The 106,719-nt window shown below is 71.4% G+C and carries 116 protein-coding genes, 1 tRNA gene and 1 riboswitch (2 of these 118 only partly in view); of the genes, 49 read left to right on the plus strand and 68 right to left on the minus strand.

From position 1 onward, the window contains the following. A protein-coding gene (locus tag ACTWPW_RS03530; protein WP_375111265.1) for a hypothetical protein crosses the window boundary here: on the plus strand, positions 1-99 show its end. The gene continues 294 nt to the left of window position 1, outside the view; only the last 99 of its 393 coding nucleotides appear in the window; its start codon lies off the left edge, out of view; its stop codon occupies positions 97-99. Between the two features lie 82 nt (positions 100-181). Here the strand turns inward: ACTWPW_RS03530 and ACTWPW_RS03535 are convergent, their stop codons facing one another. Further along, complete coding sequence (locus ACTWPW_RS03535) at positions 182-961, minus strand: hypothetical protein (RefSeq protein ID WP_443167926.1); 780 nt, start codon at positions 959-961, stop codon at positions 182-184. Positions 962-1,058: 97 nt separating this feature from the next. On the opposite strand from ACTWPW_RS03535, the gene ACTWPW_RS03540 reads away from it, so the two are divergent. Beyond that, the gene (locus ACTWPW_RS03540; protein ID WP_375111263.1) at positions 1,059-1,484 is read left to right on the plus strand and encodes a RidA family protein; all 426 of its coding nucleotides are present in this window, start codon (positions 1,059-1,061) and stop codon (positions 1,482-1,484) included. Here the strand turns inward: ACTWPW_RS03540 and ACTWPW_RS03545 are convergent. Then, positions 1,479-3,056 carry an SMI1/KNR4 family protein gene (locus tag ACTWPW_RS03545; protein ID WP_443167927.1) on the minus strand — a complete coding sequence of 526 codons (1,578 nt, stop codon included), beginning with the start codon at positions 3,054-3,056 and terminating at the stop codon, positions 1,479-1,481. The genes ACTWPW_RS03540 and ACTWPW_RS03545 overlap by 6 nt on opposite strands. A gap of 60 nt (positions 3,057-3,116) precedes the next feature. Between ACTWPW_RS03545 and ACTWPW_RS03550 the strand changes: the two genes are divergently transcribed. After that, positions 3,117-3,953, plus strand: coding sequence for an SDR family oxidoreductase (locus tag ACTWPW_RS03550; protein ID WP_364115353.1), 837 nt, complete (start codon positions 3,117-3,119; stop codon positions 3,951-3,953). Between the two features lie 115 nt (positions 3,954-4,068). On the opposite strand, the gene ACTWPW_RS03555 is transcribed toward ACTWPW_RS03550, so the two are convergent. From ACTWPW_RS03555 to ACTWPW_RS03570, 4 genes are all read right to left on the minus strand, one after another. Further along, positions 4,069-4,785, minus strand: a complete 717-nt coding sequence (locus ACTWPW_RS03555) for an NADPH-dependent F420 reductase (RefSeq protein WP_443167928.1) — start codon at positions 4,783-4,785, stop codon at positions 4,069-4,071. A 37-nt stretch (positions 4,786-4,822) separates the two neighbouring features. Beyond that, positions 4,823-5,248, minus strand: a complete 426-nt coding sequence (locus ACTWPW_RS03560) for a VOC family protein (protein ID WP_443167929.1) — start codon at positions 5,246-5,248, stop codon at positions 4,823-4,825. Positions 5,249-5,323: 75 nt separating this feature from the next. Further along, positions 5,324-6,781: a serine/threonine-protein kinase gene (locus ACTWPW_RS03565; RefSeq protein ID WP_443167930.1), complete on the minus strand. Its 1,458-nt coding sequence runs from the start codon at positions 6,779-6,781 to the stop codon at positions 5,324-5,326. After that, positions 6,778-8,385, minus strand: coding sequence for a serine/threonine-protein kinase (locus tag ACTWPW_RS03570; RefSeq protein WP_443167931.1), 1,608 nt, complete (start codon positions 8,383-8,385; stop codon positions 6,778-6,780). The genes ACTWPW_RS03565 and ACTWPW_RS03570 overlap by 4 nt, the downstream gene beginning before the upstream one ends. Positions 8,386-8,508: 123 nt before the next feature. On the opposite strand from ACTWPW_RS03570, the gene ACTWPW_RS03575 reads away from it, so the two are divergent. Both ACTWPW_RS03575 and ACTWPW_RS03580 read left to right on the plus strand, forming a co-directional pair. Continuing rightward, positions 8,509-9,204: a class I SAM-dependent methyltransferase gene (locus tag ACTWPW_RS03575; RefSeq protein WP_443167932.1), complete on the plus strand. Its 696-nt coding sequence runs from the start codon at positions 8,509-8,511 to the stop codon at positions 9,202-9,204. Between the two features lie 146 nt (positions 9,205-9,350). Beyond that, positions 9,351-9,806 (plus strand): SEC-C metal-binding domain-containing protein, encoded by a 456-nt coding sequence (locus tag ACTWPW_RS03580; RefSeq protein WP_443168025.1) that lies wholly within the window; start codon positions 9,351-9,353, stop codon positions 9,804-9,806. A 51-nt stretch (positions 9,807-9,857) separates the two neighbouring features. Here the strand turns inward: ACTWPW_RS03580 and ACTWPW_RS03585 are convergent, their stop codons facing one another. Beyond that, a complete protein-coding gene (locus ACTWPW_RS03585; protein WP_443167933.1) occupies positions 9,858-11,075 on the minus strand; it encodes a sensor histidine kinase in 1,218 nt (405 codons plus the stop codon). Continuing rightward, complete coding sequence (locus tag ACTWPW_RS03590; protein ID WP_375111254.1) at positions 11,072-11,728, minus strand: response regulator transcription factor; 657 nt, start codon at positions 11,726-11,728, stop codon at positions 11,072-11,074. Before ACTWPW_RS03590 ends, ACTWPW_RS03585 begins: the two co-directional genes overlap by 4 nt. Positions 11,729-11,891: 163 nt before the next feature. On the opposite strand from ACTWPW_RS03590, the gene ACTWPW_RS03595 reads away from it, so the two are divergent. Genes ACTWPW_RS03595 through ACTWPW_RS03610 form a run of 4 tightly spaced genes read left to right on the plus strand, consistent with a single transcriptional unit; the run spans position 11,892 to position 15,509 of the window. Further along, a complete protein-coding gene (locus tag ACTWPW_RS03595) occupies positions 11,892-12,422 on the plus strand; it encodes a hypothetical protein (RefSeq protein WP_375111253.1) in 531 nt (176 codons plus the stop codon). Next, positions 12,422-13,567, plus strand: coding sequence for an efflux RND transporter periplasmic adaptor subunit (locus ACTWPW_RS03600; protein WP_443167934.1), 1,146 nt, complete (start codon positions 12,422-12,424; stop codon positions 13,565-13,567). Before ACTWPW_RS03595 ends, ACTWPW_RS03600 begins: the two co-directional genes overlap by 1 nt. Then, entirely contained in the window at positions 13,564-14,289 is a 726-nt protein-coding gene (locus tag ACTWPW_RS03605) for an ABC transporter ATP-binding protein (protein ID WP_375111251.1), read from the plus strand. Before ACTWPW_RS03600 ends, ACTWPW_RS03605 begins: the two co-directional genes overlap by 4 nt. Then, entirely contained in the window at positions 14,289-15,509 is a 1,221-nt protein-coding gene (locus tag ACTWPW_RS03610; protein WP_375111250.1) for an ABC transporter permease, read from the plus strand. The genes ACTWPW_RS03605 and ACTWPW_RS03610 overlap by 1 nt, the downstream gene beginning before the upstream one ends. 13 nt (positions 15,510-15,522) lie before the next feature. Here ACTWPW_RS03610 and ACTWPW_RS03615 read toward each other — a convergent pair whose 3' ends face one another. Further along, a complete protein-coding gene (locus ACTWPW_RS03615; RefSeq protein WP_443167935.1) occupies positions 15,523-15,963 on the minus strand; it encodes a hypothetical protein in 441 nt (146 codons plus the stop codon). Positions 15,964-16,118: 155 nt separating this feature from the next. Between ACTWPW_RS03615 and ACTWPW_RS03620 the strand changes: the two genes are divergently transcribed. Further along, complete coding sequence (locus ACTWPW_RS03620) at positions 16,119-16,445, plus strand: STAS domain-containing protein (RefSeq protein ID WP_375111248.1); 327 nt, start codon at positions 16,119-16,121, stop codon at positions 16,443-16,445. Here ACTWPW_RS03620 and ACTWPW_RS03625 read toward each other — a convergent pair. Continuing rightward, positions 16,439-17,083, minus strand: coding sequence for a TetR/AcrR family transcriptional regulator (locus ACTWPW_RS03625; RefSeq protein WP_443167936.1), 645 nt, complete (start codon positions 17,081-17,083; stop codon positions 16,439-16,441). The genes ACTWPW_RS03620 and ACTWPW_RS03625 overlap by 7 nt on opposite strands. A 60-nt stretch (positions 17,084-17,143) precedes the next feature. Between ACTWPW_RS03625 and ACTWPW_RS03630 the strand changes: the two genes are divergently transcribed. Continuing rightward, positions 17,144-17,434 carry a hypothetical protein gene (locus ACTWPW_RS03630; RefSeq protein ID WP_375111246.1) on the plus strand — a complete coding sequence of 97 codons (291 nt, stop codon included), beginning with the start codon at positions 17,144-17,146 and terminating at the stop codon, positions 17,432-17,434. 28 nt (positions 17,435-17,462) lie between these two features. On the opposite strand, the gene ACTWPW_RS03635 is transcribed toward ACTWPW_RS03630, so the two are convergent. From ACTWPW_RS03635 to ACTWPW_RS03650, 4 genes are all read right to left on the minus strand, one after another. Then, a complete protein-coding gene (locus tag ACTWPW_RS03635; protein WP_364115389.1) occupies positions 17,463-17,975 on the minus strand; it encodes a VOC family protein in 513 nt (170 codons plus the stop codon). After that, entirely contained in the window at positions 17,972-18,550 is a 579-nt protein-coding gene (locus tag ACTWPW_RS03640) for a DUF421 domain-containing protein (protein ID WP_375111245.1), read from the minus strand. The genes ACTWPW_RS03635 and ACTWPW_RS03640 overlap by 4 nt, the downstream gene beginning before the upstream one ends. After that, positions 18,547-19,530, minus strand: coding sequence for a rod shape-determining protein (locus ACTWPW_RS03645; protein WP_443167937.1), 984 nt, complete (start codon positions 19,528-19,530; stop codon positions 18,547-18,549). The genes ACTWPW_RS03640 and ACTWPW_RS03645 overlap by 4 nt, the downstream gene beginning before the upstream one ends. A 72-nt stretch (positions 19,531-19,602) precedes the next feature. Next, positions 19,603-20,097: a PadR family transcriptional regulator gene (locus ACTWPW_RS03650; RefSeq protein WP_375111243.1), complete on the minus strand. Its 495-nt coding sequence runs from the start codon at positions 20,095-20,097 to the stop codon at positions 19,603-19,605. Positions 20,098-20,153: 56 nt separating this feature from the next. Between ACTWPW_RS03650 and ACTWPW_RS03655 the strand changes: the two genes are divergently transcribed. The 4 genes from ACTWPW_RS03655 to ACTWPW_RS03670 all read left to right on the plus strand — a co-directional run bounded on the left by ACTWPW_RS03655 (position 20,154) and on the right by ACTWPW_RS03670 (position 23,830). Beyond that, positions 20,154-21,605: an MDR family MFS transporter gene (locus ACTWPW_RS03655; RefSeq protein ID WP_443167938.1), complete on the plus strand. Its 1,452-nt coding sequence runs from the start codon at positions 20,154-20,156 to the stop codon at positions 21,603-21,605. A gap of 48 nt (positions 21,606-21,653) precedes the next feature. Further along, the gene (locus ACTWPW_RS03660; protein ID WP_364115399.1) at positions 21,654-21,854 is read left to right on the plus strand and encodes a DUF5302 domain-containing protein; all 201 of its coding nucleotides are present in this window, start codon (positions 21,654-21,656) and stop codon (positions 21,852-21,854) included. Positions 21,855-22,015: 161 nt separating this feature from the next. Next, positions 22,016-22,150: riboswitch (cyclic di-AMP (ydaO/yuaA leader) on the plus strand. Between the two features lie 185 nt (positions 22,151-22,335). After that, positions 22,336-22,947: a hypothetical protein gene (locus ACTWPW_RS03665; RefSeq protein WP_443167939.1), complete on the plus strand. Its 612-nt coding sequence runs from the start codon at positions 22,336-22,338 to the stop codon at positions 22,945-22,947. 37 nt (positions 22,948-22,984) lie between these two features. Then, positions 22,985-23,830 carry an alpha/beta fold hydrolase gene (locus ACTWPW_RS03670; protein ID WP_364115403.1) on the plus strand — a complete coding sequence of 282 codons (846 nt, stop codon included), beginning with the start codon at positions 22,985-22,987 and terminating at the stop codon, positions 23,828-23,830. Between the two features lie 51 nt (positions 23,831-23,881). On the opposite strand, the gene ACTWPW_RS03675 is transcribed toward ACTWPW_RS03670, so the two are convergent. The 5 genes from ACTWPW_RS03675 to ACTWPW_RS03695 all read right to left on the minus strand — a co-directional run bounded on the left by ACTWPW_RS03675 (position 23,882) and on the right by ACTWPW_RS03695 (position 26,362). Next, positions 23,882-24,253 carry a hypothetical protein gene (locus tag ACTWPW_RS03675; RefSeq protein WP_375111239.1) on the minus strand — a complete coding sequence of 124 codons (372 nt, stop codon included), beginning with the start codon at positions 24,251-24,253 and terminating at the stop codon, positions 23,882-23,884. A gap of 29 nt (positions 24,254-24,282) precedes the next feature. Next, complete coding sequence (locus ACTWPW_RS03680) at positions 24,283-24,657, minus strand: roadblock/LC7 domain-containing protein (protein WP_375111238.1); 375 nt, start codon at positions 24,655-24,657, stop codon at positions 24,283-24,285. Positions 24,658-24,686: 29 nt separating this feature from the next. Next, the gene (locus ACTWPW_RS03685) at positions 24,687-25,496 is read right to left on the minus strand and encodes a hypothetical protein (RefSeq protein ID WP_375111237.1); all 810 of its coding nucleotides are present in this window, start codon (positions 25,494-25,496) and stop codon (positions 24,687-24,689) included. Between the two features lie 3 nt (positions 25,497-25,499). Further along, entirely contained in the window at positions 25,500-25,874 is a 375-nt protein-coding gene (locus ACTWPW_RS03690; protein ID WP_443167940.1) for a roadblock/LC7 domain-containing protein, read from the minus strand. 137 nt (positions 25,875-26,011) lie between these two features. Further along, positions 26,012-26,362 (minus strand): winged helix-turn-helix transcriptional regulator, encoded by a 351-nt coding sequence (locus tag ACTWPW_RS03695; RefSeq protein ID WP_375111235.1) that lies wholly within the window; start codon positions 26,360-26,362, stop codon positions 26,012-26,014. Between the two features lie 54 nt (positions 26,363-26,416). Here ACTWPW_RS03695 and ACTWPW_RS03700 point away from each other — a divergent pair, with 54 nt between their 5' ends. After that, positions 26,417-27,019 (plus strand): NAD(P)-dependent oxidoreductase, encoded by a 603-nt coding sequence (locus ACTWPW_RS03700; RefSeq protein WP_364115420.1) that lies wholly within the window; start codon positions 26,417-26,419, stop codon positions 27,017-27,019. On the opposite strand, the gene ACTWPW_RS03705 is transcribed toward ACTWPW_RS03700, so the two are convergent. Continuing rightward, positions 27,013-28,221, minus strand: coding sequence for a DUF4032 domain-containing protein (locus tag ACTWPW_RS03705; protein ID WP_375111234.1), 1,209 nt, complete (start codon positions 28,219-28,221; stop codon positions 27,013-27,015). The genes ACTWPW_RS03700 and ACTWPW_RS03705 overlap by 7 nt on opposite strands. 22 nt (positions 28,222-28,243) lie before the next feature. On the opposite strand from ACTWPW_RS03705, the gene ACTWPW_RS03710 reads away from it, so the two are divergent. Next, positions 28,244-29,812, plus strand: coding sequence for a DUF885 domain-containing protein (locus tag ACTWPW_RS03710; protein ID WP_443167941.1), 1,569 nt, complete (start codon positions 28,244-28,246; stop codon positions 29,810-29,812). On the opposite strand, the gene ACTWPW_RS03715 is transcribed toward ACTWPW_RS03710, so the two are convergent. Both ACTWPW_RS03715 and ACTWPW_RS03720 read right to left on the minus strand, forming a co-directional pair. Further along, on the minus strand, positions 29,807-30,439 hold the full coding sequence (locus tag ACTWPW_RS03715; protein ID WP_443167942.1) for a class II aldolase/adducin family protein: 633 nt from the start codon (positions 30,437-30,439) through the stop codon (positions 29,807-29,809). The two genes, ACTWPW_RS03710 and ACTWPW_RS03715, sit on opposite strands and share 6 nt — an antisense overlap. 19 nt (positions 30,440-30,458) lie before the next feature. After that, entirely contained in the window at positions 30,459-31,043 is a 585-nt protein-coding gene (locus tag ACTWPW_RS03720; protein WP_364115430.1) for a TetR/AcrR family transcriptional regulator, read from the minus strand. Positions 31,044-31,089: 46 nt separating this feature from the next. On the opposite strand from ACTWPW_RS03720, the gene ACTWPW_RS03725 reads away from it, so the two are divergent. From ACTWPW_RS03725 to ACTWPW_RS03745, 5 genes are all read left to right on the plus strand, one after another. Beyond that, complete coding sequence (locus ACTWPW_RS03725) at positions 31,090-32,022, plus strand: carbohydrate kinase family protein (RefSeq protein WP_443167943.1); 933 nt, start codon at positions 31,090-31,092, stop codon at positions 32,020-32,022. A gap of 11 nt (positions 32,023-32,033) precedes the next feature. Beyond that, positions 32,034-33,251, plus strand: a complete 1,218-nt coding sequence (locus tag ACTWPW_RS03730) for an aminotransferase class III-fold pyridoxal phosphate-dependent enzyme (RefSeq protein ID WP_375111230.1) — start codon at positions 32,034-32,036, stop codon at positions 33,249-33,251. 67 nt (positions 33,252-33,318) lie between these two features. After that, positions 33,319-33,861, plus strand: a complete 543-nt coding sequence (locus tag ACTWPW_RS03735; RefSeq protein ID WP_443167944.1) for an RNA polymerase sigma factor — start codon at positions 33,319-33,321, stop codon at positions 33,859-33,861. Beyond that, entirely contained in the window at positions 33,858-34,469 is a 612-nt protein-coding gene (locus ACTWPW_RS03740; RefSeq protein WP_443167945.1) for a hypothetical protein, read from the plus strand. The genes ACTWPW_RS03735 and ACTWPW_RS03740 overlap by 4 nt, the downstream gene beginning before the upstream one ends. Continuing rightward, positions 34,466-34,750, plus strand: a complete 285-nt coding sequence (locus ACTWPW_RS03745) for a hypothetical protein (protein ID WP_443167946.1) — start codon at positions 34,466-34,468, stop codon at positions 34,748-34,750. Before ACTWPW_RS03740 ends, ACTWPW_RS03745 begins: the two co-directional genes overlap by 4 nt. 3 nt (positions 34,751-34,753) lie before the next feature. Here ACTWPW_RS03745 and ACTWPW_RS03750 read toward each other — a convergent pair whose 3' ends face one another. Beyond that, a complete protein-coding gene (locus ACTWPW_RS03750; protein ID WP_443167947.1) occupies positions 34,754-35,986 on the minus strand; it encodes an alkyl sulfatase dimerization domain-containing protein in 1,233 nt (410 codons plus the stop codon). A gap of 83 nt (positions 35,987-36,069) precedes the next feature. Here ACTWPW_RS03750 and ACTWPW_RS03755 point away from each other — a divergent pair, with 83 nt between their 5' ends. The 4 genes from ACTWPW_RS03755 (at position 36,070) to ACTWPW_RS03770 (ending at position 38,488) form a co-directional block, all read left to right on the plus strand. Further along, positions 36,070-36,345 (plus strand): 4a-hydroxytetrahydrobiopterin dehydratase, encoded by a 276-nt coding sequence (locus ACTWPW_RS03755; protein WP_375111226.1) that lies wholly within the window; start codon positions 36,070-36,072, stop codon positions 36,343-36,345. A 93-nt stretch (positions 36,346-36,438) separates the two neighbouring features. Further along, positions 36,439-36,990 (plus strand): hypothetical protein, encoded by a 552-nt coding sequence (locus tag ACTWPW_RS03760; RefSeq protein WP_375111225.1) that lies wholly within the window; start codon positions 36,439-36,441, stop codon positions 36,988-36,990. A gap of 62 nt (positions 36,991-37,052) precedes the next feature. After that, entirely contained in the window at positions 37,053-38,162 is a 1,110-nt protein-coding gene (locus tag ACTWPW_RS03765) for a low temperature requirement protein A (protein WP_443167948.1), read from the plus strand. Then, on the plus strand, positions 38,159-38,488 hold the full coding sequence (locus tag ACTWPW_RS03770) for a hypothetical protein (protein WP_375111223.1): 330 nt from the start codon (positions 38,159-38,161) through the stop codon (positions 38,486-38,488). The genes ACTWPW_RS03765 and ACTWPW_RS03770 overlap by 4 nt, the downstream gene beginning before the upstream one ends. On the opposite strand, the gene ACTWPW_RS03775 is transcribed toward ACTWPW_RS03770, so the two are convergent. From ACTWPW_RS03775 to ACTWPW_RS03795, 5 genes are all read right to left on the minus strand, one after another. Beyond that, positions 38,481-38,651, minus strand: a complete 171-nt coding sequence (locus ACTWPW_RS03775) for a hypothetical protein (RefSeq protein WP_375111222.1) — start codon at positions 38,649-38,651, stop codon at positions 38,481-38,483. The genes ACTWPW_RS03770 and ACTWPW_RS03775 overlap by 8 nt on opposite strands. Before the next feature lie 79 nt (positions 38,652-38,730). Further along, on the minus strand, positions 38,731-39,246 hold the full coding sequence (locus ACTWPW_RS03780) for a MarR family winged helix-turn-helix transcriptional regulator (protein ID WP_443167949.1): 516 nt from the start codon (positions 39,244-39,246) through the stop codon (positions 38,731-38,733). 119 nt (positions 39,247-39,365) lie between these two features. Then, complete coding sequence (locus ACTWPW_RS03785) at positions 39,366-40,334, minus strand: pirin family protein (RefSeq protein WP_443167950.1); 969 nt, start codon at positions 40,332-40,334, stop codon at positions 39,366-39,368. A 66-nt stretch (positions 40,335-40,400) separates the two neighbouring features. Then, positions 40,401-41,870, minus strand: a complete 1,470-nt coding sequence (locus ACTWPW_RS03790) for an ATP-binding protein (protein ID WP_375111219.1) — start codon at positions 41,868-41,870, stop codon at positions 40,401-40,403. A 63-nt stretch (positions 41,871-41,933) separates the two neighbouring features. Continuing rightward, positions 41,934-43,280: a serine hydrolase gene (locus ACTWPW_RS03795; protein ID WP_443167951.1), complete on the minus strand. Its 1,347-nt coding sequence runs from the start codon at positions 43,278-43,280 to the stop codon at positions 41,934-41,936. Between the two features lie 161 nt (positions 43,281-43,441). Here ACTWPW_RS03795 and ACTWPW_RS03800 point away from each other — a divergent pair, with 161 nt between their 5' ends. Together ACTWPW_RS03800 and ACTWPW_RS03805 are read left to right on the plus strand one after the other, a co-directional pair. Beyond that, positions 43,442-45,178 (plus strand): sensor histidine kinase, encoded by a 1,737-nt coding sequence (locus ACTWPW_RS03800; protein WP_443167952.1) that lies wholly within the window; start codon positions 43,442-43,444, stop codon positions 45,176-45,178. Beyond that, entirely contained in the window at positions 45,171-45,845 is a 675-nt protein-coding gene (locus tag ACTWPW_RS03805) for a response regulator transcription factor (protein ID WP_443167953.1), read from the plus strand. The genes ACTWPW_RS03800 and ACTWPW_RS03805 overlap by 8 nt, the downstream gene beginning before the upstream one ends. A 1-nt stretch (position 45,846) precedes the next feature. On the opposite strand, the gene ACTWPW_RS03810 is transcribed toward ACTWPW_RS03805, so the two are convergent. From ACTWPW_RS03810 to ACTWPW_RS03825, 4 genes are read right to left on the minus strand one after another with little or no spacing between them, the layout of a single operon-like run. After that, complete coding sequence (locus tag ACTWPW_RS03810) at positions 45,847-46,998, minus strand: DUF418 domain-containing protein (protein WP_443167954.1); 1,152 nt, start codon at positions 46,996-46,998, stop codon at positions 45,847-45,849. Positions 46,999-47,035: 37 nt separating this feature from the next. Next, the gene (locus ACTWPW_RS03815) at positions 47,036-47,686 is read right to left on the minus strand and encodes a GPP34 family phosphoprotein (protein WP_443167955.1); all 651 of its coding nucleotides are present in this window, start codon (positions 47,684-47,686) and stop codon (positions 47,036-47,038) included. Then, the gene (locus ACTWPW_RS03820; protein ID WP_375111213.1) at positions 47,661-47,918 is read right to left on the minus strand and encodes a hypothetical protein; all 258 of its coding nucleotides are present in this window, start codon (positions 47,916-47,918) and stop codon (positions 47,661-47,663) included. The genes ACTWPW_RS03815 and ACTWPW_RS03820 overlap by 26 nt, the downstream gene beginning before the upstream one ends. 4 nt (positions 47,919-47,922) lie before the next feature. Next, complete coding sequence (locus ACTWPW_RS03825; protein ID WP_375111212.1) at positions 47,923-48,873, minus strand: SPFH domain-containing protein; 951 nt, start codon at positions 48,871-48,873, stop codon at positions 47,923-47,925. A gap of 220 nt (positions 48,874-49,093) precedes the next feature. On the opposite strand from ACTWPW_RS03825, the gene ACTWPW_RS03830 reads away from it, so the two are divergent. Further along, a complete protein-coding gene (locus ACTWPW_RS03830; protein ID WP_375111211.1) occupies positions 49,094-49,774 on the plus strand; it encodes a DUF4097 family beta strand repeat-containing protein in 681 nt (226 codons plus the stop codon). A 15-nt stretch (positions 49,775-49,789) separates the two neighbouring features. Here ACTWPW_RS03830 and ACTWPW_RS03835 read toward each other — a convergent pair whose 3' ends face one another. Then, positions 49,790-50,191: a cupin domain-containing protein gene (locus ACTWPW_RS03835; RefSeq protein ID WP_443167956.1), complete on the minus strand. Its 402-nt coding sequence runs from the start codon at positions 50,189-50,191 to the stop codon at positions 49,790-49,792. A 52-nt stretch (positions 50,192-50,243) separates the two neighbouring features. On the opposite strand from ACTWPW_RS03835, the gene ACTWPW_RS03840 reads away from it, so the two are divergent. Beyond that, entirely contained in the window at positions 50,244-51,227 is a 984-nt protein-coding gene (locus tag ACTWPW_RS03840; RefSeq protein WP_443167957.1) for a helix-turn-helix domain-containing protein, read from the plus strand. Here the strand turns inward: ACTWPW_RS03840 and ACTWPW_RS03845 are convergent. The 3 genes from ACTWPW_RS03845 to ACTWPW_RS03855 all read right to left on the minus strand — a co-directional run bounded on the left by ACTWPW_RS03845 (position 51,188) and on the right by ACTWPW_RS03855 (position 53,207). Then, positions 51,188-51,385, minus strand: a complete 198-nt coding sequence (locus ACTWPW_RS03845; RefSeq protein WP_443167958.1) for a hypothetical protein — start codon at positions 51,383-51,385, stop codon at positions 51,188-51,190. The two genes, ACTWPW_RS03840 and ACTWPW_RS03845, sit on opposite strands and share 40 nt — an antisense overlap. Before the next feature lie 142 nt (positions 51,386-51,527). Then, positions 51,528-52,292, minus strand: coding sequence for a MerR family transcriptional regulator (locus tag ACTWPW_RS03850; protein ID WP_443167959.1), 765 nt, complete (start codon positions 52,290-52,292; stop codon positions 51,528-51,530). A 93-nt stretch (positions 52,293-52,385) separates the two neighbouring features. Beyond that, complete coding sequence (locus ACTWPW_RS03855; protein ID WP_364115702.1) at positions 52,386-53,207, minus strand: spermidine synthase; 822 nt, start codon at positions 53,205-53,207, stop codon at positions 52,386-52,388. Positions 53,208-53,330: 123 nt separating this feature from the next. Here ACTWPW_RS03855 and ACTWPW_RS03860 point away from each other — a divergent pair, with 123 nt between their 5' ends. The 4 genes from ACTWPW_RS03860 (at position 53,331) to lat (ending at position 57,437) form a co-directional block, all read left to right on the plus strand. Next, positions 53,331-54,791: a penicillin-binding transpeptidase domain-containing protein gene (locus ACTWPW_RS03860; RefSeq protein ID WP_443167960.1), complete on the plus strand. Its 1,461-nt coding sequence runs from the start codon at positions 53,331-53,333 to the stop codon at positions 54,789-54,791. Between the two features lie 54 nt (positions 54,792-54,845). After that, positions 54,846-55,493: a PAQR family membrane homeostasis protein TrhA gene (gene trhA / locus ACTWPW_RS03865; protein ID WP_443167961.1), complete on the plus strand. Its 648-nt coding sequence runs from the start codon at positions 54,846-54,848 to the stop codon at positions 55,491-55,493. Between the two features lie 69 nt (positions 55,494-55,562). Further along, positions 55,563-56,105: an HdeD family acid-resistance protein gene (locus ACTWPW_RS03870; RefSeq protein WP_375111204.1), complete on the plus strand. Its 543-nt coding sequence runs from the start codon at positions 55,563-55,565 to the stop codon at positions 56,103-56,105. A 63-nt stretch (positions 56,106-56,168) separates the two neighbouring features. Beyond that, complete coding sequence (lat, locus tag ACTWPW_RS03875) at positions 56,169-57,437, plus strand: L-lysine 6-transaminase (RefSeq protein ID WP_375111203.1); 1,269 nt, start codon at positions 56,169-56,171, stop codon at positions 57,435-57,437. 17 nt (positions 57,438-57,454) lie between these two features. On the opposite strand, the gene ACTWPW_RS03880 is transcribed toward lat, so the two are convergent. Next, positions 57,455-58,675, minus strand: a complete 1,221-nt coding sequence (locus ACTWPW_RS03880; protein WP_443167962.1) for an NAD(P)/FAD-dependent oxidoreductase — start codon at positions 58,673-58,675, stop codon at positions 57,455-57,457. Between the two features lie 162 nt (positions 58,676-58,837). On the opposite strand from ACTWPW_RS03880, the gene ACTWPW_RS03885 reads away from it, so the two are divergent. Next, complete coding sequence (locus tag ACTWPW_RS03885; RefSeq protein WP_443167963.1) at positions 58,838-59,509, plus strand: helix-turn-helix domain-containing protein; 672 nt, start codon at positions 58,838-58,840, stop codon at positions 59,507-59,509. 57 nt (positions 59,510-59,566) lie between these two features. Here ACTWPW_RS03885 and ACTWPW_RS03890 read toward each other — a convergent pair whose 3' ends face one another. From ACTWPW_RS03890 to ACTWPW_RS03925, 8 genes are all read right to left on the minus strand, one after another. Further along, positions 59,567-59,761, minus strand: a complete 195-nt coding sequence (locus tag ACTWPW_RS03890) for a helix-turn-helix domain-containing protein (protein ID WP_345388833.1) — start codon at positions 59,759-59,761, stop codon at positions 59,567-59,569. A 186-nt stretch (positions 59,762-59,947) separates the two neighbouring features. Next, positions 59,948-60,023, minus strand: a tRNA-His gene (locus ACTWPW_RS03895). Positions 60,024-60,091: 68 nt separating this feature from the next. Next, entirely contained in the window at positions 60,092-60,685 is a 594-nt protein-coding gene (orn, locus tag ACTWPW_RS03900; protein ID WP_364115515.1) for an oligoribonuclease, read from the minus strand. A gap of 68 nt (positions 60,686-60,753) precedes the next feature. Beyond that, positions 60,754-61,875 (minus strand): DUF2510 domain-containing protein, encoded by a 1,122-nt coding sequence (locus tag ACTWPW_RS03905; protein ID WP_443167964.1) that lies wholly within the window; start codon positions 61,873-61,875, stop codon positions 60,754-60,756. Between the two features lie 49 nt (positions 61,876-61,924). Then, positions 61,925-63,283 carry a hypothetical protein gene (locus ACTWPW_RS03910; protein ID WP_375111199.1) on the minus strand — a complete coding sequence of 453 codons (1,359 nt, stop codon included), beginning with the start codon at positions 63,281-63,283 and terminating at the stop codon, positions 61,925-61,927. Between the two features lie 22 nt (positions 63,284-63,305). Continuing rightward, entirely contained in the window at positions 63,306-64,976 is a 1,671-nt protein-coding gene (locus ACTWPW_RS03915) for a serine/threonine-protein kinase (RefSeq protein WP_443167965.1), read from the minus strand. Positions 64,977-65,084: 108 nt separating this feature from the next. Further along, a complete protein-coding gene (locus ACTWPW_RS03920; RefSeq protein WP_443167966.1) occupies positions 65,085-67,448 on the minus strand; it encodes a serine/threonine-protein kinase in 2,364 nt (787 codons plus the stop codon). Between the two features lie 85 nt (positions 67,449-67,533). Next, positions 67,534-68,172, minus strand: coding sequence for a pyridoxamine 5'-phosphate oxidase family protein (locus ACTWPW_RS03925; protein ID WP_375111196.1), 639 nt, complete (start codon positions 68,170-68,172; stop codon positions 67,534-67,536). Positions 68,173-68,243: 71 nt separating this feature from the next. Here ACTWPW_RS03925 and pdxR point away from each other — a divergent pair, with 71 nt between their 5' ends. Then, positions 68,244-69,665: a MocR-like pyridoxine biosynthesis transcription factor PdxR gene (pdxR, locus tag ACTWPW_RS03930; RefSeq protein ID WP_443167967.1), complete on the plus strand. Its 1,422-nt coding sequence runs from the start codon at positions 68,244-68,246 to the stop codon at positions 69,663-69,665. On the opposite strand, the gene ACTWPW_RS03935 is transcribed toward pdxR, so the two are convergent. Both ACTWPW_RS03935 and ACTWPW_RS03940 read right to left on the minus strand, forming a co-directional pair. Beyond that, positions 69,601-70,725 carry a DegT/DnrJ/EryC1/StrS family aminotransferase gene (locus ACTWPW_RS03935; protein ID WP_443167968.1) on the minus strand — a complete coding sequence of 375 codons (1,125 nt, stop codon included), beginning with the start codon at positions 70,723-70,725 and terminating at the stop codon, positions 69,601-69,603. The genes pdxR and ACTWPW_RS03935 overlap by 65 nt on opposite strands. Continuing rightward, positions 70,722-71,759, minus strand: a complete 1,038-nt coding sequence (locus ACTWPW_RS03940; protein WP_375111193.1) for a GNAT family N-acetyltransferase — start codon at positions 71,757-71,759, stop codon at positions 70,722-70,724. Before ACTWPW_RS03940 ends, ACTWPW_RS03935 begins: the two co-directional genes overlap by 4 nt. 202 nt (positions 71,760-71,961) lie before the next feature. On the opposite strand from ACTWPW_RS03940, the gene ACTWPW_RS03945 reads away from it, so the two are divergent. From ACTWPW_RS03945 to ACTWPW_RS03955, 3 genes are all read left to right on the plus strand, one after another. After that, positions 71,962-72,987: a phosphotransferase family protein gene (locus ACTWPW_RS03945; protein WP_364115541.1), complete on the plus strand. Its 1,026-nt coding sequence runs from the start codon at positions 71,962-71,964 to the stop codon at positions 72,985-72,987. A gap of 41 nt (positions 72,988-73,028) precedes the next feature. Further along, the gene (locus tag ACTWPW_RS03950; RefSeq protein WP_375111192.1) at positions 73,029-73,781 is read left to right on the plus strand and encodes an SDR family oxidoreductase; all 753 of its coding nucleotides are present in this window, start codon (positions 73,029-73,031) and stop codon (positions 73,779-73,781) included. Positions 73,782-73,995: 214 nt separating this feature from the next. Beyond that, positions 73,996-75,300: a GH39 family glycosyl hydrolase gene (locus ACTWPW_RS03955; protein ID WP_375111191.1), complete on the plus strand. Its 1,305-nt coding sequence runs from the start codon at positions 73,996-73,998 to the stop codon at positions 75,298-75,300. Here the strand turns inward: ACTWPW_RS03955 and ACTWPW_RS03960 are convergent. Both ACTWPW_RS03960 and ACTWPW_RS03965 read right to left on the minus strand, forming a co-directional pair. Then, a complete protein-coding gene (locus ACTWPW_RS03960) occupies positions 75,272-76,381 on the minus strand; it encodes an acyltransferase family protein (RefSeq protein WP_443167969.1) in 1,110 nt (369 codons plus the stop codon). The two genes, ACTWPW_RS03955 and ACTWPW_RS03960, sit on opposite strands and share 29 nt — an antisense overlap. Further along, positions 76,374-77,246: an alpha/beta hydrolase gene (locus tag ACTWPW_RS03965; protein ID WP_443167970.1), complete on the minus strand. Its 873-nt coding sequence runs from the start codon at positions 77,244-77,246 to the stop codon at positions 76,374-76,376. Before ACTWPW_RS03965 ends, ACTWPW_RS03960 begins: the two co-directional genes overlap by 8 nt. Before the next feature lie 196 nt (positions 77,247-77,442). Between ACTWPW_RS03965 and ACTWPW_RS03970 the strand changes: the two genes are divergently transcribed. Beyond that, positions 77,443-78,078, plus strand: a complete 636-nt coding sequence (locus tag ACTWPW_RS03970) for a uridine kinase (protein WP_443167971.1) — start codon at positions 77,443-77,445, stop codon at positions 78,076-78,078. Between the two features lie 6 nt (positions 78,079-78,084). On the opposite strand, the gene ACTWPW_RS03975 is transcribed toward ACTWPW_RS03970, so the two are convergent. The 12 genes from ACTWPW_RS03975 to ACTWPW_RS04030 all read right to left on the minus strand — a co-directional run bounded on the left by ACTWPW_RS03975 (position 78,085) and on the right by ACTWPW_RS04030 (position 93,810). Then, positions 78,085-78,717 carry a GNAT family N-acetyltransferase gene (locus ACTWPW_RS03975; protein WP_375111187.1) on the minus strand — a complete coding sequence of 211 codons (633 nt, stop codon included), beginning with the start codon at positions 78,715-78,717 and terminating at the stop codon, positions 78,085-78,087. Between the two features lie 38 nt (positions 78,718-78,755). Beyond that, the gene (locus tag ACTWPW_RS03980) at positions 78,756-79,958 is read right to left on the minus strand and encodes a DUF418 domain-containing protein (protein WP_443167972.1); all 1,203 of its coding nucleotides are present in this window, start codon (positions 79,956-79,958) and stop codon (positions 78,756-78,758) included. A gap of 42 nt (positions 79,959-80,000) precedes the next feature. Then, entirely contained in the window at positions 80,001-82,136 is a 2,136-nt protein-coding gene (locus ACTWPW_RS03985; RefSeq protein WP_443167973.1) for a hypothetical protein, read from the minus strand. 1,616 nt (positions 82,137-83,752) lie between these two features. Then, a complete protein-coding gene (locus ACTWPW_RS03990) occupies positions 83,753-85,069 on the minus strand; it encodes a lipopolysaccharide biosynthesis protein (RefSeq protein ID WP_375111184.1) in 1,317 nt (438 codons plus the stop codon). After that, positions 85,062-85,865 carry a polysaccharide deacetylase family protein gene (locus ACTWPW_RS03995; protein ID WP_375111183.1) on the minus strand — a complete coding sequence of 268 codons (804 nt, stop codon included), beginning with the start codon at positions 85,863-85,865 and terminating at the stop codon, positions 85,062-85,064. Before ACTWPW_RS03995 ends, ACTWPW_RS03990 begins: the two co-directional genes overlap by 8 nt. After that, positions 85,862-86,803, minus strand: a complete 942-nt coding sequence (locus ACTWPW_RS04000; protein ID WP_364115573.1) for a glycosyltransferase family 2 protein — start codon at positions 86,801-86,803, stop codon at positions 85,862-85,864. The genes ACTWPW_RS03995 and ACTWPW_RS04000 overlap by 4 nt, the downstream gene beginning before the upstream one ends. Before the next feature lie 11 nt (positions 86,804-86,814). Further along, positions 86,815-87,648, minus strand: a complete 834-nt coding sequence (locus tag ACTWPW_RS04005) for a glycosyltransferase family 2 protein (protein ID WP_375111181.1) — start codon at positions 87,646-87,648, stop codon at positions 86,815-86,817. A gap of 149 nt (positions 87,649-87,797) precedes the next feature. Next, positions 87,798-88,928, minus strand: a complete 1,131-nt coding sequence (locus tag ACTWPW_RS04010) for a GNAT family N-acetyltransferase (protein WP_443167974.1) — start codon at positions 88,926-88,928, stop codon at positions 87,798-87,800. Further along, the gene (locus ACTWPW_RS04015; protein WP_364115582.1) at positions 88,925-89,296 is read right to left on the minus strand and encodes a hypothetical protein; all 372 of its coding nucleotides are present in this window, start codon (positions 89,294-89,296) and stop codon (positions 88,925-88,927) included. The genes ACTWPW_RS04010 and ACTWPW_RS04015 overlap by 4 nt, the downstream gene beginning before the upstream one ends. Before the next feature lie 293 nt (positions 89,297-89,589). Further along, a complete protein-coding gene (locus tag ACTWPW_RS04020; protein WP_443167975.1) occupies positions 89,590-91,155 on the minus strand; it encodes a sigma-70 family RNA polymerase sigma factor in 1,566 nt (521 codons plus the stop codon). Positions 91,156-91,263: 108 nt separating this feature from the next. Beyond that, positions 91,264-92,946 (minus strand): substrate-binding domain-containing protein, encoded by a 1,683-nt coding sequence (locus ACTWPW_RS04025; protein WP_443167976.1) that lies wholly within the window; start codon positions 92,944-92,946, stop codon positions 91,264-91,266. A gap of 225 nt (positions 92,947-93,171) precedes the next feature. Further along, the gene (locus ACTWPW_RS04030; protein ID WP_375111177.1) at positions 93,172-93,810 is read right to left on the minus strand and encodes a hypothetical protein; all 639 of its coding nucleotides are present in this window, start codon (positions 93,808-93,810) and stop codon (positions 93,172-93,174) included. A gap of 141 nt (positions 93,811-93,951) precedes the next feature. On the opposite strand from ACTWPW_RS04030, the gene ACTWPW_RS04035 reads away from it, so the two are divergent. From ACTWPW_RS04035 to ACTWPW_RS04050, 4 genes are all read left to right on the plus strand, one after another. Then, a complete protein-coding gene (locus tag ACTWPW_RS04035; protein WP_443167977.1) occupies positions 93,952-94,722 on the plus strand; it encodes a DUF4184 family protein in 771 nt (256 codons plus the stop codon). Next, positions 94,715-95,530, plus strand: coding sequence for a TrmH family RNA methyltransferase (locus ACTWPW_RS04040; RefSeq protein WP_375111175.1), 816 nt, complete (start codon positions 94,715-94,717; stop codon positions 95,528-95,530). Before ACTWPW_RS04035 ends, ACTWPW_RS04040 begins: the two co-directional genes overlap by 8 nt. An 86-nt stretch (positions 95,531-95,616) precedes the next feature. Beyond that, positions 95,617-95,865 carry a DUF4235 domain-containing protein gene (locus tag ACTWPW_RS04045; RefSeq protein WP_364115600.1) on the plus strand — a complete coding sequence of 83 codons (249 nt, stop codon included), beginning with the start codon at positions 95,617-95,619 and terminating at the stop codon, positions 95,863-95,865. A gap of 13 nt (positions 95,866-95,878) precedes the next feature. After that, positions 95,879-96,226, plus strand: coding sequence for a globin domain-containing protein (locus ACTWPW_RS04050; RefSeq protein ID WP_375111174.1), 348 nt, complete (start codon positions 95,879-95,881; stop codon positions 96,224-96,226). A gap of 3 nt (positions 96,227-96,229) precedes the next feature. Here the strand turns inward: ACTWPW_RS04050 and ACTWPW_RS04055 are convergent, their stop codons facing one another. Both ACTWPW_RS04055 and ACTWPW_RS04060 read right to left on the minus strand, forming a co-directional pair. Next, positions 96,230-96,526, minus strand: coding sequence for a hypothetical protein (locus tag ACTWPW_RS04055; RefSeq protein ID WP_375111173.1), 297 nt, complete (start codon positions 96,524-96,526; stop codon positions 96,230-96,232). A 105-nt stretch (positions 96,527-96,631) separates the two neighbouring features. After that, on the minus strand, positions 96,632-97,696 hold the full coding sequence (locus tag ACTWPW_RS04060; RefSeq protein WP_375111172.1) for a LacI family DNA-binding transcriptional regulator: 1,065 nt from the start codon (positions 97,694-97,696) through the stop codon (positions 96,632-96,634). Positions 97,697-97,768: 72 nt separating this feature from the next. Between ACTWPW_RS04060 and ACTWPW_RS04065 the strand changes: the two genes are divergently transcribed. Then, on the plus strand, positions 97,769-97,948 hold the full coding sequence (locus ACTWPW_RS04065; RefSeq protein ID WP_364115608.1) for a hypothetical protein: 180 nt from the start codon (positions 97,769-97,771) through the stop codon (positions 97,946-97,948). A 60-nt stretch (positions 97,949-98,008) separates the two neighbouring features. Beyond that, positions 98,009-98,545, plus strand: a complete 537-nt coding sequence (locus ACTWPW_RS04070) for a hypothetical protein (protein WP_375111171.1) — start codon at positions 98,009-98,011, stop codon at positions 98,543-98,545. Between the two features lie 14 nt (positions 98,546-98,559). On the opposite strand, the gene ACTWPW_RS04075 is transcribed toward ACTWPW_RS04070, so the two are convergent. Beyond that, positions 98,560-99,408 (minus strand): D-alanyl-D-alanine carboxypeptidase family protein, encoded by an 849-nt coding sequence (locus ACTWPW_RS04075; protein WP_443167978.1) that lies wholly within the window; start codon positions 99,406-99,408, stop codon positions 98,560-98,562. 105 nt (positions 99,409-99,513) lie between these two features. Here ACTWPW_RS04075 and ACTWPW_RS04080 point away from each other — a divergent pair, with 105 nt between their 5' ends. Next, positions 99,514-99,735, plus strand: a complete 222-nt coding sequence (locus tag ACTWPW_RS04080) for a YegP family protein (RefSeq protein WP_375111170.1) — start codon at positions 99,514-99,516, stop codon at positions 99,733-99,735. Here ACTWPW_RS04080 and ACTWPW_RS04085 read toward each other — a convergent pair. Further along, positions 99,732-100,271 (minus strand): DedA family protein, encoded by a 540-nt coding sequence (locus ACTWPW_RS04085; RefSeq protein WP_443167979.1) that lies wholly within the window; start codon positions 100,269-100,271, stop codon positions 99,732-99,734. The two genes, ACTWPW_RS04080 and ACTWPW_RS04085, sit on opposite strands and share 4 nt — an antisense overlap. A 158-nt stretch (positions 100,272-100,429) precedes the next feature. Here ACTWPW_RS04085 and ACTWPW_RS04090 point away from each other — a divergent pair, with 158 nt between their 5' ends. Beyond that, positions 100,430-100,945, plus strand: a complete 516-nt coding sequence (locus ACTWPW_RS04090; protein WP_375111168.1) for a hypothetical protein — start codon at positions 100,430-100,432, stop codon at positions 100,943-100,945. Here the strand turns inward: ACTWPW_RS04090 and ACTWPW_RS04095 are convergent. From ACTWPW_RS04095 to ACTWPW_RS04105, 3 genes are all read right to left on the minus strand, one after another. After that, positions 100,914-104,330, minus strand: a complete 3,417-nt coding sequence (locus ACTWPW_RS04095) for a BTAD domain-containing putative transcriptional regulator (RefSeq protein WP_443167980.1) — start codon at positions 104,328-104,330, stop codon at positions 100,914-100,916. The two genes, ACTWPW_RS04090 and ACTWPW_RS04095, sit on opposite strands and share 32 nt — an antisense overlap. Positions 104,331-104,411: 81 nt before the next feature. Further along, positions 104,412-105,467: a lysylphosphatidylglycerol synthase domain-containing protein gene (locus tag ACTWPW_RS04100; protein WP_443167981.1), complete on the minus strand. Its 1,056-nt coding sequence runs from the start codon at positions 105,465-105,467 to the stop codon at positions 104,412-104,414. Between the two features lie 50 nt (positions 105,468-105,517). Then, positions 105,518-106,336, minus strand: a complete 819-nt coding sequence (locus ACTWPW_RS04105; RefSeq protein WP_375111165.1) for a PIG-L deacetylase family protein — start codon at positions 106,334-106,336, stop codon at positions 105,518-105,520. A 38-nt stretch (positions 106,337-106,374) separates the two neighbouring features. Here ACTWPW_RS04105 and ACTWPW_RS04110 point away from each other — a divergent pair, with 38 nt between their 5' ends. After that, positions 106,375-106,719 carry the beginning of a glycosyltransferase gene (locus ACTWPW_RS04110; RefSeq protein ID WP_443167982.1) on the plus strand. 759 nt of this gene lie beyond the right edge of the window, so 345 of the gene's 1,104 nt are visible here — the first part of the coding sequence; its start codon is at positions 106,375-106,377; its stop codon lies beyond the right edge, outside the window.

Genomic DNA, 106,719 nt, shown 5'->3' on the forward strand with positions numbered 1-106,719 from the left:
GTGGGGGATCGGCAGGTCGACGACCTGGCCGAGTCGATCGACCTCACCGTGGATCCGGTCGTGTCGTTCGTCAAGCTCGTGCCGCTGGTCGGCGGCTGACGCGAGCGCCGCGCGCGGCTTCCCCGGCGGTCTCCCGGGGCGGCCTCCCCGCGGCGGTCTCTCCCGGCGGCCTCCTCGGCGGCTACGTCGTGCGGCGGGGTCGGCGCAGGCGCAGGCCGGTGGCCGCGGCCAGCACGACCACGAGGCCGGTCACCATCACCGCCCGCCCGTCCGGCCCGGCCTCCCCGCCGCCACCCGTGGACACCCCGCCGGACGGGGTGTCGGTGGTCTCCGGGTCCTCGGTGGCCTCCGGGTCCGAGGTCTCGGGGTCCGAGGTTTCCGTGCCGGTGCCGTCCGGGCTGGGGCTGGGGCTGTCGTCGGCGGTGGGGGTGCCGCCGCCGGCGCCGACGACGGTGAGGGGATACTCCGTCAGGGCGTCCTTGTTCTTGACCTCGCACTCGATCAGGCGCTCCTGAGGGCGGGGGCCGAAGTTGATGGAAGCCGCGTGCACCGTGCCCTCGTCCGCCTTCCGCGGCGTCGTCTTCAGCTGGGCCGTCTCGGGGAGCGGGACGGTCTCCCCGGGGATGACCGTGCCGAGGGGCGCGACTCCCGTGGCGGAGGTCAGGTCCTCGATGCCGCTGATGCCCGCGTACACGTACATGTTGATCTCGTTCTCCAGGCCCGTGGCGGGGACGATCAGCTCGGCGCCGGTGACATAGGTGCCGCGCCAGCCGATCGTCATCTCCTCGTCCACCGTGGCCTGGGCGGGCACCGTCAGCACGACGTCGATGTTGACGTCCAGCTTCTCGCCCGTGGCGGTGGTGGTGCACTGATATCCCACGACGTCGGCGGCGGCGGGAGCCGCGGGAAGGACGACGCACGACAGGATCGCGGCGGCTAAGACGGCCGGCTTGGCGCGCATGGCGGCTCCCTTGCGGCGGATGGTGCACAAGAGGAGACGGTGCTGGAGGACACCTGGTTGACACGATTGTCCACTTCGGCCGGGTAAGAAGATAGTCATGACCACAGGTGTTCGACTCATTCGTAACGACCAGCTGACCCAGCGGGTCGAATACGCGTACGCGGCGGCTGTCGAGGTGCCCCTCCGCTCGATCTGGGTGGCGGGCGCCTGCCCGCTCGACCTCGACGGCGAGACGGTGGCCGTCGGCGACTACGCCGGGCAGACCCATCAGGTGATGAACAACCTCATCACCGCCCTGGAAGGCGCGGGCGCGTCACTGACCGACGTCGTCAAGACCACCGTGTACGTCGCCTCCGGCAAGCAGGCCGACCTGGGGACGGCCTGGGAGGTGTACCGGGAGTACATGGGCGCCCACGACGTGCCCAGCACGCTGCTCGGCGTCACCGTGCTCGGCTACACCGACCAGCTCGTCGAGGTCGAGGCCGTCGCGGTGATCACCGGGGCCGGCCGGGCGGGGTCATGATCGGCTCGTGTTCTCCCAGTCCAGCTCTCCCTTGACGACGCGGGGCCGCCAGCCGCGGATCGGCTTGCCGGTCTCCAGCGATCTCGCCGTCGCTCTGAGCAGGGCCAGGTAGGAGGGCCACACCGGATCGCCCTCGAAGGTCAGGCCGGTCTCGTTGAAGTATTCGCCGGTCTTGCCCGTGTCGGGGTCGATGAACAGGTTCCCGCCGTCGTGGGCGGTCGCGAACGGGATCAGGCGGCCGTGCCACCAGTCGATGGCCAGCTCCGGTTCGTGCACCACCAGGCCGCACATCATCTTCCAGTCCGAGCGGATGGCCTTGACCGACATCAGCGCGTAGAACGGGGCGGGGCCGAAGCCCCAGGAGCCGCCGCCGTCGTGGCGGAGCAGCGAGGCGCGCAGGTCATCGGGGAAACGCGCCCCGATGGCGGCCTCCGCCCGGGCGATCGCCGCCGGGCCGGCCGGGGGCCGCAGCAGCTCGTACGTGCGGGGCGCCCTGCGGGCGAGCCAGCGTTCGATGCGCCGCCAGACCGCGCCGACCTCGGCGGTGACGCGCGGGCCCGGCACGCGTACGACGGGCTTCTTACGGGCGGGACGGCAACCGGTGGCGCTGATCTCCTCGGCGGTGGGCGGCTCCGGGGTCGGCTCGGCCGTGGGGGTCGGCGTGGGGCGGGGGCCGCCGGCGCAGCCCGTACGCGGTTCGGCGGGCTCCTCGGCCCAGCGCAGCTCGCAGCCGGCGGTCACCGTGGGGTACCAGTCGCGCAGCGCGGTCCCGCTCTCCAGGGCGCCGGCCATGGCTTCCAGCATCGCCACGTACGAGGGCCAGCCCATGGGGCCGTCGTAGCGGAGGCGCTCGCCGGACTCGGCCTCGCCGATCCGGCCCGTACGGGGATCGACGACGAGCTCCTGGCCGCGCCCGGTGGAGGCGATCGGCAGGAGGCTGCCGTGCCAGACGCCGTCCTCGGGGTCGGCCAACTCCATGTCGCCCGCCAGTACCACCTCGTGGCAGTTGCCCCAGTTCAGGTAGGAGATGGTGGACAGATCGGTCAGGCCGTACGCGCCGGGCAGCTGGAACCCCGAGCCCAGGTTGCCGTCGGCGCCGTCGTGGCGCAGGAAGGACGCGTACAGGTCGTCGGGCAGCCGGCGCTCCTGGTAGTGCTCCCACTCGGCCACGCGATCGGGCTCGATGCCGAACTGGAGCTTGCGCAGCGTGGCCGAGGCGTGCGCGCCGAGCCACTTCTCGATGCGGTCCCAGGCACGTCCGACCCGGGCGGCGACGGCGGCGTCGGGGGAGCGGGTCGCGTACGTGGGAGCGGGGTACGGCTCCGGCTCGGCCGCCACGTCCTCGTCGCCCCAGGTGAGCGGGGGGCAGCCGATGGAGCGGGCCTCCGCGTCCGTCATCGCCTGGGCCTTCATCTCCGCCTCGAACGCGGGGTCGCCGCAGGAGATCGAGGAGTTGACGAAGGAGCACATGTGATATTCGGCGGCCGCCGGCGCGCTGGCAGCCAGGCCGCCCATCAGGAGGATCGCCACCAGGCCCAGTCGTAGGGGAGGCAGCCGACGTAAGCCGATCATGCGCGGCACCCTATGGCATGGTTCCGACAAATCCCGGACGGCGGTCAATAGGGTGCCGGTATGTCGTTCACCGTCACCACGGGCGCCACCGGCCGGCTCGGCGGCCGGGTCGCCGCGCTGCTCGCCTCAGCCGGTGTCGAGCAGCGGCTCGTCTCCCGGCACGCCACCGACCAGGCCCCCCGCCTCGACCGCGCCACCGCCGTCGACGCCGGCTACGGCGACCGCGCGGCCATGCGGCGGGCGCTCGAAGGGGCTTCGACCGTGCTGTTCGTCTCGGCGTCGGAGAGCTCCGACCGTCTCGAACAGCACCGCACGTTCGTCGCCGCCGCCCGCGACGCCGGCGTCGCGCACCTGGTGTACATCTCCTTCTACGGCGCGGCCCCGGCGGCGACGTTCACGCTCGCCCGCGACCACTGGGCCACCGAGCAGTACATCCGCGACAGCGGCCTGCCCTTCACCTTCCTGCGCGACAACCTGTACGCCGACTTCCTGCCCGGCATGGCCGGCGACGACGGCGTGATCCGCGGGCCGGCCGGGCAGGGGCGGGTGGCGGCCGTGGCCCAGGACGACATCGCGGAGGCGGCCGCGGCCGTGCTGCTGCGGCCCGGCGAGCACGAGGGGGTGACGTACGACCTCACCGGTCCCCAGGCGCTCACGCTGGACGAGGTCGCCGCCACGCTGAGCAGGGCGACGGGACGCACGATCACCTACCACCCCGAGACGGAGGCGGAGGCGTACGAGTCCCGCCGGGTCTACGGCGCGCCCGGATGGCAGGTGGAGGCGTGGGTGTCCACCTATCTCGCGATCGCCGCCGGGGAGCTCGAAGGGGTCACCGACGCCATTCCTCTCCTCACCGGGCACCCCGCCACGAGCCTGGAGGAATTGCTCAAGCGCTGATGAAATCCGAAGAGAAGGTCATTGTTTCCGTCGTTTCGGTTCCCGCGGAAAATCAATCCGCCGCCCAAGAACGGGAACATATGGCTCGACATCGAGGTTTTCCCGGCGAAATAGGCTAGCTCCGGGCCGGCGGGACCACCCGTATCCCGAAACCGTGGGCGCTGATGGCGCCGGCGATTCCCAGGAAGAGCAGGCTGTAGTGCTCCTGGCCCCGCGCCGTGGCGATGCCTCCCAGGTCGAGCAGCGACTCCGCGGGCCAGCCCAGGTCGTTCAGCAGCGCGCCGACCGTACGCTTGGCCTCGGCGTCATCCCCTGACAGGAAGACCGTGCTCGGGCCCTCCAGCGAGTCCGGCGCGACCATGAGCTCCGAGTCGATGGTGCAGAGCGTCTTGACGACCATCGTGTCCGGGAAGGTGCGCTGGATCTCCTCGCCGAGGCTCTCTCCGGGATGGGAGAGCGCGCCGTCCTCCGTGAAGCCGACCGCCACGTCGAGCAGCACCTTCCCGGCCAGGGCCGGCGTGCCCACCTCGGCGAGCAGCGGCACGGACGCCGTGCCGGGCGTCGCGTTGACCACCACGTCGGCGCCCGCGACGGCTGAGGACACGTCCACGACCGGCACGGCCTCTCCGAGCGCGGCCGCCAGTTCGGCCCGCAGTTCCGTGTCGTCCGGCCGCCGCGATCCCAGGACGACGTCATGGCCCGCACCGGCCCAGCCGGCGGCCAGCGCCCGTCCTACGTTCCCCGTTCCGAGAATTCCGATCTTCATGGTGCCGACGCTATGGCGGTCGGCCCGTCGCCGCCTCCTGCCACGGCCGGGTGCGCCCCCCGCCATTGGTCGTAGGACCGGGCGCGGACCTCTGCCGCCCGGCCTAGACGGCGAACACCTGCGCGTCGTCCGCGAACGCCTTGAACTCCAGCGCGTTGCCCGCCGGGTCGAGCAGGAACATCGTCCACTGCTCGCCGGGGAGCCCCTCGAAGCGGAGGTACGGCTCGATGACGAACGTGGTGCCCGCCTCGCGGAACCGCTCGGCCAGCTGATGAAATTCCGGAATTGTCAGGATCAGCCCGAAATGGGGGACCGGCACGTCGTGGCCGTCCACGGGGTTGTGCGCCCTTTCCCGGCGTGTGGGGGCCAGGTGGGTGACGAACTGGTGGCCGTACAGGTTCCAGTCGATCCACCGCTCCGAGCTGCGGCCCTGGGCGCAGCCGATGAGCTTGCCGTAGAAGTGGCGGGCGGCGTCCAGGTCGTCCACCGGGACGGCGAGGTGGAAGCGGGGGAGGCGGGCCTCGGTCATGAGGGGATTCCTTCCGGGGTCGTACGGTGATCGTTAGGTACCCGGAAGCCCTCCCCTGAATCCGGGCCCGCCGGGTCACCAGCCCTTGTCGAAGTCGCAGATGTTCACCGTGACGCTCTTCTGGCTGCGGACGGGCGTGATCACCTCGAAGACCACGCGATACGTGCCGGCCCGCTTCCACGTGATGGAGGGCAGCAGGGGCCTGGAGGAGGAGGTGCCCGCCTGCCTGCCCTGGTTCTGCCCGTCGACCAGCCAGCGGTAGCTGTAGGGGCCGGTGGCGGAGACCCTGGCCCAGATGTTCATGTCGTAGCGCCAGCAGTCGCCCAGCCTGATGCCCTCGTACGTGAACGCCACCGACTTCACACCGCCTCCGCCGCTGGTCGTGGTGGGTTTCGGGGTCGGCTGTCCGGTCGGCGTCCTGGTGGGGGAGGCGCTGGGCCCGGCGGTCGGTGTGGTGGTGGGCCCGGCCGTCCCGGTGGGCTCGGTCGTCGTGGTGCGCTCGGCCGTCGTGGTGGGGCGCAGGGCTCTCGCCGACCCCTTCGCGCGGCTCGGCGGGCGGGTCGTGGCCGGGCCGGGGGTGGTGGCCCGCGTGGTGACGGTGGCGGTGGCGGTGCTGGTCTCGCCGCGCGAGGCGGGCAGCCACAGCCAGGCGGCGGTCAGGGCCCCGGCCACGACGATCGCCGCGCCTCCGGCCAGGAGCGCGATGGCCGGCCAGTTGCGGGATGCCGCCCGGGCGGGGCCGGTCCGCATGACCGGGACGGGGGCCGGACGTGGTGGGGGCGGGCCGCCGATGAGCTCGAAGAGGACGTCCTGCATGGCGGGGCGGGCGGCGGGGTCCTTGGACAGGCAGGCGTACACGATCGAGCGCAGCGGCTCGGGGAGGTTCCCGAGGCGCGGCTCGTCGTACTGGATCCTTCTGATCACCGCCGGCAGGGAGTCGTTGCCGAACGGCGGGGTGCCGGTGGCGGCGTACACGATCACGGATCCCCACGCGAACACGTCCACGGCCGGCCCGGCGGGCGCGCCCAGGAACTGCTCGGGCGCCATGTACGCGGGCGTCCCCACGATGCTGCTGGTACGGGTCACCGCGTCGTCCATGGCCCGCGCGATGCCGAAGTCGATGACGCGCGGCCCGTCGCGGCCGAGCAGGACGTTCGCGGGCTTGAAGTCGCGGTGGACGACCCCGGCACGGTGGATGGCGGCCAGGGCGGTGGCGGTGGCGACGGCCAGGCGTTGCAGGTCCGCCCCGGTGTGCGGGCCCGCCTGCTGGAGGGAGGGGCCCTCGACGTACTCGGTCACGATGTACGGCCGCGCGCCCAGCGAGGCGTCCAGCACCTGCGCGACGCAGAACGGCTCCACCCGCCGGGCGGCGGCGATCTCCTTGGCGAAGCGGCCGTCACCGGCGACCCCCTCGCGCAGCACCTTGACGGCCACGGGGGTGCCGTCGGGGGAGGAGCCCAGGTACACGACTCCCTGGCCGCCCTCCCCGAGCTGCTCGACGATCCGGTAGGGGCCGATGGCCTCGGGTGTCATTGGTAGTCGTCCAGGTCGCAGACGTTGATCGAGATGCTCCTGCGCGCGGTGGAGGGCGCGGTGACGCGCAGGGCTATGGTGTGGCTGCCGGCGTCCAGCATGTACTGTCCGGCGGTCACGAACGCCGTGTAGTCGTCCTCCGGCACCCAGGACTTCCTGCTCTCGCGGGTCCTGCCGTCCACCTCCCACGCGTACGAGATCCACACGCCGGGGCGGCTCGACTCCACCCTGGTCTGGAAGTGCACCGGGGGCATGTAGCAGCCGCTCGACTCGGACTGTCCTGGGCCGCCGGACAGCTCGATCGCCAGAATGCTCACCCTGGCCGCCACAACCGGCTTCCTGGTGGGAGTGGGGGTGGGGGTGGGGCGTTTCGTGGTAGGGGTGGGGGTCACGGTCGGCTTCTGAGTCTCGCGAGGGGTCCTGCGAGGGGTCTTGCGGGGCTTCGGCGTCGTCGGCTTGTGTGCGGTCTCCTTGGCGGTGGTGGGGGCGGAGCTGGGGGAGGCGGCGGCAAGCGGTGCCGGGCCCGGCCTGCCGGACCACGGGGCAAGCCAGACGACCCCGCCGACCAGCGCGACCACCAGGACACCGGACACCCCGGCAACCACCGGCACGCCGACCCGCCCCCAACGCCCCGACCCCGGCCCTGGTCCCGGCCTCAGTCCCGGTCCTGGCCCCGGTCCCGGCCTCAGTCCCGGTCCTGGCCCTGGTCCCGGCCCCGGTCCCGGTCCTGCCATCGGTCCGGGTCCTGGCCCCCGCGCCGCACCGGCCGTCGCCCCCTGCCACACTCCGGGAGCCGGCCCGAGACCCGTCCCCGGAGCCGGGTTGTGGCCGCTGAGCAGGCGCAGGATCACGTCCCGCATGGTCGGCCGGGCCCGTGGATCCTTGGCCAAGCAGGCGTACACGATCGAGCGCAGCGGCTGGGGCAGGTCGCCGAGCTGGGGTTCGTTGTGCAGGATGCGGTTGATGATCGCCGGCAGCGTGTCCTGCCCGAACGGCGGCGTCTCCGTGGCCGCCCACACGATGACCGACGCCCACGCGAACACGTCCGCCGCCGGCCCCACCGGCTGCCCCGCGAGCTGCTCGGGTGCCATGTACGCGGGCGTGCCCACGATGCCGCTGGTGTGCGTGACGGCGTCGTCCATGGCCCGCGCGATGCCGAAGTCGATGACGCGCGGGCCGCCGGGTCCGAGCAGGACGTTCGCGGGCTTGAAGTCCCGGTGCACGATGCCCGCCTGGTGGATGGCGGCCAGCGCCGTGGCCGTGGCGACCGCCAGCCGCTGCAGATCGGCCCCCGTGTGGCGCCCGGCCTGCTGGAGCGAGGGCCCGTCGACGTACTCGGTCACGATGTACGGCCGCGCGCCCGGCGAGGCGTCCAGCACCTGCGCGATGCAGAACGGCTCCACCCGCCGCGCCGCCTCGATCTCCTTGGCGAACCGTTCGTCGAACCCCGGACCGCCCCGCAGCACCTTGACCGCCACCGCCCGCCCGTCGGGTGCCTGCCCGAGGTACACGGTGCCCTGCCCGCCCGAGCCGAGCCGGCCGAGCAGCCGGTACGCCCCCACCGTCGCCGGATCGTCCTCCCGCAGCGGTTCGACATGCGCCATGAGAGAAGTGACTCCTGAGGTTGATTTGGTGGATGTTGCGTACGATAGCGACCCACATCCACATATGTAGGGAACTTTCGAATCTCTCGAACCCTTGCCGGCTGCCCGTAGAGTGGCGAGATCATGGAACTGACCACGGACGCCGAGCTGGAACGGTCGACGGTCGTCGCCAACCGCCTGATGAACCGCGAGCGCCGCCTCACCAGCTACGGTCGCGAACTCGGCATCGACATCGCCGCCGTCCTGCGCGCCGCCGGCACCAGGCCCGCCCGCTGGCTCGATCTGTGCTGCGGGGCCGCGTACGCTCTCGGCGAGGCCACCCACCTGCTCGGGGACGACGCCGAGATCGTCGGCGTGGACCTGGTCGGCTACTTCGCCTGCCCGCCGGACCCCCCACGCCTGCGCCTGGTCACCGCCTCCGCCCTCACCTGGCGTCCGGACGCCCCGTTCGACCTCATCACCTGTGTACACGGCCTGCACTACATCGGCGACAAGCTCGCCCTGCTGGCCAGGATCCCCGGCTGGCTCACCGAAGGCGGGCTCTTCGCCGCGAACTTCGACGTCCGCAGCATCCGCCTGCCGGACGGCACCCCGGCGGGCCGCCGCCTGACCTCCGCGCTGCGGTCGCAGGGATTCCTGTACGACGCCCGTACCAGGCGGATCCGCCACACCGGCCGCCGCGCCGTCGACCTCCCGTACCGCTACCTCGGCGCGAACGACCAGGCCGGCCCCAACTACACCGGCCAGCCCGCCGTCGACTCCTACTACGCGGCACCGGGAAAACCCGTCGCGCCCCCGAGCACCGGCGACCTATCGTGACCTTCGTCCACCCCGGACCCGAGGAGGCCACCATGCACCGCGACGAGATGTCCTTTTGAGCCGACCAGCAAGCGCCGACGGGGGTTCCCTCTAGCGAGACCCACGTCAAGCGCGGCGACCGGCGCGCCGGCCGCGACAAGGAGCTGATCGAGAAGCTCGGCGGCAACGACCCGTGCCCCTGCGGCTCCGGACGCCGCTTTCCGCCGCTGCTGCCGTTCCAGCGGCCGCTACGACGACACACTCGGCCACTACTACGTCCGCGACCGCGACCCCTGACCCCCGGGCCCGCACGAGGGCGCCTTCGCGAACGCGTCCCTCATGATCGCGCCCTCCCCTGCGCGGGGCCTGTGCCACTGACCCCGCCGTGCTGCTGGTGCCGCCGGTGTGGCGAATCCGTGGGAGACAGCCAACCGTCCCCGATCCGGGTCCCGATCTGGCGTCCGGCTCGTCCTCCGACCCGGCTCGGCGCCTGTCGTGAGGCGGGAGCGGTGAGCGCACCTCTATATGCACCTATATATAAGGAAAGACATGATGCATGTGCTCCTGGTGCGCTACACCGCGCCGATCGATCAGGTGACCCCTCACGTGCCTCGGCGGGGTGATCCTGGCCGGCCGGATCCACGACACCCGCGCGGGCTGATCGGGAACGGCGGTCAGTAGTCCCGGGCGCGGGGCAGGGCGACGGCGACGATGAGCCCGCCGCCCTCCCGGGGCCGTGCCCGGACGTCCCCGCCGTGCGCCATCGCCACCGACCGCACGATCGACAGCCCCAGCCCGGCGCTCGTCCCCGTCACCGTGCGGTCGGACGCCTGCCGGTGGAACGGCTTGAACAGCAGCGGGATGTCGTACGGCGGCACGGCCGGCCCGGTGTTGCTGACCTCCACCTCGACCTTCCCCCCGGACACGGTACGGCTCACGACCCGCACCCACCCGCTGCCGTCGTCCACGTTGTACCGGATGCCGTTCTCCACCAGGTTGTGCACGAGCCGTTCGAGCAGCAGCGCGTCCCCCGTGGTCGGGGCGGGCGCGGTGACCTCGTAGACCGTGACCTTGGCGTCGGAGGCGTCCCCGGCGATCTGCGCGGCCACGTGCGTCACCACGTCGGCCAGGTCCACCGGCGACCGGTCCGCGATCTCCTGCTCGGACCTGGCCAGCAGCAGCAGGCCGCTGATGAGGCGCTCGTGGCGGGTGTTGATCTCCAGCAGGCTCTCGCCCAGCTCCTTGACGTCGGCCGAGGCGGTACGCCGGTGCATGGCCAGCTCGACCAGCGCCCGGTTCAGCGTCAGCGGCGTACGCAGCTCGTGCGAGGCGTTGGCCACGAACCGGCGCTGCCCGTCGAAGGAGTGGTCGAGCCGCTCCACCATGGTGTCGAACGTGTCGGCCAGGTCCTTGACCTCGTCCGCCGGCCCGTCCAGCGCGATCCGCTCGGACAGGCCGCGCTCGGCCATGGGGGCGGCGGCGATCCGGCGCGCGGTGTCGGTGACCAGGTTGAGCGGGGCCAGCACCCGGCCCGCCACCACCCAGCCCAGCGCCACGGCCCCGCCACCGACCACGACGAGCGCGATGGCTCCCTGGGCGAGCAGAGAGGTGATGGCGGCGCTGCGCAGCTCCAGCTCCTGCTGCCGCATCCACTCGACGGCGGCGTCGCCGTACACCGTGACGCCGTCCTTCATCAGGAAGAGTTGCTTGGTCCGGCCGGGCTCGGGCTTGAACCGGTCCTCGAAGGTCTGGTTGAGCTGCTGGTTGAACAGGAGATACGTGACGGCGAGCAAGGTCAGGCCGGCGAGGAAGAACAGGGCGCCGTACACGAAGGTGAGCCGGACCCGCAGTGTGGGCCGCACCCCGCGTGGCAACGGCGGCAGCAGGTTCATGCGATCCGGTACCCCACTCCCGCCACGGTCTCCACGACCGGCGGGTCAGCGAGCTTGCGGCGCAGCTTGAGTATGGTGAGCCGGACCGCGCCCGTGAACGGGTCCGCGTGCTCGTCCCACGCCTTCTCCAGGAGCTGCTCGGCCGAGACGACGTTGCCGTCGGCCCGCATCAGCTCGGTCAGCACCGCGAACTCCTTCTTCGACAGCGGCACGAACCGGCCGTTCCGGAAGACCTCCCTGCGCGCCGGGTCGAGCGTGATCCCGGCCCGCCGCAGCACGGGCGGTACGGCCGGCCGCGAGCGCCGGCCCAGCGCCAGGACGCGGGCGGCCAGCTCGGGGAAGGCGAACGGCTTCGGCAGGTAGTCGTCGGCCCCCAGGGACAACCCGGTGATCCGGTCGTCGAGCTGGGCGGCGGCGGTGAGCATCAGCACCCGCGCGTCGCAGTCGGAGGCCACCATCTCCCGGCAGACCTCGTCGCCGTGCACGCGCGGCAGGTCGCGATCCAGCACGACCACGTCGTAGTCGTTCACCGCGATGCGTTCCAGCGCGGCCGCGCCGTCGTGCGCCAGGTCGACCGCGTGGGTCTCCTCCCGCAGCCACTCGGCAATCGCGTCGGCGAGCATCGGCTCGTCCTCAACCACCAGCACCCGCATGACTTACCTCAGGCCCTTCTATCCGCTTACAGAGCCGAGTGTGACCTAGGGGGCATTTGCTGCAAATAAGCCGCCGACGGAAACGCTGAGGAAACAGCGGGCCCTATTGCATCTCCCCTCGACGACGTTCATCAGACGGTTCGTACGACGGAGGAGATCTTTCATGCGAGGACGAATCCTCAGTGCCCTGGTCACAGCGCCGTTCGCGCTCACCCTGGCCCTGACCGGCTGCGGCTCGGACGCCGGGGGCGGAACAGGGGTGGCCTCGGTCAGCGGAGGGACCGGCACCCAGGCCGCGGCCAGCGCCAAGCCGAGCGAGGACCCGCAGGCCAAGGGGCTCAAGTTCGCCCAGTGCATGCGCGAGAACGGGATCGATGTGCCGGACCCCGACTCGAGCGGCAAATTCATGATGAAGTTCGACAAGAACACCCCGCAGGAGAAGGTCCAGGCGGCCCAGGAGGCGTGCAAGCAGTACGCCCCCAGCGGCACGCGCCAGGGCGGCGGCGACCCGAAGATGGCCGAGAACCTGCGCAAGCTCGCCCAGTGCATGCGCGACAACGGCGTCGAGAGCTACCCCGACCCCGAGGGCGGCATGATGCGCATCACCCCCGAGGTCGGCGAGGACCCCGACTTCAAGTCGGCGCAGGAGAAGTGCCAGAAGGAGTCCGCTGAGGCCGGTATGGGAGGTTCTTGATGGGCCCAGTGAAGGACGGGACCACCCTCGACGGGCGGGCCGAGCCGGAGACGGCGCCGTCCCGGCCGCGACGCCGGCGCGGCCGGGGGAAACTGGTGGCCGGGCTCCTCGTCGTGGTGGCCGCCGCGGGAGGCGGGTTCGTCGCGGTGAACAGCACGGGCATGCTGGACGGGGGCGCCGGCCCGACCCGGTCGGCCAGCGCCGTCCCCCCGGCCACCACCACGGTGAACAGGCAGACCCTCAACGAAACCACGGACGCCGACGGGGAGCTCGGCTACGGCCCGGTGACCACGGCCGTGAGCCGGCAGCCGGGCACGATCACCTGGCTGCCCGAGAGCGGCGCGACCATCAGCCGCGGGAAGTCGCTGTACCGCGTGGACAACAAGCCGGTCACGCTCATGTACGGCGACACACCCGCCTACCGCGACCTCAAGAACGGCTTGGAGGGCAAGGACGTCGAGAACCTGGAGCGCAACCTCAGCAAGCTCGGCTACGACGGCTTCACGGTCGACGACGAGTTCACCTGGGACACGGCCGAGGCCGTCATGGAATGGCAGGACGACCGCGGCCTGGACGAGACCGGCGTGGTGGAGCTGGGCCGGGTCGTCTTCGCCCCGAACAAGGTGCGCGTGGAGAGCCTCGACAGCGAGGAGGGCCAGCCGGCGCAACCCGGCCAGAAGGTCCTGACCTACACGGGCACGAACAAGGTCATCACGGTGCAGCTCGATGCCGAGGACCAGCGGATGGCCAAGAAGGGCGCCAAGGTCGAGGTCACGCTGCCGGGCGGCAAGAGCGTCGATGGCAAGATCACCGAGGTGGCCACGGTCATCGTCCCGGGCGAGAGCCAGAACGCCGAGCCGGAGACGCGGGTGGAGGCACTGGTCTCGATCGGGAACGCCAAGTCCGCCCGCGGGCTCGACAAGGCCTCGGTGGACGTGACGTTCACCGCCTCGCAGCGCAAGAACGTCCTGACCGTGCCGGTCGCGGCGCTCGTGGCGCTGCAGGAGGGCGGGTACGGCCTGGAGGTCGTCGAAGGCGGCACCTCCCGGTACATCGCGGTGGAGACCGGGATGTTCGCCGGGGGCCGGGTCGAGGTCTCCGGGGGCGGGCTCACCGAGGGCATGACCGTGGGGATACCGAAATGACGTACCCCATGATCGCCCTGACGGACGTGTCCAGGACGTACCCGGGCGGGGTGGCGGCGCTGAAGTCGGTGTCGCTGCGGATCGACCACGGCGAGCTCATCGCCATCGTCGGCCCGTCCGGGTCGGGGAAGTCGACCATGCTCAACGTGGTCGGCACCCTCGACCGGCCGTCGTCCGGATCGATCCACATCGACGGGTACGACGTCTCGAAGCTGTCCGACAACCAGCTCTCGGCGCTGCGGGCGACCACGATCGGGTTCGTCTTCCAGTCCTTCCACCTGGCCGCGAAGGTCCCCGCGCTGGACAACGTGGCCGACGGCCTCGTCTACACCGGCCTGAGCAGGGCCGAGCGGCGCCGCCGCGCGGCCGCGGCGCTCAAGCGGGTGGGGCTGGAGCACCGCCTGGACCACGAGCCGCACGAGCTGTCCGGCGGCGAGCGGCAGCGCGTGGCCATCGCCCGGGCGGTCGCGGGCGACCCGCCGCTGCTCCTGGCCGACGAGCCCACCGGCGCCCTGGACTCGGTCTCGGGCAACGGGGTGATGGAGCTGCTGCACGAGCTGAACGCGAGCGGCACCACCATCGTGATCATCACGCACGACCGGGAGATCGCCGCCAGCCTGCCCAGGCAGGTACGGATGCGCGACGGCGAGATCATCTCCGACTCCGCCGACGGCTCCCGCGGGGAGCCCTGGCCCGAACCCATGGAATCCGGGGTGGCGTGATGGCGGTCATCGAGGTGCCGCGGCCGAAGCTGGCGCCGGCCAGGATGCGGCCGCGCGACGTGATGCGGGTCGGCGCGGTCGGCCTGCGTACGCGCCCGCTGCGGGCGTTCCTGTCCGCGCTGGGCATCGCCATCGGCATCGCGGCCATGGTCGGCGTGGTCGGGCTCTCGTCCTCCTCGGGCGCCGAGCTCGACCGCCAGCTCTCCGCGCTGGGCACGAACCTGCTCACGGTGTCGTCGGGCACCACGCTCATGGGCGAGGCCGCCCAGATGCCGGTGGACGCGGAGGCGATGATCGAGCGGATCGGCCCGGTCGAGTCGGTCTCGTCGATCGGGAAGGTCGCCGAGGCCAAGGTGTACCGCTCGGAGCAGATCCCCGAGGCCCAGACCGGCGGCATCAACACCTACGCCGCCCGCCTCGACCTGCCCGCCACGGTGGGCGCGACCCTGCGCAGCGGGACGTGGCTCAACGCGGCCACCGAACGTTTCCCGGCCGCCGTGCTCGGCTGGGCCGCCGCCCAGCGGCTCGGCATCGGGTCGGCCGGCCCGGACACCCAGATCGTCGTCGGCGGCATCCGCTTCACGGTCGTGGGCATCCTGGAGCCCGTGGCGCTGGCCACGGACCTGGACAGCGGCGTCATGGTCGGCTGGCCGGTGGCGGAGAAGGAGCTCGACTTCGACGGGCACCCGACCACGCTCTACACCCGGTCGGACGAGGCCCAGCTGGAGGCGGTACGCCAGGTGCTGGCCGGCACGGCCAACCCGGAGGCGCCGAACGAGGTGGACATCTCCCGCCCGTCCGACGCGCTGGCCGCCAAGCAGGCGACCAGCCAGGCGTTCGCCAACCTGCTCCTGGGCGTGGGCGCGGTGGCCCTGCTCGTGGGCGGGGTCGGTGTGGCCAACACGATGGTCATCTCGGTCCTGGAGCGCCGCGCGGAGATCGGCCTGCGCCGCTCGCTGGGTGCGACCCGGGGCCAGATCCGCACGCAGTTCCTGGCGGAGTCGCTGCTGCTGTCCGCGATGGGCGGCCTCGGCGGCATCCTGCTCGGGACGGGGGTCACGATGGGGTACGCGTTCTACAGCGGGTGGCCCTCGGTCGTGCCCGCGTGGGCCACGATCGGCGGCCTGGCCGCGACCCTGGGCATCGGCGCCGTGGCCGGCCTCTACCCGGCCATCCGCGCCTCGCGCCTGTCCCCGACGGAGGCGCTGTCCACCCCGTAGGGAGGACGCGCGCCTACCCGGGCGCGTAGCAGATCGTCCTACCCACGACCTGGACCCCGGGCTCGTCCCCCGAGAGCACCGTCAGCTCGAACGTCACCCGCGTCCGCGGATTGCGCAACACCGCCACGGCCTGGGCCTCGTCCCGCAGGTCCAGGTCGTCGACGACCTTGTGGTAACCCAGGGCCTGCAACCGCTCCAGCAGCCCGGCCGTGGCGTCCACGAGGTCGCTCTCCGCCCGGAAGAAGTGCCGTGCCCGTCCCTGCCCGCACGCGTCGTCCGTCACCGACTCCACCGCCGACAGGTGCAGCTCCGCGGCGCTGAGCAGGCTGGTGGCGTCGGTGTCGAGCTGCCGGGCGGCCTCTTCGAGGGTGGGCGGCTCGGCCGCCGCCGCGCAGGCCGTCACCGCCACGACACAGAAGAGCACCGCGGAAAAGGCGTGACGGCGGGCGCGCACGACCGGACCTTATCGAAGATCTCCACCGGCTAACGGGCAAATCACACAAAAGGCACAAACGTGTGCGGCGCGTGGCCGCGGCGGGCCTCAGCATAAAGCCGTCTTTTGCGGGCAGATCATGACGGTGTACGGCAGGCGCCCCCAACCGGAGCCGGATGACCTTCGAAACTGACGACAAGGCACGCGTCACCCTCGTTGCGCACCCGTTCGGCCTGCGTATCACCGGCGAGATCGACCGCGGCAACCGCCACCTGCTCGGCGACGCCCTCGACTGGGCGATCAACGCGGGCAGCAACGACATCCGGCTCGACCTGTCCGGCCTGACGTTCATCGACGTGGCGGGGATGCGCCTGATCGTCGCCGCTGCCGCGCGATTATCCTCGGAGCGGGAGATCGTCCTCGACCCGGTCTCGCGCACGGTGCGCCGCGTGCTCGAGGTGACCGGCTGGGCGGACGCGCCGGGCCTGCGGGTGGGTCACTGATCCCCCGGCTCGGTGAGGAGCTGGACGGCCAGCGTCCGATACACCCACTCCTCATACCGCTCGGGTGACCAGCCCCGTTCCGCCACCAGCAGCAGGAAGAGCTCGGGGCTGAGCAGTGCGAACAGCACGTCGGCCGCCACCTCCACCGGCACGTCCGGCCGCGCGCCCGGCTTGGCCATCAGCGAGGCGGCCGTGGTGCTCTGCACGACGTGGCGCGGATCGGTGCCCAGCGGCCAGAGCGCCGCCACCTCGGGGTCCATCGCCACCGCCGTGTCCAGCACCTTGATGATCGGCGCCACCCGCTCGAGCACCGGCCGCGTGCCGCGCACGTGGGCCCGCAGGTGCGCCCCGGCGTCCCCGGTCGCCATGGCCGCCTGGAACCAGGGCCGGTCCATGGTCGCCACCGGCTCGTCGTCACCCGCGACGGTGACGTCCACCAACTCCTTCAGCAGCGTGCGCTTGTTGCCGAAGACGAAGTAGATGGTCTGCACGGCGACGCCCGCCAGCTCCGCGATGTCCTGCAGATTCGTGGTGCCGTAGCCGTCGCGGACGAACAGCTCCCCGGCCGCCTTCAGGATCCGCGCCCGGGTCTCGCGGGCCTTCTGGGTGCGCTTGCTGACCCTCTTGACATCGCTCATAGCTAGAGTTTAACTCTAGTCATCGTTACTAGATGCCAACTCTAGAGATGGAGTCCAGTCATGGCCTACCTCCGCATCATGAGCTACACCGCCGACCCCTCCGACGCCGAGCTGCTCCTCGCCAGGCGCGCCGCGCTCATCGCCGCGGTCCGCGCCAAGCTCCCCGGTCTCATCGAGACCAGGATGGTCAGGGTCGACGACCGAACGTGGACCGACTCCTGGCGCTGGGAGTCGAAGGCCACCTTGGAGGCCGCCGTCGCGGCCGCGCACTCCATGCCGGAGACCGAGCCGGCGTTCGCGCTGGTCAAGGACATCACCAGCCAGGAGGGCGAGATCGTCGACGAGCGATGAGCCGGGGCGGCCCTGGGAGCGCGCCTCCCTAGGGCCGCCATCGGCGCAGGTCCGTGTCCTTCTCGTACGGCTGCGCGTCCGGATAGGTCAGCAGCTCCACCGTCCCGCCCCAGGGCGTCCGGCAGTAGGCGAACCGGTTGCGCTCGCCCGCCTCCGGCCCCGGCAGCGGCACCGGCTCGGACAGCTCGGTCCCGCCCGCCTCGGTGACCAGCCGCAGCGCGGCCTCCAGGTCGTCCACGTACAGGGCGACGTGCTGCCAGCCCAGGTCGCACGGCACCACCGCGTCGGCCTGCCGCGGCCCGCTGAACTCGAACAGCTCGATCCCGGGCCCGTTCGGCAGGCGCAACATGCGCACCGCGACCTCGACGGTTCCCTGGGGCACGCCGAGCCGCCGCTCGGTCGCCCATCCGCCCTTGGGTCCCTGCTCCCGGGGAAGGGTGTCGTAGAGCACCTCGGCCCCGAAGGCGCGGGCGAAGAACTTCGTCGCCGCGTCGAGGTCGGGCACGGTCACCCCGACGTGGTCGATGCCGCGGACGGTCATGGACTGCCTCCTGTTCTGGACAGCGCGTCGAGCTTGCGTTCGATGCGGTCGAGCCGGGTGTGCAGCTCCTGGACGTCGCCGCGCTCGGCGGTCTCCTCCTCGGGGCGCAGCCGGACGAGGACGGCGCCGCCCGGCTCCAGGCGTACCAGGCTCGTGTCGGCCACGGTCGTACCGCCTCTGAGCTGGATCGTCACGTCCAGGTCGGCCTGCCGCACGCCGAGCCGCCGCAGCGCCGAGGTCAGGTAGCGCCCGTCGCGGGCCAGCACCACCGGGTTGCCCTCGACGAGCCTGCCGACCATGGGCACCGCCGCGGCGAACCGCACCACCACCGCGTTGACCGCCATCAGGATCACCACCCCGGCCAGGCCGCCGGCCAGGGAGTTGTCGGGTCCGATGATCGCGTTCTGCACGACGTTGCTCATCAGCAGCATGACGACGAAGTCGAAGTTGTTGAGCTGCGCGATGCCGCGCTTGCCGCCGATCCGCAGCAGCGCCGCCACGGTCAGGTAGACGGCGACGGTCCTGATGGCCTTGTCGGCGAGTGAGACCCCGGTGTGGAAGAGGTCGTCCGTCATGTACGGCCGCCCCGGAACCTCCCGATCAGTCCCAGCTCGTCCACGCACCTGCCCAGCCCGAGCGCCACGCACTCCAGCGGGCGCTCCGCCCGGTGCACCGGCATGCACAGCGCCTCGCGCAGCCGCCGGCCCAGCCCGCGCAGCAGCGCCCCGCCGCCGACCAGTACCGCGCCGCGAACCCCGAGGTCGGCGGCCAGCTCGGCCGGGCACCGCTCGACGGTCTCCTCCGCCGCCCGCGCGATGGACTCGATCGGCTGCGCGGTGACCTCGAAGATCCGCTGGACGGGCAGCGCCAGGTCGCGCTCCCGGCCGGTGTCCGGATCGCGGGCCCGCACCACGACCTCCGCCTCCCCGCCGCCCGCGCGCCGCTTGGCCGACTCGGCCTCGGCGTCGTCGAGCTGCAGCCCGTGCTCACGCTCGACGTAGCGGGCGATGGCCCTGCTCACGGCCCGCCCCCCGTACGGGACGGAGCCGGCTGCCACCACGGACTCGCCGGACAGCACCGCGATCCGGGCGGAGTCCCGCCCGATGTCGATCACCATGTGGCCGGTGCAGTCCGTGAGCGACAGGCCCGCGCCGAGCGCCGCCGCCAGCGCGTGCGGGATCAGCCGCACGGTCCTGGCGTCGGCCTCGTACGCCACGTCGCGCAGCGCGGCCCGGTCGATCGGGGTGGAGTCGCCGGGCAGCGCCAGGACCAGGCGCGGCCGGGCGTACGGGTGCCAGTGCACCTTGCGCAGGAAATGGCGGATCATGCGCCGGGCGAGCTCGGCGTCGGCCGGGAGCCCACCGCTGACCGGCCAGCACGTCCGGCCGCCGGCGCCCAGGGCGGCGGCTTCCGCGCCGTACCCGATGACCTTGCCGGTGCGGCCGTCGCACATGACGGCGGAGGGCTCGTCGAGCACGATGCCCTTGCGCTTGGCGTAGATGCGCGTGCTCGCGGCCCCCAGATCTATCGCCAGGTCACGACCGAGGAGACTCATCGCGGGATCTATTTCCTGGGTCGCTCCAACACAACACCAGGAACAGAGCCAGTCCCCTTTACCGTTGGCCGGTCAGCGCCGCCTGAGGTCGGCCACGGTCTCGTCGGCCCACTGGATGACGGTCCTGGCCTGGGCCAGGCCCAGGTCGAGCGCGTACCGGCCGAACTCGCCCGCCGGCTTGCAGCCGAGCACCGCCAGCCGCTTCTGGTAGCGGGCCTTGATCCGCTCGACCACCTCGACCGCCCGGTCCCGCTCCATCAGCGGCAGCAGGAACGCCATGAGCGCGACCTCGCTGCGGGGTGTCACCGACGGCGTGTGCTCGCCCATCCACTCGTCCAGCTCCCGCGCCCCCTCCGGGGTGATCGCGTAGATCTTGCGCCCCCGGGCGCCCTCCGACTCGACCTGTACGAGCCCGTCGGCCGCCATCTTCACCAGCTCCGGATAGATCTGCGTGTGCCCGGCCTGCCAGACGTGGTTGAGCGAGTGCTCGAACTTCTTGGCCAGGTCGTAGCCGCTCGCGGGGCCGACGGCAGAGAGCAACCCGAGCAGTGCGATCCGTAGGGACATGAGGGCCAGCATATCGAAGCCTTGACATGTCAGAAGTTACATGTAAGTTCTCACATGTGAAAATTGACACTAAGGCGCGGGGCAATGGGCTGGTGCTCCTGGCCGTGCTCGGCGGGATGTTCCTGGCGATGCTGGACCAGACGATCGTGGGCACGGCGCTGCCCCGCATCACGGCGGAGCTGGGCGGCAGCGGGCTCTACACCTGGGTGGTGACCGCCTATCTGCTCACCTCCACGGTGACCGTGCCGCTCTACGGCAGGCTGTCCGACCAGCACGGCAGGAAGCCGCTGCTGCTCATCGGCATGGTGGTGTTCGTGCTGGGCTCGGCGCTGTGCGGGGTGGCTCAGGACATGGTGCAGCTCATCGTGTTCCGCGCGGTGCAGGGGCTCGGCGCGGGCGCGCTGCTGCCGCTGTCGATCGCGTTGATGATGGAGATGTTCCCGCCGGGGTCGAACGGCGCCCGGGCGCAGGGGGCGATCGGCGGGGTGATGGGGCTGACGTTCCTGGCGGGGCCGTTCCTGGGCGGGTTGTTCACCGACCACGCGAGCTGGCGCTGGGCCTTCTACGTGAACGTGCCCCTCGGGGCCGTGCTGATCGCCATCGTCGCGCTGCGCCTGCCGAGGCGGCCCGGAACGGGCGGCGGGCGCCCCGACTACGCGGGCATCGCCGTCTTCACCGTGGCCATCAGTGCGCTGCTGCTGGGGCTGACCGAGAAGGGCCTGGACGGCCACACGTGGACGGACGCCGCCGTGGCCGGGCCGATCCTGCTCGCGCTGGTGCTGCTGGCGGTGTTCGTGGCCGTCGAGCGGCGGGCGGCGAGCCCGATCATGCCCATGGGCCTGTTCGCCAACCGCACGTACACGCTGGTGAACCTGACCTCGTTCTGCACCGCGTTCTGCATGTACGCCGGGGTCGTCTTCCTGCCGCGCTATTTCCAGGAGGCGCTGGGCGTCAGCGCCACCGAGTCGGGGCTGCGGATCTACCCGATGACGCTGGCCATGGTGGCGGGCAGCGTGCTGATGGGCACGCTGATGTCCAGGACCAGGGTGTACAAGCCGTGGCTGGTCGCCTCGCCGTTCCTGCTGGTCACCGGCGCGGTGCTGTGCCTCGGCCTGACGCCGGCCACCGGCGGCCTGGCGCTGGCGCTGTGGATGTTGCCGCTGGGGCTGGGGATGGGCCCGATGCTGTCCGGGCTGACGGTGGCGGCACAGCAGTCGGTCGAGCCGCGGCACCTCGGCGTGGCCTCGGCCAACCTGACCTTCTTCCGGCAGATCGGCGGCTCGGTGGCGCTGGCCGTCGGCGGCACCCTCTACACCGCGGAGGTCGCCGCGAGCGCGCCCGCGCACGGGATGGCCGCCGCGCACGCCTCCGCGGCGGCCGTGGTCATCCCGTCGCTGGGAGTGGTGGGGGCGATGATCGCCCTGGTGGCGCTGGTGGCCATGCCGAACAAGCGGCTGGAGGCGCCGTCCGTGCCGCAACACAAGGTTGAGGCCGGTTTCGCGTCATAAGCGGCTCCATGCGAAGCTGTGATTGTCCCCAACACCATGGAGGTCCTCATGGCGGATACACCGGAGCCGGAAGTCAGCGAAACTCCCGAGGACGAGATGAAGCGCAAGTTCCGCGAGGCGCTGGAGCGCAAGCGCGACCAGGCCGCGGGCTCAGGCGCCGGTGGCAGGGGCGTCGACCCATCGAAGATCCACGGGGCGCACGGTCCGGCTACGAGTAAGAGATCGTTCAGGCGCAAGAGCGGCGGCTGAGGCTGGATTTCTCAGGGGGTACGGCATGCCGTGCCCCCTTTCTCTTTACCTTCGAAGGTAGATCTTCGACTCTTTCATACGATTCGTTTGCGTTTGTCCGAATCGGTAGTTAGAGTAATCGCCATTACCAGCCGGTGACCTAGTCCTTACCCAAGATGGACCACCGGTTGGCGCCGAATCCCGAACCATCGGGAACCGGGGAACCACCTCACTGGGGTGAATCCGGCCGCGTGCCGGTAGGGCATCTCCACGCCCGAACCCGTCAGCTAACCCGGTAGGCGTGATGGAGAGGAAACATTACCCCATGCACCACCGCGTCGTACCCCCAGACAGCGCCGTGCCGGCCGCCCACTGAGCGGTCCCCTTCCTCAAGGCTCGTATTTTGCGCTCCGCGCAGCATCGTCAGGTGCTCTAGCTCCGCTGCGCGTGCTCCCCCTGTGAGCGCAACTCCCTGTCCCCTCGCGAAGGGTTTCACTTTTTCATGTCTGCTCGATTTGGCCTGCGTTCCTTCACCCTCCTCACCACCTCCGCCATCGCAGCGCTGACCATCGTCGGCACTCCCGCCCACGCCGACACCGACACAGACGAGAAGGTCCTGCTCAAGGGCTCCACCACGGCGTCGTACTTCTGGGACGACTCCTCCGGCCGCGCCGGCGACACCGGCCTGCCCGCCAGTGGCAAGCCCATGCAGAAGGGGCTGGCCGCCAGCCCGAGCTGGCCGCTGCTGACCGAGGGCTACGTGGTCTACAAGGGCAAGAAGATGCCCTTCTTCGTGGGTGACCGCGGCCCCGGCGCTCCCTCCAACCGCGGCATCATGCTCGACCTCGACGCCAAGACGTTCGCCGAGCTGACCGGCGGCGAGTTCAACTCCGACACCCTGGGAGTGGACGGCGTCGGCGGCCAGGGGCACATCGAGGTCGACTACGTCATCACCAAGTGGGGCGACGGCGTGGGCAAGAAGAACTACCCGGTCGCGTTCTCGACCGGCGCCTGGGCCGAGCGTGACCGTAACCCGGCCACCCCGCCGCAGGTGGAGGAGTCCTCGTCGCAGGGCGGCGTGCTCCTCTCGGGCCCCGTTCCCGCCGAGCACTGACTTTACGCGGGCTGACCAGAATGTCATTCTGGTCGTCGTGACCACGCGCGTAGCCGCAAACGGCATCGAAATCGCCTACGAGAGCTTCGGCTCACCGTCGGGACGTCCCCTGCTCCTCATCATGGGGCTCGGCGCCCAGCTCATTCAATGGGACGAAGGGCTCTGCGAGCTGCTCGCGGAGCAGGGACATCACGTCGTACGGTTCGACAACCGCGACGTCGGCCTGTCGACGCACTTCCACGACCTGGGGGTGCCCGCGATGGGCACGCCCTCGCCGTACCTGCTGGACGACCTGGCCGACGACACCGCGGGCCTCATGGACGCCCTCGGCTGGCCGGCCGCCCACGTGGTGGGAGCCTCGATGGGCGGGATGATCGCCCAGACGCTGGCCATCCGGCATCCGGCGCGGGTGCTGACCCTGACCTCGATCATGTCCACGCCCGGCCCCTCCGTCGCCCCGCCCACGGAGGCCGCGTCCGCGGTGCTGATGGGCCGGCCGGCCGCCGACCGCGAGGCGGTGCTGGCGCAGGCCGTGCAGACCTGGTCCGTCATCGGCTCGCCCGGCTACGAGCTGGACCGGGAGAGGATCGCCGCGATGGCCGGGCTGGCCTACGACCGCTGCTTCGACCCGGCCGGCACGGCCCGGCAACTGGCCGCCATCATGGGGTCGGGGGACCGTACGGAGCTGCTGGCCTCGGTGGCGGTGCCCGCGCTGGTGCTGCACGGGGAGGCCGACCCGCTGGTCCCGGTGGCCGGCGGTCGCGCGACGGCGGCGGCCATCCCGGGGGCGCGGCTGGTGACGTACCCGGGGATGGGGCACGACCTGCCGCGCGCGCTCTGGCCCGACTTCGTCACCGAGATCACCAAGCTGACCTCCGCCTGACGCTCGCCGGTGGCCCGCCCCCCGCCGGGGAGCGGGCCACCATGAGGGCGGTCAGACCTCCAGCTTCCCCTCGATGCCCTTGAGCTGGTGCCGGGCCAGCGCCAGGTTGGCGCGCCCGCGGTCGAGCGCCAGGTAGAGGAACAGCCCCTTGCCGCCGCGCCCGGTGATCGGGCGGATGATGTGGTACTGCCCGCTCAGCGTGATCAGGATGTCCTCGATAGCGTCCTTGAGGCCCAGCGAGTCCATCGTGCGGAGTTTGGCCTTGACCACCTCCGTGTTGCCCGCCGCGGCGACCTGGAGATCCAGGTCCTTGGAGCCGCCGAGCGTGCCCAGCGCCATGCCGCTGCCGTGATCGACGATCGCGGCTCCGATCGAGCCGTCGATCTGCATCATCTCCTTGAGAGAGACGTCCATGCCGGCCATGCTTCCTCCTCCTTCTCAGCGGGGCTGGATCAGTGCTTCCGTGCTGCGACGGCGGCCACTCCGGCGGCCGTCTTCCTGCCCTCCAGCCGAAGCAGCCCGACGTTCGCGCCGGGTCCGGCCAGGACCGTGAGGACGATGGTGGGGCCGGCGGCGTAGAAGGCCACGAATCCGGCGGAGCCGGAGACGAGCGTCTCCTCGAACGCCCCCTGGCCGGTCATGCTCAGCATCCGCCTGCTCATCGCGACCAGCGCCGCCGACAGCGCCGCCGCCTGCTCGCCCGTCTTCCCTTCGAGGTCGCAGGCGATCGGCAGGCCGTCCACCGTGCAGGCGACGCTCCCGTTCACGTCCGGGGTGCGCTCACGCAGGAGCGCCATCTCCTCCAGAACCTCTTGTCGTAGCTCCACCGGTGGCCTCCTCCTGAGTGAGGGGAACCTCACGACAGTTCCTCCAGCGCCTTCTTCAGCCGCATCAGCAGTGCCAGGTCGGTCGGGTTCCCGGTCACGGGCGGTCCCAGCGGCAGGGCCGCGGCCTTGGGGTCGTGCGGCGGGTGCTCCGCGGCCGGTTGCCGCCCGCGCTTGGGCAGTCCGGGAGCGGGGGCCGGGTCCGGCTCGGCGAGCAGGCCCGAGGCCGCCAGCCGCCGGACGGCCAGCAGCACCGGGTACGCCGGCCGCCCGATCTGCTTGGCCAGCTCCAGGGGCGTCGCCTTGTGGTCGGCCCGGACGAGGACCTCCCACTGGACCCGGCTCAGCGTCACCGCGTGCCCCGGCAGCCGCCCCAGCGGCCGCACCGGGAGGGTGTCCACGTCGGCGGACGGCCAGGCCTGGGCGAGCTGCGCCCGCCGGCGCGCGCACTCCCGCACCAGCCCCGGCACGTCGAAGAACCACTGCCCGCCCAGCCAGTGCCGTTCCCCGGGGCGGAACTTAGGCCGCGACCCGCTGATCGGCAGCAGGAAGAAGGCCGCGTCGAGGACCCCTCCGAGCACCGCGTACTGCAGTTCGCCCGCCGTGACCGGCCCCTCGGCGAGCAGCCGCTCGCAGCCGCCGTCGGCCTGCAGCCCGCGCAGCGCCGCCTCCGTCGTCAGCCCCCTGGCGGCGAGCAGCCGCTCGACGCTGGGGGCCTGGGCGCACTCCATGTACGTCACGCGCCCGTCCGCGAGGAAGATCGTGCCGTTCCTGCCGACCCGGAGCGCGCCCGTGGAGCGCTCGCGGGCGAGCCCGGCCAGGAGTGTGTCGAGCCGCGTCATGGGTCACGTCGTCAGGAGGCCGGAGATGGACCGCAGGCGGTGCCTGGCCAGGGCCAGGTTGGATCGCTCCAGGTCAAGGCGGACGTACAGAACGAGAGGGCCCTCGAACACCGTCTCCATCATCCGGAGCAGGTGGTGGCCCTTGTCCGTGGTGACGAGCATGTCGTCGATGCGTACGACCTCGCCCGGGCACGAGCGGGCCAGGCCGTCGGTGGTGGCGCGCAGGGCCTCGGTCAGCGCGGCGGCCGACCGGTCGGCGTCCACACCTGGCGCGCTGCTGAAGGCCACCGCCATACCGCTCGTGTGGTCCACCAGCATGGCGTCCAGCGCCCCCGGTATGGACATGACCTCTGCCAGGCAGGTGTCGATTCCGAGCACGTGACCTCCCTCGCCGTCTTGGGACGGGGACAGCGTAGGGGGGTGGGATCACACCGGAGAGGCCGCCGAACGCGGGCGTTGAGCTTTTATACGGCTACGAAGTAGAAAAACAACACCGTTGCGCATAACTGTACGATTTATGAATACTTTTCGCGGCAACGAAGAATCTCGTTCACGTTCTGCTCCGCCCACGTGGCCACCACGGAGATCGGGTCGTGCAGCGACCGGCCCAGGTCCGTCAGCGTGTACTCCACCCGCGGCGGCACCTCCGCGAACACCTCCCGGGTCAGGAGCCCGTCCTGCTCCATGGCGCGCAGCGTCTGGGTCAGCACCTTGGGCGTGACCCCGCCGATCCGCGCCCTGAGCTGGGTGAAGCGCATCGGCCCGGCGATGAGGCAGAGCAGCACCAGGACCGACCATTTGTCGCCGATCCGATCGAGAACCACCCTGGTCGGACAGTTCGGGTCGAAGACATCACCGGTATCCATAAGGTACTTATAGCACGATGAAGTAACCAGTATCCGATGGATACTCTTGGCGACATGAAGATCCTTCTCTTTGGCGCGACAGGCATGATCGGGCAGCGCATCGCCGCCGAACTCGCCTCCCGCGGCCACGAGGTGACCGGCGTCAGCCGCAGGGGCCCCGTCAAGGGCGACGTCGGTGACGCCGCCACGCTCGCCGAGGGCCATGACGCCGTCATCTCCGCCATCGCCCCGCCGCGCGACGGCACCGAGCCGGAGGCCCCCTTCCTCGCCGCCAACCGCGCGCTCATCGACGGCGTGCGCGCCTCCGGCGTGCGCAGGCTGATCGTCGTGGGCGGGGCCGGCAGCCTGCAGGTGGCCCCCGGCCAGGACCTGGTCGACACGCCCGGCTTCCCGGAGATCTACAAGAAGGAGTCCCTCGCCGGGCGGGCGGCGCTGCGGCTCTACCAGGAGGTCGAGGACCTCGACTGGACGTTCGTCTCGCCGGCGGCGGAGATCGCGCCGGGGGAGCGGACGGGCAGCTACCGGCTCGGCGGCGACACGCTGATGAGCGACCCCGAGGGGCGCAGTTTCATCACCGCCGAGGACTACGCGGTCGCGATCGCGGACGAGGTGGAGCGCAACGCCCATCCGCGCCGGCGCATCTCCGTGGCTTACTGAACGGGCTCGTCGGGCAGGAGCGCCCGCTCGTCGGGCTTGTGCACCAGCACGTTGTTCACGTACGACTTCACCGCCGTGGTCAGCCCGACGTCGGCGCCCTCCTGCTCCGACAGGTACCAGCGGTGGTCGAGGATCTCGTGGAAGAGCTGCGCGGGCTCCAGCTTCCCGCGCAGGTCCGCGGGGATGGCCTCGACCGTCGGCTGGAACACCTCCGCCAGCCACCGGTGCGCCACTATGGCCTCGTCCTCGTGCCGCAGCCCCTTGGCCACCCGGAACCCGTCGAGGTCGTTGAGCAGCCGCCGCGCCTGGTTCTCCTCCACGTCGAGACCGGTCAGCCGGAGCAGGCGCCGCTGGTGGTGCCCGGAGTCCACGACCTTGGGCCGTACGATCAGCCGCCCGGTGCCGACCTTGCGCCGCACCATCATCTCGGCCACGTCGAAGCCCAGCAGGTTCAGCCGCCTGATGCGCTGCTCCACGCGGTGCCAGTCGACCTCCTCGATGATCTCGCTCTCGTTGATCTCGTTCCACAGGCGGTGGTAGCGGGCCACGACGTCCTCGGCGGTCTCCATGGGGTCGATCGACGGGTGCAGCAGCCCGCCGGCCTCCAGGTCGAGCATCTCGCCGAAGATGTTCGTGTGCGCGGTGTCGATGTCGCCCAGCCGCTGCCCCTCGCTGATCATCGGGTGCATCTCACCGGTCTCGGCGTCCACCAGGTACGCCGCGAACGCCCCCGCATCGCGGCGGAACAACGTGTTGGACAGCGAGCAGTCACCCCAGTAGAAGCCGTTCAGGTGCAGCCGCACCAGCAGCACGGCCAGCGCGTCCAGCAGCCGGGTGAGCGTGTCGGGGCGCAGGGTGCCCGACATGACCGCGCGGTAGGGGAGTGAGAACTGCAGGTGCCGGGTGATCAGCGCCGCGTCGAGCCCGTCCTCGCGGCCGGTGACGTACGCGACCGGCTCCACGGCGGGCGCGTCCAGCCTGGCCAGGTCCCACAGGAGCTGATACTCCCGCTTGGCGTAGCGCTCGCTGATCTCCTTGATCGCGTACACCTTCCCGGACAGCCGGGCGAAGCGCACGACGTGCCGCGAGATGCCCCGCGGCAGGTCCACCAGATGGTGCTGGGGCCAGTCTTGAAGGGGGACCTCCCAGGGGAGGCGGATCAGGTCAGGGTCGCCTAGCGCGCCAGTGATCTGCAGGGGCATTTGCTCAGGATATGGTGCATCGGTGGACGAGTTTCTCAAGTGGTACTTTTCCGACCGTCCCGTCGTCGCCGCCTCCCTCGGGGCCGACGGTTACGATCACACCCTCGGCGATTTCACCGCCTCCGGCTGGGAGGCCCGCGAGCGCGAGCAGGCCCTCTGGTACGACCGCCTCTCGGCCACCGAGGCCCCGTCGCCGGACGACGCGATCGACAGGGACCTCGTCCTGTCGCAGCTCAAGGGCTCGATCGTGCTCGCGTCCTGGCCCGAGTGGCGGCGCGACCCGAGCGTCTACCTCGGCGCCGTCTTCACCTCGCTGTACACGCCCTTCCAGCGCCGGCTCAAGCCCGAGCCCGAGCTGGTCGCCTCCGCCCTGTCCCGCCTGGCCGAGGTGCCCGGCGTGCTGGCGGCCTGCCAGGCGAACCTGGACCCCGACCTGGCCGCCCCGCTCCTGGTCACCCGGGGGCTGGGCCAGGCGCGCACCGGCCGCAACTTCCTGACCCGCACGATCCCGTCCATGGTCGAGGACGCCGAGCTGCGTGCCCGGCTGGCCGCGGCGGCCGAGCCGGCCGCGCGGGCGTTCGACGACCTCGTCGCCTTCCTGGAGGGCTTCGAGTGCGGCGGCACCTGGCGCATGGGGGAGCGGCTCTACTCCACGCTGCTGCGCGAGCGCGAGCTGCTCGGGTACGGCGCCGCCGAGCTGCACGAGAAGGGCAAGGCCGCCTGGGCGGAGCTGGACGCGCGCATGCGCGAGGTCGCTGTCCGGGTCAACGGCACCCAGGACTGGCGGGCGGCCATGGAGTTCCTCATGGACGACCACCCGCCGACCCTCGACGACATGCGGGCCGAGTACGAGGCGGAGACCCTGCGGGCCCGCGAGTTCGTCCGCGAGCGGGACCTCGTCACGTTCGCCGGCGGCGAGGAGTGCCACGTGCTGCCGTCGGCCGAGTACACCCGGCCCGTCCTGTCGGTGGCCCACTACCTGTCCCCGCCGCCGCTCAGCACCTCGCGGACCGGCATCTTCTTCGTCCCGTACACGCCCGACGACTTCACCCCCGAGCAGGTACGCCAGCGCCTGCGCACCAACTCGCGGGCCCAGATGCCGTCGATCGCCGTCCACGAGGCCTACCCCGGGCACCACTGGCACCTGTCGTACATGGCGGGCAATCCGCGTACGGTGCGCAAGGTCTTCCGGACCCCGTACTTCACCGAGGGCTGGGCCCTGTACGTCGAGAAGCTGCTGCACGAGCAGGGCTACTTCGACACCCCCGCCACCGAGCTGGCCCACCTGGACTGCCGCATCTTCCGCGCCGCCAGGATCGTCGTCGACACGGCCCTGCACTGCGAGGACATGTCCATCGAAGAGGCCGAGATGTTCATGGCCACCAAGGCGTCGCTGTCGCCCGGCACGGCCCAGGGCGAGGTCAACCGCTACTGCGCCTGGCCCACCCAGGCCCCGTCCTACCTCACCGGCGCCATCGAGATCGACCGCATCAGGGAGTCGTTCCAGGGCCCGCTGAAGGAGTTCCACGACCGGATCGCGGGATCCGGCGGGCTGCCCCTCGGGCTGGCCGAGCAGGCCGCACTCTCATAGCCGGGGGAACTCCGGGGGGTTCAGCGCCCGCTCCACCACGGCGGCGAGCTGCTCGTCCGTCAGGACGGTCGGCTTGCCGACGCCGAGCCCCCTGACGTACACCTCGCAGAGCCACTCCAGCAGCCGGGTGAGCTCGAACGCCTCCTCCAGCGTCCCCCCGATGGTCACCCCGCCGTGGTTGGCCATCAGGGCGGCGCGCTTGCCCTCCAGGGCGGCACGCACGTTCGCGGCCAGCTCGGGCGTGCCGTACGTGGCGTACTCGGCGACCTTGACCACCCCGCCCAGCATGAGCGCGTTGTAGTGCACGGGCGGCAGCTCGGTCATCGTCGTGGCCACCACCGTCCCGAACACCGAGTGCGTGTGCACGATGGCCCGCGCGTCCGTGGTGCCGTAGACGGCCAGGTGCATGGGGGTCTCGCTGGACGGCTGGAGATCGCCCTCCACGAGGTGGCCCGCCACGTCCACGACCGGGCACATCTCGGGCGTCAGCCGGTCGAGCGCCACCCCCGACGGCGTCACGGCGACCAGGTCACCCTCGCGCACGCTGAGGTTGCCCGAGGTGCCGATCACCAGGCCGAGGTCGACGGCGCGGCGGCCGTACTCGCACAACTGCTCACGGGGGCTCATATGTGTGGAATGTAGTCCATCACAGGCGATCAACGGCGCGCAGCATGATCCGCTCGACGTCCGCGCGGGTCAGGCGGCCGGGGTAGAGCATCAGGTGCAGGCTGAGGCCGTCGACAAGGGCGAGCAGGTGCTCGGTGACGTCGTCGAGGTCGTCGTCCGTCCGCAGCTCGCCGGCCGCGCGGGCCCGGCCGAGCAGGTCGCGTACGGCGGCGCGCAGCTCGCCCGCCTCCGCCCGCTGCACCTCGGCCAGCCGCTCCGAGGCCAGGCTGCGGCTCCAGAAGCTGACCTCCAGCCGGGTCTCCTGGCTGCGCTCTCCGTCCAGCGGCAGGTTGTCCAGCAGCACCTCGCGCAGCGCCGCCAGGCCGCTGACGCCGTCCACCTTGCGGGTCAGCCGGGTGCGGATGCGCTGGTGGGACTGGCGCAGCGCGGACAGCAGGATCTCGTCCTTGTCGGCGAAGTAGTGGGCGAGCACCCCGTTGGAGTAGCCCGCCTCCTTGGCGATGGCGCGGGTGGTGGCGGCGTCGATGCCGTCCCTGACGATCACCCGGCGCGCCGCTGACAGGACCTCGCGCCTGCGCTCGTCGTGATCGACGATCTTCGGCATCGAATCCTCCGTTGACTTTTTATTCGGACGTCTGTCTATTTAGACTATGACCGTCGTCACCGTCGGCGTCCACATCGTCGACATCCTCACCAGGCCCGTCGAGCACATCCCCGAGGGCCAGGACACCGTGCTGGTCGACCAGATCCGCCTCACCGCCGCGGGCGCCGCCGCGGGCACGGCGGTGGACCTGGTCAAGCTGGGCAACGACGTGGTCACCATGGGCGCCATCGGCGACGACGAGCTCGGCGACTTCCTGCTCATGGTGCTGGCCAAGCGCGGCGTGGACGCCACGCGGCTGGTCCGCAGGGCGGGGGAGCAGACGGCGGCCTCGATCCTGCCCATCAGGCCGGACGGCGGGCGCCCCAGCTTCCACGTGCCCGGGGCGAACCTGACCGTCGCCTACCCCGACCTGGACACGGACGTGCTGCGCTCGGCCCGCGCGATCCACCTGGGCGGCATGGACGTCACGTTCGGCCTCGGCGATCCGGCCTTCTTCGCCCTCCTCGACGCGGTCCGGTCCGCCGGCACCATCGTCACGATGGACCTGCTGTCGGAGATGCCCGACCTGCTGGGCATGGCCCGCGCGTTCCTGCCCCACGTGGACTACGTGCTGCCGAACGAGTCCCAGGCGCTGCTCATGACCGGCGCCCAGGACGTCGAGGCCGCCGCGCGGGCGCTGCTCGCCGACGGGCCGCGCGGCGTGCTGGTCACCCTGGGCGCGGCCGGCAGCCTGGTCGTGACCGCGGACGGCCCGGATCACGTGTCAGAGCACGTGCCGGCGCTGAAGACGGAGGTCTCCGACACCACGGGCTGCGGCGACGCCTACTGCGCCGGCTTCCTCACCGGCCTGCTCCACGACCGGGACGTCCTGACCGCCGCCCGCTGGGGCACGGCCGCCGCCGCCCGCGTCGCCACCGGCCTCGGCTCCGACGCCGGGCTGACCGACCTCGACTCCACCCTCAGCCTCCTCTCCCACTAGGACTTCCCTCCATGACCACCGACGCAGAACTCCGTCAGCGGGCCGCCAAGGTCGTGCCCGGCGGCATGTACGGCCACCTCAACGCCGCCCTCTTCGCCCCCGGCTTCCCCCAGTTCTTCGAGCGCGGCGACGGCTGCCGCCAGTGGGACGTGAACGGCCGCGCGTACATCGACTTCATGTGCAGCTGGGGCCCCGTGGTGCTCGGGCACCGGCACCCGCGCGTGGAGGAGGCCGCCGCCCGCCAGGCCGCGCTCGGCGACTGCCTCAACGGTCCGGGGCCGATCATGGTGGAGCTGGCGGAGCTGCTGGTGGACACCGTGCCGAGCGCGGACTGGGCGATGTTCTCCAAGAACGGCACCGACGCCACCACGCAGGCGCTCATGGTCGCCAGGGCCGCGACGGGGCGGACGAAGGTGCTGATGGCCCACGGGGCCTACCACGGGGCCGACCCCTGGTGCACGCCGTCCCTGTCGGGGACGACGCCGAACGAGCGGGCCGACCTGGTGGAGTTCACCTACAACTCCCTGGAGTCCCTGGAGGCCGCGGCGGCGACCGTGGAGGGTGACGTGGCGGCGATCATCGTCACGCCCTTCAGGCACGACTCGTTCGAGGACCAGGAGCTGGTGGAGCCCGCCTTCGCGCGGGGCGCCCGGGCGCTGGCCGACCGGCTCGGCGCGGCCCTGGTGATCGACGACGTGCGCGCCGGGTTCCGCATCGACCTGCGGGGGTCGTGGGAGCCGTACGGTGTGCGCCCCGACCTGACCGCCTGGTCGAAGGCGATCGCCAACGGCTACCCGATCGCCGCCGTGACCGGCACCGACGCGCTGCGCGGGCCCGCGCAGACGCTGTACTCGACGGGGTCGTTCTGGTTCTCGGCGGTGGCGATGGCGGCGGCCAAGGCCACCATCGAGACGCTGCGCGACACCGACGGCATCGCGGCCATGGAACGCGCGGGGACGCAGCTCAGGGAGGGGCTGTACGCGCAGGCCAAGTCGCACGGTTTCGTGGTCAACCAGACGGGGCCGGTGACGATCCCGTGGCTCAGCTTCGACGGGGACGCCGACCTGTCCGTGGCGATGCACTGGAGCGACGCCTGCCTGCGGCACGGGGTCTACCTGCACCCGTGGCACAACTGGTTCATGTCGGCCGCGCACACGGAGGCCGACGTGGCGGCCGCCCTGGAGGGTACGGACCAGGCGTTCGCGGAGACTCGCGCCCACTTCGGCTGACCCCGGTAATGCTGCCGACATTCCGGACATGCGCTTGAGTGTTGACGCACTCAAGTGAGGAGCCCACGTGGGACTCGATCCCGAAAGCCGGTTCGAGGAGATCTACGGATCCTCGTACCGGCCGCTGCTCGGGTACGCGTTGCGCCGCTGTCCCGATCCGGACGACGCGGCCGACGTGGTGGCCGAGACCTTCATGATCGCCTGGCGCCGGGTCGAGGAGATCCCCAAGGGGGACGAGGCCAGGCTGTGGCTCTTCGGCGTGGCCCGGAAGGTGCTGGCCAACCAGCGGCGCGGCGAGCGGCGGCACGAGCGGCGCACCGCCGCCCTGCGCGCGCAGCTCGCCGCCACGCCGCTCGTCGCCCGGCCGCCCGGTGAGGACCTCTCCCAGATGGGGCGGGTGTTCCGCGCCCTGCCCGAGAGCGACAGGGAGCTGCTCGCGCTGGTCGCCTGGGAGCAGCTGGACCCGCGCCAGATCGCCAAGGTCCTCGGCGTCTCCGCCAACACCGTGCGGGTCAGGCTCTACCGCGCCCGCAAGCGCTTCGCCCGGGGCCTGGTCGAGGCCGGGATCGAGCACTCGCGCGCCGTCGCCGCCGAAGGGAGCAACCTGTGAACATCGCCGATCTCGCACGCGTGCGCGACGAGGACCTGGCCGGGGAGCCCCTGGGGCAGGCGTCCGGGGCGGGCGCGCGGGCGCTGCTGGAGTCGATCATGGCCGAGGCGCGCGAGCCCGTACACCGGCGCTTGCCCGTGCGGCGCCTGGCCGGGCTCGGCGTGGTGTCCGCCGCGCTGGCCGCCGCCCTCGTCGTGTGGACCCCGTTCGGCGGCCCCGCCACCCAGTACGCCAACGCCGCCGTCTCTCTCAGGGCCGGCGACGACTTCATCGAGGTCACCGTCAACGACCCCGAGGCCGAGGCCGCGAAGTTCACCGAGGCGTTCCGCGCGGTCGGTCTGGACGCGGAGGTGAAGAAGGCCCCCGTGGCACCGCAGGACGTGGGCAAGCTGATCGGCCCCGCGCTCATGGACGGGAAGTTCCCGGTCGGAACGCGCGTGACGATCAGCACGCGGATGGAGGGTTGCGGCTCCGCCTGGTGCGGCAAGATCTCCATGCCGGTCGGCGTCCCCGGGAAGATCGTCTTCGGCATCGGCAGGCCGGCCGCGCGCCAGGGGAGCTCTACGCCACGCCGATCCAGGTCGACGTCGACCCGGGCGGCGGGGTGATCGAGGGGTACCAGGCCCGCGGCAAGCCGGTCGCCGACGTCAGAGCCACCATGGAGCGGGCCGGGATGAAGATCCATTACCTGGTGAAGTGGAGCAACCCGGACGGCAGCGGCAGCGGATACAACGTAGACGTTGCCCACGTCAAGGACGACTGGATCGTCGAGCACGCGCAGCGCATCGCGTCCGACGCCGTCACGCTCACCATCGACGCCCCCGCCGACGTGCCCAAGGACTCACTGCCCATGATCCAGCCGCCGCTGTCCGACTGGTGGCAGGACTGACCCTCACGAACGCCGCTCGGACTCAGAGGCGGCCCAGGTGAAGACGCCCTTCGCCATGAGGGAGAGCTCGTTCGCCGCCCTGGCGGAGAAGACCGCCGCGCGTACGCGATGCACGCCCGGGTCGTCCGGGGCCGCCAGGGCGGCCATCTCCGCGAGGTGCCCCGCCAGCCGCTCGTCCCCGTCGGAGAGGGCCTTGAGCGCGGCGTCCGCGAGGGCCGCCGGGCCGCCCGCGAGCTCGGCCACCGATCTCGCCAGCACGGCGTCAGGGGCGGGTTTGAGGTTGGCCGGGTTGCCGTCGTACCAGCCGCCGTAGAGCCGCCACAGGTTGCGTACGACGAACTCCGGCTCGTCATAGCGGGCCCGCAGGTAGGGCCGGTCGGAGAGGTGGGCCGGCGGGCGCACGGCATGGACGATCTCGTCGAGCCGGGCGCCCGCGTTGAGCAGGCCGAGCGTCTGCGTGACGAGCGACTCCAGCCATTCGGCCGTCTCCAGGAGCGCCTGGCGGACGCGGTCGCGGCCGAAGACGGGAGCGCCGTGGCTGGGCAGCATGATCTCGGCGTTCATGGCGGCCATCCGCTGCAGCGCGTGCACCCATTCCCGGGGATAGCGCTGCACCTTCTGCGGGTTCCCGCAATTGGGCGTGACCCAGATGAACAGGTCGCCGGGGAGCAGCAGCTCGTGCTCGCGGACGTAGCCGACGGTCGCGTCGTCCGTCTCGCCCTTGGCGTGCAGCAGGTCGAACGTCAGCCCGCCGCGCCGCACGGTCAGCGTGTCGGTGTAGGTCACGTCGGGGTGGCGGTAGGAGGTCGGCCAGCGGAGCTGGGGCGCCTGGAACTGGCGCTGGTTGATCACCGCGTTGTAGCCGTTGGTCAGCAGGTATCGCTCGAACCGATCGGCCACGGCTCTGTGGGCGTAGATCGTGGCCCGCGGGCCCGACTCCTCGAACGGTGCCGTCCCGAACACGTGGTCGATGTGCCCGTGCGAGTAGAAGGCGGTGGTCAGCGGCGCCCGCGTCCAGCCGCGTACGTCCTCGTGCAGCCGGGCCGCCGAGAAGGGGCTGCTGGTGTCGAACAGCAGCAGCTCCCCGTCGGTCTCGAACGTGATGACGTTTCCGAACCCGGACCACCAGCCAAGGCCGTCCGCGATCGTCAGGACGCCCTTGCCCTGCATGCCCGCGTCCACGATGCTGTCGTCCGATTCGCCGTGCCAGACCCGGTCCGCATACTCGACAATCATGTGCCCCACTCTGCTTCTAGAACCTCGTTCTAGGCAAGATGCCCGCCGGGATCGGCTCGGGGCGCTGGCGTAATGTGGGTCCCATGGACGTCGAGAGCAAGCTCAGCGACCTGCCCGAGTGGCGGCGCGAGGGCGACGAGATCCGGCGCACGGTCACCGCGCCCGACTTCCCCACCGCCATCCGCATCGTCGACGAGATCGCGGTCAAGGCGGAGGAGCTCAACCACCACCCCGACATCGACATCCGCTGGCGCGCGCTCCACCTGGCCCTCACCACCCATGACCAGGGCGGGCTCACCGACCTCGACTTCACGCTGGCCGCCCTGATCGACGACATCGCGGCGAAACACGGCGCCTAGGACGTAATAACCGTACGTAACAGGCCGGTCACTCGTTAGAGTGGTGCTCTCTCGGAGCCCTCATGCCGGAGGGGCTCGAACCGTGGGGGTCTCATGCGCGTGCCCGCAGTCCTGCTCGTCCTTCTGACCGCGCCCGTCGTGGCGGGCTGCGCGGGGCCACCCGTCCCGGTCCAGAACGCCAAGACGTCGCCGGACGAGACGGTCAACCTCAACTCCGCAGGGGAGTTCAGCACCGACGACACCGGAGCCATCGCCTACGACCGGAAGCTCGCCCCCCAGGGCTCCCAGGCGAGCGTCACCGTCGAGTCGTCCGGAGGGCAGACGCGCACCTCGCTCGTCGTCGAGGGCCTGGTGCCCAACCACCACTACGGCGCCCACCTGCACACCAAGCCCTGCGGCAAGAAGCCTGACGAGTCGGGCCCCCACTACCAGCACAACCCCGGCCAGATCGACGCCACCAGCGAGGTCTGGCTCGATTTCACCACCGACGGCAACGGCGCCGGCCGGTCGAGCGCCCGCAACCCCTGGGGGCTGCGCAGCGCCAGTCTGCCGGGCTCGCTCGTGATCCACTCCCAGGGCACCAAGACCTCGGGCCCGGAGGTCGGCACGGCCGGCGAGCGCGTCGCCTGCCTCACCCTGAAATAGGTGTCGCGAGCCCTGCGCAAGGCGGGGCATAATTACACAATTACATACTGGGAAGGGGCCTCGTGACGAGTCGCCAGTGGCAGCCACCCCGATTACGGCTGTTCGAAGCCGCGCACCGCCGGGCGACCTGGCTGGAGCTCCTGTACGACCTGGTCTTCGTCGTGGCCGTCGCCGAGCTGGCCGCCGTGCTCGCCCAGGGCGCGGGCACGGCCGGGATCCTCACGTTCGTGGGGTTGTTCATACCGGTCTGGTGGGCCTGGGCGGGATACGTCTTCTACGCCAACCGGTTCGACACCGACGACGTCAGCCACCGGCTCCTCGCGCTGCCGCAGATCCTGGCCGTCGCCTCCATGGCGGCGAGCGTGGGCGACATCGAGCAGCGCTCCGGGCTCTTCGCCGTCTCGTACGCCGCGGCGCGGGTGCTGCTCATCGTGGCCTACGTACGGGCCGGCCGCCACGTGCCCGAGGCCAGGTCGCTGACTGCCCGCTACGCCACCGGGTTCGCCGTGGCCGTGGTCATCTGGCTGGCCTCGCTGGCGGTGGAGCCGCCCCAGCGGTACGCGCTGTGGGCCGTCGCCCTGGTCATCGACCTCGCCACGCCCCTGCTGGCCCGGCGCCACCAGGGCAAGCTGCCACCGCAGACCGAGCACCTGCCCGAACGGTTCGGACTCTTCGTCGTGATCGTCCTCGGCGAGGTCGTCGCGGCCGTCGTCATCGGTCTGAAGGGCCACGACGTCACGCCGGGGGCGCTGCTCATCGCGCTGGCCGGGGTGGCGATCGCGATGGGCTTCTGGTGGCTCTACTTCGGCCACCTCGACGAGTCCGTCGTCCTGCGTACCCGGCTGGCCGGGCAGGTGTGGGTCTACTCGCACCTGCCGCTGTCGCTCGGCCTGGTGGCGTTCGGAATCGGCATCGAGCACGCGATCGCGCATCCGTCCCGGACGAGCTGGTCGGTGGCGGTGCCCGCGGCGCTCGCGCTGGCCGTGCTCGGGGTGCAGCACCTGTGCTCGCGCGGCCGCCGCGCGGGCGTCATCCGCCTGGCCGCCGCCGCGCTGGTGCTGGCCGCCTCGCTGCTGCCGGTGGTGGTGGCGCTGCCCGCCATCCTGCTGGTCGCCGCGGCGCAGGTGGCCTACGACCTGTCCCGCCCGCTCCCCGCGGAAGGTGCCGCATGACCGCCCAGGATGTGTTCGACCGCCAGCTCGCCGCCATCGCCGGCCAGGACCTGGAGGCCCTGCTCGCCCAGTATCACGAGGAGGCCGAGGTCGTCCGCTTCGACCGCGTCGCCCGGGGCCCCGCTGAGATCGGGGAGCTGTTCGCCGCCTATCTCTCCGCCAAGCCCCAGGTCGACGAGATCGTCTCCAGCCGGGTGACCGAGGACGTGATCTTCTACAACGCCCTGATGACCGTCGGGGGGAACCGCGTCGCCACGTACGGCACCCTGGTGCTCAAGGACGGCCGGATCTGGCGCCAGACCGCCGCCGCCCTCCCGCTCACCTGATCACGGACGCCATCGGCTGCCACGGGGCCGCGTCGAAGATCAGCATGATGGTGGCGATCCTCCCGTCGCGGAGCCGGAAGTGCTCGGCCGTCCGCTGGACGCCGGCGGGCGTCGCCGTGTGCACGTCGTACACGAGCGTCGCCTCCGACTCCCCGTACAGCATTCGGCGACCAGCGCCACCGCCGACGCCACGTCCCCCCGGAACCGGGCGTCGTGATAACCCCTGACGACGTCTCTGGTGCTCATCCGGCGCTCATCCCTTTCAGGTGCTCGGCCAGCCGCTCCTGATCGGCGGCCAGCCGAAGGCACAGGTGGCGCAACGTCGCCAGCTCGGCGGGCGTGAAGCCCCGGAAGATCGCCGCCATCGCGAGCTGCGACGGCTTCCTGAACGCCTCGATCCAGGACCGCCCCTCGGGCGTGATCTGGGCCCGCACCGAGCGCCGGTCGTTCCGGTCGGGGACCCGCCGCGCCAGCCCGTCGCGTTCGAGGGTGTCCACCAGCCCGGTGACGTTCCTGGGGCTCACGCCCGCCGCCTGGGCCAGCTCGCCGATGCTGGCACCGTCGTCCCCGGCCGAGCTCAGCCGCAGCAGGATGTCCATCGCGCCGGAGCTGAGGCCCCGCCCCTCGCTCCCGTGGGACCGCATGCGCTCGACGGCCTGGAAAGCCGTGCGCACGGCGGCCGCCGCCTCGAACGCCGACGTGTCGTCGCCGCCCGTGAACTCCTTCATGGCCGCCCGGACGTCGGCATCGTAGATCAACTCATCGTCATCACGTTCAGGCTTCATAATGAAGCCCTACTTTATTACCTACTTCCATAAATAGGAAGAGGCCCGCGCTGAGATGGCGCGGGCCTCTGGGAGGAGGAGAAGTGCCGGGGTCAGGCGTGGTGGGCGGGGACGGTGCCGAGGCGGCCGGCCTTGAAGTCCTCGAACGCCTGCACCAGCTCGGCCTTGGTGTTCATGACGAACGGCCCGTAGTGCGCCACCGGCTCCCCGATGGGCTCGCCGCCCAGGACGATCACTTCGAGCGGCTCCTTGGCCGCCGAGATCGTGATGGTCTCGGCGGTGGTGGCCAGCCCCGGGCGGTTGCCGAACCCCTCGAACACGGCCAGCTGCCCGCCGTGGAACGGCCGCCGCTCGGCGCCCGCGGTGCCCCGGCCGGACAGCGCGTACGCCAGGGCGTTGAAGTCCTTGCGCCACGGCATGACCAGCCTCGCCCCCGGAGAGACGGTGGCGTGCAGCAGCGTGATCGGCGTCTGGGTGCTGCCCGGGCCCACGTTCCCGCCCAGGTCGCCGGCGATGAGCCGGACCAGCGCCCCGCCGTCATGGCTGCTCAGCAGCACGACACTGGACCCCCCGATGTCCTGATATTTCGGGGCGATCATCTTCTTCGACCCCGGCAGGTTCACCCAGAGCTGGATCCCGTGGAACAACCCGCCCTGCTGCACGAGCCACTCCGGCGGCGCCTCCTTGTGCAGGATCCCGGCCCCGGCGGTCATCCACTGGGTGTCCCCGTTGGTGATCGTGCCACCGCCGCCGTTGGAGTCGAGGTGGTCCATGACCCCGTCGATCATGTAGGTGACGGTCTCGAAGCCCCGGTGCGGGTGCCACGGCGTGCCCTTGGGCTCGCCCGCCGCGTAGTCCACCTCGCCCATCTGGTCCATCATCACGAAGGGGTCCAGGTACTCGGGCTTGATGGCGGCCAGCGCCCGGCGTACGGGGAAGCCCTCGCCCTCGAACCCGCTGGGCGCGGTCTCCACGGCCAGCACCTTGCGCCCTGGCGTCCCGGTCACGGGCTCGGGCAGGCGGGGGAGGGTATACGGGTTCTCTACGGTGACGGCGGGCATCTCGCGCTCCTTCCAGCGGGTCTGCCCTCCACAACCCGATTTACTTTTCAACTATTCCGGGCCGGATCAATCTCCGTGGTAAAGCCGTTCGAGATCCACGAGCTGGATCCGGCCACCGCTCTTCCGCGCGGCCTCCCGCAGGGCGGGCATGAACCCGGTGCCGCTGAAGAGGGTGATGACGTTCGGAGCCCGGCCTTGGGCGCGCAGGAGCGTCGCGACCTTCTCCATGCGTTCGAGGTGAGCCAGTCCGATCGTGTCCCCCCACTTCGCCTCGCCGATGGCCAGGACGTTGCCGTCGGCGTCCATCGAGACGAGGTCCACCTCGTGGCCCGTGCGGGCGGCGCTGTCGTGGACGACGCCCGACAGCACCCGCATGGCCATGCCGCCGAGCGTCTCGTCGGCGGCCATGGTGTGGGCCCAGGTCCGGCACATGTACTCGAAAACCGGGCCTGCCACGGCGCTGCGGAAGCGCGGCTGAGCGGCCTCCCACAGGCGTTCGGTCCGGCCCGGACGCACCTGCTCGAGTTGGGCGTACACCGGTCTCATGACCGAGTGGTAGAAGCGGACCAGCGGCTCGGTGATGCGGTAGGCCGAGCGGTTCTGCCGGAACGCGTCCGGCTCCACGGTCAGCAGTCCCGCGTCGGCCAACACGGTCAGATGGTGCGAGATGTCCGTCGCCTTGCGCTCGATCCGGCTCGCGATGGAGCCTCGCGTGCAGTTCCCTTCGGCGACCGCGGCGAGCACCGTGTGATAGAGACCGGTGTTCGTGAGCGTCGGATCCTCCGCCAGCAGGGCTCTCACCTCCCTGAAGAGCGGGCTCGCGGGGCTGAGGACATGCTCCGTCACCCAGTCGTCGAAGTCCTCCAGACGCGCCGGCGTCGCGCCGCGCAGGAACTCGGACTTGTACGCGGGTGTTCCGCCCACGATCAGGTAGACGAGCGCCGCGAGCCGCAGGTCGTCCAGCCCCCAGAACTCACGCGCCGCACGATAGTCGAACGTCGGCACGATCAGTTCCAGAGACGCCCGGCCGCGCAGCGGAGCGCTGCCCATGAGGAGGTTGCCCATGAACGAGATCGACGAGCCGCACAGCAGGATCCGCGCCCGGGACTCGATGCGCTCCCTGCGCCGGGGCGACAGCGCCCGCTGGATCAACGATGGCAGTTCCGGCGCCCCGTGCACGAGATAGGGGAACTCGTCGATGACCACGGGCACGGGACGGTCGGTGCCGAGCGAGAGCAGGGCGTCAAGGGCTTCTTCCCAGTGAGAGAAGTGGACCCTGCCCGGTGCGCCGGTATGACGCCCCACGGCGTCGCCGAGTTGCCTGAGCGCCTCCTGCCGCGGGACGGCCTCCGTCGCCGAATAGTAGAAGCCGCCCGTGGCCTCGCACATCGCCTCCAGAAGGAACGTCTTGCCCTGGCGCCGCCGGCCCGAGACGACACCGAGGCTCGCTCCAGGCTCGTCGTCGGAGACGAATCTGGTCAGCTGTGCCCACTCCCACGTGCGGTCGAACATGTCCGTGGGCTTCGGAATCCGCATGACTCGCCTCCTTTTAGGAGCCCAATTATAAGAAGTGGACTCCTAAAAGGCGGGATCGTCGGGTCAGGATTCTTTGGCGAGGGTGAAGGCGCCGCGGGCCACGGCGAGTTGCTCCGGCCCCGTCTGCTGCTTGATCGGTGCCTTCGGGTCGACGGCCATCGTGGTGACGACGTACGTCCTGCCCCCCGACGTACGGGCCAGGAAGCCCAGGTCCGACACCCCGGGCTCCGAACCGCCCTTGAACCACACGGTCGGCCACTGCGCCCGGTCCAGCCCGAGTCCCGCGTCGGAGATGGACATGGCCTCGCCGATCCGCGGGTCGCCCAGCTTCACCAGCCCCGCGTAGGCCCGGCAGATGTCGGCGGGGGAGGCGTACCACTCGACCGTGTCCAGCTCGCGCGGCGCCGTCCACGGCTCGAACTCCGACAGCGGCGCCTTGGCCACGACCCGGTCCAGGTAGGCGCGCCGGCCGGCGGTGCTGAGCGACAGGTACCGCTTGGCGTGGCGCGGATAGTCCACACCCTTGAGGACGAACAGCTCCCTCGTCGTCAGAAGGGGCACGTTGCGCTTGTCGCGGGCGCCCCAGGCCCGCATCGTCCGCTCGACCGCCTTGCGGCCGACCTTGTGGACCAGCAGGTCGGTGGCCGTGTTGTCGCTGATGGAGATCATCAGCTTGGCGGCCTCCAGGACGGACACCTTGCTGCCGTCGGGGCGGTCCTGGAGCTCGCCGGACGGCAGGCTCTTCAGCTCGGGCGTGATCGTGAGCTCGGTGTCCCAGCCGAACGCGCCGCTCCTGACGCGCTCGGCCACCGCGCCCAGCACGTACAGCTTGAACATGGACCCCAGCGGGCGCGCCTGGTCGGCGGCCAGGCCGTGCACGGGGCGGCACCTGCCGTCCGCGGTCAGCTCGGCGGCCAGGAAGCCGGCCTGCGGGGAGGCCGCCCGGAGCCGCTCGTCCGCCTCGGCCCAGCTCCGCGGGGCGGGCGGGCGGAACAGCAGGCCGTCGATCAGCCCCGCGGCGTCCACGCTGAGCACGACCTCGAACGCCGCGGTGCCCACCACGACGCGGGCGGCCAGCGCGGTGTCCCGCGACTGCAGCAGCCGCTCCAGCCGCATGCCCGTGAAGCCCGCCAGGACCTGGTTGACCTGCGCGGGCGGGATCTTCTTGAGGAAGCCGGCGGCGAAGTGCCCGGCCAGCTCGCTCTCCGGGATCGGCGTGCGGGCGGTCGCCTCCAGCAGCCAGCCCAGCTGCCGGCCCACCGGAGTGTCGGGGACCCCGGGGGCGGCGGTCGTGGCGGTGGTGGGGGCGGTCGTGGCCTGTACGGGAGCGGGCGCGCTCACGCAGGCCGACATGGTGATCGCCACCGCGGCCGCGGCGAGGAACCGGGCGGGCTTCGACGGAGTGTTCATGGAAGGGCTCCAATCGAGGATCGACTCGTGGCTTCAGCAAAGCCCCGGGAGCAAGATCGGGACCACCAAGGGGGCCGCCGTTTCGGCGGTGCGGCTGGCCGTAGGAAATATGCGGATAACCTCGTAGACGCCGTCCCGCACGCTCGTCACGATGGGGCCCTATGAGGTTCAGGCTGGTGGCCGGGCCGCTGGCGTTGATCGCGGCCGCCGGCACCGTGAGCGGCGCGCTGCTGGAGAGCGGCCTGCCCGCCCCGGCGACGCAGTGGGCCTACATCGTCCTCGCCCTGCTCCTGCCCGCGCTGGGCTGGCTGCTGGCCGCCAGGCGTCCCGCGCTCCGCTACGGCTGGCTGCTCCTCGCGGCCGGCCTGTGCCTGGGGCTCGGCAGCCTCGGCGCGGGGCTGGGGGTGCGCGGCGCCCCCGATCTCCTCGTCTCGTTCCTCCTGTCCATGTTCGCCGTGTTCTACGGTCTCACCTGGATCTTCGTGCCCCTGCTGTTCCCCGACGGGCAGCTGCCGACGCGGCGCTGGCGGGCGGTGGCGTGGATCTCGGGCATCGCGGTCGCCCTGCACGCCGGGGGATACCTGGTGAGCGGCCTCGGCCCGTACCGGTCATCCGGGCCGCTGTCCCCGGCGGGTGTGGTCGCGGCGCTCGCGTCGGCAGGCGGGCAGCTCGTCACGTGGGTCATGGCCGCGATCGTGTTCTGCGGGCTCGTGGTGCGCTGGCGGCGCAGCGGCTCCGGCGAGCGCGGTCAGTACGCCTGGATGGTGGGGGGCACGACCGCGACCCTGGCCGGCGGGGTGCTGCTCTCGCTCTTCAACTTCGGCGGGGTGCAGGTCGGGGCGGTCGGGATACTCGGGGTCCTGGCGGTGGTCGGCTCGCTGCCCGCCGCGATCGGGGTGGCGGTCGTGCGGCACCGGCTGCTCGACCTGCGCGTCGGCATCCGGGGGTCACGCCTGCACCTGGTGTTCGACATCCGGCCGACGGTGGACGAGGTGCTGTCCGACCTCGGTACGGCGCTCGACGACGCCCCCGAGCCGGTGGAGCAGGTGGGCCGGCTGGCCGCCGCGGTGCGCACCGGGCTGGACGTCAGGTGGGCGGCGGTGACGCTCGCGGACGGCACGCGCGTGGTCTCGGGCCGGGAGGAGGGGCGGGCGGTGCTGGAGATGCCGGTACGCGGCGGCCTCGGGCGCATCGAGTGCGGCCCCAGGGACGCCGGCCCGCTGACCCGCGTGGACCGGCGCCTGCTGGAGGCGCTGGCCGTGCCGGCCGGGCTGGCCATCCAGAGCGCCGGCCTGGTCAGCCGCCTGGTCAATGCCCAGGAGGCCGAGCGCCGCCGCATCGAGCGCAACATCCACGACGGCGTGCAGCAGCAGCTCGTCGCCCTCATCGCCGGCCTCGAACTCGCCCGGGCCACGGGCGCGGGCCCCGACATGCTGGCCCACCTGCGCGAGCAGGCCCGCCAGACGCTCGCCGACCTGCGCGAGCTGGCGGCCGGCATCCACCCGTCCTCGCTCAGCCAGGGCGGCCTGGTGGAGGCCGTGGAGGAGCGCTGCTCCCGCCTGCCCGTGCGCACGACGGTGACCTCGCCCCCGCCGCTGCGCGCCAGGCGGTTCGCCGACCAGGTCGAGGGCGCGATGTACTTCACCGTGAGCGAGGCGGTGGCGAACGCGCTCAAGCACGCGGGCGCGGCGACCATAGAGGTACGACTGTCGCAGGAGGGCGGCCGCCTGCGCGCGACGGTCGCCGACGACGGCGAGGGCTTCGACCCCGGCGCGGCGGCCCGAAGGGGACTGGCCACGCTCGCCGACCGCCTCGACGCGCTCGGCGGTGGCCTGACGGTGGACAGCGAGCCGGGGAAGGGGACACGGGTGAACGCGTGGGTGCCGGTCGATGGGTGAGCGGATCCGTACGGTGGTGGCCGACGACCACTACCTGGTACGCGAGGGCACTCGGCAACTGCTGGAGACGTCGGGCGAGGTCACGGTCGTGGGCGCGGTGGGCAACGCCGACGAGCTCCTGGACGCCGTACGCCGGCTCGGCCCCGACGTCGTGATCACCGACATCCGGATGCCCGGAGGGGAGTGGCGGCCGGGCTTCGAGGGCATCGACGCGGCCCACCGCATCCGCTCCGCGCACCCGCGGGTCGGGGTGGTCGTGTTGTCGCAGTTCGCGGACGCGCTGTTCGCGTTCGAGCTGTTCAAGCACGGCACCGAGGGCTACGCGTACCTGCTCAAGGACCGGGTGGGGGATCTGGACGAGCTGCTCGGGGCGATCAGGGCGGTGGCGGCGGGCGGCTCGGTCATCGACCCGAAGGTGGTCGAGGGCCTGCTCGCCCGGCGCGACGTGCGGGGACAGCGGGAGGCGCTGACCGCCCGTGAGCGGGACGTGCTGCGGGAGATGGCCCACGGCCGGTCGAACTCCGGCATCGCGCGGGCCCTGCACCTGTCGATCTCGTCGGTGGAGAAGAACGTGAACGCCATCTTCACCAAGCTCGGCCTGGAGAACAGCGGCGACGTGCACCGGCGGGTCGCCGCGGTCCTGGCCTACCTCGGGCCGGAGCCGTGACTCAGCGGTAGGCCAGGCGGCGCAGCAGGATCTCGGCCGGGCCCCGGTGACCGACGCGCCGCATCAGGTCGGCGAGGTACAGCGAGACCAGCCACGTGCCCGCCGCCACGGCCGTGGCGCCCGCGAGGCCGAGCTCGTCCTCCAGCCCCAGGCCGAACGGGTAGAAGACCAGGACGAACGCGACGGACTGGAAGAGGTACAGGCTCATCGAGCGCCGGCCGAGGGCCTCGACCATCGTGGTGAGCCGGTTGCGGCGGCGGGCGGCCCCGATCGCGACCAGGGCGACGAGGCCCGCCATGCCGATGCCGCCGGCGTAGCCGGTGAGGGGCTGCGCCAGCACCGCCGCCCACAGCGCCGCCTGCGACGGCTCGGCCCACGCGCCGGTCTGGATGAGGGCCGCCGGGACGCCGCCGGCGACGGACACGGTGGTGGTGATGACCGTGGCGCGGATCAGGAACCCCCGATGGCGTACGGGCTCGTCCAGGAAGCGGCGCCGCGCCGCCCACATCCCCAGCACGACCCCGGGGATGACCGCGACGACGGCCACGACCAGGCCGAAGGGCCAGGCGATCAGCCGCTCGGGGAGCAGCTCCCAGAAGCCCCGGCCGCCGGCGGCGACGGTTCCCGCGGTATAGGTGGAGATGTCCCGCCCCAGCGCGAACCACATGCCGGCCCCGACGATGAGCGTCGCGGGCACCAGGGTGAGCCCCGCCGTCCACAGCAGGCTCGCGTCCCCGCGCCGCAGCAGGCCGACCAGCAGGACGGCGGCGAGCCCGTACACGCCGAGGATGTCGATCGGGACCAGCACCACCGTGTGGACGATCCCGATCGCGATCAGCCACCAGCCGCGCCGGCGCAGCAGCTTGCGGGCGCTCACCCAGCCGTCGCCCCCCTGCAGCCGCCGGTCGAGCAGTTGCACCAGCGCGTACCCGAACAGGAACGCGAACAGCGGCCGCGCGTGGTTGTTGACGAAGAGAAGGTGGAAGAAGTCCGTGATCGCGTTGGCCGCGGCCGGGCCGCGATGGACGTCGGTCACGAAGAGCGGTGCGTGCGCGAAGGCGATGGCCAGTAACATCGCGCCGCGGGCCAGGTCAGGGGCCAGCGCGCGCCCGGCCGTGCGTGGCCCGGACGGTGCCTCGATGGACGTGGTCATGTGGTTCCCTCCCCAAGGGTTGCCGTGATTCGTCGGGTCAACCCGCTTCGGCCGCCGCCTTGGCCGCCTGCAGGCTCTTGCGCAACGCGACGGTGATCGGCTCGACGGGTCCGGACAACTGCTGGATCCGGTCCGTACGCAGCTCCCGGCGGGACTGCACCACCGTATTGAGCCGGGCCGTCGCGGCCAGCGCGGCCAGGACGCGGACGTCCTGGTCCAGGCGGGCGACCGGCTGGCCGCCGCGGATGGCCCGGCCGACGCGCTCGGCGAGCCTGCGCGACAGGTACGCCTTGCGCGGCGTGATCCGCTCCACCGGGAAGAGCAGGATCCGCCGCCGCTCCACCCGGATCAGCCCGGCGGCCGCCAGCTCGTCGCGGACGACGCCGACCGCCTTGCCGTTGTGCTTCTGCACCCACCGCTGCCAGGAGCGGGCCCGCGGCGAGGCGGAGATCTGCTCCCAGACGATCGCCGGCAGGGTGCCGGAGCCGGCGCCGGGCGGGGCGGTGAGCGCCCGCACCTTGCCCGACTCGTCCGCCAGGTGGCCCGCCAGCAGCAACTCGGCGAGCGCGGTCGCGCGCAGCAGGTAGCCCAGCTCGCCGCGGCCGGTCAGCTTCTCTTTCCGCAGGTCGAAGGCCAGCAGGAAGGCCGACCTCGTCAGCGTCTCATCCGGTGTCACCAGCGTCTCCATCCGCCCGCTCCTCTTCCTGATCTTCCTGGTCGGAGTCCTCCGGGCCCTTCCTGGGCCGCCCGCGGGGACGCATCCGCCCCACCCCGTCCGGCAGGCGCCCGGCCTCGGAGAGCGCCCTGCGCAGCAGGAACTCGATCTGGGAGTTCGTGCTGCGCAGCTCGTCGGACGCCCACCTGGCCAGCGCGTCGTGCACCACCGGGTCGAGCCGCAACAGGATCTTCTTGCGCTCCACGGTGTTACTGGTAGAGCGTGCCGGCGTTGACCACGGGCTGGGTGTCGCGGTCACCGACCAGCACCACGAGCAGGTTGCTCACCATGGCCGCCTTGCGCTCCTCGTCCAGCTCCACCACGTCGTGCTCGGCGAGCTTGGCCAGGGCCATCTCCACCATGCCGACCGCGCCCTCGACGATCCGCTGCCGGGCCGCCACCACCGCGCCGGCCTGCTGGCGGCGGAGCATCGCGTGGGCGATCTCGGGTGCGTACGCCAGGTGGATGATGCGGGACTCGATGACCTTCACCCCGGCGGAGGACACCCGGGCCCCGATCTCCGCGGACAGCCGCTCGTTGATCTCGTCGGCGTTGTCCCGCAGCGACAGCCTCGGCTCGCCGTGGGCGTCGTACGGGTAACTGCCGGCGATGTGCCGCACGGCCGTCTCGGCCTGGATGGCCACGAACTCCACGAAGTCGTCCACCTCGAAGACCGCCTGCGCGGTGTCGCGCACCTGCCAGACCACCACGGTCGCGATCTGGATCGGGTTGCCGTCGGCGTCGTTGACCTTCGTCACGTCCGTCTCGTGGTTGCGGATCCTGGTGGACACCCGCCGGCGCACCGTGATCGGGTTGACCCACTGGAAGCCGGGGGTGCGCAGGGTGCCGACGTACCGGCCGAGCAGCTGCACCACCCTGGCCTCGCCCGGCGCCACCGCCGTGAGCCCGAAGAACATGACGAACCCGATCACGGCCACCAGGCAGCTCGCGAGGAGCACCCACAGCCCGCCCTGCCCGGCCCCCGTGGCGAGCATGACGATCCCGGCGACGATCCCCGCGATCCCGATGAGCTCCAGCGCCGTCGCCACGCTCGCCATCACGAACCCGTTAGCCGCGCGCACCGGGCGCTCGCTCGTGTGCGGCGCGGGCATGTCCACGACGGTCCCCTCAAGCGCGACCCCGCCCGATGTGTTCGTCATCGGCAACACCCTTCTGTTGTGACTTCACCTTGCTAGCAAAGTGATATCACTTTTTGGGCGGCGCGGGAAGCCCCGTCTTTGGTAGGGCTGGCCCCACCAGGGATCGGGGTGTCGGCGGCAATGCCCTTCGGGGCGCGGCTTTCTAGGGTTGTTACATGCCGTCTGCTCGGTACATCCGGATCACACAGAATTGAGCATCATGATGAGGAAGAGAACGGCGATGACCGCGGGTCTTCTCGGGCTCGCGACGGTGCTGACCGGATGCGGCCTCGGCCCCACCGAGCAGGACACCGCGTCGTACGACGTCACCGACAAGGTGGCCGGGCTGCAGGTCCAAGCCGATTCCGGCACCGTGGAAGTGGTCGAGTCGGATCGCGCGGGCATCCACGTGACCGAGCGGCTGACCTGGCGCAAGAACAAGCCGGAGACCCGGCACGAGGTGCGGGGCGACACGCTGGAGCTGGGCTTCGACTGCCCCACCACGTGGGGGCTGGCCGCCGCGGCCACGTCCTGCGACGTCAGCTACCAGGTGGAGGTGCCCAAGGGCCTTCGCGTCAAGGTGGGCTCCGACTCCGGGGACCTCGTGCTGCGGGATCTGTCGGGCGAGCTGGAGGCCACGAGCGACTCCGGGGCCATCGAGGCCAGCGGGCTGACGGTCAGGCAGGTCGTCACGAAGACCGACTCCGGTGACATGACCCTGACCTTCGCCGGGCAGCCCGACAAGGTCACGACCGCCACCGACTCGGGCAGGACCGAGATCCACGTGCCGCAGGGGCCGTACAACATCGTGGCCAAGACCGACTCGGGCAACAAGGACATCAGCGCCGCCGGCGACCCCTCGGCCCGGCGCTCGATCGAGATGTCCAGCGACTCGGGGGACTTCGAGGTCGCCACCCCCTGACGGCGGGAACGTGGGTCAGGACGGGCGGTGCAGCTCGTGCCCCGTGGTGGCGTCGATGTGGCCGGGTACGGGTTCGTGCCGGTCGCCGACGGACGGGGTGCCGGTCGGCTCGAACATCAGGATCGAGGCCCCGCCCGCCGACGAGGGTTTGTGCTCGACGCCGCGCGGCACCACGTACACCGCCCCGGTGGGCAGGGTGACGACCCGCTCGCCGCTCGCCTCCCGCAGGGCGATGCGCAGCTCGCCGTCCAGGACGAGGAAGAACTCGTCGGTGTCGTCGTGGGCATGCCAGATGTGCTCGCCCGCCACCTTGGCGATGCGGACGTCATAGTCGTTGACACGGGTGACGATCCGCGGGCTCCAGAGGGCGTCGAAGGCGCTCAGTGCGGTCGTCAGATCGATGGGTTGGCTGGTCACAGACCTATCGTCGAGGTTGGCGGCTGGCCCGCGCGAGTGCTAGGAATTGCACATGTCGCATCGATCCTCGCACTGGCGCCACCACGTCGTCGTGATCGCCGACGAGGGCTCCAACCCGTTCGAGCTGGGCGTGGCGACCGAGCTGTTCGGCCTGCGCCGCCCGGAGCTCGACCGCCCCTGGTACGACTTCACGATCTGCGCCCCGCACCTGGACGTACGGATGCACGGCGGCATGTTCACCCTCTCCGGCACCGCCGGCCTGGAGGCGGTGGACGGCGCCGACACGGTGATCGTGCCCAACCGCCCCGATCCCGAGACCCATCCCTCCCCGGCCGTGCTCGACGCCGTGCGGCGGGCGGCCGGGCGCGGCGCGCGGCTGGTGAGCTTCTGCACCGGAGCGTTCACGCTGGCGGCGGCGGGCGTGCTCGACGGCCGGCCGACCGCCACCCACTGGCGCTGGGCCGCGCTGTTCGCGGCCCGCCACCCCGAGGTCCTGCTGCGGCCGGACGTCCTGTTCGTGGACGACGGCGACGTGCTCACCGCCGCGGGCAGCGCGGCGGCGCTGGACCTGGGCCTCCACCTGATCCGCCGCGACCACGGCGCCGAGGTGGCCAACGCCGTGAGCCGCCGCCTGGTGTTCGCCGCCCACCGCGACGGCGGCCAGCGCCAGTTCATCGAGCGCCCGGTGCCGCCCGTGCCCGACACCTCGCTCGCGCCCGTGCTCGCCTGGGCCCAGCAGCACCTGGACCGCTCGCTGACCGTGGCAGACCTGGCCGCCCGCGCCGCCGTCAGCCAGGCCACCCTGCACCGGCGTTTCCAGACCGAGCTCGGCACCACCCCGTTGGCCTGGCTCACCGCCGAGCGCGTGGCGCTGGCCTGCCGGCTCATCGAGCGCGGCGAGCTGCGGCTGGACGCGGTCGCGCGGGCTGCCGGCCTGGGCACGGCCTCGAACCTGCGGACCCAGATGCGGCGGCGCACGGGCCTCAACCCCACGGCCTACCGCCGCCGGTTCGGCCCGGCGGTCCGCGCGACCTGACCCGGCGACCCACTGCGCACCGTCTCCTCCGCCAGCCCCGACCCCCGCTCCCGCGCGCCCAGCCGCGCCGCCACGGTGGCGTCGCCGGCCGTGAGCAGCACGCCGACGACCCGCGTACGGCCGCCCATGGCACGGGTGACGAGCTCGCTCTCCAGCACGCTGACCGTGTTCGTGTAGATGAGCCGCCGGTGGCCGAGGGCGGCGTAGTTGGCCCAGACGGCGGCCAGGTTCCGCTCGGTGATCCTGCTCCGGTGCGGGTCTCGGGGGTCGCCGCCGGACGGCCGGTGCGCTGGCGTGGGCTCAGCTCAGCCGGGCGTGCGCGTAGGCGGTCATGGCGTCGCGCATGTACGCGGCCAGACCCTCGGCGATCCGTTCGTAGTTCACCCGGAACCGCTCCTCCTCGGCCTGCATCCCGGCCAGGTGCAGATACTGGGCCACCGTCGGCGTCCACGACTCGGTCAGGTGCCGGTAGTGGACGTCGAGCTCGGCGAGAACCTCCGGGGCGCCGGCGGGGGTGCCGGCCAGCATGTGCTCGGCCAGCCGGACCATCCCCGCCGTCGCCTCCCGCTGCATCCGCTCCAGCTCCTGCGGGGTGCGATCGTTCAGGAGCTCCTGCTGCCCGCTCTCCTGCCAGTGCTCCGGCCACCGCTCACGAGCGTCGGCGGCGTAGCGGGCGCTGTCGAATCCCTCGAACAGGTTCTCCGGCCGGCTGATCCTGGACATCGTCTTCCCTTCGTCGCGCTGAAGTTCGGCGATGGTGCGCTCGACCATGCGGGCGACCGCGTCCAGCCGGTCCCGCTCCGCCAGCAGGCGCCGGTGGTGCTCGCGCAGCGCCGCGACGGGATCGGTGTGCCGCTCGACGATCCCCTTGATCTCGCTCAGGCCGAGGCCCAGCTCCCGCAGCACGAGGATCTGCTGCAGGCGCAGCAACTGGTGCTCCTCGTAGTAGCGGTAGCCGTTCGCGCCGACCCGTGCGGGCGGGAGCAGCCCGATCTCGTCGTAGTGGCGCAGCGTACGGGACGTCACGCCCGACATCTGGGCCACCTGCGCGATCGACCACTCCATGCCCGGCTCACCCTTCCTCGTCCATCGCCGAGCCGGTGCGTTTCCGGCTCGTTCACGACCGTAGAAGTTGCCGCAACGAGAAGGTCAAGCGCGTCAGCCGAAGACGGCAGGGGGTGGCACCGGGGCCAGGACGGGGTCGCCGTCCTTGATGGGGGCGGCGCCGGCGATGAAGTTCGTCAGCGCCTCCCCGTGTACGCACCGCGCCTGCGTCAGGCCCCCCGCCGCCCTCCGGGACAGCAGGTCCACCGGCAGCTCGGTACGCGAGGCGGCCACGATCAGGTTGCCGAAGCGGCGCCCTCGCATGATGCCCGGCTCCGCCAGCAGGGCCACGTGGCGGAAGGTGCCGGTCACCGTGGCCAGCAGGCGCTTGGCGAAGGCGAGGCCCTTGCCGTCGGCCATGTTGATCAGCAGGGTGCCGTCCGGGCGGAGGATGCGTGCGATGTCCCCCATGTAGTCGGCCGTCGCCAGCTCGACCGGCATCGTCGCCCCCGTGAACGCGTCCAGCACCACCAGGTCGGCCGTGGCGTCCCAGACCTTGGCGGTGCCCTCGCGGCCCCCGGCGACGATGACCTTCAGCCGGGGCACCGATCGCAGGCCGAGCTGCTCGCGTACGAGGTTGACCAGCAGGCCGTCCGGTTCGATCACGATGTGCCGGGAGCCGGGGCGGGTGGCGGAGACGTAGCGGGGGATCGTGCAGGCGCCGCCGCCCACGTGGACACAGCTCAGCGGCCCGTCTGACAAAAGGTCGATCACATCCGCCATGAGTCGTACATACTCAAATTCCAGAAATGTCGGGTCTTGTAGATCTACATACGACTGAGGTACGCCATCCTTGGACAGCACCCAGCCGTCCTGCCTGTCCAGGTCCCGGAGAAGTTCGACCTCGCCGAACGTCACCGGATACAGGCCGGGCATCGGTTCCCGCTGTCCACGTGCCACGTCTGATCCCCTCCTGGGAGAAACCGTATGCGACGACGAAGGCTGATTGTGCTCGTTATCGCACTTGTCGCGGTAGTCGGGGCGGGTGCCTTCGCGTTCATGGCGTCGAACCGGATCAAAGGGAGCGCCTCCCAGACGGCCGCCGCCTATTTCGCCGCCTGGCGCAAGGGCGACGTGTCGGCCATGGCACGGCTGGTCTACCGGGCTCCGGCCGACTTCGTCGTACGGCATCGCCAGCTGAGCGACGAGCTCCACGTCGAGTCCATCCAGCTCACCCCCGGACAGTTGAGGAGCACGGGGGAGGGGGCCGCCGAGGTGCCGTTCGCGGGGGTGCGGGAGCTCAGCGAGTTCGGGGCGTGGCCGTTCGACAGCACGTTGCGGCTGGGCGTACGCGATCGGGCCTGGAAGGTGCTGTGGGCGCCCGAGACGCTGCACCCGCTGCTCAAGGAAGGCGGCACGCTGGAGCTGGGGGAGATCGACGCGTCGGCCGCCGAGCTGGTCACCAGCGAGGGCGACAAGATCCCGAACGACAGCTACGCCGACGCCTACCTCGACCCGCTCAAGCCCGAGTTCGAGCAGGCCAACCACGGCTGGGCGCTGGTGTCCAAGGTGCCCGGCCAGCCTGACAGGCAGCTGATGACCCGCGCGCCCGAGGCGAACGTCGAGCGCACCACCCTGTCGCGGTCGGTGCAGGCGGCGGCCGCGCGGGCGCTGGACGGCGTGGAGGACTCCACGATCATCGTCATCCGGCCCAGCACCGGCGAGATCCTCGCGCTGGCCGACCGGCTCATGGACAACTACAGCGCCGTGCGCGACGTCTTCCCGCCCGGCTCCGTCTTCAAGGTGATCACCGCGGCGGCGCTGCTCAAGGGCGGGCTCGACCCGGCGGCCCCGGTCCAGTGCCCCGGCAGCTACCAGATCCCCTTCCACCGGCTCTTCGTCAACGACGGCGAGGTGGATCGCGGCCCGGTCACCTTCGCCGACGCGTTCGCCCACTCCTGCAACACCACCTTCGTCGAGCAGGCCACCACCAGGCTCACCGCGGAGGAGTTACGCCGCACGGCGGACGAGTGGGGGTTCGGCCGGCCCATCGCGACCGGCATCGGCGGGACCTGCGGCACCGTCCCCGGCACCGACGACCTGGACATGCTCGCCGCCGACGCCATCGGCCAGGGGGAGGTCGTCGCCACCCCGCTCTGCATGGCCGCGCTCGCCGCCGCCGTGCAGAACGGCACCTGGCGCTCGCCGCGGCTGCTGTCGAAGGAGCAGGTACGCCGGATCGACGGCGTCCCGCACGGCGACGTCGTCATGGACGAGGGGATCGTGGCGGCCCTCAGGGACATGATGACGGCCGTGGTCGACTACGGGACGGCCAGCGACGCGGGGCTCCCGGAGGGCGTCTCGGGCAAGACCGGCACGGCCCAGGTGGAGGGCGAGACCTCGCACGCGTGGTTCATCGGGTACCGCGACGACCTGGCGTTCTGCGTGTTCGTGCGGCACGGCGGATCGGGGCGGTCGGCGGCCGTTCCCGTCGCGGCCCGCTTCCTCAACGGCCTGTGACCTCCGGCGGACCGCATAGGTGACGAAACTCGAACCTACGGTACCGTAGGTTACATGACGACCATCACCGTTAAGCCGAGGCTGCGAGGCTGGTTGCACACTGGAGCACTGCCCGTCACGCTGGTCGCGGGGTTCGTGCTCGTGGCACTCGGCCCCACTCTGCAGGCGCGCGCGGCCTCCGCGATCTACGCCGTCACCTCGGCCCTGTTGTTCGGCATCTCCGCCACCTACCACCGGAGCGAGCTCGGTCCCCGGCTGGCGGAGTTCCTGCGCAGGATCGATCATGCGAACATCTACTTGATCATCGCCGGGACCTACACCCCGTTCGCGCTGCTGGCGCTGGACGGAGTGGCCCGGGTGGCGGTGTTGTCCGTGACCTGGGGCGGCGCCCTGGCCGGGGTGTTGTTCCGGGTGTTCTGGATCAACGCGCCGCGCTGGCTCTACACGGTCCTCTACCTGGCGCTCGGCTGGACCGCGGTCTTCGTCATGCCGCAGCTCCTCGAGGGCGCCGGGGTGGCCGCCGTCGTGCTGGTGGCGGTCGGCGGCGTGTTCTACTCGGCCGGCGCCGTCGTGTACGGCCTGCGCCGCCCCGACCCCTCGCCCCGCTGGTTCGGCTTCCACGAGGTCTTCCACGCCTTCACCATCGCCGCCTACCTGGTGCAGTACATCGCGGTGTCGATCGTGGTCTACTCCCACGGGTGAGTCGCGGATCACCGACATTTGACCCGGTGCTGGTCTGTTTTCGGGTACGTCCCGGAAAGGCAGACCAGCATGGGAGAAATCTCTCGATCCTGGTGGCTGCTGCTCATACGCGGGCTGGCGGCCGTCGTCTTCGGATTCCTGGCACTCATCTGGCCTAAGATCACGCTGCTGGTCCTGGTGGCCTTCTTCGGCGCGTACGCCCTCGTCAGCGGCGTGTTCGAGCTGCTCGCCGGGTTCCGGCACGGGGCACGGTCCAGAACCTGGCTCATCATTTCCGGAATTATCGGCATTGTGGCTGGGATCGTGGCCCTCGTCTGGCCGGGCATCACCTCCCTCGCCCTGCTCTACCTGGTGGCCTTCTGGGCCGTCGTCACCGGCGTGTCCGAGATCGTGGCCGGCGTGCAGCTTCGCAAGGTCATCGACAACGAGTGGATGTTCATCGTCGGCGGAGCCCTGTCGGTGATCTTCGGCATCCTGCTGCTCGTCTGGCCGGGCGCGGGGCTGCTCAGCGTCGTCTGGCTGATCGGCGTCTTCGCGATCCTGTACGGCATCGCCATGATCGCCCTGTCGCTACGCGTGAAGAACTTCACTCCAGGGGCAGAGGTGCCGTAAATTTTGTATATATACCGGCGTTCTTCAGAAGGAACGTCAGGCAAGACCCGCTGTGGAGGCGCCATGGACGTACACACCCGCCTTGCCCGCCACCTGCTCGTCGACGGATACCGCCTCGTGCTCGATCTCGAGCTCAGCCGCGGCTCCTGGCTCGTTGACGCCCGAAACGGACGCCGATATCTGGACTTCTACACCTTCTTCGCCTCGGCCCCGCTCGGCGTGAACCCGCCCTTCGACCCCGACTTCACCCAGTTGCTCGGCCAGGTCGCCCGCAACAAGCCGGCCAACCCCGACATCTACACCGAGCACCTGGCGGACTTCGTCGACACCTTCGCCCGCGTGCTCGGCGACCCCGAGCTGCCGCACCTGTTCTTCGTCGAGGGCGGCGCCCTGGCCGTCGAGAACGCGCTCAAGACCGCCTTCGACTGGAAGAGCCGCCGCAACGAGGCCGCGGGCAGGTCGCGCGACCTGGGCACCAAGGTCATGCACCTCACCAAGGCCTTCCACGGCCGCAGCGGCTACACGCTCAGCCTGACCAACACCGAGCCGGGCAAGACCGACCGCTTCCCCAAGTTCGACTGGCCGCGGATCGACGTGCCCGCCGTGCACTTCGGCGACGTCGAGGCCGCCGAGGAGCGCGCGCTGGCCCAGGCGCGGGAGGCGTTCGACCGCCACCCGCACGACATCGCCTGCTTCATCGCCGAGCCCATCCAGGGGGAGGGCGGCGACAACCACATGCGCCCCGAGTTCCTGCAGGCCATGCAGGATCTGTGCCACCAGCACGACGCCCTGTTCATCCTGGACGAGGTGCAGACCGGCGGCGGCACGACGGGGACGCCGTGGGCGTACCAGCAGCTGGGGCTGGCCCCCGACGTGGTGGCGTTCGCCAAGAAGGTCCAGGTGGGCGGGATCATGGCGGGCCGCCGGGTGGACCAGGTTCCGGACAACGTGTTCCAGCAGAGCGGCCGGATCAACTCGACGTGGGGCGGCGGCCTGGTGGACATGGTGCGCAGCCGGGGCATCCTGGAGATCATCGAGCGCGACGGGCTGATCAACCGCGCCGGCACCGTGGGCGGCGTGCTGCTCGAACGCCTCACGAAGCTGGAGGCCGAGCGCCCCGAGGCCATGGCGAACGTACGGGGCCGCGGCCTGATGTGCGCCTTCGACCTGCCCGACCAGGCGGCCCGCGACGCCCTGGTGACCCGGCTCAGGGAGGACCACCAGGTCTTGGTGCTGCCCTGCGGACCCAGGTCCGTACGCCTGCGCCCGGCCCTGAACATCCCCGAGGCCGACCTCGACCACGGCCTGGCGGCGCTCTCCGCGGCGCTGTGAGGGCGGCGCTGTGAGGTCTACTGCGTGACGCTGGCCCTGCTGCGGTGGGGCCCGGCGTACCGCCAGAAGAAGTTGAGCAGCACGCTGACCCGGTTGCGCCCGCCCAGCAGGTACGCCACGTGCACGAAGATCCACACCAGCCAGGCGGGCAGCCCGCGCATCGTCAGCCCGTGCGACAGCTGGAGCACCGCCTCCGCCTTGCCCACCGTCGCCATGATCCCCGGATCGCGGTACGAGAACGGCCGCACCGGCCGCCCCTGGACCGCCGCCGCGATCTGCCGCCCCACGTGCTTGCCCATCTGGATCGCCGGCTGGGCGAGCTGCGGCAGCGGGACGGGCGGCCCGGCCAGGTCGCCGGCCACGAAGATCTCCGGGTGCTCGGGCACGTTCAGCGCCTCGGTGAGCGTGATCCGGCCGCCCTTGCCCTGCGGCAGGCCCCAGGCCCCCACCTCCGGGGGCGCGGTGACGCCCAGCGCCCACACGGTCACGTCGCTCGGCAGCCGCGTGCCGTCCTCCAGCACCACCGCGTCCGGCTCCACGGCGGCCACCGTGGAGCCCAGCCGCAGGTGTACGCCCCTCCTGGCCAGCGCCTCGGCCGCCGAGTCCCGCAGCCGCGGTTTGTACGGCGCCAGCACGAAGTCGAACCGCTCGACCAGCGTCACGCTCGTCTGGTCGGACCGCACCTCGGGATGCGTCAGCGGGATCGTGTACCGGCGCAGCTCCGCCAGCGTGCCCGCCATCTCCACCCCGGTCGCCCCGGCGCCCACCACCACGACGTGGGTGCTCTTCCGCCGCCCGGCCGCCGTGTCCTCCAGGTAGTGCTGCATCTCCCGGCGCAGCCGCGCCGCGTCGCCGAGCGAGTAGATCGGCAGCGAGTGCTCCCGCGCGCCCGCCACGTTGAGCCAGTTGGTGGTGACGCCGGTGGCCAGCACCAGGTAGTCGTAGTCGAGCCCGGTGCCGTCGTCGAACTCCACCCGCCGCTCCTCCGGCAGCACCTTGCTCAGCGCGGCCCGCCGGGCCCGCACGTTGGGCCATCTGGCGGCGAAGGTCCGGATCGGGTAGGACACGTCGGAGGTGCCCATCCCGGCCGTGGCGACCTGGTAGAGGAGCGGCTGGAACGTCGCGTACGGGTGGCGGTCGACGAGCGTCACCAGCGCCCCGCCCTTGGCCAGCTCCCGCGTCGCGGCCAGCCCGGCGAAACCCGCTCCGACGACCACGACCCGCGCTCTCTTCACCATGCCAGTCTCCTTCCCCCACAAGGGCGTCATGGATGCCTATGGCACCGCCAGCATCTCTTAAACCCCGCCGGCCGCGAAGCGCCCGAAAGGCCGGGTCCCGCATGCGGGGGCGAAACGCGGTTACGTTGACCCGGGAGAGGAGCCCGCGAGAGGAACTGCCGCATGTCTCTGCAAGTGACCACCATCGAACGCCTCGGCCGCCGGATCGCGCAGCGGCGCGACGCGCTGGGCCTCACCCGCGAGGACCTGGCGGAACGCTCCGGCCTCGAGGCCGGCTACGTCGCCTACATCGAGGGGGAGCCGGGCCCGTCGGTGCGCGAGGCGCTCACCAGGCTCGCCGAGGCGCTGGACACGACCATGGAGGACCTGCTCGGCGAGGTGGCCGACACGCCCGCCGGGGCCGGCCCCGCCGCCGCGCACCCCGAGCTGGTCGCGCTGGACGAGGGCGAGTGCCGGCGCCTGCTGGAGCCCGGGGGTGTCGGCAGGATCGCCTTCGAGGGCCGCTACGGGCCCACCGTGCTGCCGGTGAACTTCCGGCTGAGCGAGGGGGCCATCGTCTTCCGCACCGCCCCGGGCGGCACCACCGACCAGGACCTGCGTACGGGGATGCAGGACGTCGAGTACATGGTGGCCTTCGAGGTGGACCGGATCGAGGAGCTGACGCGCGGCGGTTGGAGCGTGCTCGTCCAGGGGTCGCTGCACCACGTCACCGAGGAGGAGGAGCGCGCGACGGCGGCCGCCACCGGGGTGGAGCCCTGGGCGGGAGGGGAGCGTCAGCAGTATCTCAAGATCATCCCGTGCCGCCTGACCGGCCGCCGCATCAAGCCCGGCTGAGCGTACGCGGGAAGGCCTTCTCGCCGCCGGCGAGAAGGCCGTGGGTGACGGCGGCGGCTACTCCTGGCGGGACAGCCATAACCCGATGGCCGTCACCCTGGAGTCGACGCCGAGCTTGGCGTAGATGCGGTTGACGTGGTTCTTGACGGTCTTCTCACTGAGGAACAACCGTTGTGCTATTTGTCCGTTGGACTGGCCTGTCGCGATCAGGTCCATGACCTCGGCTTCACGCTTGCTCAGGGACGTGAACACGCTATCGAACGCTGCGTCGTCGACTCTCATCCGGCCTCCGGGGGCGCGCAGACGGTCAGATCGCCGATGGCCCCCGTGCTTCCGGCGTTAGCGGTAGACAGCGAGCATAACCCGCATTGTCATGTTTTGGGGCCGTTGCCGGGAGAAAACGACAACGGCCGGTCCCGAAGGACCGGCCGTTCGCGCTGGGGTGAGTGAAGGGACTTGAACCCTCGACATCCAGGACCACAACCTGGCGCTCTACCAACTGAGCTACACCCACCATGGCCGCCTGCGGTGAAGCGGCACAGGAAAAGTGTAGCGGGATTCGGGAGTCTTTACGCCACTCCTTTAGCCGCTGACACGCTCTGCCAGGGCTCTCGCGGTCGTCGAATCAGGTCCGGGCTGGCCCACGAAGATGGCCGCGCGGTAGTAGCGCAGCTCCCTGATGCTCTCCGTGATGTCGGCCAAAGCCCTGTGCCCGCCTTGCTTTTCGGGCGCGGCGAAGTAGACCCGCGGGTACCACCGGCGCACCAGCTCCTTGATCGACGACACGTCGATCATCCGGTAGTGCAGATATGCATCCACCCCGGGCATGTCGCGCGAGATGAACGTGCGGTCGGTGCCGATCGAGTTGCCGCACAGCGGCGCCTTCTTCGGCTCGGGGACGTGCCGGCGGATGTAGTCGAGCACGAGGGACTCGGCCTCCGCCAGCGTCACCCCGCCGGCCAGCTCGGGCAGCAACCCGGACGCGGTGTGCATCTCGCGCACGACCTGCGACATCTGCTCCAGCGACTCCGGCGGCGGCTTGATGACCACGTCGACGCCCTCGTCCAGCTGATTGAGCTCGCTGTCGGTGATGACGCACGCCACTTCGACGAGCGCGTCCCGGCTGAGGTCGAGCCCGGTCATCTCGCAGTCGATCCACACCAGCAAGTCACTCATACGATCTCCTCGCCCAGCGGCTCGGAGCAATCCGCCCGCTTGTTACCTCACCAGCCTAGTGCCACCGGTTACGCGGGCTTGAGCGAGCCGAGAACCTGGCTGACCACGTCGGTGCCCAAATTGTCGGGAACGGAGATGTAGACGATGGCCGGGCTCTGGCCTTCGCCACGATCCATGAGCACGATCGCCCCGTTCTCCTTCTTCCACTTGTAGCCGTTCTCCTCCGAGACCTTGGTGAAGTCCAGCTCGAACTGCAGCACCCACGCGTCCCGGTCGCCGATCTTCATCGCCTTGTCCTGGACGACCTTGCTCTCGTGCGCGAGCGCGTAGTACCTGGTGGTGAAGTCCACGAAGACGGCCTTGGCCGTGTCGCCCAGCCCGGAGGCGCCGGAATAGGGGTAGAGCTCGTTGAGCAGCCCCGTGAAGACGTTGCCGATCCAGTCGCCCTTGCCGTCGTACTTCGCGTGCGAGACGGCCTTCACCGCGGCCGTCCACTGCTGCTCGGTCGGGCTGCCGTTGTTGATCTCGGTGTACGGCGGCACCGTCCAGTCCTCGGGCACCTGGAACGAGATGCCGCTGCGCGGATCGGTGACGACGTCGCCCGCCGGCTGCGGGAACTCACCGCCCTGGCTGGGCAGTGGCTCCTGGGACGGCGGGTCGTTGCTGGGCGGCTCCTGCGACTCGAACGTGTCCGTCGGCGTGGGCCGCGACGCGGTCGTGGTGCCGTCCTGGTTGATGAAGAAGATCCCGGCCACCACGATGAGCGCGACCACCACCAGCGCCGCCAGCCCGCCGAACACCCAGGGCAGCGGATTGCCCTGCTTGGGCGGCGGCCCGTAGCCGGGCCCCGGCAGTTGGGCGCCGCTCCACGGCTGCTGCGGCGGCTGCTGCTGCTGAGTGGGCGGTGCGGGCTGGCCGTAGGCGGACTGGCCGTAGGTGGGCCGGCCGAACTGGAGCGTGGGGTTCGCCGGCGTCGCCGACCAGCCGGGGCCGGACTGGGGCTGCGGCTGGGGCTGCGGCTGGGGTTGGGACTGGGGCTGCGGCTGGGGCCCTGAGGCCGGTTGCTGGGGCTGGGCCGGTCCCTGCTCCTGGGCGTGGGTGGCGTCGGTCCACTGGTTGCCGTCCCACCAGCGGAGCTGGGGCTCTCCGTAGGGGTCCGGGTACCAGCCCGCGGGGGTCTGCGTGGTCATGTTCGCCAGATTAGTAAGAACCGCTTTGATATGCATTGCTGGGCGGAGATCAGCACTTGTACGTGAAGCTCGCCTTGTCGGTGCGCGCCGGACCCGGGGTGATGATCTTCAGGGTGGCCGTGGCCTTGACGCTGCTCTTCCCCCGCAGCGTCCACCGCAGCGGCACCGAGTACGACGTCTGATCGGAGTTCGTGCGCAGCGTCCCCTTGACGACCTCCTTGTCCAGGTTCTTGCGCCACTCGTAGGTGATCTCGCCGGGCGCCCCGTTCGTGACGACGGTGCCCGTGATCAGGACGGCGCTGTTGCAGCCCTGGGTCTTCTTCGGCGCCACCACGTTGATCGACTTGACCGCCAGGTCCGGCGCGTTCCCCAGCGTGAACCAGGCCACGATCGCCCCCGCCATGACGGCCGCGAACACGGCGCTGGACAGGATCGTCCGCCGCCGCCGCGCCCGCGAGGCCTTGGCCAGTCGCCCGCCGGGCCGGTGCACGGTGGACGCCTCGTCGCGCCCGGCCCGCCAGATCCGCTCGGCCGGCGTCTCGGGCTGCTGCGCCTGCGTGCCGACCCCGGGCCCGAACCGGACGGGCCCCGCCGACCGGCCGGGGACGTGCAGGAGCGTGACGATGTCGCCCTCGTCCCGCGGCGGCACGATCGGCGGCTGCGCGTACGCCGGCGGCTGCGCGAACGCCGACCTCCCGCGCGCCGCCCGGGCCAGCCCGTCCCTGCTGATCCGGCCCCCGGGCAGCGTCCCGCGCTCGTTGACCAGCGTGTCCCGCGCGGTGCCCAGCCCCAGGGTGCCGGCGGCGGCCGCGACCCGCTCGAACAGCCCGGCCGCCTCGGGCGCGCTCTGCCCGAAGGCGGCGGCCATGCCCCGGGCCAGCGACGCCCAGCCCGCGGCGTCGCGCTCGCGCGGCGATTTCCGCCCGCGGATGGCGTCGGACAGCCCCCGCTCCGAGAGCAGCGAAACGCCCTCCGCGGTGATCACCACCGTGCCGGGGTGCACCGAGCCGTGCGTGACCCCGGCGGCGTGCAGCGCCAGCAGCGTCTGTGCGGTCTCCACCAGCACGGACGCCGCCCCGCCCGGGTCGACGGGACCGGCGGCGAGCAGGTCGGCCAGGGTGGGGCTGACCGCCTGCGCGGTCAGCAGCCAGACCTGGTCGCCCGCCGCCACCACGTCGGCCACCGGGATCAGCCCGGTGAGCCCGGCCAGCACCAGCCGCTGGTCGGTCATGACCGCCTGCACGACGCGGTCGCGCACGCCGGGCAGGCCGACGATCTTGGGATCGAAGAGCAGCGCCCCCGCCCTGCGCCCGTCAGGTGAGATGGCGTCGATCCAGTTGCCGAGTTCGGTCATCCAGGTGTGCTCGGTGAGCCGGAATCCGGCGATACCGTTCACAGGGTTGTTCATCGCCGTCTGCCCCCCGGCGCGTTCAGCGCTTCCTTCTGTGCCGTCCCGCCATACGGCGCTTCACCGCAAGTGTGACGGGTAGTGCGCCCGTCGTCATCAGGCCGAGGGCAACCAGTGCGGCTTGGGCCTTTCCCACGGCGTCGAGCCTCGGTGGACCCTCCTGCGTCGGCTCCCCGCCAGTCGGCTGCTCGCTCAGGGTCGGCTGGTCGCTGCCCGGCCCTTCGCTGCCGCTGGGGGTCGGCTCGCCACGGGTCGGCGAGGCCGTGACCGTGGCCGGCGGGCGGGTCGGAGGGCGCGTGGCGGTAGGGGTCGGGGTGGGGGTGGCGGGCGGGTCGTCGCCCTCGGGCTCGCCGATCTTGCCGCTGTTCTGCGGGTCAGGGGTCGGCGTGGCAGTGGGGGTCGGTGTGGGCTTCTTGGTCTTGGGCGGCGTCTTGACCGGGGTGGGCGTGGGCGTGGGCGTCTTCGTCTTGGTGGGCTGGGTGCCCGTGGGCTGGACGGCCGGGGGCGCGTCGCTGTCCGTGGCCGTCGGGGTGGGCTCCGGCGTGGTCTCGTCGAGGGTGGGCTCAGGCTCCTCCTCCGTGGTGTCCACGGGCTCGGGCGTGGCGGGCACCGCCGTGGTCGGCGTGACCTGGCTGGTCTGCGCCGCCAGCTCCGGCTCGTCCGGTCCCGAGCTGGCGATGATCACGACAGCGGCGACCAGCACGCCCACGGAGACGGCGCCGATGGTGAGCTTGGCGGGCAGCCTGCTCAGGATGCGCGACGGCTCCTTGAAGCGGGTCTCGGCGAGCGCCGTCTCCGTCTGGGCCGGCTCGTCGAGCGCGCTCGGGAAGAGCAGCACCAGCAGGCCGGCGAGGGCCGCCAGGCGGCGGCGCCCGCGCTCCTCCCAGTCCGGGCCGTACGCCTCGGCCGCGACGGCCTCCAGCTCGGTCAGGAACGCCTCCGCCGACGGCGGGCGCTCGGCCGGGTCCTTGGCCAGGCCGCGCTGGACCAGCCCCTGCAGCGGCGCGGGCACCTCCTCCACGGGCGGGGGCGTGCTCTGGTGCTGGCGGGCCAGCGCCGCCAGGTTGGGGGAGCGGAAGGGGCGCATGCCCGTCAGGCATTCGAAGAACACGACGGTGGCCGCGTACACGTCGGTCGCGGGTCCGGCGGGCCCGCCCGACCACTGCTCGGGCGCCATGTACGGCGGCGTGCCCGCGGCACTGGCGCCCTCGCCCGCCCGGACCGCGATGCCGAAGTCCACGAGCTTGCTGGTGCCGTCGCCCTGCACCATGACGTTCTCGGGTTTGAAGTCGCGGTGCACGACCCCGATCGCGTGCGCCGAGGCCAGGCCCTGGAGCGAGCCCTTGAGCACGGCCAGCGCCGCCTCGGGACCGGTGGGCCCCTCGGACCTGAGGAGCTCGCGCAGCGAGACCCCGTTGATCAGCTCCATGACGATCGCCGCGCCCTGCCCGGCCTCGACGTAGTCGATCAGCCGGGCGTGGTACGCGCTCTGGAGCGTGCCCAGTAACCGCGCCTCGTGCCGGAACCGGGCGACGAACCCGACATCGGATCTCAGCTCGTCACTGAGATATTTGATGGCCACCTCGACGCCGTCGTAGTCGCGCCTGGCCAGGACCACCCGACCGGCCGCACCCGAGCCCAGCTCGCGGATCTCGGTGTAGCCGGGGACCCCCCATGGCCCATCACCGTACATAACGGTCTCCTCTGGAGTTCAGTGGGCCCCCACCCTCATCAAACGGTCCGTAGCTTAACCAGAGGGAACCGCTTTCCCGCTACTGATATCCCGACATGCGGATAAATGTCACTCAACAGTGCCGGGCGAGTCAGGGCTCGGCGTCTCCTTCGGCGGCGGTTCCTCCTCCTGGCACGCGGGTGTGCTGCCGCTGCGGCTGTCGCTCCCGTTGGCCGCCGCCGGGTCGGTGGAGGCCGTCACGGACCACTTCGTGCCGCAGGGCAGCTTCTCGCGGTAGGCGAAGTTCTGGCTGTAGGAGGTCTCGCCGGACAGGGTGACCGTCTGCGTGTCCCCGCCCTCGCCGGCCGCGAACCGCACGGTGAGCCGTACCGGCTGGGTGTTCGCCGTGCTCACCCTGACCTGCGCGACGATCCCGGCCCCCGCGCTCGCCTCGACGATCGAGACCTGCCGCACCTGCGGCGGGCAGGGCACCGAGGTCCGCGCGGTGTCGGTCCTGCCGCCCGCGCTCACCTGCACCGACAGCGTCGACCCGCAGGGGCGGGCCCTGAAGGTGTGGGCGAACGACTCGCTGTAGGAGGTCCGGCCGGACAGGTTCGCGGTACGCGTGCCGACCGCCTCGCCGTCGACCGTGAACCGGGCCCGGACGGGGATGTCCCCGGTGCCGCTCGCGGTGACCCTGACCCGGGCGGTGGCGGTGCGGCCGGGCGCGGCGGGCAGGTCGAGACTGACGTTCAGGCCGGTCACCCTGGTCGGACAGGGTGGCACGGACAGGGACGCCGTCCTGGCGCCGCCGGAGGCCGCGGGGGAGGTGGTGACGGTCAGCGTGACCGTCCTGCCGCACGGGCGCTCGCCCATGGACCAGGTCAGCGTGCGGGTGTAGGTCCTGGCGCCGCTCAGCCGTACGCGCTGGGTGCGGCCGTCGGCGCCCGGGGCCGCCCAGGTCGCGGTGGCGGTGACGGCGTCGGTGCCGCTCGTGCGCAGGGTGACCGTGCTGCGGGCGACCGCGTCCGCGCCGATCGTGATGTCGCCCACGCTCACCGCGAGGACCGAGGTGACCGGTGGCGGCGGCTCGTCCGTGATCGTCCGCGTCAGGGTCGGCGTGGGTGTGGGTGTGGGTGTGGGTGTGGGAGTGGGGGTCGGCGTCGGCGTCTTGGCGGTGGGGGTCCTGGTCGGGGTGGGGCTCTTGGTGGTGGCCGGGGGTTTCGAGGTCGCGGGGCGCTCGCCGGGCTCGGTGGTCTCGGGCTCGGCCTCGGGTTCGGTGGCCTCGGGAGAGCTCTGCGGCACTACCTGCGGCGTGGTCCCGGGCTCGGTCTCCGGCGTGCTCTCCGGTGTGGATCCGGGCGTGGATTCGGGCGTGGATTCGGGCGGTGACTCGGGTGTGGTCGGCGGGCCGGAGACCGGCGCCGTCGTGATCTCGCTCGGCGGTACGGCCGCCGCCGCCCCGAACGCCTGCTCCGGCGGCGGCTGCCGGTTGACCAGCACGACCACCACCGCCACGGCCGCCGCCGCGGTCAGCGCGCCGCCCATCGCCACCCGCCGCGCGTTCGAGCGCAGCCCGCGGAACACCGTCCTGGCCAGTGACGTGCTCACCTCGGGCGGGGCCGGCTGCGGCGTGGGCAGCAGCAGGGCGAGCAGGGCCACGAGCGCGGCCAGCCGCCGCCTGCCCCGCTCCTCCCAGTCCTCCCCGTACGCCGCGCGCGCCACGGCCTCCAGCTCCGCCACGAACGCCGGCGCGCTCTCCGGCCGCCGCGCAGGGTCCTTGGCCAGCCCGCGCCGCACCAGCTCGCGCACCGGCTCGGGCGCGTCGTGGAAGGGCACCGGGGCGTGCACGTGCTGGTAACCCAGGACGCTCGGCTCGGTGGACCGGTACGGCCGGTGCCCGGTCAGGCACTCGAAGAAGACGGCCGTGGCCGCGTACACGTCGGTCGCGGGCGAGGCCGGCAGCCCCTCCCACAGCTCGGGCGCCATGTAGGGAGGCGTGCCCTCGGGGTGCGCGGTCGTGCCCTGCCGTACCGCGATGCCGAAGTCGACGAGCTTGCTGATCCCGTCGTCGCGTACGAGCACGTTCTCGGGCTTGTAGTCCCGGTGCACCAGCCCGAGCTGGTGCGCCTTCGCCAGGCCCAGCAGCGAGCCCTTGAGCACGACCAGGGCGGCCTCGGGCTCGGTCGTGCCGTTCTCGCGCAGCAGCGCGCGCAGCGAGACGCCGTTGACCAGCTCCATCACGATGGCCGCGCCACCGGCCTCCTGGATGTACTCCCACATCGTGGCGATGTTCGGATCGCGCAACGTGGTCAGCAGTCGTGCCTCCGACTGGAACCTGGCCAGGGCGGAGGGATCGTGCCGCAGTTCCTCGGACAAGTACTTGATCGCGACCTTGACGCCGGTCCCGTCGTGCACAGCCATCGTCACGCGCCCGCTGGCGCCCGTCCCGAGCTGCTTGATCTCTGTATAACCGGGAGCGCTCCACTCCATATGCCTCTCCCATCAGGAGCCGGCCCACCTGATGAGACGTGCGATCAAGGAGTCGGGTTTTCCAGGTGGTTCCGGATTCATGGAACTACTCCCGATGGAGGATGTGAACAGGCGCGTCGATACCTTCTGGGAGCACCGAATCGGGCTCGGGCGCGCCCCACGACGTGACCAGGGGCAGCACGCCGGCCCACACCGGCAGGTCGTAGTCCTCCTCCTCGTCCTTCGGCCCGCCGTGCCGCATCTTGACCGATGCCTCCTCCAGTGACAGCGCCAGCACGGCCGTGGCGGCCAGCTCCTTGCGCGACGGCTTGCGCACGTAGTCCCACTGGCCCGGCGCGAGCTGCTCGGCCAGGGCCCGCAGCCCCTCCATGCGCTCGTCGGGGTCCGTCACCAGCCGGGCCGGGCCGTAGATGATCGCCGAGCGGTAGTTGACGGAGTGGTGGAAGATCGAGCGGGCCAGCACGATGCCGTCCAGGTGCGTGACCGTCACGCAGACGTCCGTGCCGTCGCCGGCGCGCAGCGACGTCGCGCCGGTGGAGCCGTGCAGGTAGAGGGTCTCGCCGACGCGCCCGTAGCCGGTGGGCACGACCATGGGGTGGCCGTTCACGACCACACCCAGGTGGCAGATGAGGCCGGTGTCGAGCACCTCGTAGAGGTCGTTCCTGTCGGTGCTGCCGCGCTGCTTCTCGCGGCCCAGGGTGGTACGCGGTGTGGTGGAGAGCATGATTCGACCGTAACGACGAAGTGGACCTATCCTGTAGGGCCACTACCAGGCCCTTCATAGAGACCACTTTCGTGCGCACCCATGTTGACCTGCCGGTGTCCCTGTCGCGGGATACGGCCGAACCGCTCACCACGCAGCTCGCCGGCTGGCTGCGCCACGCCATGCTGGACGGCACGCTGGCCCCCGGCGAGCGGCTGCCCTCCACCCGGGCCCTGGCCGCCCAGCTCGCGGTGAGCAGGACCGTGGTGACGGAGGCGTACCAGCAGCTCTACGCGGAGGGCTGGCTGGACGGGCGGCACGGCTCGGGCACGTTCGTGGCCGAGATGGAGGCGACGCCCAGGCCGCCCAGGGAGAGCGCGTACGTCCCCGCCCCGCCGCCGCCCCCGGCCGACTGGATCGACCTGCGGCCCGGCCAGCCCTGGGTGCGCGACTACGACCGCGCGGCGTGGAAGCGGGCCTGGCGCCGGGCCGCCGACCTGCCGCCCGGCGACTCACCCGACCCGTACGGCCTGCCGCACCTGCGCGAGCTGCTCGCCGACCACCTCAGGCGCGCCCGGGGCATGGCCGTCGGCCCGGAGAACATCCTGGTCACCCGGGGCACCGGCAACGGCCTCGACCTGTGCGCGCTGGCCCTGCTCGGCCCCGGTGCCAGGGCCGGGGTGGAGGATCCCGGCTACCACGTGGCACGCACGGTGTTCGCGGCCAGGGGCGCCGAGGTGGTGCCGTGCCCGGTGGACGCGGACGGCGTGATCGTCGACGGCCTCCCCGGCGACCTGCGCGTGCTCTACACCACGCCCGCCCACCAGTACCCGCTGGGCGGCCGGCTGCCGATCCCGCGCAGGGAGCGGTTGCTGGCCTGGGCCGGGGCCACGGGCGCGACGATCGTGGAGGACGACTACGACGCCGAGTTCCGCTACGACGTCGCCCCGCTGCCCGCGCTCTACGGCCTCGACCCCTCCCGGGTGGTGCTGCTCGGCACGCTGTCCAAGATCCTCGCGCCGGACGTGGGCGTGGGCTGGCTGGTCGGCGAGCCCGGGCTGCTGGGCCGGATCGCCGGCCTGCGCCGCGCGGTGGGCGACCGCACCAGCGGCCCCGTGCAGCAGGCCGTGGCCACCCTGCTGGAGCGCGGCGACATCGACCGGCACCTGCGCCGGATGCGCCTGGAATATGCCCGCCGCCGCGCCGCCGTCGTCGAGATCCTCGGCCCGGTCTGCCGCCTGCGCGGTGACACGGCCGGGCTGCACGTCCTGGCCGAGCTGCCCGCCGCCGTGGTGCCCGGCCTGGTCGAGCGGGCCAGGGAGCGCGGCGTCCTGCTCGACTCCACCGGCCGCCACCATCACGGCGACCTGAGCCTGCACGGCGTGGTGATCGGGTACGGCTCCGCCTCCCTGCCCGACATCCGGCGCGGCTGCCGGACTCTGGCCGGGCTCATCCGTACGGCCCGGTCCGGGGCGGCTGCAGGCGGCGCAGCACGGGCAGCGAGCGGGCGGTGAACATCGGGTCCACCGGGAGCACATGGCGGGCCCACCAGCGCGCCGGGCGCGGGTCGGGGGAGGGCTCGGCGAAGGCGGGGGCGTAGTCGTCGTACGGCGGGTCGTACAGGTAGCCCGTCGAGACCCCGTTCCGCTCCAGTTCGGCGATGGCCGCGTCCCGGTCGCGCACCAGCAGCGGCACCCGGAACAGCGGCCGGGAGAGGTCGTCGAGCACGGCCGGCGCGACCGTGGGCAGCTCGGCCAGGCGCTGCACGCCCGCCAGCCGGCGCGCCCGGTCGCCGGGGACGGTGGTCAGGCGCCGGCGCTGGTACCAGCGCACCAGGCGGCCCCGGCGGGCGCGGTAGCGGTGGAGGTCGGCGCGCACCCAGGGGTCGAAGGGCGGCAGCGCGGGAACCTGCTTGAGCGCGAGCTCCAGCCTCTCCGGGTCGAGGGCGATCCGGAAGCCCTCGCGCTTCTCCTGCAGGCCGAGGCGGCGCGTGAGCCTGAGCGCGGGGCGTACGAGGTCGAGCTTCAGCGCCGCCTGGCGGGCCATGGAGGTCGCGACGCTCATCAGGTCGGCCCGCAGCGAGCCCCGGGTCAGCAGCTCGTCGCGGGCCCGGGTCAGGGCCTTCAGGTCGGATTCGTCCTCGACGGCCAGCACGCCGCCCGAGCCGGCGCCCGGGTGCTTGGACAGGCTGAAGACCCCGGCCCGGCCGAAGGTCCCCAGCGGCCGTCCGCCGAGGTCGGTCTCCATCGCGTGCGCCACGTCCTCGATCAGCGTCTTCCCGGCCAAGGCGGGGGCGTCGTCGGGCAGGCCGTACAGGTTGGTCGTCAGGACCGCGTCCACCGCGGCGAGGTCGACCCGCGAGACGTCGATGTTGCCGTCACGGGGGGACAGCGGGGCGATCACCGGGCGCAGCCCGGCCGCCAGCACGAGGAAGAGGATCTCGTCGGCCGAGATCGGGGACATCAGCAGCCGCTGACCCGGCGGGCACCAGTGGCGTAGTGCCAGGTAGAGGCCGAGCCGGTTGGACGGTAGCGACAGGCAGTGACGGCCCGTGCGCTCTGCGATGCGTTTCACCCTTGTAGGACAGTACGCAGTCTTCCGTATGTTTTCAATGCCTTGTCAGCAGTTTTGAGCAACAACGGATTGGCCATCACGGTTGCCCGAGTTTTGCGGACCGGCACCCGCATCATCCAGTGGACGCCCGCCGCCGCGCCGACCCGGGCCACCCGGCCCTCGGCCACCTCCAGCTCGCCGTTCTTGAGCTTGTCCTTGTACTCCTTCTGGCCCCGGCCCATGTCGATGATCGCGATGCCGGACTCGGCGGCCCGCTCGGCCATCGCCAGATGGTGGATGAGGCCGGGGGAGTATTTCGCGAAGTGGGTGTCGTAGGCGGGGAACCAGCCGGCCAGCGTCGTGCGCGTGCGCAGCCCGAAGTGCCCGGCCACCGGCCGGTCGCCCACGTAGACCATGTCCAGCACCCCGGCGAAGCTCTCGGACTGGGTGGCCAGCAGCCGCTCCACCAGCTCCACGATCCACTGGTGCGCGAACCTGTCGGTGCGGCCGGTGCGGCGGTATTGGTCGGTCTTCCAGCCCAGCAGCGTGCGCAGCGGCGCCAGGTCGGTGGTCGCGTAGTCGTGGCGCATCGGCCCCGCCTCGCGCTGCAGCTTGCGCGACTTGGCCAGGGTGGACTTGTAGGTCTTGCCGGAGTGTCGCCTGAGCGTCTCCGTGTAGCGCTCCCAGCCGTCACGCAGGTCGATGATCGGCGACGGGTGCTTCTCGTCACGGCAGCTCAGCAGCGGCTGCCCGGACACGAGGTGGTCGAACTCGTAGACCGACAGCCCGCACGCCTTGATCAGCCGCTTCGGGTCGATCTCGAGGTCCTTGACGTACACCAGCCCCTGCGCGTCCGTCAGCCCGGCGGCGACCGGCTTGCCGATGCCCATCGGATGCCGCTCGAAGGGGAAGAAGCCCACGATTTCCGGACCGTCGTGGAGGACGGCGACGCGTACGACATCTCGGAGTTCGCCCACCGTGAGGGTGAATTCTGGTGACAGGAAGGGATTGTCGAAGGCGGCGTCGGCTTCCTGCAGGGCGCGCCATCGGCTCACTTCGGATCGGCCCAGTTCACGAGGTAGGGCAAGGGTGACGCGCATGGGCTCCTACTGTCAGCAAGCACTCTCTGTCCAGCAACGTGGCCAGGGGTGTACTGACAGGGTAAAGGATCTCGCCGGATGCCATAGCCGCAGCTCTGGGAACGTTACAGAACTCCCAGCTGGTGTTCAGGACCGAGTGACGTTCTAATGTGTGTCCATGACCGTACCTGGCATCGACCACCCCAGCCTGGTCGCGTGGATGGGCCGGAACGTCCCCGACGCCGGCGAGCCCCTGTCCGTCTCGCTGATCTCGGGCGGCAGGTCGAACCTGACCTACCTGGTCGAGACGGCCGGCCCCCGGCTGGTGCTGCGCCGGCCGCCGCTCGGTCACGTGCTCCCCACCGCCCACGACATGCGGCGCGAGTGGCGGGTCATCTCGGCGCTCGCGCCGACGCCCGTGCCGGTGCCCGAGCCCGTCGCGTTCTGCGCCGACGAGGACGTGATCGGGGCGCCGTTCTATCTCATGGGGTACGTGGACGGCGCGGCCGTGCGGACGAGGGAGCAGCTCGGCGACCCGACGCCCGAGCAGACCCGGCGGCTGTCGGAGCGGCTGGCGGAGGTGCTGGCCGCGATTCACGCGGTCGACTACCGCGAGGTGGGGCTGGCCGACTTCGGGCGGCCGGAGGGCTACATGGCCAGGCAGCTCGACCGGTGGTGCCAGCAGTGGGAGCGGTCGAAGACGGCCGACCTGCCCGACTACTACCGGCTCGTGGAGCGCCTGCGCGAGCGGCTGCCCGCCGAGGCCGCCGGCACGCTGGTGCACGGCGACTACCGGCTGGACAACACGCTGCTGCGGCTCGGGAACCTGGAGATCGCGGCCGTGGTGGACTGGGAGATGTCCACGCTCGGGGACCCGCTGGCCGACCTGGGGCTCACGCTCACCTACTGGCACGATCGCGGGGACGACGAGCGGGCGGCGATCCCGGTGGCCGGTGACGTGACGGTGGCGCCCGGGTTCATGAACGCCGCCGAGTTCGCGAGCCACTACACCAAGGTGTCAGGCCGGGATATCTCAGACCTCGGGTTCTATGTGGCCTTCGGTAACTTCAAGCTGGCGGTCATCGTGGAGGGTATCCACGCCCGCTTCCGGCAGGGTAAGACCGTCGGAGAGGGATTCGACCGCATCGGCTCCGCCGTACCCACCCTGATCTCCCGCGCGCATCGCATGCTCGACCAGCCCTGAACCGCCTCGACCACGGGATCGACCCCCCCGTAAGGAGCGCTATGAGCACAGTTGCACTGATCACCGGAGCGGCGAGCGGCATCGGGGCCGCCGTGGCCCGGCGCCTGTCGACGGGCGGCGTCAAGTGCGTCCTCGTCGACCTCGACGGTGAGGGCGCGGAGCGGCTGGCCAAGGAGGTGGACGGCGCCTGGCTGGCCGCCGACGTCAGCACGGAGGAGGCCTCGCTGGAGGCCGTCGCGCTGGCCGAGCGGCGTTACGGGCGGCTCGACCTGGTCCACCTCAACGCCGGCATCACCGGGCGGGTGGACCTGGCGGACTTCGACCTCGCGCGCTACCGCCAGGTGGTCGGGGTCAACATGGACGGCGTCGTGTTCGGCGTGCGCGCCAGTGTCCCGCTGCTCGTCCGCTCCGGCGGCGGGGCGATCGTGGTCACCGCGTCGCTGGCCGGGCTCGTCGGCTTCGCCGGCGACCCCATCTACACGATGACCAAGCATGCCGTCGTGGGTCTGGTCAGGGCGCTGGCCGAGCCTTTGTCCGCCGACAACATCCGCATCGGCGCGGTCTGCCCCGGCTTCACCGACACGCCCCTGGTGGCCGAGGCACGGGAGATGTTCGTCAACGCGGGCTTCCCCCTGCTGACGGCCGAGGACGTGGCCGCCGCCGTCGAATCCGCCTTCTACTCCGAGACTCCCGGCACGCTCCTCATCGTGCAGCCGGGCCGGCAACCCGTGCCTTACCGCTACGCCGGGGTGCCCGGTCCCGCGGGGGGACAGCGGCCGCCAGCTGCAGATTGACGGCAAGTGGCTTGCAAGCGGGACGATTAGCGTAATAAGGGCTGGGCTTCTGCCCAGCCCTTGCACGTTGGCGAACCTTGTAAGTTCGTGATCCCCCCTTCACACGTCTCGCGAGGATGAGGAGCGTCCAGTGATTCCGACCGACGGCCGACACGCGCGCAGGCGATCGCCATGGCCGATCGCACTTGGAGCAGGGATTCTCGCGGTCGTTCTGGTGGCGGGCATCATGGTCTACGCCGCGATCCGCACCCAGGCCCGCAGCGAGTTCAAGGGCAGCGACGTGGCCACGACGGTGCCCACCCAGCCCGCGCCCAAGCTGGAGGAGCCGCCCGCGCTGTCGAACTGGCCGCGCTGGGGCATCACGCACACGCAGTACAGCGCGGACAACGAGCCGCAGCAGGTCGTGGAGGAGGCCAAGGGCGTGCTCGGCCGGGTCCCGATGCTGCAGAACCAGCACATCATGGGATGGGGCGTCGGCAACCCGGAGCCCAGCCCCGGGCAGTTCAACTTCCGTGACCTGGACCGGCGGCTGACGTTCATGGCGGACACGCGGGCCGTGCCGGTGATCACGCTCTGCTGCGCGCCCGACTGGATGAAGGGCGGGCAGGCCGGGCGTACGGACTGGAGCAAGAACCACACGGTCGCCCCCGAGAAGGAGCACTTCGACGACTTCGCGAAGCTCGCGACGCGGGTGGCCAAGCAGTACCCGACGGTCAAGCACTACATGGTGTGGAACGAGTTCAAGGGCTTCTGGGACCCGACGACCAACCGGTGGGACGCCGAGGGTTACACCGAGATGTACAACAAGGTCTACACGGCGTTGAAGAAGGTCAACAAGGACATCCAGGTCGGTGGGCCGTACATCCCGGTCGAGAGCAACGCGCGCGGCGGGCCGTCCGACCTGAGCGGGCCGTGGGGGACGATCGACCAGCGCGCGCTGGACGCCATCCAGTACTGGATCGACAACAAGAAGGGCGCGGACTTCATCGTCGTCGACGGCGCCTCCATGACGAACGACAAGGGCAACGTGCCCAACGACTTCGCCGCCCAGGCCAAGTTCAGCGCCATCACCACCTGGTTGCGGCAGAAGAGCGACGACCTGCCGGTGTGGTGGGCCGAATGGTACGTCGAGCCCGAGAACTCCCAGTGGACCGAGGAGAAGCGGACGGCCGTGCAGGCGACCGCGCTGATGGAGTTCGCCAAGAGCGGGGTCAACACCGCCCTCTACTGGAACCCGCAGCTGAAGGACGAGGGTGACTGCCCCGGCTGCCTCTGGTCGCCCAAGGTCGGCGGCGAGCTGCCGATGGCGGGGCTGCTCAGCGGCTTCACCAAGTGGTTCCCGGCCGGGGTGCAGGTGCAGGAGGTGGAGTCCTCCGACCCGAAGATCAAGGCGATGGGGCAGGAGCGCCAGGTCGTGATGGTGAACACCTCCGACCGCGACGTCACGGCCACCGTGGACGGGCGGCAGGTCACCCTGGCGCCGTACGAGATCAAGTGGTCCGGGCGCGGCGGCGCCTGACCTCGTACCCGCGGAAGGCCGCCCAGCAGGCCGCCAGAGCCACGCAGAACGCCGGCAGCCAGGCCAGGCGGGCCAGCACCCAGACGGCGGAGTCCGGAGCGGTGTGCAGCCCGGTGAGCGCCCGGCCGCCGAGCAGGCCGAGGGCGGTGACCGCGATCATCGCCGTCTGGTGCCAGAGGAAGATCGTGATCGCCGAGAGGTTGACCAGTGCCACGGCGGCCCAGGCCGCGGGCCGCCGCAGGGCCCGGCGCAGGGGGCCGAGCAGCAGCACCGCCGCCCCGCACTGGGCCAGGCCGAAGGTGACGGCCGCGAGCGTGGGCGGGTCGAGGTTCGAGATCTCCGCGCCGGGCACGCCGACCATGGCCGCCGGGTAACCGGCCCACAGAACCAGCGCCGCGGTGGCGGCCGTGCCGCCGAGCAGCAGCGCCCATCCCGTCCCGCGCCCCGGCGGGCCGCCGTCGCGGCCCCAGGCGGCGCCCAGGCAGTACGGCACCAGCCACCCGGCCAGGACGTTCGCCCAGCCGAGCCAGGCGGGGCCGCCCAGGCCGTACCTGAGGAGGTCCACGACCGCCACGGCGGCCAGCGGCCAGGCCGGGTGCAGCCGGGCGGCCACCGGGGTCGCCGCCGTCAGCACCGCGAAGACCAGCAGGAACCACAGCGGCGACCACACCAGCTCGGCCAGCGTGCGCACGGTGTCCGGCCCCGCGCCGGCGGCGAGCATCGCCACCGCGATCACCACCCACACCGCCAGCACGGCGGCGACCGGGCTGAACAGCCTGGCCAGCCGCCCGCCGAGCCACCTCCGGTAGCCCCCGTCCGAGCCGGCCCGGCCGCGCGCCGCGACCAGCCCGCCCACCAGGAAGAACACCGCCAGCGTCTGGAACAGCCAGGAGACCGGGGCGAGCCGGGGCAGCTCACGCAGCGGGCTGGCCGCGCGCACCGTGCCGCTGTCGACCACCAGGGCCGTCACCAGCCAGTGGCCGAGCACCACGCCCAGGACTGCCAGGGCGCGCAGCCCGTCCAGCCCCCGGTCGCGGCCGGCCGGGGTGGCCGCGTCGATCCGGTCGAGGAGGTCACGCATGGCCGGTGACGATCGCGGCGATGTTGCGCAGGGGCAGGGAGCCGGGCCTCAGATAGTCGCTGTGGCCTCCGTCGCCCGCCGGGAAGGTCCGGGTGCCGGACTCCGGCGAGAGCGGGTCCAGGCCGGGTCCCAGGGCCAGGAAGTGCACGTGCGGCACGTAGGCGATCCAGTCGCCGCTCGCGCGGGCGGCCCAGACGGGGGCGGACGTGCGGAGCGGGGTCGTGGTGCCGGTGCCCGCGCCGCCGTACAGGACGATGTTCGCCACTGGGCCCAGCCCGGGGGCGGCCCGGCCGCAGACGACCGCGCCGTAGGAGTGGCACAGCAGGGAGACCCGGGCGGGGCCCAGCTCCCGTACGACCGCCCGCAACGGGGGCACGGCCTCGTCGGCGCGGTGCGTGGAGAGGACGGCGGCGCCGAGCGTCTCGGGTGTCCTGTAGCCCAGCCAGGCGACGACGGCGGCCCGGCCGCCCAGCTCCCGATGGAGGGCCTGCGCGCCGGCGCGGAACCGGGCGTACCGGTCGAGGCCGGTGTCCGAGCCGGGCACGAGCACGGCGACCCGCTCGGCCCCGGCCAGGTCGCCGAAGACCTCCGCGGTCCTGCCGCCGTCGCGGCCGTCGAAGAACAGGAAGCGGCGGGCCGGATCCGCCATGGCGCGCAGCGCCTGCGCCCGGCGCGCGTGGCCGTGCTCGGCGGCCATCCGCCCGGCGGCGCGGATGTCCTGGCGGACGGCGGCGTACCGGGCCTCGGTCAGACCCTCCGGCGGCCGGACCGGCGCGGGGGCCGGGACCTCCGAGCTCGACATCGGCGCGGCCACCGAGGTGGCGACGAGCGCGGTGAGCAGGGCGCGAAACGGGCGGAAAGGCATGTGCCGAACGTATGGACGGCACCCCGTAACCGGCGTCCCACCGGAGAGTGGACCTGCGGTGTAACCCCGGAGTATGACGGGGTCGACCCCTGGATAGGTTGTGCGCGTGGGTCCTTCTTCGGCACAAGTGCACTGTTCGGTCTCGACGTGGCGGCAGCCGTGTCCTCCCGCCGCCTCCGCGGAGCGCACCGCGCTCGTGGCGGAGCTCGCCGGCCGCGTCCTGGACGGCGGTGCCGGGCGGCTGCTCGTCGGCATCGACGGGTTCACCGCCGCGGGCAAGACCAGCTTCGGGCACGAGCTGGCCGCGCGGATCGCCGCGTCGGGCCGGCCCGTGCTCCGCGCCACCCTGGACGACTTCAAGCGGCCCTGGAAGGACCGGCACCTGTACGACCGCGAGTCGGGCGAGGGCTACTACCGCAACGCCTACGACTACGAGTCGGTCGAGCGCCTGCTGCTGGCGCCCGGCCGCTCGCCGGAGGCCACGTCCTGCGCGCTGTGCTCCATCGACCCGCTGACGCAGGTCGACCACTCGGCGACCACGACGCCGCTGGCCCCGGACTCGGTGCTGATCGTGGACGGGGTGTTCGCGTTCCGCTCCGAGATCGACGGCTACTGGGACTTCCGGATCTGGCTGGAGGTGGACGCCGAGCTGTCGGTACGCCGGGGCGCCGCCCGCGACCAGGACTGGGCCGGTTCGGACGCCGAGTCCGTCCACCGCGACCGGTACCTGGTGGCCGAGCGCGTCTATCTGCGCGAGGCGGACCCGATCGGGCGGATGGACGCGATCATCGACAACACCACGTTCGCCGCCCCCCGCCTCCTCAAGCCCTGAGTGCCCTCAGGCCAGCCCGAAGTGCGGCAGGCACGGCTCCAGGCCGTGGATCTCGACCGGGACGGGAGCGGTGAAGCCGGCGCGGTCGAGCCGGAGCTGCTGCTGCTCGGCCCGCCGCCCGCGTATCTCGTGGACCGAGACCCCGTTGGGCCGGTAGCCGAGCTTGCGCGAGACGCCCAGCGAGGCGGGGTTGTCCAGGAAGGCGCTGGAGATCGCCGTCAGGGCACCCAGCCCCGCGAAGGCCAGGTGCAGCACGGCGGCGCGCATCTCCGTGCCCAGCCCCTTGCCCTGGTGGGCGCGGCCCAGCCAGGAGCCCGTGTGCACCTCGCGGGTGACCGCGAACTGGTGCGCCGACAGGTCCTGGGCCCCGATCACCCGCCCCTCGTGGACGACCACGAAGTTGCAGCACCACTGCTCGGCCCGCCACCGCGCGATCACCCCGAGCTGGTAGCGGATGACGTCACCCGGCAGCTGCGCCGCGGGCACGTCGGTCCACGGCACGCCGAACGGCATCCGCTCGGGGTCGTGGACGCCTTCCAGGGCCCGGTCGGCCAGCTCGTCGAGGTCGTCGAGGGTGGGCAGCCGCAGCTCCAGGCGGGGCGTGGTCAGGCGCAGGTCGAGCACGGGCAAGTGGCGCATACCAGTCCATTGTTCCGATGCCCGCCGCCGGTCTCACCTCATTTACCGGCCGCCGGCCTGCGCCAGTAGGTCAGGAAGCGCAGCAACCACTCCACGGGGCCGTACCGGTGCCGCTTGAGCCATCGGCGGCTGTAGAGGACCTGGGCGGCGAAGATGCCGAGCGCGATCAGCACCTCCAGCGGCGGGCTGACCCGGTCCAGCAGCGCCAGCCCGTATCCGGTGAAGATCAGCGCGCAGATCAGCGACTGCGCCAGGTAGTTCGACAGCGCCATCCGGCCGGGCGCGGCCAGTGCCCGCGCCACCCGCGGCGCGTACGGCAGCACCCGCAGGAACGTGGCCGCGTACGCTGCCGCCAGCAGCGGAGCCGTCACCAGGTCCACCGCCTCGCCCCAGAACTTGTGCACCGAGCCGGTCCACGCCGACAGCGTGTAGAAGAACGCGCCCGCCAGCCCGACCGGGAACCCGATCCACTGCAGCCTGCGCAGCGTCCCCGTGTACGCCGCCACGTCGCGCAGCACGCCCAGCTTGCCGACCGCCAGCCCGACCAGGCACGCCGCCAGCACCGCCGGCCCCTGGAAGAACACCCGCGCCACGATGATCAGCGACAGCTTCCTGAGGTGCTCGGAGACGATCTGCCAGAACCCGCCGCCCAGGGCCGAGTTCGACGCGGCGACCTGCGCCGACTCGTCCGCCAACCGGCCGGACATGTCCAGTCCCGCCGAGGCCAGCACCGCCAGCAGCACGAAACCGAGCGCCAGCAGCAGCGTCAGCGCGACGGCCAGCAGCACCGCCGTCCGCGGCCGGATCGCGCGGAAGATCAGCAGGGCCAGCCCCACGGCCGCGTAGGTCGTCAGGATGTCGCCGGGGAACAGCAGCACCGCGTGCGCCAGCCCGAGCAGGAACAACCCCGCCAGCCGGCGCAGGAACATCGGCACGAACGGCCGCCCCTGCCGCCTGGCCGAGTCGACCTGCAGCGTGAAGCTGTAGCCGAACAGGAACGAGAACAGCAGGTAGAACTTGTTCTCCAGGAACAGCGTCACGACCCACCGCACGCCCCAGTCCAGGGACGAGTCGAAGGCGGGCTCCGCCATCCCGGCCATCCGGTAGCCGGAGGCCAGGAAGGCGATGTTCACGACGAGGATGCCCAGCAGCGAGAAACCCCGTAAGGCGTCGACGGAGGCGATTCTCGCTGCCGTGAGTCGTGTGTCCGGCCTGGCGGGATGTGTCTGCTGTGCCCTCATCGGAGGACATCATCCCGCACAAGCTGAGTGTTTCCTGTGAATTCAGTTATTTTGCGCGATATAGATGAACCGCTCGATGATCACCGCCAGCGCCACCACGAAGGCCGGCACCGCCAGGAACAACAGGCGTCTGCGGGCCTTGGGCGCCCGGTTCGGGCCGTTGAGCCGGATGATCTCGTAGCCGAAGAGCGCCACCCAGGTCACCCCCAGCGCCCCGATGCCCACCGGGGTCCAGGGCGAGGTGGGGTCGCCGCGCCCCTTGTACGGGTTCGGCTCCGGGATCTCGGTGCCCCTGACGAACGTCTTCCAGGTGTAGAGCGCCGCGTCCTCGTTGGAGAAGACCCGCTTCAGATCCGGCGACTTGTCCAGCGCCGCACGGAACCTCTCGCCCCAGTCGGCCGGATAACCCTCGTTGAGCTGCAGGTAGCTCACCTGGCCGCGGCTCACCATCAGGTACGAGTTCCGCGGCTGCTCCTTGAGCTTCTGCACCGCCTTGGCGATCTGCGTGGGGTCCTTGAACACCAGCGCCTGCGTGCCGAAGCTGACCCGCTCGACGTCCCGCTCGCCCCACGGCAGCGTCGGGGTGACCTCCGGCCCCTCCTTGGGCACCAGGTAGAGCACCCGGGCGCTGGGCTTGTCGTGGTCGTAGACGTAGTGCAGGGCGGCCACCTCGCCGCTGGTGACCCGCTCGAACTTCTCGTTGCCGTACCTGGCCACCAGGAACGCCATCGCGAACATGACCGCGAAGCACGCCGCGAGCACCAGCGAGACCTTCTTCGTGAGCTCGGGGTTGAACCGCACGTTCCGCTTGCGCAGCGGCACGGTCTCCTCGCGCACGTCCGCGCTGTCGGCGGGCAGGTTGGGGAAGAACGCGTACGCGGCCAGCAGGCACGCCCCGGGCAGCGCGAACATGTAGATCCGCAGCCCGATCTCGCCGCCGTAGCTCTGCAGCCCCAGCGCCAGCACCGGCACGCACAGCAGGATCAGCGCCGAGCGGTCGAACACCCCGCGCCGCAACCGCCGGAACAGCCCGGCCGCCGCGCAGGCCAGGATCACCGCGAGGATGCCCAGGCGAGCCTGCAGCACCATCGCGTGCGCGGGGTCGCTGCCCTCGATCCGGTCGCCGGTGTTGCTGCGCAGGTTCTGCAGGATGTTGCCCAGGCCGCCGAAGATCGTGTCGATCTGGCTGGCCCAGAAGCCCACCGTCATGTAGCTGATCCAGGCCAGCACCATCAGGCCGAGAAAGAACGGCAGCGCCCATGTGAGCGTGGTCCGCCGGAAGATCAGGAACGCCGTCACCACGCCGAGCATCATGAACGGCGTGATCTGGTGCGAGGCCACCGACGCCACGAACAGCGCCACCAGCATCATCAGCATGAGCAGCTTGTCGGCCCGGAACGTCCCGGTGTTGGCCAGCTCGCCCGGCGTCATCGCGTCCAGCTTGCCGAGCAGCTTGCGCAGGCCCTTGGGCGGGACCGGCTTCGTACGCGGCTCCACCCGCCCGAACCATCGCAACAGGATCGCCACGAACGCCAGATAGAGGGCGAAGGTGAATCCCTGGGGCGAGAAGTAGTCCTGCCCGATCCACTGCACCAGCACGAACAGCAGCGCCGCGAACCACCGCGCCCGCGTGGTGGCCACCACCTGGCGCAGGATCAGCACGAAGGGGAGCAGGTAGAGCAGGTTCGACAGGAGCGGCGTCCACTGCAGGATCGTCGTCATGTCGGTGATGCCGGCGGCCTTGGTCACGAACGCGAACAACGCGAAGAAGCCCGGCCAGCCCATGCGGGCGTCGATGTTGATCGCCGTCTCGCCGGTCCTGCCGATGAACTCCACGAAACCGGCATGGATGTACGCGGTCGGGAACCGCGGCTCCTCGGCCACCAGCGCACCCGCGCCGTGCAGGGCGAAGGTGATCGCGGCGATCTGGAACAGCAGCAGGAACTTGCGGTCGGTGCTCTGGGTGACCGTGATGAAGAACGACACGATCATGATCAGGATGGCGATGAACGCGGTGGCCGGGAGCGCCGAGATCAGCCCGAGGCCGTCGATCTCGGCCGGATCCACGCCGCGCAGGGGGCCCGGGGGGACCTTGAGGGCGAGGATGTACATGACCAGGCCCTCGAGGACCAGCAGCACGGGCAGCCATGTGGGCGCGCTGGAGACCAGCTGCCCCACCCGAGCACCCAGGCCACGCGGCTTCCCCGCCGCCTTCTGCGGCTGAGGCCGCGCCCCGGGTTGCGGCCCGCCGGGTGCCCGCAACGGCACCCCGACCCCTTGGGCCGGCGCAGGCGGCGGCTGCACAAGGCTCCCCAGCCCCCGCGCCCCTCCCGAAGCCCCACCCCCGGCCCCTCCAGCAGCCGTCCCGCCACCGCCAGGACCTCCACCGGCGGGACCTCCAGCGGCAGGACCTCCGGCCGCGGGGCTTCCGGTGGTGGGCCTTCCGGCGGCCGTCCCTGGGGTCGCGGACCCACCAGTGGCGGGCCTTGCGGTGCCTGACGTCCCCTTGGTCGGTGCTCCAGCACCGTGCGTCTCCATGGGCTGCGTTCCCGCGCCCGCCCCAACGGCGGGCGTCCGCTCCGAAGCCGCCCCGCCAGCGCCCGGCCGGCCAGCCGATGCCCCGGTGTCCGCCGCACCCTTGGACGACCCGCCCGCGGGCGCCGGTCCTCCGGCGGCCGGCGCTTCGGTGCCCGTGGCCCCTGCCGATCCCGCACCGCGAGAAGGTGCTCCCGTCGACGCCGCACCGCCGGACGGCCCGCCGCCTGGCCGCCCTCCGGCCGGTGCCGTACCGCTGGACGGCCCGCCGGCGGGCTGCCCGCCTGCCGGTCGCTCGCCCGCGGGTGGCGCGCCGGTGGAGGCCGAGCCGGATGGCGCGGCCGAAGTCATGGGCTGGGTCCCCGAAACGGGGGAAGCGCCGCGAGACGACGCCGCGTCGGACGACCCCTTCGCGGGCTGTCCGGCTGTGGACGGCTTCGTGGCGGGCCCAGGTCCCTTGGCGGGCACAGATCCCTTGGCGGGCACAGACCCCTTGGCGGGTGCGTCGGCGGGGGATGCCGCGCTCACCGCCCCGGCCGCCGCCGCTCCCGTCGGGGAAGCGTCACCCGACGAGCCCGTCGCCGAAGGCGCGCCAGACGTGCCCGTGCCGGACGTCCCGGCAGCCGGCCCGGACGTCGCACCAGACCTCGCATCCGGCTTCGCACCGGTGGCACCCGGCTTCGCACCGGCCGCCGCCCCCGGCCGCGCCTCACCGGCGGGCCGCGCCTCACCGGCGGGCTGAGGGCCGACGGCGGGCTGAGAGCGCGGGCCATCGCTCGGCTGGGGGCCCCCGGCGGGCTGAGGGCGGGGGCCCGGGCCCGGCTGGGGGCCACTGGCAGGCTGGGGGCCACTGGCGGGCTGGGAGCGCAGGCCGGGGTTGGTGGGAGCCGTCTCCGGGGCGGCCGAGGCTTCCTCGTCCCGCTGGACGGGGGTGGACACCGTCCCGGCGGACGCGGCGTCCGCCTCCTCCACCGTGGGCGGGTGCCCGATGTGTACGGGGAGCCGGAACGCGGTGGTCGTGTCCGCGTTCGGCTCAGCACCCTCGTCGGGGGCACCCTCCTCGGCGGCGCTCTTCGCGGAGTCCTCAGCCGAGCCGGAACCCTCGCCCGAGGGCGGGGTCTCGAACGTCAGCTTCGGGATGACTCCCGTAGCTTCCGGATCGAAGGGCACGTCTGACTCCTCCTTGTCCCCACGCACGTCCGAGGAGCCGGTGATCCCCGTTGTCATGCCATCGCCGTCCCGTTGCCTCACGTTGACCATCATGCGGCCCCGGACGACCCCTGGGTGACAGCCGACCTACCAGTTTCGCCGGTTCTGAGAATTTTACGTAGATTTCCAAAGATCAAAATTGCGACGAGCACCTCGCTGAGCAGCAGCCCGTACCCGACGGCGTTCACCCCGAAGCGAGGGAACAGTGCCACCGTGGACACCAGCACCAGCACCGCCAGGCCGATCTGCACGATCGCCAGCAGCCGCGCCTGGCTCTGCGCCCGCAGCGCGCTCAGATAGACCTCGATCAGCACCCGGGGCAGCACCGCCAGCGACATCAGCCGCAGCAGCATCGTGCCCTCCTCGGCGAACTCGGACCCGAAGATGCGCAGGATCAGCGGCGCCCCGAGGAAGACCACCACGATGATCGGAGTGACGATCATGAACGCCCGCCGCAGCGCCCGCCGGCAGTTGTGGGCCAGGCTGCCCCGGTCGAAGGAGCCCTCGACGGTCAGCGACACCGCCATGTTCATCGCCAGCAGCTCGATCATGCTGGCCAGCGTGTGGGCCATCGAGAAGCGCCCGAACGTGGCCTCGCCCACCTGCGTGGCGATCACCACGGGCACCAGGTAGACGATCGCCAGGATCGACAGCGTGCCCGGGAAGTCGCCGGCCAGGAAGCGGCCGATCTCGCGCAGCCGGGGCGGCTCCTGCACCGGGGCGGCGTGCTTGAGGTGCCGGGGCACGACGACGCCGAAGATCAGCCAGTTGACCGGGATCAGCGCGAGCGCGGTCGGGATCACCCACGAGACGAAGACACCGCCCGTGGGCAGCGCGCCCGCCAGGGCGACCAGCAGGCCCATCTTGACCAGGCCGAAGATCAGGTTGTTCAGCGGCACGAACGTGGCCCGCCGCAGCCCGGTCAGCACCACGTCCTGCAGCGTGAACACGGCCCACACCACCACGGACGCCAGGAAGAACAGCCCGGGCCCGAACCCGGCCAGCACCGAGTACGTCTTCCCCCACATGGGCAGCGTCAGCAGGAAGCCGAGCGCCGCGACCCCGCCCGTGGCGGCGGCCAGGCCGTACCCGCGCAGGATGAGCTCAGGCGTGCGGCGGCCGGCCACCGGCAGGAACCGGGCCAGCGCGCCCACGAACCCCAGCGCCGTCAGCGACGCGAACAGCCGCATCGCCGTGATGACCGCCTGCCCCCGGCCGAACTCCTCGGGCGAGTAGTAGTGGGCGGCCAGCAACCAGTAGCCCATGCCGAGCACACCGGTGATCACGGTGTTCGACATGAGCGCGTAGCCCTGGCGGAACAGCGGGTTACGCAGGTCGCGTAGGACTTTCCCCCAGACGCTAGACATTTCCGCGCACCCGCTGCAGCCCGTACCTCGTCCTGCGCACGACCGCGTACCCCTTGGTGAGGATGCGCTCGCGCAGGTAGATGAGAGGTACGGCGTTGCCTTCGACGGCGCGCTTGAACATGTTGATGGTCGTGCCCTTGCCGACCGTCAACCGGGGGATGGCGAGCATGTCGTGCCGGTCCGCGGCGATCGTGTTGCTGACGGCACAAGCCGCGAAATATCCGGCCTTGCGTACTTCGTGGCGTACGCGGGCGCTGGAGTAACCGTAGGGGTAGGCCATGGTGGCGACCGGCGCGCCGATCTTCTCCTCCAGCAGGCCCTTGTTCCTGCGCAGCTCCTGCCGCAGCTCCTCGGTGCGGAGCTGGTCGAGCTGGGGGTGGCTGTGGCTGTGGCCGCCGATCTCGATGCCGGTCTGGGCGGCCTCGCGGGCCTGGCCCCAGGACAGCATGCCGTCCAGCGGCCGGCCCGCGGCGTCCTTGCCGGCGTCGGAGACCCAGCCGCTGGTCAGGAAGACCGTGGCCGGGAAGTTGTAGCGCTCGAGCAGGGGCAGCGCGTGGCTGTGGAAGTCGGCGTAGCCGTCGTCGAACGTCACCACGATCGGCTTGGCCGGCACCGAGCGCCCGTTGTTCTTGTTGAGCGAGGCCACCAGGTCGCCGAGCGTGAGCGGGGTGAAGCCGCTCTCCGACAGGTACGCGAGCTGCTCGGCCAGGTCGGAGGGCCGCACCGCGTGCGGGCGCGTCTCGTCGTTGGGGTTGTCGGTGACCGAGTGGTACATCAGGATCGGTACGCGAATCATGATCGTGCCACCTTCAGCCGTACGGAACCGACGACGTAACCCCAGGTCGTCCAGGCCAGCCCGATCACGATCGCGGCCGCCCTGCCGAGCCCGCCCACGTCACCCCTCAGGGCCTCCCCGACGCCGCGCAGCGCGCCGAGCGGCAGCGTCTTCATCGCGTGCGCCCGCTCGCTGGACAGCCCGTCCTGCGTGCCGACCTCGCGCGTCACCAGGGCCTTCGACAGGCCCTCGGCGTAGCACCTGGACCTGAAGTAGGCGAACCGCTCGCGCTGCCTGGACACCTTGTGCCCGATCACCGCGCGCGGCTCGAACAGCATGACCGAGCCCGGCCTGCGCTGGCTCAGCCTGATGCAGAACTCGGTCTCCTCGCACCCGAGCGGGCGCGACTTGCGCCCCTGGACACTGCGCCCGATGCCGCTGTGGAAGCCGCCCACCTCGGACACGGCGTCCCGCAGGAAGGCGGCGTTGCCGCCCATCACGTTGCGGATCGGCGCCCTGACCGCGGGCATGCCGCGGTAGGTGCAGCCGACCGTCCAGTCGAACTCGTACGGGAACCACCGCGGCCGCTTCGCCGACGCCCACAGGGGGTCGGTACGGCCGCCCACGCCCACCACGCCGGGTTCCTGGAAGCCCTCCTCCAAAGCCTCCAGCCACCCCGCGTCGGCGACCGCGTCGTCGTCGAGGAACGCGACGATCTCACCGTTGGCCGTGGCCACACCGGTGTTCTTGCCGCCGGACAACCCTTGCTCGTGCGTGTTCTCCACCACGATGGCCTGCGGGTACTCGTGCTTGAGCTTGAGATGCAGGTCGGGGTTGTGGTCGACCACCAGGATCAGCTCGTGTGCCGGGCGCGTCTGGTTCTCGACCGACTCGACAGCCTGCCTGATGTCCTCCCACCGTTCCTCGGTGTAGACGCAGATGACAACAGACGTGTTCACAACGTTCCTTCTTAAGCGACGCCTCGGTCAGCGGCAGGAGTGGCAGCGGGCTCAGGCTGAGGCTGAGTGGGCTGGCGACGCCACTCCTTCAGGATGGTCTTGAGCACGCGGAAGCCATCTCGTACGACGTGAAGATTGCTCTCGCCGTGGATGCGGTTGCGCTCGTGGCTCGGCACCTCGTGCACCTTCAACCCGGCCTTGGCGGCGCGCACGTTCATCAGCGTCTCCACCTCGAAGCCGTCGCAGTCGAGGTCGAGCACGTCCAGGTGGCGCGCCCAGAAGGCGTTGTAGCCGTAGCACAGGTCGGTGTACTGGGTGCGGTACATCACGTTGACGATGCCGGTCAGGACCTTGTTGCCAAGACGCCGGTTGATCGTCAGGTCGTCACTGCCGCCGCCGGCGGCGTAGCGCGAGCCCTTGACGAAGTCGGCGCCGGTCACCAGCGCGCCCACGAAGTTGATGATCTCGCGGCCGTCGGTCGACCCGTCGGCGTCGATCATCACGATGATGTCACTGGTGCACGCGGCGAAGCCGGCGGCAAGGGCGTCACCCTTGCCCTTGCCGGTCTGCATCACCACTTTCACGTTCGGCCGCAGCCGCTTGGCCACGGCGACCGTGTCGTCGACGGAGTTGCCGTCCACGAGCACGATCTCATCGACCCACTGCGGGATGGTGGCGAAGACGTGCGGCAGGTTCTCCGCCTCGTTCATCGCCGGCACGACCACGCTGACCGTCGGTGAGATGGCCAGGTGCGGGGTCACCGGGGTGAAGCTCGAGGGCGGCGGCATCGAGCGGAGAGGCGAGGAGTGGACCTTGCCGTTGTGCTTGGTTATCTCGGGACTCATGGCGAGGAAAATCCTTCCGGGACCCCGCGCTGCGAACCGGACGGGACCACCCCCGGGTGCTGCGGGAATGGCGAAACCGGCGAACGGTGCATCGAAGGGTCCTTGGAGAGTGAGGGTTGGTGCTGCTGCCGGGGGGTATTCGGGGGCGCTCAGCGCGCTCCCGTCGGTTCCTGGGTTACTGCGTTGGGTGACTCCTGCTGTTGCATCGAGGTGCGCACCCGACCGAAGCCCTTCAGGACACGGTCGGCCGCTCTATAAAGAGACGGCCGATCCATGACAATTGTTCGGGCTTTGTTGAAAGGAGTTCGGCCCATCCAGTGAACCGCCGCCGTGGGGGACGGTCGCGAGATACGGCCTTCGGCGACGTACAGGACCCCGCTCTTGAGCCAGTCCTTGTACTCCTTGCCGCCCTTGCCCATGTCCACCATGTGCAGGCCCGCGTTCGCGGCGGCCTCGGCCATCTGGAGGTGGTGGACGATGCCCGGCGAGTAGCGGCCGAACTCGGTGTCGTAGGCGGGGAACCACCCTACAAGCGTGGTCGCCGTACGGAGGCCGAAATGCCCAGCGACCGGTACGTCCCCGGCATAAAGCATGGTCAGGACACCCGCGAAGTCCGATGAGTTCTCGGCATGCATCATGTCCGTCAGTTCGACGATCCACGGCTGCGCGAACCTGTCCACCCGGCCGGTCCTGCGGTACTGGTCCGACTTCCAGGCCAGCAGGGTGCGCAGGACCTCGGGGTCGGGCGAGGACCACTCGAGGCGCAGCTCGCCGTGCTCGCGGCCGAGCTTGCGCTCCTTGTAGCGGACGGTCTTGAGGTTCTTCGGCGAGTTGGCCTTGACCTGCTCGATCCACGCCTCGAAGCCGGCGGTGAAGTCCATGACCGGCGCGGGCCGGACGTCGGCCTCGTACGGGGCGAACGTCGGCTGCCCCGCGACCAGGTGATCGAAGTCGAACACGCTGAGCTTGCACGCGCGCAGCAGGGCCTTGGCGTCGAGCTTCAGGTCCGGAACTGAGATCAAACCGTGACACGTAGTGAGGAAGCCGCCGAGCGGTTTGCCGATGCCGAAGCTGTGCCGCTCGTACGGGAAGAATCCCGCGATGCCGCCCCCGTCGGAGATGACCGCCACCCTCACGTAGTCACGCAAGCGGTCCATCGCCACCGCGAACTCGACCGACAGGAACGGGTTGTCCAGACTGCGGTCAGCCTTCTGCAGCTCCCGCCATCGTGCCCGCTCGGAGTCCCCGAGCTCTCGTGGCCGAACTACCTGGATGTTCACCTTGCCCTGGCCCCCTGTTCGGTCTGCATGCTCTTCCCCCGGTACAAGACCCGAAGCACGTACATGAACCCGCCGAGCACGGCGACAGTCGCGACACCGGCTCGTGGCGACCACGCGTTGAAGAGCAACATGGCCTCGGCGAGGAGCACGTTGAGCACGAGACTTGCCGCAGCTCCTACGGATAGGGCGGCCAGGGGGTCACGATCACGCAACAGTCCCACCACCGCCGCCCCTGGAACGACGAGAAGGAACAAGGAGATCAAGAACGGGCGCAGCGGTGTCTCGATATCGAACAGCGCGACGACCGCCCCTGCGATGCAGGCGAGCGCGACCAGCCAGGCCAGCGCTCTGCGGTGCTGCTTCAGCATCTCCTTCTTCTCTCCTGCTCTTCCTGGTTAAAGCACGGTTGATCCAGTTCATGGGACCAATCCGTGCCTGGACACGTCAATGCCGACGCTTGGCGACGCGCTCCGGTTTACCGGCAGGCGGAGTTTTCTCGTGTGACTTTCAACACACGGTCAAGTAAACGCCAACCCCGAACGGTCCCCAAGCACACCAGAATGCCCTATGTAGCCGGGGATCTACGAGTCAGGGTCCGATTTATCCCTGTTTGTCGTCTAATTCTGTGGATCTATTGCGAGTTGACGTGATCTTGGCCACTTCACTCGGCCGCGGGCTCTTCCTCGGACGAGGTCGCGACCCCGGAGCTCGGCGTCTGGGTCGGCTCCTCGGTGGCCGGCGGTTCGTCGGTCGGCGAATCGGGGATCCGGGGGCCGTCACCCTGCCAGGACAGCGAGCAGGTCGCGGTGCCGCCGTTCGAGGTGAAGGAGACGCGGCCGCTGCCGGAGTCGTTCGGCTCGACGACCGTCACCCAGATCGACACGGAGCCGCCGGCCTTGACCGACCCGCTCGCCGGGAACACGTCCAGCCCCTGCGAGGCCGTCGCCACCCAGGAGACCGCGGCGTTGCGGGCGCTGAGCCCGATCTTCGCCACGCCGCTGATCGACTGCGGGCACGAGGCGCCGAGCCGGGCACCGGGGGCGGGCCTGCGCCCCGGCGTCGGGCGGGTGGCAGCACGGGTGGCGGGCCGGGTGCTCGGCCGCGAGGCGGTCGGCGGCTGGCTCGGCGTGGTCCTGGCCGAGGGCGTGCGGCTCGGCGTCGGCGCCGGGGAGGGGGTGAGCTCGTCCTCCTCGATCACCGGCTCCGGGGTGGGGTCCTCCTCCACCGGGAGCGTGGGGGAGGGGGCCGGCCGCAGCGTGGTGGTGTCGGAGGCGCCCTGGCCGTTGATCACCACCATGGCGCCCGTCGCGGCCAGCAGGCACACGCCCGCCAGCATGAGCGGCGCCAGCCGGCGCGGCCGGCGCCGGCGCGAGCGGCCGTGCTCGACGGCCACGGGGAACCCCGTCCGGTCGAAGCTGTCCCCGCGATCGGTGATCAGCACGCGGGTCTGGTCCAGCTCGGGGTTGACGCAGGTGTCGATCACCCGGCGGCGCAGCGAGATCGCCGGGTACGCCACCGGCACCATGTCGAGCAGCCGCCCCGCCGAGACCTGCCGGTGCCGCCCCTCGGTGCACACCTCGCACCCGCTGATGTGCCCGGACAGCCGCCGCCGCAGCAGCGGGGTGAGCGGCCCCTCCCAGGAGTCCACCATCGCCGACAGGTCCGGGCAGTGCGCCCGGCCGGTCCTGGCCAGCACCACGGCCGCGGCGGCGTTCTCCAGCTGGTCACGGGCACGGCCGAGCCGGGCCGCCGACTGCCGGGAGGTCAGCCCGAGCACCGCCCCGACCTCCGACGGGGTCAGGCCGTGGCGCAGCGACAGCTCCAGCACCTCGCGCTCGCCCCTGCTCAGCTCGCCCAGCGTCTCGTGCACCAGGTCGGCCAGTTCGGGGTCGTCGTGTCCGTCGACCTCGGGCAGCGGCAGGCCCCCGGCGGGGGTGCCGGGGCGGCGCGCCAGCCGGGCGCGTACCTGGAACCGGGTCAGCGCGTACAGCCAGGCCCGCAGCCTGGCCGGCTCCCTGAGCCGCTCGACGCACCCCTGCGCGGTGACCAGCGCGTCGTGCACGGCGTCCGCGGCCAGGTCTCCCTCCTCGGCCAGGGAGACCGCGTAGTCGTACAGCCGCTCGGCGTAGGAGTCGTAGAGCTTGGCGGGAGCATCGGTGTCCGCGCGCAGCAGAGCCTCAACCAGCTCCTGATCCCCGGCGCGATCGATGGTCGGCCATCCAGGCACGGATTCCCTCCCGCAGGTTGGACGGGCACTCAAGCCCCACGCGGAGAGGACGCGGCCTCGATCGGCCAGGTTCGCCCCCCATGCCCAACAGGCATGGGGAGCGCGGGATCACCCGTCGCAGTTGGGTGTGCAGAGGCGGCGTTCCATGCCCTGCAGGAAGAAGTCGCGGACCTGCAGGACGTTCTCGGCGATGTACGCCTCGCCGCCCGTGGCCTTGGCCAGCGTCTCCATCTGCTGCTTGCCCTTCTTGGCGTCCGGGCCGAAGGCGATGAGCAGGATGCTGATGGGCCGCTTCGGGTTGTAGGTCTTCTTGAGGTACTGGACGATCTCGGCGTTGCCGACGCCGCCGTCCGGATCGTCGTTGCCCGCGCCGTCGGTGAGGATCAGCAGCGTGTTGACCTTGTCCTGCTGGTAGGTCTTGGTGAGCTGCCCGTACGCCGCCTTGATCGTGTCGTTCAGCCCGGTGTCGCCGGTGGACCTGGCCCGGAGCTGGGCGAACGTCCTGACCAGCACCTCCTTGCGCAGCGCGCCGTCGAGCGACTCGGCGAGCGGCCCGACGGAGACGAGCTCCTTCCAGTCCTTGCCCTGGCCGTCCAGATGCGTGGAGAACGACCACAGGCCCATCTCGGACCCGGCGGGGAAGAGCCCGAGGCCCTCGGTGGCGATCTTGTTGATGGCCTGCATGCGGGTCATGTTCGTGCCGGGCACGGGCAGCGCCATCGTCCCCGAGACGTCGAGCAGGGTGAGCAGGCGGGTGCCGAGGTTCAGCCGGGTCCAGGTCTGCACCATCCGCGTCACGGTCGCGCCGTCCGGCGGGTCCAGCGCCGCCGGGGTCTCGGGGGTGAAGCCCTTGGCCTCCGAGAGGGCGTCACCGGCCTTGCCGTCCGTGCTGCGGAAGCCGGCGTCCCGCAGGGTCTTCTTGGCCGACTCGGTGGCGAGGTCCTGCTTGAAGTCCGCCGCCGCCTTCAGCACCTGGGGGTCCTTGGCCAGGATCGTGACGGGGTAGTCCAGGCTGAGCGTGCCCTCCTTGGGATAGAGGGCGACGATCGGGGACTCCGGCTTCTTCGTGTTGTGCGCGTAGATGGCCTGCTCGGAGGTGACGCCGACCGGCACCTTGCTGCCGGACTTGACGGTGAGGCTGGCCAGCAGCGCCGTCGAGTCGGACGCGAGCTGGCCCGACAGTTCCTTCAGCGCGCCCACGAGCGCCTTGTCCTGGCCCGCCTCCTTGGCCGTGCCGGCCGCGGCCAGCAGCGCCGCCAGGCCGGCCGAGTTCTTCTGCGGGTCGAGGGCGAGCACGCGGACCTTCCGGCCGGGGCCGTCCACGTTGGCCACGTTCGCCGCGGCGATCATGGCGGCCCAGCTCGGCTGCAGCGTCCCGGACAGCTTCGACGCGGCCGACTTGGCCGCCGCCAGCACCACGGGGGAGTTCGCGATCGAGCCCTCCACCTGCGGGAGCGCTTCGCCCGCCGGGGTCTGGCGCATGCTCTCCATGAGCAGGCTGGAGTCGGCCACCCAGAAGTCGGCGCTCACCTTGCCCGCCGCCAGCGCGTTCGCGGTCCTGGCCGCCGCCTCCTTGGCCACCGTCACCTCGACGCACTTGCTGTCGATCGAGTGCATGGCCTTGTTGTAATTACCGGCGATCTTGTTGAGCGCGGGCTGGATGTCGGGGGTGGCGACCACGCGCAGCGGCAGCTTGCCGCCCGAGCAGTCGTGGTCGCGGTTGAAGATGACGAACGCGGCCACACCGAGGAGCACGGCCAGGGCAACGGCCCCGGCCAGCGGTACGAGCACTCTGCCGCGACCGCCCCTGGACCGCCTGCGCGGTGGGGGTTCGTTCGCTCTGTATCCGCCGTCGAGCTCGTCTGTGCGGTGTCGCCCCACGATGTCCTCTTAGGTGTGCTTGAGACCTTCCGGAGACCCTAGCGGGAGATGCTCCGCAATACTCCGGGAACGATACTCGGTGCGGTCAGTGTGGCAAAACAGCCCTTTTGATGCGGCGATTACCCACTGTGGCGGTCAATGGCAACATGCGTGACCGTGCCAGGCGCGCTTTCCCTCGCGTACAGCCACCATAGCGAGTGCCACCGCCACCGCCGGATCCACCCACCACCATCCCATGGTGTTGAGCCACAAACCGGCCAGCACACCGGCCGCCATGGCCCCGCAGAGCAGGTTCTGCGTGCCCTCGCCGGAGGTCGCCGCCGACGCCAGCCGCGCCCCCAGCCGGCGCTTGGCCGCGCCCAGAATCGGCATGCTGACCAGGCTGAACGCCGTCACCACGATCCCCAGCACGCTGGGCTCCGCCCGATGCCCCGCGTCCAGGTCGTGTGCCACGTGGATGACGAGATAGGGGGCCAGCAGCCAGAAGCTCACCGCCACCGCCCGCCGCGCGGTGCTCTCGGCGCTGGCGGACAACGTGCGGGCGCCGGTGAACCGCCACACCACGATCAGGCTGGCCGCCGCCTCCACGATCGCGGACAGGCCCCATCCGATGAGCGCGACCGAATGCGCGGCCAGGCCCGCGGCCAGGCCGAGCGTGCTTTCCACGCCCAGCCAGACCAGCGTGGCCACGGAGAGCGAACGAGCGGCGCGCGCGGCACGCAGCCATTCGGCTGACGCGGCCGGATGCTCCTGAATCCGCTGATCAGGCACCATGAACCCCCGAACCCCCGGCTATCCGGCCGTCGACAGCGATACGTACCGTACCCACTACGGATCGTGACCGCGAATGGCGACGGCAAAGGAGTGTCAAGCTTCGGCCGCATAATGATCCTTGATCGACCAGGGGGAGTCGTCGTGCCGTTCACGCCCAGCCATATCGCCGCCGTGCTGCCGCTCGTCTCGTCGCAGCGGGTACGACGCTTCGTCGACCCATGGGCGCTGGCGCTGGGCGCCATGGTGCCGGACCTGCCGATCTTCCTGCCGTTCCTGCCCGACTACACCAACTGGCACTCCTGGCTGGGCGTCGTGACGATCGACCCGCTCGCGGTCCTGATCCTGCTGCCCCTCTTCCACGCCGTCCTGCGCGACCCGCTGATCGCGCTGCTCCCGCCCCCGCTGGCGGGCCGCGCCGCCCGCCTCGTCCCCGACCGGCTGCGATTCCTGCCCATGGCCGCCGGAGCCGTGATCGGCGCCGCCACCCACGTGACGTGGGACTCCTTCACCCACTCCACGGGACCCGCGGAATGGGGTCCCTGGTTGTCCGTCTCCGTCTTCGGGGTGATCCGTCTCTTCCGCCTGCTGCAGTACACCTCGTCCGCGATCGGGCTGGCCGTGGTCGTGTGGTGGGGGTGGCGTGGGCTGTCCAGGATGGCGGCGGCGCCCGTACCGGAGCGGTTGCGCACCTCGCCCCGCGCCCGCCTGGCCGTCATCGCGGTTGCTGCCGCCGGCATCCTGGCCGGCGCCCTCCTGTGGCCCCTCGTGGACGAGCCGAACCCGAAGTTCGGCATCGCCAGCGTGATCACCAAGACGGGCGCGGGCACGGTGATCGGCCTGTGCCTGGTCCTGGCCTGCTACTCGGTGGTCTGGCAGGTCAGGCGGCGCATGGCAGTATCGGAACGTGCTTGAGTACGTAACCGGTCCCGACGACCCGCGCCTTTCCGACTACACCCGGCTCAGGGACGTGGAGCTGCGCAAGAGCCTCGAGGCCGAGCGCGGCCTGTTCCTGGCGGAGGGGGAGAAGGTGATCAGGCGGGCCGTCGGCGTCGGCTACCCGATCCGCTCGGTCCTGACCACCCCGCGCTGGCTGGCCTCCCTGGAGGACGTCCTCGGCGGCGCGACGGTCTACGTGGTCAGCGACGAGGTCATGACCGGCATCGCGGGCTTCCAGGTGCATCGCGGGGCGCTGGCCTCGATGGAACGCCTGCCGCTGCCCGCCGTGGAGACCCTGCTGAAGGGCGGCGCCCGGCGCCTCCTGGTCCTGGAGGATCTCGTCGACCACTCCAACGTCGGGGCGATCTTCAGGTCGGCCGCCGCGCTCGGGGTGGACGGCGTCGTCCTGTCGCCCCGCTGCGCCGACCCGCTCTACCGCAGGGCGGTGAAGGTCTCGATGGGGGCGGTGTTCTCGATCCCGTACGCGCGCATGGACGACTGGTTCGAGGGGCTGTCGCAGCTGCGGTCGGCGGGCTTCCAGACGCTGGCCCTGACCCCCGACCAGGCGGCCACCCCCATGGACGAGGTCGAGTTCGCGGAGCGGGTGGCGTTGCTGCTCGGCGCCGAGGGGGACGGGCTGTCGTCCCGCTGGCTGGAGGAGGCCGATCTGACGGTGTGCATCCCGATGAGCGCCAAGGCGATGACGGCCGGGGTCGACTCCCTGAACGTGGTGGCGGCCGCGGCGATCGCCTGCCATGGCCTGATGCGGGAGGCGGCCTCGTAGCCGGCCGGGCCGGGAAGGGCGCCGTGGGAGTTTAAGAGCGTGCCACGGGGCAACGGGCAGACACCACGTCATCGTAAGGAGATGGGATGCAGCCCGTAGAGAAAGCCGCATCGCTGGGGATGAGCCTGCTGAGCGGCGCATTGGCGGCAGCGCTCTTCAAGCGGGTGTGGAAGCTGGCCTCCGGCCAGGACGACGCCCCCGACGCCGACGACCTGGAGCGGGGCTGGACCGAGGTCCTCGTCGCCGCAGCCGTGCAGGGCGCGGTCTTCGGCCTGGTCAAGGCCGCCGTGCACCGCACGGGCGCCCAGACCTTCCAGCGCAGGGGCCGAAGATAGGCCTGGTACGCCTGTGGGGCCGCTCTTCGGTGCGGGCAAACCGTCCCACGTCGGCAACCTGGCCGCCTTCACGGCGGAGACGTTCGGCGGTCCCGACACCTTCTCCACGGAGATGGGCGGGTTCCCGCTGCTCATCGACGCCCACCGGGGCTTGAAGATCAACGAGGAGCAGCGCCTGCGGTTCGTCGAGCTGTACATGGCGGCCGCCGACCTGGCGGGGCTGCCCGGCGACGAGCCGTTCCGGGCGGCCCTGCGCTCGCACGTGGAGTTCGGCACGCAAGTGGCGATGCAGAACTCCCACGCCGAGACCGACGACCAGCTCCACCCCCTGCGGGAGGTGCCCCGCTGGGGGTGGGAGTAGGGGTCAGGGCCGGTCGTCGGTGAGCCAGTCGGGATAGCGGTCGATGTCGTGCGTGACAGGCTCGCTGTCGATGGGCGTCTCCTCGCCGGTCTCCCTGATGTGCCGCTCCAGGGTGCACACCTGCCGCTCCGTCGTGATGAGCGTGAGCTGCCAGGCGGTGTCGTCGCGGTGGGGCGCCGGGTGGGGGACTTCGGCGATGTCGATCGACGTGGCGAGACCCGCGAGGAGGATGCCGTGCGCGAGCCCGGCCGCCCTCTCACGGCTCTCGATCGTCGTGCGGACCTCGAAGAATTCCGCCATGACGTTGTCCTTAGTGGAGGGGTTTCGGCCTCACCCTACCTGCGGAAACGAAGGAGGGGCCGGAATTCGCCGGGATTTCACCGAGCGCTCGCGGCGCAGCCCGCGTCAGGGGCGGTCAGGCCGTAGCGGCGGTGCGGCAGTGGAGGCGCGAACGACCAGCTCGTACGGGAAGAGCAGCCGCTCGGGCCCGGCCGCGCCCCCCGACAGGAGCAGCCGACCCGCCGCCGCTCCCATCTCCTGCTTGGCCTGCCGGATCGTGGTGAGCCCCGCCTCCTCGGCCGCGCTGTCGGAGAAGCCCATCACCGACAGCTCCCCGGGCACCGCCAGCCCCAGGTCGGCGGCGGCGTCGAGGACGCCGAGCGCCAGCACGTCGGTGTTGGTCAGGATCGCGGTCGGCCGCGGCTGCCGGCCCAGCAGCGCGTGCCCGGCCCGCCGCCCGGCCTCGCGCGAGTTGCGCGCCACCTCGTAGAACGGCACCCCGGCCCAGTCGATGCCGGCCTCCTCGCAGGCCAGCTGGTAGCCGCCGCGCCGCCGCCGCATGGCCTCGAACACCGCGCCCTCCTGCCGCGCCGGGTCGGCCCAGCCGGTGTGGCCGTCGTCGTGCAGCCCGACCATGGCCACGCCGATCCGCCGGTGCCCCAGCTCCAGCACGTGCCGCGCCGCCGTGGCCGCGGCCGCCGGCTCGTCGATCCCGAGGAACGGGTGCCCCGGCACGTACGGCTCGTCCACCACCACGACCGGCAGCTTCCTGCCGAGCACCTCCGCCAGGGCCGGATGCCCGTCCGGCAGCGACATCACGCAGAACGCGTCGACCACGGCGTCCCTGACGGTGTCGCTGCGCCGGTCGCCGTGCGGCAGCGGCAGGATCAGCAGCCCCACGCCGGCGTCCTCGGCCGCGGTGGCCAGCCCCTGGAAGAACCCGATCGCGTACGGGTCGGCGAACGCGTAGGCCAGCGTCTCGCTGAACAGCAGCCCGAGCGCCCCCGCCCGGCCGAGCCGCAGCGAGCGCGCGGTCGGGTTGGGCCCCGCGTAGCCGAGCTCGTCGGCCACCTCCAGGATCCGCCGCCGCAGCCCGTCGCTGAGCTGGTCGGGGCGGGAGAAGGCGTAGGACACGGTGGCCCGGGACACGCCGAGGCGGTCGGCGATCGTCTGGAGCGTGACCTTGGCCATCGTCCAACCGTATCGAACGCCTTGACCCGATGTTCTTAATCAATTAAGTTCTTAATTGATTAAGGAGGAGTCATGGACGCCCTGCAAGTCCTCGCCCACCAGACGGCGATGGGATACCGCGAGTCCCTGGAAGAGGCCCTGCCGGGTGCGCCGCGGCGCGCGCACCGGCCGGCGGCCAGGGTGCGGGTGCGGCTGGCGCACTCGCTCAGGTGGACGGCCGACCGGCTGGATCCGGCCTGCCGGCCCGTCTGATGATGCAGAATGTGACCGACCGATTACCGAGGTGACCAGCGCAAGGCTGGAGGGGGCACCATGAACCTGGCCTGGATCGTCGCAGCCGCCGCCGTGGCGGGGCCCCTGGGGCCCCTGGGCCCGGCTCCGGCCCGGACCGCCGCGCTGACCTGCGCCGTCTCCACCCCCTCCAGCCGGCCGCTGACCTTCACGCCCGGGGTCGGGCTGACGCCGCGGCACGTGGCGGCGCGCGGCAACCTGGAGCTCACCGGGTGCACCTCGCCCGACGGCTCGGCCACGTTCCTGAGCTCGGGCTGGGTCAGCGTGCGGGCCACCGCGCAGGCCTCCTGTGCCAGTGCCCGCCGGGTCCGGGGCAGCGCCGTCATCACCTGGTTCGGCCTGGCCGGCCGCCCCGTCGGCACCTCCAGGGTGCGGATCAGGGCGGACCGTCTCGTGGCCCAGCATCCGGCCGACACGCTGCTGAACGGCACCGTCACCGCGGGCCTGCTCCCCGGCGAGCGCGTCCGCGGCGGCATCACCCCGGCCACCGCCATCCTCGGCTGCGCCACCCGGGGCATGGGAGCCCTGCCGGGCAGCGGCCGCATCACCTTCTCCTGAGCTCGGGCCGCTGATCAGCCCAGGGCGATCTGCTCGCCCGCGTAGTCGAGCAGCCGCTCGGCCGTGGAGAAACGGCGCTCGTTCTGGTCGCCCAGCAGCACGCCCACGACCCGCAGGCCGTTCCGCTCGCCCGCGAACAGCAGGCAGTACCCGGCCGCGTTCGTGTAGCCGGTCTTCACGCCCAGCACCTCGTCGGCCCGCGTGAGCAGCTTGTTCGTGTTGCGCCAGGTGTGCGACCGGTGCACGGCCGTCTTGCCCACCTTGTGCACCTCGCTCCCGACCACGGTGGTGAACGTGCTGTTCTGCAGCGCCAGCAGCGCCAGCTTGGCCTGGTCGACGGCCGTGGAGTAGCCGCCGTTGCCCGGCGTGGGCATGCCGTCCGCGTTGGTGTAACGGGTGTCGGTGAGGCCGAGGGAGCGGGCGGTGCGGTTCATCTTGGCGATGAAGGCCGTCTTGCCGGGGCCGTAGTGCCGGGCCAGCGCGTTGGCGGCGTCGGCGCCCGAGGGGAGCATGAGGGCGTACAGCAGGTCCCTGACCGTGAACCGCTCGCCCTTCCGCAACCCGGCCGTGGCGGCGCCGCCGCGGGCGGCGTACTTGACGTCCGTCGCGGTGATCGTGATCGTGTCGCTCAGCCGGGCCTCCCGGAGCACGACGTACGCAGTCATGATCTTGACCAGGCTGGCCACCGGCACCCGCCTGGTCTCCCGCTTGCCGAAGTGGACCGTTCCGCCCGAGTCGACGACGTACGCCTCCTTGGCCCCCACGGCCGGAGCGTCCGCGGCGGCCTGGGCAGGGGATGAGAACCCCACAACCAAGGCGACTACGGCAGAGCTCATCAAACGCCCAATACGCATGCCAATCATGTTGGCAGGAGATCAAGGGTTCGTTTGCCTAACCGCGCCATACAGCATCATCAGATGGGGGTAAATCATTCATAGATCGGACATGGCGGGGCGGGTGACAGCGTAGTGACCAACGTAGTGACAAGCACGGTGACGGCGGCGGGACGGTTCGTGATCAGCGAGGACGAGCGGGGCGGATACCGGTTCGCGCTCGTCGCGAACAACGGGCAGACGCTCGCGGTCGGGGAGGGCTTCCCGAGCAAGGTGGCCTGCGTGAACGGCATCGAGACCGTACGCAGGAACGCTCCGGAGGCCACCATCGACGACCAGAGCGGGCACGGCGCCTAGGAGACCAGCGCCTCGTCCTCGGTGGCGCGCCGCCTGCGCCTGCGCCGGACCGTGAGCCAGCCCACGAGCCCGACGGCCAGCACCGCCGCGACCGCCGCCGTGGCGGGCGAGCGCGCCGCCAGCTCCAGCCAGCCCCACACGAGCGCCGTGAGGCCGAACCACCACATCGGCGCCCAGGTCAGGCAGCCCAGCGCGCTGGCGACCACGTACCAGGGGTAGGACACCCGCAGCGCCCCCGCGACCCAGGGCAGCGTGTGGCGCAGCATGGGCACCCAGAAGCACCCGTAGACGGCCAGCGCGCCCCACCGCTCGACGACGTGCTCGATCTTGGCGATCCGCTTGCGGCCCAGCTTGACGCCGATGCGTGATTCGTAGAGCTTCTCGCCCAGCTTGCGCCCGACCCAGTAGTACACCTGGAAGGCCCCGAAAAGGGCCAGGATCAGGATTGCCCCCACCAGCCAGTACGGCATGCCGAGGAAGAACGGCTCCGTGGGAGCGGGGACGGCGATCGTCGCATGCCACATATGCAGGCCCACCACCCCTCCACAAACCTTAGGTCAGCCTTACCTTAGTTCAAGGTGCAAGTTCGTGCCACACCGGCTTGCAAGCCCCCTCGTAAAAGGTGCAACCAGCCGACAACCCGCACTCAACCACCCGGCTCCACTCTATGAGTGAGCCAAAAGGGGTGTTGAAGATGCCGACCAGAAGCGCAGCCGTCCTCGCCAGCGGGACCGCGAACGCCGCCAAGCTGTTCGTGGCGGCCCTTGCTTTCACCAGCGCGTACGTCGGCTTCTCCGCCTACAGTAACGCCAGCTCCGCGCCCGGTCCCACCCCGATCACCCTGTCGGCCCGCGAGGTGCCCATCGCCGCCCCGGCCGAGGAGGTCACCACCGCCGCCCAGGCAGGCAAGGTCACCGTGAACGCGCTGGTCGACGGCGCCGCCGGTTGCGCCAGGTCGTACGTCGCCCGCAGCCTGCTCATCAGCCCCGACCCCGACGCGACCGTGCTCTACCACTGGCGGCTCGCCCGCTGGAGCTCCGCCGGCAAGACCTGGCGCACCTATGTCGTCGACTACGACGGCTTCGCCGGCGCCCAGCGCGCCGTCGAGTGGCGCCCCCAGATCTCCGGCAACCCCGGTTGGTACCGGATCGAGCTGTCGGCCGAAGGCGCCAAGACCGTCAAGAGCGACCGTTTCCAAGTGAGCTGCTGACCGACTGCCGCGCCGCCTCCACCCAGCGCGGCACGCCCACCCGCTCGGCCACCTCCAGAGCCTTCTTGTAGTGCTCGCGCGCCGCGTCGGGCTGCCCCAGACGGATGGCCAGGTCGCCGAGCGTCAGCGCCACCGGCCACAGCGCCACCACGCCGGTGCCCGCGCCCGCCACCCGGTCGGCGAACGGCTTGAGCTTGTCGTAGCAGTCGACCATCCGCTCCCGGTCGTCGAGCAGCATGCCGGCCAGCGCGCGCCAGGTCATCGCCAGCTCGTACAGGAAGTCGGGGCGCACCGGCGGGCGGGTGGCGGCCACGGCCTTGGCGTCGTTGAGGTGCCCGGCCGAGGCCAGGGCCAGCGCGTAGGCGTCGAGCGTCCACTTGGCGCCGCGCATGTGGGCATCGGCCAGCAGGTCCACCGTCTCGGCCGCCCGGCCCGCCACCAGGTGCAGGCAGAACGTCGTGATCAGCGGCAGGTCCTGGCGGCCCTCCAGCATGCCCACCCGCGCGGTCATCCTGGCCGCCTCGCCGTAGGCCCGCTCGGCGCCCTCGTAGTCGCCGGCGATCATGAGCCGCTGGCCGGCGTACCAGACGACGACCGCGGCGGGCGCCGACAGGTCGTACTGCTTGGCCAGCTGGTCGGCCGCCGCCGCGTGCTCGTCGGCCACCGCGAACTCGCCCCTGGCCGCCGCGCACTCCAGCAGCACCAGGTGGGCCAGCGCCTGCGTGGCCATCTGCCCCGAGCGCTGGGCCACCTCCAGCAGCTCCCTGCCGATGCTCTCGCGCGTGTCCACGGCGGGGATGTCGTAGGACTGCCGCAGCCGCCCGCTCAGCGCCGCCGCGATCAGCGCCGGATCGCCGCTCTGCCGGGCCAGCTCCAGCGCCTCCAGCGACGCCTGCCGCCCCCGCTCGGGCGAGGAGGAGCCCTCCAGCTCCAGGGCCAGCGTGGTCAGCAGGCTGGCCCGCAGCCGCTGCTCGCCCGCCGGCAGCTCTATGAGCGCCCGCTCGGTGACGTCGACGATCTCCCACGCGGTGCGGGTGAAGTCGCGCGCCATGCCCTTGTGCGGCACGGCCAGCGACGCCGCCACCTTCGCGGTGATCTCCAGGTCGCCCAGCGGCAGCGCGGCGTCCATGGCCTGGCGCCGCAGCAGCCGGGCGGCGTGCATGTCGCCGCACAGCGCCAGCGCGCTGATCTGGCGCAGCAGGAGCCGCAGCCGCTCCTTGGCGCGCTCCGGCCGCTGCTCGCCGCTGTGCTCGTCCTTGCGGGGCTCCTCGCCCCGCGAGCGGTCGAAGGCGGCGATGGCCTGCTCCCACAGCGTGGCCGCCTCGCGGTGCGCGAAGCGCCGCTCGGCCTGCTCGGCCGCCAGCCCCGCGTAGTGGACGGACTTGTCGGACGCGTCGGCCTGGAAGTAGTGATGGGCCAGCGCCGCCACGTCGGACGGCGTGCGCTGCTCGATGACCGCCGCCACGGCCGCGTGCAGCCTGGTGCGGCGCAGCCTGGAGGCGTCGGAGTAGATCGTGTCGCGGACCAGGTCGTGGTCGAACCGCAGCAGCCCGGGCCCCGGCTCGGTCACCAGCCCGGCCAGCAGCGCCGCCTCGACGGCCTCGATCACCGCCTCCTCGTCCACCGCCACGGCGACCAGCACGTCGAGGTCGACGTCACGGCCGATCACCGCGGCCTGCAGCAGGATCTGCTGCGCCCTGGCGGGCAGCCGCGAGATGCGCCGCCGCAGCACGTCACGCACGCCGGAGGGCACCTGCGAGAGCACCTCCGTCGCGCTGGCCCGGTCGGCCGCGCCCTCGGAGTCGAGCAGGCGCACGGTCTCGCGGACGAAGAACGGGTTGCCGCCGGTGCGCTCGACGATCGACTCGACCGCGTCCTCGTCGATCTCGCGTACGCAGGTCGCCTTGACCAGCTCGGCCACGGCCTTCGGGTCCAGCCCCGACAGGCCCACCCGCAGCGGCCCCAGCCGGGCCAGGGCGGCCAGCACGTCGGACTGGCGGTCGTCGAGCTCGCTCTCCCTGCACGTCACCACGAGCAGCACCCGGCTGGTGGCCAGCAGGCTCGGCAGCGCCCGCAGCAGGGCGAGCGTCTGGTCGTCGGCCCAGTGCAGGTCCTCCAGCGTCAGCAGCACCGGCGAGCGCCGCGCCACCCCGGCGAGATAGCCGCCGACCGCGCGGTGCAGCCGGAACCCGCCCGACACCTCGTCCTCGTCGGGATCGGGCGCCGCGTCGTCCAGCAGCGGCGCCAGGAGCTGGGCGTATTCGCCCGCGCCGGTCATGCCGACGAGCGTGCGCAGGATCTCCACCCAGGCCCAGCCGGGCGGGGTGGCGCTGGAGTCGGGGCAGGCGCCCGAGGCGGTGATCCAGCCGTCGGTGCCGAGCCTGCTCTCCAGCTGGCGCAGCAGCGTGGTCTTGCCCGCGCCGGCGACCCCGGTCACGATCGCCACCTGGAACCTGCCCGTGCGCGAGGCCGCATTGGTCAGCCTGGACAGCTCGGCGTCACGGCCGACGAACGGCTCGGGCTCCAGCGGCGGCGGCTCGACGGGGGTGGCCGGTCTCGGCGGCCAGGTGTCGGTGACCGGCGCGGAGGACCTCGGGGCGCGCGCGGGCGGCGGCGCCAGCTCCAGCTCGGGCGCCTGGGCCAGGATGTCGGACTCCAGCTTGCGCAGGGCGGGCCCCGGGTCGATGCCGAGCTCGTCGGCCAGGATGTTCCTGGCCCGGCGCAGGGCGGCCAGCGCGTCGCCCTGGCGGCCGCAGCGGTAGAGGCCGAGCGCCAGCAGCCGCCAGCCCTCCTCGCGCAGCGGGTGCTCGGTGGTGAGCGCCTCCAGATCGGGGACGGTCTCGGCGTGCAGGCCGAGCCGCAACCCGGTGTCGGAGTGCCGCTCGCGCGCCACGAGGCGCAGCTCGGTCAGCCGGTTGACCTCGGCCTCGGCCCACGCCTGGTCGGCGAAGTCGGAGTAGGGCGTGCCGCGCCACAACCCCAGCGCCTTCTCCAGGCGGCCGCGGGCGGACTGCGGGTCGCCCTCCTCGAGGTGCTCGCCGGCCGCGCGGACGAGTTGCTCGAACCTGAGCGCGTCGACCTGGTCGGAGGCCACGCGCAGGGCGTAGCCGGACGCGACCGTCACCAGCAGCCGGTTGGGGCCGCCACGCGGGCGGCCGGGCTCCAGCACCCGGCGCAGGCGCGAGATGTAGACCTGCAGCCCCGACTGCGCGCCCTTTGCCGCGTCGTCGTCCCACAGATCGTAAAGAAGTGTGTCAACGGGCACGACCTGACCTCTGGCCACGAGAAGCCGGGCGAGGACGGCCCGCTGCCGCAACCCGCCGAGGTCGAGTTCGTCGTCGTGTTCGTACGCCTCGACTGGCCCCAGAACTCGGAACGCCACCATGTCAGCCGCCACGCTATGCGGGCCTGCGAATCACGCACAAGGCCCGTGGTTGATTAGCACGAGATGGGTTTGGGATTGTCACTAGGTGGCCTTCGAGATCGCGGACGGGGGCTCCGCGCCGGCGTTCCGGCCGTTGCGCCTGCGCAGGAGCGCCCATGCGCCCAGTGCCAGGCCGCCGAACGGGATCTCGATAGTGTAAGTCCAGAAGCCGAAAAGCAATGCGGTGGCTATCGCCGGAGTCTCCGCCACGCCGAAGGCGATGAGCAAGGCGGCCACGCCGGTCTCCATGATCCCCGCGCCGCTGGGCGTGATCAGCGCGCTGGTCAGGATCCTGGAGAGGGCGAAGACGGCGATCGACTCGGCCAGGCCCGGCCAGGCGCCGGTGGCCTGCATGGACACGGCCATGATCGCCCACTGGAAGCCGAGGAAGAACACCATGCCGAGCGACAGCCCGGGCCACCGGCTCCTGACGACGCTCGCGGTGTCGGCGCGCAGCCGGTGGAACGCCCCGGAAGGCCGCACCTTCAGCCGCAGCAGCCGGGTGAGGCCGTCGAGCGCCCGCCCGAGCACGTCGGCGGCGCGCTGCCAGTAGAGGGCCGCGGCCACGATCGCGCAGAGCAGGAGGATGGAGATCGCGCCCGTCCAGCCGGCGTTGGCCACGGTCGCGTTGGGCGCCTGGCCCGCCATCAGCAGCGCGATGATGCCGACGGCCGGCAGCACGAACCTGAACAACGTGTTCCAGATCCCGCTGACCAGCGTCATCACCACGATCGCCCGGTTGCCGAAGCCCCAGCCCCTGGTCATGGCGAACGACAGCGCCACGCCCACGGCCCCGCCGAACGGCAGCAGGTTGCTCACCGCGCTGCCCGCCGCGTTGAGCGTCAGGCCCTGCAGGTTGTTCAGGCCGGGCAGGGAGTTGGTGAGCACGAACGTGTACGCCAGCAGGCTCAGCAGCCACACCGCGGCCATCAGCGCGATCTCGCCCGCGTCGAGCGTGGCGAACGAGGCGCCGATCCCCGCCCAGGAGACCTGCTTGCCGGTGAGCGAGCGCACGATCTGCGGGAGGTAGATCACGAGCAGCACGGCCAGGCCGAGCGACAGCACGGAAAGAGCGATCTGGAGCCACTTGTTCTTCATCGGAGTCCAGTCTGCCGGGTTGCGGCGGGCGGCCTCGTCGTCCTGAAGTATTACTTGGGCCACCGGTCGAAGGGATGAGTCAGCCGGGCGCCGGGGGGCAGGTCGCGGCGGACGTACCATTCGGTGCCGAAGACGAAGCGATAGAGGGGGCGGGGGACCTTCAGCATGACGGCGAGCGTGCGGTCGCTGTCACCGCCGCTGGCCTGGGAGGCGTGCGCGGCCATCGAGGCCCGCTTCTGTTTCGTATATTTCCGGACATTGACCCGGTGGGTGATCGTCTCACCCGACGAGTACGCGCTCTCGAACGTCCGTACGTCGAACTCCGGCGGGAACCGGTAGAACCGGCCCGCCAGCTTCAGCAGCCTGACCAGCGGGTCGCGGTTGACCGTCGCCTCCAGGACGATCTCCGTGCCCGCGATCTTCGCCGCCCGCTTGCCCACCCGGTGCACCTGCACGTGATCGGGATGCCCGTAGCCGCCCGCCGGATCGTAGATCGCCAGGAGCTCGGCCTCCTCCTCCTGGAGGATCGCGGCCAGCGCCTTGGCGGCCTCCTCGGTGTCGGCGTCGATGAAGGCGTTGTCGGGCCGCTCGTCCGCGACCCCGCCCTTGGGGCTCAGCCCCGAGTCGCCGTAGCCGAGGCACTCGACGCGGGCGCAGCCGAGCAGCGCGGCCGACTCGTACAGCTCCTTGAGCCGGGTCTCGCCCAGCGCCTCGCCCGGCTCCATCTCGGCCAGGCCGCGCTCGCCGGCGGTGGCCACCACGAGCACCACGCGGTGTCCCTCGGCCGCGAGCATCGCCATGGTGCCGGCCGTCAGCAGGGCCTCGTCGTCGGGATGGGCGTGGAAGAAGACAGCGGTACGTGGAGGCACACGCCCAGATTAGTCTGGGAGGGGTGCGGATCTTTCACGTGAGTGACTGTTACCTGCCTCGACTCGGAGGGATCGAGGTCCAGGTGGCCGATCTCGTGCGCATGCAGCGGGAGGCCGGACACGAGGTGTCCGTGGCCACCGCGACCAGGGGGGAGCCGCTGCCCGGGGTGCGGAGGATCGTCGCGAAGATGCCGTTCGACCTGCCGGTGCACCCGTTCGGAGTGGGCCATCTCACGCGCTGGATCACCTCGGCGCGTCCCGACGTGGTGCACGTCCACACCGGGGCGGTCTCGCCGTTCGCGTGGATGGGCGTGCGCGCCGCGTTCCGGGCGGGAGTGCCCTGCGTGGTGACCGTGCACAGCATGTGGGACCCGGTGACGCGC

It is taken from the genome of Nonomuraea sp. KM90 (genome assembly GCF_052246675.1).
Taxonomy (GTDB): domain Bacteria; phylum Actinomycetota; class Actinomycetes; order Streptosporangiales; family Streptosporangiaceae; genus Nonomuraea.

What these genes read in the sequence shown, in the direction of transcription:
- ACTWPW_RS03535 (WP_443167926.1), bottom strand. Translation starts at nt 961, where the DNA reads ATGCGCGCCAAGCCGGCCGTCTTAGCCGCCGCGATCCTGTCGTGCGTC.
- ACTWPW_RS03540 (WP_375111263.1), top strand. Translation starts at nt 1,059, where the DNA reads ATGACCACAGGTGTTCGACTCATTCGTAACGACCAGCTGACCCAGCGG.
- ACTWPW_RS03545 (WP_443167927.1), bottom strand. Translation starts at nt 3,056, where the DNA reads ATGATCGGCTTACGTCGGCTGCCTCCCCTACGACTGGGCCTGGTGGCG.
- ACTWPW_RS03550 (WP_364115353.1), top strand. Translation starts at nt 3,117, where the DNA reads ATGTCGTTCACCGTCACCACGGGCGCCACCGGCCGGCTCGGCGGCCGG.
- ACTWPW_RS03555 (WP_443167928.1), bottom strand. Translation starts at nt 4,785, where the DNA reads ATGGCGGGGGGCGCACCCGGCCGTGGCAGGAGGCGGCGACGGGCCGAC.
- ACTWPW_RS03560 (WP_443167929.1), bottom strand. Translation starts at nt 5,248, where the DNA reads ATGACCGAGGCCCGCCTCCCCCGCTTCCACCTCGCCGTCCCGGTGGAC.
- ACTWPW_RS03565 (WP_443167930.1), bottom strand. Translation starts at nt 6,781, where the DNA reads ATGACACCCGAGGCCATCGGCCCCTACCGGATCGTCGAGCAGCTCGGG.
- ACTWPW_RS03570 (WP_443167931.1), bottom strand. Translation starts at nt 8,385, where the DNA reads ATGGCGCATGTCGAACCGCTGCGGGAGGACGATCCGGCGACGGTGGGG.
- ACTWPW_RS03575 (WP_443167932.1), top strand. Translation starts at nt 8,509, where the DNA reads ATGGAACTGACCACGGACGCCGAGCTGGAACGGTCGACGGTCGTCGCC.
- ACTWPW_RS03585 (WP_443167933.1), bottom strand. Translation starts at nt 11,075, where the DNA reads ATGAACCTGCTGCCGCCGTTGCCACGCGGGGTGCGGCCCACACTGCGG.
- ACTWPW_RS03590 (WP_375111254.1), bottom strand. Translation starts at nt 11,728, where the DNA reads ATGCGGGTGCTGGTGGTTGAGGACGAGCCGATGCTCGCCGACGCGATT.
- ACTWPW_RS03595 (WP_375111253.1), top strand. Translation starts at nt 11,892, where the DNA reads ATGCGAGGACGAATCCTCAGTGCCCTGGTCACAGCGCCGTTCGCGCTC.
- ACTWPW_RS03600 (WP_443167934.1), top strand. Translation starts at nt 12,422, where the DNA reads ATGGGCCCAGTGAAGGACGGGACCACCCTCGACGGGCGGGCCGAGCCG.
- ACTWPW_RS03605 (WP_375111251.1), top strand. Translation starts at nt 13,564, where the DNA reads ATGACGTACCCCATGATCGCCCTGACGGACGTGTCCAGGACGTACCCG.
- ACTWPW_RS03610 (WP_375111250.1), top strand. Translation starts at nt 14,289, where the DNA reads ATGGCGGTCATCGAGGTGCCGCGGCCGAAGCTGGCGCCGGCCAGGATG.
- ACTWPW_RS03620 (WP_375111248.1), top strand. Translation starts at nt 16,119, where the DNA reads ATGACCTTCGAAACTGACGACAAGGCACGCGTCACCCTCGTTGCGCAC.
- ACTWPW_RS03625 (WP_443167936.1), bottom strand. Translation starts at nt 17,083, where the DNA reads ATGAGCGATGTCAAGAGGGTCAGCAAGCGCACCCAGAAGGCCCGCGAG.
- ACTWPW_RS03630 (WP_375111246.1), top strand. Translation starts at nt 17,144, where the DNA reads ATGGCCTACCTCCGCATCATGAGCTACACCGCCGACCCCTCCGACGCC.
- ACTWPW_RS03635 (WP_364115389.1), bottom strand. Translation starts at nt 17,975, where the DNA reads ATGACCGTCCGCGGCATCGACCACGTCGGGGTGACCGTGCCCGACCTC.
- ACTWPW_RS03640 (WP_375111245.1), bottom strand. Translation starts at nt 18,550, where the DNA reads ATGACGGACGACCTCTTCCACACCGGGGTCTCACTCGCCGACAAGGCC.
- ACTWPW_RS03645 (WP_443167937.1), bottom strand. Translation starts at nt 19,530, where the DNA reads ATGAGTCTCCTCGGTCGTGACCTGGCGATAGATCTGGGGGCCGCGAGC.
- ACTWPW_RS03650 (WP_375111243.1), bottom strand. Translation starts at nt 20,097, where the DNA reads ATGTCCCTACGGATCGCACTGCTCGGGTTGCTCTCTGCCGTCGGCCCC.
- ACTWPW_RS03660 (WP_364115399.1), top strand. Translation starts at nt 21,654, where the DNA reads ATGGCGGATACACCGGAGCCGGAAGTCAGCGAAACTCCCGAGGACGAG.
- ACTWPW_RS03665 (WP_443167939.1), top strand. Translation starts at nt 22,336, where the DNA reads ATGTCTGCTCGATTTGGCCTGCGTTCCTTCACCCTCCTCACCACCTCC.
- ACTWPW_RS03675 (WP_375111239.1), bottom strand. Translation starts at nt 24,253, where the DNA reads ATGGCCGGCATGGACGTCTCTCTCAAGGAGATGATGCAGATCGACGGC.
- ACTWPW_RS03685 (WP_375111237.1), bottom strand. Translation starts at nt 25,496, where the DNA reads ATGACGCGGCTCGACACACTCCTGGCCGGGCTCGCCCGCGAGCGCTCC.
- ACTWPW_RS03695 (WP_375111235.1), bottom strand. Translation starts at nt 26,362, where the DNA reads ATGGATACCGGTGATGTCTTCGACCCGAACTGTCCGACCAGGGTGGTT.
- ACTWPW_RS03700 (WP_364115420.1), top strand. Translation starts at nt 26,417, where the DNA reads ATGAAGATCCTTCTCTTTGGCGCGACAGGCATGATCGGGCAGCGCATC.
- ACTWPW_RS03705 (WP_375111234.1), bottom strand. Translation starts at nt 28,221, where the DNA reads ATGCCCCTGCAGATCACTGGCGCGCTAGGCGACCCTGACCTGATCCGC.
- ACTWPW_RS03715 (WP_443167942.1), bottom strand. Translation starts at nt 30,439, where the DNA reads ATGAGCCCCCGTGAGCAGTTGTGCGAGTACGGCCGCCGCGCCGTCGAC.
- ACTWPW_RS03720 (WP_364115430.1), bottom strand. Translation starts at nt 31,043, where the DNA reads ATGCCGAAGATCGTCGATCACGACGAGCGCAGGCGCGAGGTCCTGTCA.
- ACTWPW_RS03725 (WP_443167943.1), top strand. Translation starts at nt 31,090, where the DNA reads ATGACCGTCGTCACCGTCGGCGTCCACATCGTCGACATCCTCACCAGG.
- ACTWPW_RS03730 (WP_375111230.1), top strand. Translation starts at nt 32,034, where the DNA reads ATGACCACCGACGCAGAACTCCGTCAGCGGGCCGCCAAGGTCGTGCCC.
- ACTWPW_RS03750 (WP_443167947.1), bottom strand. Translation starts at nt 35,986, where the DNA reads ATGATTGTCGAGTATGCGGACCGGGTCTGGCACGGCGAATCGGACGAC.
- ACTWPW_RS03755 (WP_375111226.1), top strand. Translation starts at nt 36,070, where the DNA reads ATGGACGTCGAGAGCAAGCTCAGCGACCTGCCCGAGTGGCGGCGCGAG.
- ACTWPW_RS03760 (WP_375111225.1), top strand. Translation starts at nt 36,439, where the DNA reads ATGCGCGTGCCCGCAGTCCTGCTCGTCCTTCTGACCGCGCCCGTCGTG.
- ACTWPW_RS03770 (WP_375111223.1), top strand. Translation starts at nt 38,159, where the DNA reads ATGACCGCCCAGGATGTGTTCGACCGCCAGCTCGCCGCCATCGCCGGC.
- ACTWPW_RS03775 (WP_375111222.1), bottom strand. Translation starts at nt 38,651, where the DNA reads ATGCTGTACGGGGAGTCGGAGGCGACGCTCGTGTACGACGTGCACACG.
- ACTWPW_RS03785 (WP_443167950.1), bottom strand. Translation starts at nt 40,334, where the DNA reads ATGCCCGCCGTCACCGTAGAGAACCCGTATACCCTCCCCCGCCTGCCC.
- ACTWPW_RS03790 (WP_375111219.1), bottom strand. Translation starts at nt 41,870, where the DNA reads ATGCGGATTCCGAAGCCCACGGACATGTTCGACCGCACGTGGGAGTGG.
- ACTWPW_RS03795 (WP_443167951.1), bottom strand. Translation starts at nt 43,280, where the DNA reads ATGAACACTCCGTCGAAGCCCGCCCGGTTCCTCGCCGCGGCCGCGGTG.
- ACTWPW_RS03800 (WP_443167952.1), top strand. Translation starts at nt 43,442, where the DNA reads ATGAGGTTCAGGCTGGTGGCCGGGCCGCTGGCGTTGATCGCGGCCGCC.
- ACTWPW_RS03805 (WP_443167953.1), top strand. Translation starts at nt 45,171, where the DNA reads ATGGGTGAGCGGATCCGTACGGTGGTGGCCGACGACCACTACCTGGTA.
- ACTWPW_RS03810 (WP_443167954.1), bottom strand. Translation starts at nt 46,998, where the DNA reads ATGACCACGTCCATCGAGGCACCGTCCGGGCCACGCACGGCCGGGCGC.
- ACTWPW_RS03815 (WP_443167955.1), bottom strand. Translation starts at nt 47,686, where the DNA reads ATGGAGACGCTGGTGACACCGGATGAGACGCTGACGAGGTCGGCCTTC.
- ACTWPW_RS03825 (WP_375111212.1), bottom strand. Translation starts at nt 48,873, where the DNA reads ATGACGAACACATCGGGCGGGGTCGCGCTTGAGGGGACCGTCGTGGAC.
- ACTWPW_RS03830 (WP_375111211.1), top strand. Translation starts at nt 49,094, where the DNA reads ATGACCGCGGGTCTTCTCGGGCTCGCGACGGTGCTGACCGGATGCGGC.
- ACTWPW_RS03840 (WP_443167957.1), top strand. Translation starts at nt 50,244, where the DNA reads ATGTCGCATCGATCCTCGCACTGGCGCCACCACGTCGTCGTGATCGCC.
- ACTWPW_RS03850 (WP_443167959.1), bottom strand. Translation starts at nt 52,292, where the DNA reads ATGGAGTGGTCGATCGCGCAGGTGGCCCAGATGTCGGGCGTGACGTCC.
- ACTWPW_RS03855 (WP_364115702.1), bottom strand. Translation starts at nt 53,207, where the DNA reads ATGCCCGGCCTGTATCCGGTGACGTTCGGCGAGGTCGAACTTCTCCGG.
- ACTWPW_RS03860 (WP_443167960.1), top strand. Translation starts at nt 53,331, where the DNA reads ATGGCGTCGAACCGGATCAAAGGGAGCGCCTCCCAGACGGCCGCCGCC.
- trhA (WP_443167961.1), top strand. Translation starts at nt 54,846, where the DNA reads ATGACGACCATCACCGTTAAGCCGAGGCTGCGAGGCTGGTTGCACACT.
- ACTWPW_RS03870 (WP_375111204.1), top strand. Translation starts at nt 55,563, where the DNA reads ATGGGAGAAATCTCTCGATCCTGGTGGCTGCTGCTCATACGCGGGCTG.
- lat (WP_375111203.1), top strand. Translation starts at nt 56,169, where the DNA reads ATGGACGTACACACCCGCCTTGCCCGCCACCTGCTCGTCGACGGATAC.
- ACTWPW_RS03880 (WP_443167962.1), bottom strand. Translation starts at nt 58,675, where the DNA reads ATGGTGAAGAGAGCGCGGGTCGTGGTCGTCGGAGCGGGTTTCGCCGGG.
- ACTWPW_RS03885 (WP_443167963.1), top strand. Translation starts at nt 58,838, where the DNA reads ATGTCTCTGCAAGTGACCACCATCGAACGCCTCGGCCGCCGGATCGCG.
- orn (WP_364115515.1), bottom strand. Translation starts at nt 60,685, where the DNA reads ATGAGTGACTTGCTGGTGTGGATCGACTGCGAGATGACCGGGCTCGAC.
- ACTWPW_RS03905 (WP_443167964.1), bottom strand. Translation starts at nt 61,875, where the DNA reads ATGACCACGCAGACCCCCGCGGGCTGGTACCCGGACCCCTACGGAGAG.
- ACTWPW_RS03910 (WP_375111199.1), bottom strand. Translation starts at nt 63,283, where the DNA reads ATGAACAACCCTGTGAACGGTATCGCCGGATTCCGGCTCACCGAGCAC.
- ACTWPW_RS03915 (WP_443167965.1), bottom strand. Translation starts at nt 64,976, where the DNA reads ATGTACGGTGATGGGCCATGGGGGGTCCCCGGCTACACCGAGATCCGC.
- ACTWPW_RS03920 (WP_443167966.1), bottom strand. Translation starts at nt 67,448, where the DNA reads ATGGAGTGGAGCGCTCCCGGTTATACAGAGATCAAGCAGCTCGGGACG.
- ACTWPW_RS03925 (WP_375111196.1), bottom strand. Translation starts at nt 68,172, where the DNA reads ATGCTCTCCACCACACCGCGTACCACCCTGGGCCGCGAGAAGCAGCGC.
- ACTWPW_RS03945 (WP_364115541.1), top strand. Translation starts at nt 71,962, where the DNA reads ATGACCGTACCTGGCATCGACCACCCCAGCCTGGTCGCGTGGATGGGC.
- ACTWPW_RS03950 (WP_375111192.1), top strand. Translation starts at nt 73,029, where the DNA reads ATGAGCACAGTTGCACTGATCACCGGAGCGGCGAGCGGCATCGGGGCC.
- ACTWPW_RS03960 (WP_443167969.1), bottom strand. Translation starts at nt 76,381, where the DNA reads ATGCGTGACCTCCTCGACCGGATCGACGCGGCCACCCCGGCCGGCCGC.
- ACTWPW_RS03965 (WP_443167970.1), bottom strand. Translation starts at nt 77,246, where the DNA reads ATGCCTTTCCGCCCGTTTCGCGCCCTGCTCACCGCGCTCGTCGCCACC.
- ACTWPW_RS03975 (WP_375111187.1), bottom strand. Translation starts at nt 78,717, where the DNA reads ATGCGCCACTTGCCCGTGCTCGACCTGCGCCTGACCACGCCCCGCCTG.
- ACTWPW_RS03980 (WP_443167972.1), bottom strand. Translation starts at nt 79,958, where the DNA reads ATGAGGGCACAGCAGACACATCCCGCCAGGCCGGACACACGACTCACG.
- ACTWPW_RS03990 (WP_375111184.1), bottom strand. Translation starts at nt 85,069, where the DNA reads ATGTCTAGCGTCTGGGGGAAAGTCCTACGCGACCTGCGTAACCCGCTG.
- ACTWPW_RS03995 (WP_375111183.1), bottom strand. Translation starts at nt 85,865, where the DNA reads ATGATTCGCGTACCGATCCTGATGTACCACTCGGTCACCGACAACCCC.
- ACTWPW_RS04005 (WP_375111181.1), bottom strand. Translation starts at nt 87,648, where the DNA reads ATGAGTCCCGAGATAACCAAGCACAACGGCAAGGTCCACTCCTCGCCT.
- ACTWPW_RS04015 (WP_364115582.1), bottom strand. Translation starts at nt 89,296, where the DNA reads ATGCTGAAGCAGCACCGCAGAGCGCTGGCCTGGCTGGTCGCGCTCGCC.
- ACTWPW_RS04030 (WP_375111177.1), bottom strand. Translation starts at nt 93,810, where the DNA reads ATGGTGCCTGATCAGCGGATTCAGGAGCATCCGGCCGCGTCAGCCGAA.
- ACTWPW_RS04045 (WP_364115600.1), top strand. Translation starts at nt 95,617, where the DNA reads ATGCAGCCCGTAGAGAAAGCCGCATCGCTGGGGATGAGCCTGCTGAGC.
- ACTWPW_RS04055 (WP_375111173.1), bottom strand. Translation starts at nt 96,526, where the DNA reads ATGGCGGAATTCTTCGAGGTCCGCACGACGATCGAGAGCCGTGAGAGG.
- ACTWPW_RS04060 (WP_375111172.1), bottom strand. Translation starts at nt 97,696, where the DNA reads ATGGCCAAGGTCACGCTCCAGACGATCGCCGACCGCCTCGGCGTGTCC.
- ACTWPW_RS04065 (WP_364115608.1), top strand. Translation starts at nt 97,769, where the DNA reads ATGGACGCCCTGCAAGTCCTCGCCCACCAGACGGCGATGGGATACCGC.
- ACTWPW_RS04070 (WP_375111171.1), top strand. Translation starts at nt 98,009, where the DNA reads ATGAACCTGGCCTGGATCGTCGCAGCCGCCGCCGTGGCGGGGCCCCTG.
- ACTWPW_RS04075 (WP_443167978.1), bottom strand. Translation starts at nt 99,408, where the DNA reads ATGATTGGCATGCGTATTGGGCGTTTGATGAGCTCTGCCGTAGTCGCC.
- ACTWPW_RS04090 (WP_375111168.1), top strand. Translation starts at nt 100,430, where the DNA reads ATGCCGACCAGAAGCGCAGCCGTCCTCGCCAGCGGGACCGCGAACGCC.
- ACTWPW_RS04095 (WP_443167980.1), bottom strand. Translation starts at nt 104,330, where the DNA reads ATGGTGGCGTTCCGAGTTCTGGGGCCAGTCGAGGCGTACGAACACGAC.
- ACTWPW_RS04100 (WP_443167981.1), bottom strand. Translation starts at nt 105,467, where the DNA reads ATGAAGAACAAGTGGCTCCAGATCGCTCTTTCCGTGCTGTCGCTCGGC.